Raw genomic sequence first — 115,343 nt, forward strand, 5'->3', positions numbered from 1 at the left:
GTTGACGGTCAGGGCCGCAAGATGTCCAAGTCGATCGGCAACACCATCAGTCCGCAGGACGTGATGAACAAGCTGGGTGGCGACATTCTGCGTCTGTGGGTGGCGTCTACCGATTACACCGGCGAGATTGCGGTTTCCGATGAAATCCTGAAACGCTCCGCCGATTCTTACCGCCGTATCCGCAACACCGCGCGCTTCCTGCTGGCCAACCTGAACGGGTTCGAGCCGAGCACCGACTGCGTGGCACCGGAAGAAATGGTGGTGCTGGATCGCTGGGCGGTCGGCCGTGCGCTGGCGGCGCAGCAGGATATCGAGCAGGCTTACGCCAACTACGATTTCCATGAAGTGGTGCAGCGTCTGATGCAGTTCTGTTCGGTCGAGATGGGCTCCTTCTACCTGGACATCATCAAGGATCGTCAGTACACCGCGAAGAGCGACAGCGTCGCCCGCCGCAGCTGCCAGACCGCGCTGTTCCACATCGCGGAAGCGCTGGTACGCTGGATGGCGCCGATCATGTCGTTCACTGCCGATGAAATCTGGGGCTTCCTGCCGGGCAAGCGCGCGCAGTACGTGTTCACTGAAGAGTGGTACGACGGCCTGTTCGGTCTGGCCGAAGGCGAAAGCATGAACGATGCCTTCTGGGCCGAACTGCTGAAAGTCCGTGGCGAAGTGAACAAGGTGCTGGAACAAGCGCGGGCCGATAAGCGCCTTGGCGGTTCTCTGGAAGCGGCGGTCACGCTGTATGCCGACAGCGAGCTGGCTGAGCGTCTCAATAGCCTGCAAGACGAATTGCGCTTCGTGCTGCTCACCTCGGCGGCGCGCGTTGCGCCTCTGGCCGATGCGCCGGCGGATGCGCAGGCGTCGGAACTGGTGAAAGGTCTGAAGATTGCCTTCAGTACTGCAGAAGGCGAGAAGTGCCCGCGCTGCTGGCATTACACCACTGACATCGGCCTGGTGGCGGACCACGCAGACATCTGTGGCCGCTGTGTGATCAACGTAGCCGGCGACGGCGAAAAGCGTAACTACGCCTGAGAACAAGTGCCTGATGAGTAAACCAATCTGTTCGACCGGCCTGCGTTGGCTATGGGTGATGGTAGTGGTGCTGGTGCTGGATTTTGCCAGCAAGCAGTGGATCCTCGGTAACTTCGTGCTGGGCCAGTCCCAGCCGTTGATCCCGTCGTTCAATCTGTTCTATGCGCGCAATTACGGCGCCGCGTTCAGCTTCCTCGCCGATCACGGCGGCTGGCAGCGCTGGTTCTTCGCCGGTATCGCTGTCGCCATCGTGGCAGTGCTGCTGGTGATGATGTACCGCAGCCAGGCGCAACAGAAGCTGAACAATATCGCCTATGCTTTTATCATCGGTGGTGCGCTAGGCAATCTGTTTGATCGCCTTTGGCACGGCTTCGTGGTCGATTTTATCGATTTTTATGTGGGCAACTGGCACTACCCGACCTTCAACCTGGCGGATAGCTTCATCTGCGTGGGGGCGGCGATGATTGTGCTGGAAGGCTTCCTGTCGCCGGCGAGCAAAGGCGCAAAGAGTAAAGGTGAGTAATATGACGGCTCAGGTTAACGGTGACAGCGCCGTATTGGTTCACTTCACACTGAAACTGGAAGACGGCTCAACCGCAGAGTCGACCCGCGGTAACGGCAAACCGGCGTTGTTCCGCCTGGGTGACGGCAGCCTGTCGGCACCGCTGGAAGAGCAACTGCTCGGCCTGCGTGCGGGCGATAAATGCGCCTTTACCCTGCAGCCGGAAGCGGCGTTCGGCGCAGAGAATCCGGATCTGGTCCAGTTCTTCTCACGCCGTGATTTCGCGGAAACCGGGGTGCCGGACGTGGGCACCATCATGCTGTTTACCGCCATCGACGGCAGCGAAATGCCGGGTGTGGTGCGTGAAGTGGCGGAGGAGTCGATTACCGTTGATTTCAACCATCCGTTGGCGGGCCATCCTGTGAGCTTCGATATCGAAGTGCTGGAGATTGACCCGCAGCAGGAGGAGACGCATGCAAATATTGCTGGCTAACCCACGCGGCTTTTGCGCCGGGGTTGATCGTGCGATCAGTATCGTTGAGCGCGCGTTGGAAATTTACGGCGCGCCTATCTACGTGCGTCACGAAGTGGTGCATAACCGCTACGTGGTGGACAGCCTGCGCGAGCGTGGGGCGGTGTTCATCGAAGAGATTGCCGAAGTGCCGGACGGGTCGATTCTGATCTTCTCGGCGCACGGGGTTTCCCAGGCGGTGCGGGCAGAAGCCAAAGCCCGTGATCTGACCATGCTGTTTGACGCTACCTGCCCGTTGGTGACCAAGGTGCATATGGAGGTGGCGCGAGCCAGCCGCCGGGGTACCGAGGCGATCCTGATTGGCCATGCCGGCCATCCGGAAGTGGAAGGCACCATGGGCCAGTACAGCAACCCGAAGGGCGGCATGTATCTGGTGGAGTCGCCGGAAGACGTGTGGAAACTGCAGGTGAAGGACGAAAGCAACCTGTGCTTTATGACGCAGACCACGCTGTCGGTGGATGACACCTCAGAAGTGATCGACGCTCTGCGCCAGCGTTTCCCGAGCATTATCGGGCCGCGCAAAGACGACATCTGCTACGCCACCACCAACCGTCAGGAAGCGGTGCGCAATCTGGCCGGCGATGCTGACGTGGTGCTGGTGGTCGGGTCGAAAAACTCGTCCAACTCCAACCGTCTGGCCGAGCTGGCTCAGCGCGTTGGCAAGCCGGCGTACCTGATCGACTCTGCGGCGGATATTCAGGAAGCCTGGCTGAAAAACGCCCGTAACATCGGCGTGACCGCCGGAGCGTCGGCGCCGGACGTGCTGGTCCAGGATGTCATCAGCCGCCTGAGAACGATGGGCGGTGTGGATGTGCACGAAGTCAGCGGCCGTGAAGAGAATATCGTATTTGAAGTGCCGAAAGAGCTGCGTGTTGATATCAGACAGGTCGAATAAGCTTTTTGGCAAAAGTGTTACCACGGGGGGCTACGGCTCCCCGTTTTGCATTTTGGGGATAAGCTGCGGGATAAATAGCAAAATTGAGAAGGGCTGATTCAAATTTTCTGTTACTGAAAGCCAGGTTCGTTCTGACTATTTGAATTAACCCTGCAGGAATGATTATATTGGCGAATATAAAGTCATTAAGGATAATATCATTAGGCTGCAATCTAAAAATAACGCTCTGGTGCTGGTCAGCAATCGGCTGAAAAGTTAAAAAACTAAAGTAATTGGTGTTGCAGATACTTCTTATTTAATTAAGTGCGTAACTGGTCTACGGAATTTTGTTCTTTTTCTTTTAAATGGATTTTCATATGTTCCAGTAAACGGCGAACCTTTAATGGTTGGCTGTCACGGCGGGGCATAATCGCATAGCAATTAATCTCCGGTAATCGCCATTCAGGTAACACTTCCACTAAATCACCGCTGCGTAATTCACGTTCAACATTGACGAAGAAATTACGGATAATCCCCTTGCCGGCCAGCGCCAATTCTTTCATCGCCATGCCGTTATTGGTAAATAGACGCCCGGTCATGCGCAACCGGTGCTCATCGCCATTCGCGTGGTTCAGCCGAACAAACTGCGGGTTTCCCAACGGGGTGAAGGTGACCCATTGATGGCGGGTTAAGGCCTGTGGAGACTCCGGCACACCGTGGTCGGCAAGGTAGGCTGGGGAGGCGCACAACACTTCGCGAAAGCGCGCCAGGCGGGTGGAGACGTAGCTGGAGTCGGCCAGCACGCCGCCGCGGATCGCCAGATCTATCCGTTGGCCTATCAGGTCGATTTTCTCGTCATGGATTTCCAGCCGCAGCGTGATGCGCGGGTGTTCATCCAGAAAGCTTTGCAACGCCGGCACCAGATAATGGGTGGCGAATTCCGTGGAGGTGGCGACGCGCAGTTCACCGGCCAGTTCGCCGCGCAGCGCGGCAATACGCTGTTGACCCCGCTCGGCGGCATGGATCATCAGCACGCAATCCTCATAAAAACATTGTCCGGCCTCTGTCAGGCTCAGTGAGCGAGTAGAGCGCAAAAGTAATTGAATGCCCAGTTCGTTTTCCAGCTGGCGGATATGCTGGCTGACGGCCGAGGTGGTAATGCCTAATTCTTTGGCTGCCATGCTGAACGCGCCGCAATCGACAACTTTAGAAAAAATAGCCATGCGTTTTAGAATATTACTCATAGTTTGTTAAGTTCAACTTAACCAAGATTGCAAATTATAAGGGCTAATAATATAGCATTATCTCTTCTATATTGCCTGAAGCAGATAAACGCACGGTGAGACTTATTGCCTGCGCGTCATTCCTCTTTTTGATAAGTCTTATTGCGTTTGCGAATAAAATTCTTATGCCACATCTGAACAGGAGTTAATTGTGGATATTGCCTATATTGAAACCGTGTCATTAAAAATTCTCCATGAGTTATTACAATATCGGCGTCGCTTTCCCGGCCTTGAAACCTCAAATACTGAGGAGGAACGGGTCGTTTCTCAGGTGCAATTGCCGCGTATCCAGGCATTCATTGCAAACAATCAGCGCATCGAATTTGTGCTGCCGGCCTTCCCGACAAAATCACCCAATACCAATAAAGTGATCGGCGCGGTGCCCGACATGGCGGAACGGCTATCGTTGATATTCCTAAATTCTCTGTGTCAGCGCATCCAGCTTTATTACCCGCCGGGAGCGCATATCGTGATCTGCTCTGATGGCCATGTGTTCGGCGATTTGATCCGCGTCAGCGACGATGCCATCAACCATTATCAGCGCGAAATTGAAAACCTGTTGCACGAGGTGGGGGCGACGCACCTGAGCGTGTTCAACCTGGGTGACGTCGAAGGGCTGGCGGAACATACCGACGACTACGACCTGTTGCGTCAACTGCTGGTCGACGGCTACGCCGAACCGGAGGAGGCAATCAAGCAGCAACTGATGCAGGATGAGCAGGGATTGCAGCTGTATCGCGCCATTACCCGTTTTCTGTATGAAGACAGCCAGTTGCCGGGTTACAGCGGCTCCAATGCGGCGTTGCAGAAAGACGCCAAACAGCGCGCCTGCGGCGTAATACAGCGCAGCTGGGCATGGGGCAACCTGCTGGCCCAACATTTCCCGGCGGCGATACGCCTGTCTATCCACCCGCAACCCGCTGACAGCCTGAAAATGGGCATCCATATGATGCCGACCAAAGACGACTGGCTGACGCCGTGGCACGGCGTGGCGGCAAACGTCAACGGCCAGTTCGTGCTGATGAAGCGCAAAGACGCGCAGCAACTGGCGGGTGAACTGGTGGCGATCCGCGGCACGCCAAGCCATTACCTGATCGAACAGCCTCAGGTGGCGTAACACGCCACGTTGCGCCCGCAGCGTTGGCGGGCGTGTTTTTAACGGCACTGTTGCCGTGTGAGCAGCAAATTCGCTTCAAGGAGAGTCACCGATGGACAATCAACAACTGAACTGCCGCATTGAACTGAATACCCCGTTTGGCGCAGTGCTGACCCCGAAATATCCCGGACAGCCAATCAGCGAGCTGCCGGTAGCGGCGCTGCGGGCGCTGGCGCAAAGGCACCATCTGCTGGTGCTGCGCGGTTTCGATTCCGGCTTTACCGATCCTCAGGTGTTGACCCGCTATGCCGGGGGGTGGGGAGAGATCATGATGTGGCCGTTCGGTGCCGTGCTGGACGTGAAGGAGCACCCGGACGCCAAAGATCACATTTTCGACAGCAGCTACGTCCCGTTGCACTGGGATGGCATGTACAAACCGACCATTCCCGAGTTTCAGCTATTCCACTGCGTGGCGGCACCGTCACAGGATGAGGGCGGGCGCACCACCTTTGTCGATACTACGCGGCTGCTGGCCAATGCCGATGAGTCATTGTTGGCGCAGTGGCTGAAGGTGTCTATTTCTTATCGGATCAAGCAAGTGGTTCACTATGGCGGCGAGGTATGTTCGCCGCTGGTGGTGACGCATCCGAGCGGCAGCGGGGTGATTATGCGTTACAACGAACCGCCGACGGAGGGCAAGAAGTTCCTTAACCAGCATGCGCTTGAATATCATGGCGTGCCGCAAGAAGAGCAGGAGACTTTCCATCAGACTCTGCAACAGCATCTCTACGATCCGCGCCACTATTACGCCCACCAGTGGCAGCAGGGCGATGTGGTGGTAGCGGATAACTTCTCGCTGTTGCACGGACGCGAAGGTTTCACCGCCCGCTCCGCCCGTCATCTGCAGCGCGTGCATATTCAGAGCAACCCGGTGTGCGCCAACCTGGCGCTGAAGCCGGCCAACGCAGAGGCTTAACAGGACATTATGGCAAGGATACTGATGGCGGCCATCGCCACCCCAGGGCACGTTTACCCGATGCTGGGGATTGCCCGCTACCTGATTGCACAGGGCCACCGGGTGCGGCTGATGAGCGGTGCGCTGTTCCGCGAACGCGCCGAAGCGGTGGGCGCGCAGTTTGTGCCTTTCGATGCGCAGGTGGATTTCGATTATCGCTACCTGGAGCAGCATTTTCCCGAACGCGCCGCGCTACCACCGGGCAATGTACAGATGGCGCTGGCGCTGAAAGATTTCTTCGCCGCGCCGATCCCGTTGCTGGACCGGCAACTGAGGGCGGCGATAGCCGCCGAGGCGACCGATCTGCTGATGGTGGAAAACTGCTTCTACGGAGTATTGCCGCTGTTGCAGGTAACCGACCGCCTGCCGGTGATCGGCATTGGCGTGACGCCGTTGTCGTTCTCGTCCGAAGATTCCATCTTTTACGGGCCGCGCATTCCCCCAGCGCTGTTGCCGCGCGAACTGCAACGTGAACAATTGGTGGACGAAGCCACGCGAGCCTTGATCGATGAGGTACAGCAGAGCTTCAACGTCGCGATGGCGCAATCCGGCGGCGGGCCGCTGCAACAGCCGTTCACGGATGCGTTGATAGACGGCTGCGATCGCTTTTTGCAACTGGCTACCCCGGCGCTGGAGTATCCGCGTGACGATCTGCCGGCAGGCGTGCGATTTATCGGCCCGTTGCGCGGTGCGGCGGCGGCACAGCAAGGCGCAGGCGAGTGGGATGAAACGGATCCTCGCCCGTTGGTGATCGTGACGCAGGGTACGTTGGCGAATGTCGATCTGCACCAGTTGATTGTTCCGACGCTAAAAGCGCTGGCCGGGTTACCGGTGCGGGTGCTGGCGACCACCGGCGGCCGCCCGGTTGATGGGGTGTTGGCACAACTGCCGGACAACGCCAGAGTACGGGAGTTTATCTCTTTCGAGCACTGGCTGCCGCAGGCGGCGCTGTTGATCACCAACGGCGGTTATGGTTCGATCAATTACGCGTTGGATCATGCTGTGCCCTTGATTGTTGCCGGGACCGGTGAGGATAAGCTCGAGGCGGCTTCTCGGGTGGTGGCCGCGGGCTGCGGGATTAACCTGCATACCAGCGAACCGGATGAGGCGCAACTGCGGCAGGCTGTGCAGCAAATCCTGTCGCAGCCGGTTTATCGGCAACGCGCGGCGCTGGTACAGGCCGACTATGCCCGCCATGATGCATTGGCAGCGATTGCCGAAGAGGTGGCAGCCTTAACCGGCTGAAAGCCGTCATCGAGTTCCTCAAGGCGCCCTTTGCGGCGCCTTTTTTATGCAGGTTTCTCTCATCAAATTTGCATGATTATGTACAATTAAAAAATGGGCTTTATTTGACCGGTTGTTAACCCATTGACAACATTACTGATGAAAAGCGGGAGATATCATAATTTTCTAATTATGAAATGAATCTTCTGGCGGTGATCCTATGGGGCAGTTACCCTAAACCTATAGCCTATGGAGTAGGCGTCTAATCAAGAAGAGAGCAAGCATGACTGATTCACAAATCCGCATTGCGATTGCGGGTTCCGGCGGCCGCATGGGGCGCCAATTGATCCAGGCGGTACATCAGGCGCAGGGCGTGGTGTTGGGGGCTGCGGTGTCGCGTCCGGGTTCAAGTCTGATCGGCACCGATGCCGGCGAACTGGCGGGCGTGGGCACGCTGGGCGTGACCGTCAGCGACAGCCTGGAAAAGGTGGTCGATGACTTCGATATTCTGATCGACTTCACCCGCCCGGAAAGCACGCTAGCGTACCTGGCTTTCTGCGTCGAACATCGCAAGGCGATGGTGATCGGCACCACCGGTTTTGACGATGCGGGCAAAGAGGCCATCCGCGCCGCCGCGCAGCAGATTGGCATCGTGTTCGCCGCCAACTTCAGCGTGGGCGTTAACCTGGTGCTGAAACTGTTGGAAAAAGCCGCTCAGGTGATGGGCGACTACACCGACATTGAAATTATTGAAGCGCACCACCGCCATAAAGTGGATGCCCCTTCGGGCACGGCGTTGGCGATGGGCGAGGCGATTGCCGGCGCGCTGGGGCGTGACCTGAAAGAATGCGCCGTCTATGCGCGTGAAGGTTATACCGGCGAACGCGATCCCAAGAGCATAGGCTTCGCCACCATCCGTGCCGGCGATATCGTCGGGGAGCATACCGCCATGTTTGCCGACATCGGTGAGCGGGTGGAAATCACCCATAAAGCCTCCAGCCGCATGACTTTTGCCGCCGGTGCGGTTCGGGCGGCATCTTGGTTGCATAGCCACGATAAAGGTCTGTTTGATATGCGGGACGTGCTCGGATTGGACCAGTTATAATCTATTTGAATACCATCGTGATGTGGTTGTATTGATCATAAAGCTATGATTAACGGACAATAATTTTATTGTCCTTTTTTTTAACATTAAAAATGAAGGCTTGATCCGTTTTTTATTGCTTAATTATTATTTCTTGTTGTTTACTTGCGTTTTATGGCGAGTAATTTCCCTGATAGATACTTTTCACCCGATAACAGACCTTTGGAAAGGTGATTTTTTGTCATTCTTCCTCGCAACCGTTTACCCACCCGAGTTTAGCTGTGTTTTTATGGCTGCTGACCCTATTAAACGTTGAGAAGTGCAAAAATAAGAGAAAAAAAGGCGCTTTGGGTAGACAAGTGGAGCACTCATCATTAAAATGCGCCCAATTTGCCAAAAATTGGCCTTGAGGGCGGTTTTTGCATTGATTTAGATCGCGATATCTGAATTAATATGCAGATATTGTGATTGATTATTCCTCGGAGGGTGTTTTGATTAAGTCAGCGCTATTGGTTCTGGAAGACGGAACCCAATTCCACGGTCGGGCCATCGGGGCAGAGGGTACGGCAGTGGGGGAAGTGGTCTTCAATACGTCGATGACCGGCTATCAAGAAATCCTCACTGATCCTTCCTACTCTCGCCAGATCGTTACTCTTACTTATCCTCATATCGGCAATGTCGGCACCAATGCTTCCGACGAAGAATCCTCCGCGGTACACGCCCAAGGCCTTGTCATTCGTGATCTCCCTTTGATTGCCAGCAACTACCGCAGCGAAGAAGGCCTGTCAGAATACCTGAAGCGTCATAACATCGTGGCGATTGCCGATATCGATACCCGCAAGCTGACCCGCCTGTTGCGCGAAAAAGGCGCACAGAACGGCTGCATCATCGCCGCCGATTCACCGGACGCCGCGCTGGCGCTGGCCAAGGCGCAGGGTTTCCCGGGCTTGAAAGGCATGGACCTGGCGAAAGAAGTGACCACCAAAGAAGCTTACAGCTGGCAGCAGGGTAGCTGGACGCTTGAAGGCGACCTGCCGGAAGCCAAGCCGGCCTCCGAGCTGCCGTTCCACGTGGTGGCTTACGATTACGGCGCCAAGCGCAACATCTTGCGCATGTTGGTGGATCGCGGTTGCCGCCTGACGGTAGTGCCGGCGCAGACCCCGGCAGATGAAGTATTGAAGATGAATCCGGACGGCATTTTCCTGTCCAACGGCCCGGGCGACCCGGAGCCTTGCGATTACGCCATCACCGCCATCAAACAGTTCCTGGAAACCGACATTCCGGTGTTCGGCATCTGCCTCGGCCACCAGTTGCTGGCGTTGGCCAGCGGTGCGAAAACCGTGAAGATGAAGCTGGGCCACCACGGCGGTAACCACCCGGTGAAAGATCTGGATAACGACTGCGTGATGATCACTGCACAGAACCACGGGTTTGCGGTTGACGAAAATAACCTGCCGGCCGAACTGCGCGTAACGCACAAATCACTGTTTGACCACACGGTGCAGGGCATTCACCGCACCGACAAAGCGGCGTTCAGCTTCCAGGGCCACCCGGAAGCCAGCCCAGGCCCGCACGACGCCGCGCCGCTGTTCGACCACTTTATCGAACTGATCGAGACTTACCGTTCTAACGCCAAATAATCAGGAGCAGTAAAAAAATGCCAAAACGTACAGACATAAAAAGCATCCTGATCCTCGGCGCTGGCCCGATTGTCATCGGCCAGGCGTGTGAGTTCGACTATTCGGGTGCCCAGGCGTGTAAAGCGCTGCGCGAAGAGGGTTACCGGGTCATTCTGGTGAACTCCAACCCGGCCACCATCATGACCGACCCGGAAATGGCCGATGCGACCTACATCGAGCCGATCCACTGGGAAGTGGTGCGTAAAATCATCGAAAAAGAGCGCCCGGATGCGGTATTGCCGACCATGGGGGGCCAGACCGCGCTGAACTGTGCGCTGGAGCTGGAGCGTCAGGGCGTGCTGGCCGAGTTCGGCGTGACCATGATTGGCGCCACGGCCGACGCTATCGATAAAGCCGAAGACCGCCGCCGTTTCGACGTGGCGATGAAGAAAATCGGCCTGGATACTGCGCGTTCCGGCATCGCGCATAATATGGAAGAAGCGCTGGCGGTTGCCGCTGACGTTGGCTTCCCGTGCATCATCCGCCCTTCCTTTACCATGGGCGGCACCGGTGGCGGCATCGCTTACAACCGCGAAGAGTTCGAAGAGATCTGCGAGCGCGGCCTGGATCTGTCGCCAACCAAAGAGCTGTTGATCGACGAATCGCTGATCGGCTGGAAAGAGTACGAGATGGAGGTGGTGCGCGATAAGAACGATAACTGCATCATCGTCTGCTCTATCGAAAACTTCGACGCCATGGGCATCCATACCGGTGACTCCATCACCGTGGCACCGGCGCAAACGCTGACCGACAAAGAATACCAAATCATGCGTAACGCCTCGATGGCGGTGCTGCGTGAAATCGGCGTGGAAACCGGCGGTTCCAACGTGCAGTTCTCGGTTAACCCGAAAAACGGTCGCCTGATCGTCATCGAAATGAACCCGCGCGTGTCCCGCTCTTCGGCGCTGGCGTCAAAAGCCACCGGCTTCCCGATTGCCAAAATCGCCGCCAAGCTGGCGGTGGGTTACACCCTCGACGAACTGATGAACGACATCACCGGCGGCCGTACTCCGGCGTCCTTTGAGCCGTCCATCGACTACGTGGTTACCAAAATTCCTCGCTTTAACTTCGAGAAATTTGCCGGCGCTAACGACCGCCTGACCACCCAGATGAAATCCGTCGGCGAAGTGATGGCGATTGGCCGCACTCAACAAGAGTCGCTGCAGAAAGCGCTGCGCGGTCTGGAAGTGGGTGTCACCGGTTTCGACCCGAAAGTGAGCCTGGACGATCCGGAAGCGCTGACCAAAATCCGTCGCGAACTGAAAGATGCCGGCTGCGACCGTATCTGGTACATCGCGGACGCGTTCCGTGCCGGCATGTCGGTAGACGGCGTGTTTAACCTGACCAACGTTGACCGCTGGTTCCTGGTGCAGATTGAAGAGCTGGTACGTCTGGAAGAGCAGGTTGCCGAATCCGGCATCAACGGCCTGACCCACGAGTTCCTGCGTACCCTGAAGCGTAAAGGTTTCGCCGATGCGCGCCTGGCCACGCTGGCCGGCGTAGCCGAGAGCGAAATCCGCAAGCTGCGCCACGGCTATGGCCTGCACCCGGTTTACAAGCGTGTGGATACCTGTGCGGCGGAATTCGCCACCGACACCGCCTACATGTACTCCACTTATGAAGAAGAGTGCGAGTCCAACCCGACCAACGACCGTCCGAAAGTGATGGTGCTGGGCGGCGGTCCGAACCGTATCGGCCAGGGCATCGAGTTCGACTACTGCTGCGTGCACGCCTCGCTGGCGCTGCGCGAAGACGGTTACGAAACCATTATGGTCAACTGTAACCCGGAAACCGTCTCCACCGACTACGACACGTCCGACCGCCTGTATTTCGAGCCGGTTACGCTGGAAGACGTGCTGGAAATCGTACGCATCGAGAAACCGAAAGGCGTGATCGTGCAGTACGGCGGCCAGACCCCACTGAAGCTGGCGCGTGAGCTGGAAGCGGCAGGCGTGCCGATTATCGGTACCAGCCCGGATGCGATTGACCGTGCCGAAGACCGTGAGCGTTTCCAGCAGGCGGTACACCGCCTGGGCCTGAAACAGCCGGCCAATGCCACCGTTGCCACCATCGAACAGGCGGTAGAGAAAGCGGCCGGTATCGGTTACCCGCTGGTGGTACGTCCTTCCTACGTACTGGGCGGCCGTGCGATGGAAATCGTCTACGACGAGATCGACCTGCGCCGTTACTTCCAGAACGCCGTCAGCGTCTCCAACGACGCGCCAGTGCTGCTGGACCGCTTCCTGGATGATGCGGTAGAAGTGGACGTCGATGCCATTTGCGACGGTGAGCGCGTGCTGATTGGCGGCATCATGGAACATATCGAACAGGCTGGCGTGCACTCAGGGGATTCCGCCTGTTCACTGCCTGCTTACACCCTGAGCAAAGAAATTCAGGATGTGATGCGCCAACAGGTCGAGAAACTGGCGTTCGAGCTGCAGGTGCGCGGTCTGATGAACGTACAGTTCGCGGTGAAGAACAACGAAGTCTACCTGATTGAAGTCAACCCGCGTGCCGCACGTACCGTGCCGTTCGTTTCCAAAGCCACCGGCGTGCCGCTGGCCAAGGTAGCCGCACGGGTCATGGCGGGCAAGACGCTGGCCGAGCAGGGCGTAACGGAAGAAGTTATCCCGCCTTACTATTCAGTGAAAGAAGTGGTGCTGCCGTTCAACAAGTTCCCTGGCGTCGACCCGATTCTGGGGCCGGAAATGCGTTCTACCGGGGAAGTGATGGGCGTGGGTCGCACCTTCGCGGAAGCCTTCTCCAAGGCGATGCTCGGCAGCCAGTCAGGCATGAAGAAACAAGGCCGTGCGCTGCTGTCGGTGCGTGAAGGCGATAAAGCCCGCGTGGTGGATCTGGCGGCAAGCCTGCTGAAACAGGGCTTCGAGCTGGACGCGACCCACGGCACCGCGGTAGTGCTGGGCGAGGCGGGCATTAACCCGCGTCTGGTCAACAAGGTGCATGAAGGCCGTCCGCACATTCAGGACCGTATCAAGAATGGCGAGTACACCTACATTGTGAACACCACGGCCGGTCGCCAGGCGATTGAGGACTCCAAGCTGATTCGCCGCAGCGCGCTGCAGTACAAGGTGCATTACGACACCACCCTGAACGGCGGCTTTGCCACCGCGATGGCGCTGAAAGCGGATCCGACCGAACAAGTTACCTCAGTGCAGGAGCTGCATGCTCGCATCACCAAGTAATTCAGTGATGCCGTAATGCCAGAGGGCGCTGCATATGCAGCGCCCTTATTTTTTTATCTTGTTCAGCAAATTTGTTGCCTTGAATTAGAAATTTCCGCTATCAATCATTCAGCAAAATGTCACGCTGTGTGATTGGTATATGCTTGATAAATTGGCAAGGGACAAAGGAACGACGACAACAATGATTCTGATTATTTACGCTCACCCGTATCCCCGGCATTCGCATGCCAATCACCGTCTGCTGCAGGCGGTAAAAGACATTCCGGACGTGGAAGTTCGCGCGCTCTATGAGCTGTATCCTGACTTCAACATCGATATCAACGCCGAGCAACGTGCGCTGGAGCGTGCCGATATGGTGGTGTTTCAGCATCCCATGCAGTGGTACAGCCTGCCGCCGTTGCTGAAACTGTGGATCGACAAAGTGCTGGAGCACGGCTGGGCTTACGGCCATGACGGCGATGCGCTGGTGGGCAAAGATTGCCTGTGGGCGGTCACCAGCGGCGGGGACGAGCATCATTTCGAACTGGGTGATTACCCAAATTTCGCCGCGCTGGGGCAGCCGCTACAGGCGACTGCGCTCTACTGCGGCATGAACTGGCAACCCTACTTTGCCGTGCATAACACCTTTACCTGTAACGAGCCGACGCTGATTGCCGCCGGCGAGGCCTACCGTCAGCGTTTGGTAGAGTATCTGATGGAACACAGTGAGCCTGCGGATCAAGGAGCCGACCATGGATAATCACAACATGATGATCGAGGGGCTGATCTATCTGGGGTCGGCCGCACTGTTCGTGCCGATTGCGGTGCGTCTCGGACTGGGCTCGGTGCTCGGCTACCTGATCGCCGGCTGCATTATCGGCCCCTGGGGGCTGAAGCTGGTCTCCGACGCCGAGTCGATCCTCACCTTTGCCGAGATTGGCGTGGTACTGATGTTGTTTATCATCGGGCTGGAGCTGGATCCTAAACGGCTGTGGACGCTGCGCGCCTCGGTGTTTGGCGGCGGCAGCATCCAGATGACGGGCTGCGGGCTGGCGCTCAGCGCCTTTTGTTATTTCCTCGGGCTGGACTGGAAGGTGGCGCTGCTGATTGGCCTGACGCTGGCGTTGTCTTCTACCGCCATCGCCATGCAGGCGATGAGCGAGCGTAACCTGACGCCATCGCCGATTGGCCGCAGCTCGTTCGCGGCGCTGTTGTTCCAGGATATCGCGGCGATCCCGCTGGTGGCGATGATCCCTTTGCTGGCCAGCAGCGGCGCCACCACTACGTTGGGCGCGTTCGCCCTGTCTGCGGCGAAGGTGGTGGGCGCGCTGGCGATAGTGGTGCTGCTCGGGCGCTACGTAACCCGGCCGTTGCTGCACTTTGTCGCCCGGTCCGGCATGCGTGAAGTGTTCAGCGCCGTGGCGCTGTTCCTGGTGTTCGGTTTTGGCATCCTGCTGGAAATGGCCGGGCTATCGATGGCGATGGGCGCTTTTCTCGCCGGGGTGCTGCTGGCGAGTTCGGAATATCGCCATGCGCTGGAAAGCGACATCCAGCCGTTCAAGGGCCTGTTGCTGGGGTTGTTCTTTATCGGTGTCGGCATGTCGATCGACTTCGGGACTCTGTTCCACCATCCGTTGCTGATCGCCTCGCTGTTATTGGGCTTTATGTTGATCAAGGCGGCGTTGCTGTGGCTGATTGGGCCGTGTCTGGGCGTGCCAAAACGCCAGCGCGGCATGTTCGCCATTTTGCTGGGGCAGGGCAGTGAGTTTGCCTTCGTGATCTTCGGCGCCGCACAACTGGCCGGCGTGTTGCCGCCAGACTGGGCTAAATCGCTGACGCTGGCGGTCGCTCTGTCGATGGCGGCGACGCCGCTGTTACTGGTGGTGGCCGCGAGGCTGGAGAAAAATGCGCCGAAGGACGAACGCCCGGCGGATGTGATTGATGAAGAAAACGCCAGCGTGATCATTGCCGGCTTCGGCCGTTTTGGCCAGATCGCCGGCCGTTTGCTGCTGGCTAACGGTGTCCACACCGTGGTGTTGGATCACGATCCGGACCATATTGAAACGCTGCGAAAATTCGGTACCAAAGTGTTTTACGGCGACGCGACTCGTGCCGATCTGCTGGAAGCCGCGGGCGCGGCGCACGCCAAGGTGCTGATTAACGCCATCGACGATGTGGAAGCCAACCTGCAACTGACCGAACTGGCCAAGCGACACTTCCCGCACCTGAAAATCGTGGCGCGTGCGCGCGATGTCGATCACTGGTATCAGTTGCGGCAGTTGGGGGTGGAAAGCCCGGAACGCGAAACCTTCGAAAGCTCGCTGCGTATTGGCCGCGAGGCGCTGGAGCTGCTGGGGCTGGACGCCTACGAGGCGCGGGAAAAAGCGGATACTTTCCGGCGTTACAACCTGCAGATGCTGGAAGCGATGATGGAAAATTACGAGGACACGGAATTCCGTATCGCTACCCTGCAACGGGCGAAGGAAATGCTCAGCAACGCCATCCAGCAGGATCAAAACCGGTTGGCTCAGGTACCGCAAACCGGCTGGCGTGGCAGCATTGACGGCAAGGCGCCGGAAGACGACGTGGTGGAAGCCAAGGGTTAACGCTGAGGGGCGCAGTTCAGCACTGCGCCCTTTTTTCACATCAGCTCAGTGCAACCTTGATGCCCAGAGCAATCAGCATGCCGCCCAGCAGCTTGTCGACCACCTTCTGCGTTTTCTCCAATCCGCGACGTACCGGCCCGCTTTGGAACAAGAACACCAGTACCGGCCACCAGACGGCGGACAGGCCCAGGATAATCCCCGCATACCACAGTTTTTCGCTCAACCCGGAGTCGATCTGCAGCACCTGAGTGAAGACCGCCAGGAAGAACAGCGTGGCTTTGGGATTGAGCAGATTGCACAGATAGCCTTGCACAAAAGCGCTTTTCAGGCTCACCTGCTGCTGCGGCAGGTGGCTGACGTTCATCTTGCTGCCCCCGCGCGACAGCAGCGCCTGAATGCCCACCCAGATCAGGTAGACCGCACCGGCATATTTCAGTACGTTGAACAGCCACGGCGTAGTGGTGATCACCACCGCCAACCCGGCAACGCAGTAAGACATGTGGGTCGCGACGCCGCAGATCACCCCGAGGGCGGTCATCATGGCTGCGGGGCGCGGATAGCGAGCGGCATTCTTGATCACCAGGAAAAAGTCCGGGCCGGGTGACAGCATGCCCAGGGCGACAATACCGGCGACGAACAGCGAAGTTTCAAGCATGGTTTTGAGTCTCTGCACAAAAGGCGTAATTGCGCTGATAATAACGCTGCTTCTCCTGATTAGCATCAACCCATTGAGACCCTGTTAGGCAATATGATGAACTTTTATTCAGGGCACACCACGGGACATTATGAATCAAACCACAACGACCGATATGCCGGAGCCGCACCGGCAACAGCGTGAAATCACCCGCCTGTGCATTCAATGCGCCTTGTTGCTGTTGCAGCATGGCGCTGAAAGCATGGTGGTGGAACAGTTATCGACCCGGCTGGGAATAGCGCTGGGCATGGACAGCGTGGAAAGCTCCATTTCGGCCAATGCGGTGGTGCTGACGACCATCAGCCATGGCGAATGCCTGACCACCACGCGCAAGAACATCGATCGGGGCATCAATATGCAGATGGTGACCGAGGTACAGCATATCGTCATTCTGGCGGAGCACCGGCTGGCGGATGCGCGCGATGTTGCCCGGCGTTTCGAGAAAATTCGTCCGCTGCGCTACCCGCGTTGGCTGGTGGTGGTGATGGTGGGGCTGTCGTGTGGCTGTTTCAGCATGCTCAACGGCGGCGGCGGGGATGCCTTTGTGGTCACCTTTATCGCCAGCGGCGTGGCGATGCTGGTACGCCAGATGCTCACCGCCCGCCATATGAATCCGCTGATCAACTTTTGTCTGACGGCGTTTGTCGCTACTTCGGTTTCCGGCCTGTTGCTGCGGTTACCCGTGTTCAGCGACACCTCCAGCGTGGCGATGGCCGCCAGCGTGCTGCTGCTGGTGCCGGGATTCCCGCTGATCAACGCGGTGGCGGACATGTTTAAAGGCCATGTGAATACCGGATTGGCGCGCTGGGCTATGGCCAGTCTGCTGACGTTGGCTACCTGTATCGGCGTGGTGATGGCGATGTCGCTGTGGGATTTGCGGGGGTGGTCATGAGTCTGTTGTGGGCCTTGTTGCTGGAAATGCTGCTGGCGGCGGTGCCGGCGCTGGGTTTCGCCATGGTGTTCAACGTGCCGCTGCGCGCGCTGCGCTATTGCGCCCTGCTCGGCGCAGTGGGCCGGGGTTCACGCATGTTGATGATACACGCCGGCATGAATATCGAGTGGGCGTCGCTGCTGGCGGCGATTTTGATCGGCATCATCGGCATCTATTGGTCGCGCTGGTTGTTGGCGCACCCGAAGGTCTTTACCGTAGCGGCGGTGATCCCGATGTTCCCCGGCATTTCCGCCTATACTGCGATGATCACGGTGGTGGAGATTTCGCATCTGGGCTATAGCGAAGCCTTGATGGAAACCATGGTCACCAATTTTCTCAAGGCCAGTTTCATCGTCGGCGCGCTATCGATAGGGCTGTCATTGCCGGGGTTGTGGCTGTATCGAAAACGTCCAGGGGTATGAAACCTGGCAGCCGTAAACGCTGGTTATTAGATATACTGATAAGAGCTATCTTATATATTCATCTTGCTTGATTAGCCTATCGACGACGGATAGGCCTTTACGTATAGTGTGAGCAATTTTGCTGCCTACACAGGGTTTAACAATGATTATCAGCCTGATCGCTGCCTTGGCGGCGGATCGCGTTATTGGTATGGAAAACGCCATGCCGTGGCATTTGCCGGCGGACTTAGCGTGGTTTAAACGTAACACGCTGAATAAACCGGTCATTATGGGCCGTAAAACGTTCGAGTCCATTGGTCGCCCGCTGCCGGGCCGCCATAACATCGTTTTAAGCAGCCGTCCCGGCAGTGAAACCGGGGTAACCTGGGCTACGTCTTTGGACGAGGCGCTGGCCGCGGCCGGTGATGTGGAAGAAGTCATGGTCATGGGCGGTGGGCATATCTATACCCAGTTCCTGGCGCGTGCTGACCGTATGTATCTGACGCATATCGACGCCGAAGTCGGTGGCGACACCCATTTCCCGGACTATGAGCCGGACGAATGGGAAACTTCGTTCAGCGAATTCCACGATGCTGACGAGCTGAACTCTCACAGCTACTGCTTTGAGATTTTAGAACGCCGTTGATTTTCGGGCGTTAGCCACCTCCTCCCAAAGGGCACAAGAGATTGTGCCCTTTGTCGTTTTTGCGCCGCTTGGTTGTAACATTTTCGTCACACTTCCTGATTAGTATGAAGCTCAACTTCGAGCGCCCGGCAACTCTGGTGAATCTTGATCGCGGCGCCATTTAAAAAGGAAGCAGACACATGACGAGCAAAATTGAGCAACTAGACGCCGACCGCCTGACCGATCCCACCCGTCGTAAACTGCTGCTCGGCAGCGCAGGCGCTGTTGGCCTGGCGGGATTCCTTGGCGGCGGCATCTGGACGGTTTCCGCCGAGGCGCTGGCCGAGGATTTGCCGCCGAACAAGCTGTTGGGCTTTAAAGGCATTGCAGCCTCCACCGCCGACGAAGTGGTGATTGCGCCAGGGTATCGCGCCGAGGTGTTGATCTCCTGGGGGGAGCCGCTGGTGGAGGGCGCCGCCGCATTTGACGCCCAGGGCAACAACAGCGCCGCCGATCAGGAGAAGCAGTTTGGCGACAACAATGACGGCATGAGCTTCTTCCCGATTGATGACAATCACGGCGTGATGGCCATCAACAACGAATACGTGAATGAACAGTACCTGTTCGCCCACGGCGGCAGCAAGGCCACCAGCCTGGAGGACGTACGTAAATCCCAGGCGGCGCATGGCGTTTCCATTGTGGCGGTGAAGCGCGCCGGCGATAGCCAACGCTGGGAGGTGGAGCGCCCTTCGCGCTACAACCGCCGTATCACCGCCAACACCGAAATGCAGTTCAGCGGCCCGGCCGCCGGCCATCCGCTGCTGCAAACCGCGGCCGATCCCACCGGGCGCAAAGTATTGGGTACTTTCGGCAACTGCGCTAACGGCAAAACGCCCTGGGGCACCTACCTGACCTGCGAAGAGAATTTCGATACCTATTTCGGCACCCATCAGGCCGACTATCAAACTACGGCAGAACAGAAGCGCTATACGCTGAAGGTCAGCGAACCTGAGCGCAACTGGCCGGACTATGATGAACGCTTTGACGTGGCGAAGAACCCGAACGAATTCAACCGCCACGGCTGGATCGTTGAAATCGACCCGATGAACCCTACGTCAACGCCAATCAAACACACCGCGCTGGGCCGCTTCAAGCATGAAAATGCCGCGGTGACCGTCGCTAAAGATGGGCGTCTGGTGGTCTATATGGGTGACGACGAGCGTGGCGAGCATATCTACAAGTACGTCTCTAAAGGCCTGGTTGACATCGCCAATCCGGCCAATAACCGCAGCTTGCTGGATGAAGGCACGCTGTATGTGGCGCAGTTTGACGGTGACGCCGGCGGTACGCCGCTGAAAGGGACTGGGCGCTGGATTGCACTGGAATTCGGCAAAAACGGCCTGACGCCGGAAAACGGCTTCCGTGATGAGGCGGAAGTGTTGATCTTCGCGCGCAAGGCAGCGGCGCAGGTGGGGGCAACCAAAATGGATCGCCCTGAATGGATCGCCGTGAACCCGCATGATGGGCGCGCTTATTGCACGCTGACCAATAACAGCAAGCGCGGTGAAGAAGGCATGCCGCTGAACGCCGCCAATCCGCGACCGAACAATGTTTACGGCCAGATTATCCGCTGGGATGAGGGCGGCGACGCCACCGCAGCCGCTTTTACCTGGGATATTTATGCGCTGTGCGGCAACCCGATCGCGCATCCGGAAGGGGTTAATCGCGGTACGCCGAACATCACCGCAGATAATACCTTTAACAGCCCGGACGGGCTGGGTTTTGATAAGGCTGGGCGCCTGTGGATCCTCACCGACGGCAAGTACAGCAACAAGGGCGATTATGCCGGGCAGGGGAATAACCAAATGCTGGTGGGGGACCCGCTGAGCGGTGAAATCCGCCGCTTTATGGTTGGGCCGAAATCGTGCGAGCTGACCGGCATCACCTTCACGCCGGATTACAAGACGATGTTCGTCAACGTGCAGCACCCGGGTGAAGAAGGCGACTCTCATTTCCCGAACAACAGCCCGCGTCCGCGTTCGTCAGTCTTGATGATTACGCGCGAGGATGGCGGGGTGATTGGCGCTTAAGCTTAAACGGAAAAGGCCGGGGCGGCGTCGAACTGCCCCGGTTTTATTATGACGCTGCCAGCGTATTCGCGTTGTCGAGTATATCGCGGCGGTTCGAAGGTTGAGTGAAGTACTGTTGGTCTTCCCAGCGCAACATGGTCAGATCGCCTCCCCAGCAACAGCCGGTATCGAGGCCGACAATGCCTTCTGGCGTGCCCTTACCTTCCAGCGATGCCCAATGACCAAAGATAATGGTGTATTCAGGATCCACTAAACGCGGCAATTCAAACCAGGGCTTCAGCGGCGCAGGGGCGGTGCCCGGCGCATCTTTGCAGATCATGTCGAGCTGGCCATTCGGGAAACAGTAGCGCATGCGCGTCAGGGCATTGGTGCTGAAACGCAGACGCGCCAACCCACTCAGTTCCGGGGCCCAGTTGTTCGGCATATCGCCGTACATGGCATCCAGGAACAACGGATAGCTGTCGCTGCTCAGTACCGCTTCTACTTCGCGGGCGCACAGTTGGGCGGTTTCAATATCCCACTGCGGCGTGATGCCGGCATGCGCCATCACCAGTTTGAGTTCCTCATCCACCTGCAGCACCGGCTGGCGGCGCAGCCAGTTGATCAGCTCATCGGCATCCGGGGCTTCCAGCAGCGGGGTAATGCGGTCTTTGGGTTTGTTGCGGCTAATACCGGCATAGACGGCCAGCAGATGCAGATCGTGGTTGCCCAACACCATGCGTACCGCAGGGCCAAGCGAACGCACGTAGCGCAACACGTCCAGCGAGCCGGGGCCGCGGGCGACAAGATCGCCGGTCAGCCACAGTCGGTCGCTTTGAGGATCGAAAGCCACCTGGGCCAATAGCGATTGAAGTTCATCAAAACAACCATGAACGTCGCCGATAAGATATGTCGACATAGTTAGTGAATCAGCGTTGGGATAGCTAAGCGGAACACGGGAATGGCAGTGCGGAATGGCTGACCCTGATGATCAACCATCTCGTAATGGCCTTCCATGGTACCCAACGGCGTTTCAAGAACCGCGCCGCTGGTGTATTGGAATTCACCGCCGGGCGGGATGAGCGGCTGTTCGCCGACCACGCCTTCACCCTGAACTTCGGTTTGGCGGCCATTGGCGTTGGTGATTAGCCAATAACGGCCCAGCAGTTGCACGTTGAAACGCCCCAGGTTGCGGATGGTGATGGTATAAGCGAAGACGTAACGTTCTTCTTCAGGTATCGACTGTGATTCCACGTAGATACTTTGTACCTGAATACATACACGGGGCGAATCAATCATGACCACTACTCCTTATTGCTGCGGCGTGGGGTTGGCTGAAAGCCAGTTAGCCAGCTTACAGTATTGCGCCACAGAAATATTCTCTGCTCTTAACGTCGGATCGACACCTAATTCCGTCAACTGCTCTGGGGTGAACAGATCGCCCAGGCTGTTGCGAACGGTTTTCCGGCGTTGGTTGAATGCCTGAGTGGTAATGCGGCTAAGCATACGCACATCACCCACCGGGTTTGGGTTCACCTGGTGCGGCACCAGACGTACCACGGCGGAATCCACTTTCGGCGCCGGCGTGAACGAGGTGGGCGGCACTTCCAGCACCGGAATCACGTTGCAGTAGTACTGCGCCATCACGGTCAAACGCCCGTAGGCTTTGCTGTTCGGGCCTGCAACCAGGCGGTTGACCACCTCTTTTTGCAACATAAAGTGCATGTCGCGAATGGCCTGAGTATAGCTGAAAAGGTGGAACATCAGCGGCGTCGAAATGTTGTACGGCAGGTTGCCAAACACGCGCAGCGGTTGGCCGGCCTGCTCGGCCATCTCGGCGAAATTCACCGTCATGGCATCTTGCTGGTGAATGGTCAGTTTGTCTTTCAGCTGCGGGTGGTTTGCCAGGCGGGCCGCCAGATCGCGGTCCAGCTCAATCACCGTCATGCGGTCCATGCGTGCGCCTACCGGCTCGGTCAGTGCGCCCAGGCCGGGGCCGATTTCAACCACCGCTTCACCCGGCATCGGGTGAATGGCGGAGACAATGCTATCGATGACAAACTGATCGGTTAAAAAGTTCTGTCCAAAGCGTTTGCGGGCAAAGTGCCCTTGGTGGACTTTATTATTCATTACAATTAATTATCATTTTAATGGCGAGATTCAAGGCCGTTTTGAAACTGCCCGCATCGGCGGTGCCGGTGCCTGCAAGTTCTAAAGCGGTACCGTGGTCGACCGAGGTACGGATAAAAGGCAAACCGAGGGTAATATTTACCGCCCGGCCGAACCCTTGGTATTTTAGCACCGGCAGACCCTGATCGTGATACATCGCCAGCACAGCATCGGCATGTTGCAGATACTTGGGCTGGAACAGGGTGTCCGCCGGTAGCGGGCCGATAAGATGAATACCTTCAGCTCGCAGCGTATCGAGCGCCGGGATGATGGTATCAATCTCTTCGCGCCCCATGTGGCCGCCTTCCCCGGCGTGCGGGTTCAGCCCACAGACATAAATCTGCGGCTGGGCGATGCCAAATTTGGTTTTCAGATCCTGGTCGAGTATGCGGATGACTTCGAACAGGCTTTGACGAGTGATGGCGCCCGGCACCGCCAATAACGGCAGGTGAGTGGTCGCCAGCGCTACGCGCAGTTCTTCGGTTGCCAGCATCATCACTACGCGTTCGCAACCGCTGCGATCGGCAAAGAATTCGGTATGGCCGATAAAGGGCACGCCGGCGTCGTTGATCACGCCTTTGTTCACCGGGCCGGTAATCAGCGCGGCGAACTCGCCGTTCAGGCAACCATCGCAGGCGCGTGCCAGGGTGTCCACCACATAGGCGCTGTTGCCCACGTTCAGCTCGCCCGCGACCACCGGCTGGGCGGTGGCGACCGGCAGCACCGTCAGGGTACCCGCGCGCTGCGGCTGGGCGGGTTGTCCCGCCTGATAGTCGCGAAGCTGCAACGGCAGGTTCAACTGCCGGGCGCGCTCAAGCAACAAGGCCGGATCCGCGCACACCACCAGTTCAACAGGCCAATCCTGTTGCGCCAGCGCTGCCACTAAATCCGGCCCAACCCCGGCAGGCTCGCCGGGGGTGATGACTATGCGATTATTGTTGTGCATTACCGTCGAGGATCTTCACGTAAGCCTGTGCACGTTGTTCCTGCATCCAGGTCTGCGCTTCTTCAGCAAACTTGCGGTTGAACAGCATGCGGTAAGCGCGATCTTTCTGCGCGGCGTCGGTTTTGTCCACCTGGCGGGTATCCAGCAACTGAATCAGGTGCCAGCCGAAGGAGGAGTGCACCGGTTTGCTGACTTCGCCTTTGCTCAGCTTCATCAACGCATCGCGGAAGGCCGGATCGTAAATGTCCGGAGAAGCCCAGCCCAGATCGCCGCCCTGCAACGCAGAACCCGGATCCTGAGACAGCTGTTTGGCTTCGTCAGCAAACTTGGCGTTACCGCTCTTGATGGCTTCGGCTACTGCCTGAAGCTTGGCGCGAGCCTGATCGTCGGTCAGCACCACAGAAGGTTTCAGCAGAATGTGGCGTGCATGAACCTCGGTGACGGACACGGACTGGTTGGCACCGCGGATATCATTCACTTTCAGAATGTGGAAACCGACACCGGAGCGGATCGGGCCGACCACGTCGCCTTTTTTGGCGCTGGCCAGTCTTTCGGCAAACAGGGTAGGGATTTCCTGCAGCTTGCCCCAGCCCATGTTGCCGCCTTTCAGCGCCTGTGAGTCGGCAGAATAAGAGATCGCCAGTTTGCCGAAGTCGGCGCCGCCGTTGATTTCACCCATCAGTTTTTTGGCCAGGGCTTCCGCTTCGTCAACCTGCTGCTGCGACGGGTTTTCCGGCAACGGGATCAGGATATGGCTGATGTTCATCTCGGTATCGCTGCCGTTCTGGGCACCAACCTGTTTTGCCAGTGCGTCGACTTCCTGAGGCAGGATAGTGACGCGACGGCGCACTTCGTTGTTGCGCACTTCAGAAATCAGCATTTCCTTGCGGATCTGGGAACGATAGGTGTTGTAGTTCAGCCCTTCGTACGCCAGGCGGCTGCGCATCTGGTCGATGCTCATTTTGTTCTGTGCGGCGATATTGCCGATGGCTTTGTCCAGATCGGCGTCGGAAACGGCGATCCCCATTTTCTTGGCCATCTGCAGCTGGATGTTATCCATAATCAGACGTTCGAGGATCTGGTGACGCAGCGTAGCGTCATCCGGCAATTGCTGGCCGGCCTGTTGCGCGTTGAGCTTCACCGACTGCAACAGACTGCTAACGTCGCTCTCAAGCACTACGCCGTTATCCACGACGGCGGCGACTTTATCCACTTCTTGGGGTGCTGCGAACGCGGTATTGGCGCAAACCACCAATCCGAGAATAAGCGTTCTCCAGTTCTTCATACATTTCCCATTCTGTAATCCGCAAATGCGGGTGAAAGTTGTCGTTTTCAAAGTGTTACAAAGTATCAAAACGCACGCTGGTAAGGCAGAATGCCGGAACGCAGCATTTCCGCGGAGCCCAGGCTGTGATCGCTGCTCAGGCCACGCAGTTCGATATTGAATGAAACTTTGTTGTCATAAACGCTGCTTTGGTTGCTGTTGTTCCAGTCGGTGATCTTGCGTTCATAGCCCAGAGTCACCGCCCAGCAGCAGGTGTTGTACTTCAGACCGAGCAACTGATCGGCGGACTGTTGCGCGCGGGTGTCGTAGTAATAAGCGCCCACGATTGACCAGCGATCGACAATCGGCCAACTGCCGGTTACGCCCACCTGAGAGATCCCGTCCTGATAAGCTGGAACCTGCCTGGTGTTCAGCGCCGTCTGGATATATTCCGGCGTTGCGTAGCGGTAGTTCAACTGCAGAACGCGTTCAGCGTCCTGGCGGTACTCCAGCACGCCGTTGCCCAATGAGATGCTGTTCAGGCGCGTATCATACTGCAGCCCGCCACGCAGTCCCCAACGATCGTCAATCTTCCAATAGGTATCGCCAGCCCAAGCCAGGCTGCCGGTATTATCGTTGTTGTCGTAGTTCGTCGTCTGGTCGCCGGTACGCGAACGGCTGAAGTAGTAGATTTGACCCACGGAAGCGTTAAAACGTTCAACCAGCGCGTCATCATAAATTCGCGTGGTTAAACCGGTGGATACACGGTTCTGCGAGGCGATGCGATCCAGGCCGCTGTATGTCCGGTCGCGGAACAGGCCGGAGTAGTCGGTCTGCAGCAGCGTGGTGTCGTAGGTGTAGATGTTGCTTTGGTCGCGATAAGGCACGTACAGGTACTGGAAGCGCGGTTCGAGGGTCTGGGTAGCGCCTTCTGTCCAGATCATCGGGCGCTCGAACACCAGCTTGCCGTCGACCTTGAACTGCGGTAGCACACGGTTGACCGAGTCTTGCAGGTCTGGCGCGTCGTTGCCGGTACGGCTCTTGTAGTTGTTGGCAAAGCCGTCAGGAATATCCTGCTGATAATGGGTGGCCAGCAGTTTGGCTTCGGTGTTCAGGCTGGCCCAACCGTTGGTCAACGGCAGATTGAGCGTCGGCTCCAGGTGCAAACGGGTCGCATCCGGGCTGTAGGGGTTCACGCTGGTGAACTTGGCCGCCTGGCCGTAAATGCGTAAATCGAACGGACCGAGATCGTTTTTATAGTAGTTCAGGTCCAGCTGCGGCTGAACCTTGTACGAATCCGATTGGCTGCGGTCGGTGTCGTCATAGATCTGGAACTGCTTGGAGCTTAAGGTGGCATCCCAGTTGTCGATGGCATAGCCGACGCTGAATTTCTGCGTTGCGTAACCGTCGGTGGTTGAGCCGTATTTCGAGTCCAGATCGGTAAAGTATTTGGAGTCGCTGACTTTGGTGTAGTCGACGTTGAAACGCCACACCTGATCCATCACGCCGTTGTGTTTCCAGAAGAACAACCAACGGGTGCTGTCGTCAGGGTTATCCTTGCTGTATTCCTTGTCGTCCGGCAACCAGTCGAACTCCATCAGGCCCAGGCCGGGTTGCACCAGATAGCGGAATTCGTTCTGCCACTGCAGGCCACGTTTGGACATGTAGTGCGGTGTGATGGTAGCGTCGAAGTTAGGCGCGATGTTCCAGTAATACGGCAACATGAACTCAAAGCCATTGCTGCTGCCGTATTTTGCATTCGGGATCAGGAAACCTGAACGGCGTTTATCGCCGACCGGCAATTGCAGGTACGGGCTGTAAAACACCGGTACGCCACCGATTTTGAAACGGGCATTCCAGACTTCGGCCACCTGCTCTTCGCGGTCGTGGATCACTTCTGAACCGACGACGCTCCAGCTGTTGTCGCCAGGCAAACAAGAGGTGAAGGTACCGTTTTCCAGAATGGTGTAACGGTTGGCGCCGCGCATCTTCATTTTATCGGCGTCGCCACGCCCCTGACGGCCTACCATTTGGTAGTCGCCTTCATAGACGTCGGTATCTTTGTTGTTCAGATTTGACCAGGCTTTCGGGCCTTTCAGCTTGATCTGATTGTCGCTGTAGTGCACGTCGCCGGTCGCAGTCACGGTGCGCACCGGTTCGGCTTGCCCCGGAGTTTGCGTCTGGTTCAGTTCCACTTGCTTGGCGGTCAGGGTGCTGTTGCCTTGTTCAATATTCACGTTGCCGGTGAACAGGGCGCTTTTCGGATAGTCTGCTTTAGAGTCATCCGCATTGATAGTGACAGGCAGGCTGTTCGGATCGCCGCTGACCAGCGGTTTGTCATAAACAGGGACGCCAAGCATGCATTGCTCGGCCAGATCAGCCAGCGCGTGCTGACTGTAGAGTGCCGTCCAAATCATTGTGGCCAGCAGTGTTGGGAAACTTTTTTTCATACGCGGTTTTGGTGTTCCGTCATCAGAGGCGTCATGTCCGGCAAACGGTCAGAGACTATATCACTCATCTGCGTTGCGCTAGTGTTAAATCCTGCCGTTTACTTGCGTCGTCGTTAGGCGCAAAGATAAATGACAGGTATGATAATCCAAATCCTGGGAAAAATCGCCTTAACCCTTATCTAAGACACAAGGGAGCCGGCGGCTTTCGGCATGATAATTGAGGAGTATATGCAGTATTGGGGAAAACTGCTCGGGGTCATCGTTGCCATTTGGGCTGGCGCGGGATTCTGGGGTGTAGTTTTGGGGCTGATTGTCGGTCATATGATCGACACTGCGCGCAGCAACAAGCGCAGCCGGGGCTTTTTCGCCGATCAGCAAACGCGGCAAACGCTGTTTTTCCGCACCACTTTTCAGGTGATGGGTCACCTGACCAAATCAAAAGGGCGCGTTACCGAGGCGGATATTCAGATCGCCAGCCTGTTTATGGATCGTCTGCAACTGCACGGGGAAGCCCGTACGGCGGCGCAGCAGGCGTTTCGCGAAGGCAAACAGAGCCAGTTCCCGCTGAGAGAGACGTTGCAGCAGTTCCGCAGCATCTGTTTCGGGCGTTTTGACCTGATTCGGATGTTTCTGGAAATTCAAATCCAGGCGGCGTTTGCCGACGGCTCGCTGCATCCGAACGAACGTCAGGTGCTGTATGTGATCGCTGAAGAACTGGGCATTTCACGCGCGCAGTTCGATCAGTTCCTCAGCATGATGGAAGGCGGGCGCCAGTTTGGCGGCGGGCAGCAGGGCGGCTATCAGCAAGCGCAACGCGGACCGACGCTGGAGGATGCCTGCAAAGTGCTGGGCGTCAGCAGCAGTGACGATGCCACCACCATCAAGCGTGCCTACCGCAAGCTGATGAGCGAACATCATCCGGATAAACTGGTAGCGAAAGGTTTACCGCCGGAAATGATGGAAATGGCCAAGCAGAAAGCGCAGGAGATTCAGGCGGCGTATGACCTGATCAAGCGCGAGAAAGGCTTCAAATAAGAAAAAGGGCTCAGCATGCTGGGCCCGTTTTAAATGCGATTCAGAAATCCGGTTCGGCGCGGAAATGCATCGGCGTCAGGAATGCCGGGTGGGTGATGCGCAGTTCCTGCGCATGCAGTTGCAATCGCGGCGCCATTGCCTTGGCTTCGGGATGCGCATAGAACCCATCGCCGAGGATCGGGTGGCCCAGCGCCAGCATATGCACTCGCAACTGGTGAGAGCGGCCGGTGATCGGCGTCAGTTTTACCCGTGTACTGCCATCGGCATCGCGCGACAACACCAGATACTCGGTTTGCGCCGCTTTGCCGGTTTCGAAACACACCTTCTGCAGCGGCCGGTTCGGCCAGTCGCAAATCAGCGGTAAATCCACCAGCCCTTCATCGTGCTCCAGATGGCCCCACACGCGGGCGATATAGGATTTCTTCGGCTCGCGCTCGCGGAACTGACGCTTGAGCTCACGCTCTGCGGCCTTGTTCAGCGCCACCACAATCACTCCGCTGGTCGCCATGTCCAGGCGATGTACCGATTCGGCCGCCGGAAAGTCCGCCTGAATGCGCGTCATCAGGCTGTCTTTGTTTTCCGGCGCGCGGCCGGGCACCGACAGCAGGCCGCTGGCCTTGTTGACCACGATAATGTGCTCATCCTGATACAGAATATGCATCGGGTCCTGAGGGGGATTGTAGGGTTCCATCTTGGCTCCGCTGAAAGTGACCGCCCGGGGAACCGGAGTTCCCCGTGCCGCAGGTTACTGGTGAGTGACCACCACCAGACGGATAGCGTCCAGACGCCATCCCGCTTCATTCAGGTTGACCAGTACCTGTTTACGGTTGAACTCCAGCGCTTCCACTTCGTCATCACGGATGTTCGGGTTAACCGCCTTCAGCGCTTCCAGACGCGCCAGTTCGGTGCTCAGCTTGTCATCCGCTTCTTGTTTCGCCTGTTCAATCAGCGCGCGCGCCTGGTCTTCAACCAGGCTTTCCGCCTGTTGCAGCATGGCATGTACGTCCTGCTGTACGGCGTTGACCAACTTGCTGGATGTATGGCGGTTGACCGCGTTCAACTGACGGTTGAAGCTTTCGAATTCGACCTGCGCCGCCAGGTTGGTGCCTTTGCGGTCCATCAGCATGCGGATTGGCGTCGGTGGCAGGAAGCGGGTCAGTTGCAGGTGTTTCGGCGCCTGCGACTCCACCACGTACACCAGTTCGACCAGCAAGGTGCCGACCGGCAGCGCCTTGTTTTTCAACAGGGACACCGCACAGCTGCCGGTATCGCCGGACAGGATCAGGTCCAGGCCGTTACGGATGATCGGGTGTTCCCAACTGACGAACTGCGCGTCTTCACGCGACAGCGCCTGTTCGCGATCGAAGGTGACGGTGCAGCCGTCTTGCGGCAGGCCAGGGAAGTCCGGCACCAGCATGTGATCGGACGGCGTCAGCACAATCAGGTTGTCGCTGCGATCGTCCTGGTTGATGCCGACGATGTCGAACAGGTTAAGCGCAAAGCCCACCAGATTGACGTCGTTGTCCTGATTGGCGATGGCCTCCGCCAGTGCCTGAGCTTTCTCGCCGCCGTTGGAGTGCATTTCCAGCAGGCGATCGCGGCCCTGCTCCAGTTGCGCTTTGAGGTGATCGTGCTGTTGGCGGCAGGCGTGAATGAATTCGTCCAGCCCTTCATGCTCGGTCGGCGCAGCCAGGAAGCCGATCAACTGCTCGTAACCGCTGTCATAAATGGTGCGGCCGGTCGGGCAGGTGTGCTCAAAGGCATCCAGCCCTTCATGGAACCAACGCACCAGCACCGCCTGAGCGGTGTTTTCCAGGTACGGCACCATGATTTCAATTTCATGCATCTGGCCGATACGGTCCAGACGGCCGATACGCTGCTCCAGCAGATCCGGGTTGAACGGCAGATCAAACATCACCAGGTGGCTGGCGAACTGGAAGTTGCGGCCTTCGGAACCGATCTCCGAGCACAGCAACACCTGGGCGCCGTCTTCTTCTGAAGCGAAGTAGGCGGCGGCGCGGTCACGTTCGATAATCGACAGCCCTTCGTGGAACACCGCAGCGCGGATCGCTTCACGCTCACGCAGCACCTGTTCCAGTTGCAGCGCGGTGTCGGCCTTGGCGCAGATCACCAGCACTTTCTTATCGCGGTTGGCCACCAGGTAGTCCAGCAGCCACTCCACGCGCGGATCAAAGTTCCACCAGGTGGCGTTCTCGCCTTCGAATTCCTGGTAGATTTGCTCTGGGTACAGCATATCGCGCGCGCGCGCTTCAACCGTTTTCTTCGCCCCCATGATGCCGGACACTTTGATGGCGGTCTGGTACTGGGTCGGCAGTTGCAGCTTGATCTGGTGCAGATTGCGATGCGGGAAGCCTTTAACGCCGTTGCGGGTGTTGCGGAACAGCACGCGGCTGGTGCCGTGGCGGTCCATCAGCATGGTGACCAGCTCCTGGCGCGCCTGCTCGGCGCCCTCGGCGTCGCTATTGGCGGCCTTCAGCAGCGGTTCGATGTCCTGCTCGTCGATCAGTTCGCCCAGCATGTTCAGCTTGTCATCGGCCAGACGCTCGCCGCTCAGCAGCAGGGTAACGGCATCGGCGACCGGGCGGTATTTTTGCTGTTCGCTGACGAATTCTTGGTAATCGTGGAAACGGCTCGGATCCAGCAGGCGCAGACGGGCGAAGTGGCTTTGCTGGCCAAGTTGTTCCGGGGTTGCGGTCAGCAGCAGTACGCCGGGGATGTGTTCCGCCAACTGTTCGATGACCTGGTATTCGCGGCTTGGCGCGTCTTCGCTCCAGGCCAGGTGGTGGGCTTCATCGACCACCAGCAGATCCCACTGGGCGTCCGCCAGCTCTTCCAGGCGCTGCTTGTTGCGGCGCACGAAGTCCAGCGAGCAGATCACCAGCTGTTCGGTTTCAAACGGATTGCTGCTGTCGAGTTTGGCTTCCGAGTAACGGCTGTCGTCGAACAGCGAGAAATAGAGGTTGAAGCGGCGCATCATTTCGACCAGCCACTGGTGCTGGAGCGTTTCCGGCACCACGATCAGTACGCGCTCGGCGCGGCCCGCCAGCAGTTGCTGATGGATGATCATCCCGGCTTCGATGGTTTTCCCCAGACCGACTTCATCCGCCAACAGTACGCGCGGCGCATGGCGCTGCCCGACTTCATAAGCGATGTGCAACTGGTGGGGGATCAGGCTGGCACGCATGCCGCGCAGGCCGGCGAACGGCAGGCGATACTGCTCGCTTTGGTATTTACGCGCGCGATAACGCAGGGCGAAGCGATCCATACGGTCGATCTGGCCGGCAAACAGACGGTCCTGCGGCTTGCTGAAGGTCAGCTTGCTGTCCAACAGCACTTCGCGCATCGCCACGCCGCTTTCCTGGGTGTCCAGGCGGGTGCCGATATAGGTCAGCAGGCCGTTATCCTCTTTGACCTCTTCTACCTGCAGCTCCCACCCTTCGTGGTTACTGATGGTGTCGCCCGGATTGAACATCACGCGGGTGATTGGCGAGTCACTTCTGGCATAGAGGCGGTTTTCACCGGTGGCGGGGAAAAGCAGGGTAACCATGCGCACATCCAGCGCCACGACGGTTCCCAGACCTAATTCGCTTTCCGTATCGCTGATCCAGCGTTGACCAAGTGTAAAAGGCATATGTTGTTGGCTCGATTCTTTTTAAGTAAGTCTTGTTACCGGGCGGGAAGGGCCGCGGCACCTGTATCAAACGTTTGCTAATCCCGGTTTATTTTAATTTGACGGGCAATAGCTGTTCACGCCATGCGGGCGTCGCGAGACGGCATGGGCGCAGCGTGGTTCAGAATTTGGGAAGGGCGCTATGGTAATGGAAGGCGGCGCGTTCGTCACCTGCAAAACCCGATGATTTTTCTTAACCCTTCGCCAAAGCCCGCATGGCGGGCGCAATGTCAGAACAGCCCCATCTGCCCGGTGACCAGCGTGGTAAAATCGTCATGCAGAAAAGGGAGTATAGCGTCTGCCACCGGTTGCAACTGACGGTCCAGATAATGTTGGTAATCTATTGCCGACTGCTGGGTCTCCAGGGGTTCCGGCCCGGCCACGGTCATGACGTAGCTGATCCAGCCGCCGCTCTGGTATTGCAGCGGTCGACCCTGTTGACGATTATAGTCGTCGGCGATACGTGCTGCGCGGACGTGCGGCGGCACGTTGCGCTGATACTCTTCCAGTTTCCTGCGCAGGCGCTTGCGGTAGACCAGCCGATCGTCAAAGTCGCCGTTAAGCGTTTTGCTGACGTATTCACGCACAAAATCCTGATACGGCTGCTGTTTGAATATGCGCTGGTACAGCAACTGCTGGAACTGTTGCGCCAGCGGCGTCCAGTCGGTACGCACCGTCTCCAGCCCTTTGTAGACCATTTCTTCGCTGCCGTCGGCTTTGACGATCAGCCCGGCATAGCGCTTTTTACTGCCTTGCTCGGCGCCGCGGATGGTGGGCATCAGGAAGCGCGAGTAATGGGTTTCAAACTCCAGTTCCAGCGCGTTCTCCAGCCCGAATTGCTGCTGAAGATGCTGCTGCCACCATTGGTTAACCTGTTGCACCAACGCCCTGCCAATCTGTGCCGCTTGCTGTTCGCTGTGCGGTTGCCTGAGCCAGACGAAGGTAGAATCGGTGTCGCCGTAGATCACCTGATAGCCCTGTGCCTCGATCAGTTCGCGTGTCTGGCGCATGATCTCATGGCCGCGCAGGGTGATCGACGACGCCAGGCGGGGATCGAAAAAGCGGCAGCCGCTCGATCCCAACACGCCGTACAGCGCGTTCATGATGATTTTTAAGGCCTGGGATAACGGCTTGTTCTGTTGGCGTTTTGCCGCCTCGCGCCCTTGCCAGATCTGTTCGACGATCGCCGGCAGGCAGTGTTTATCGCGCGAGAAACGCGCGTGGCGAAAACCGGGTACCGAATCGGCATCGCCCGGGTGCTGCATGCCTTCTACCAGCCCGACCGGATCGATCAGGAAGGTGCGGATGATCGACGGGTACAGGCTTTTGTAATCCAGCACCAGCACCGAGTCATACAGGCCGGGTTGGGAATCCATGACAAAGCCGCCGGGGCTGTGTTCCTCCGGCTGCTCGCCGAGGTTGGGCGCCACAAAACCCAGCCGGTGCATGCGCGGCATATACAGATTACTGAACGCGGCCACCGAACCGCCGCTGCGGTCCGCCGCCAGCCCGGTGACGGTCGCGCGCTCCAGCAAGAAGGTCAGCAGCTCGGCTTTGGCGAAAATCCGCGTGACCAACTCGCAGTCCTTCAGGTTGTAGCGCGCCAGCGCCGGTTTGTCTTCGGCGAAGCGCCGATCGATTTCCGCCATCCGCTGGTAGGGGTTATCGATGGATTTGCCTTCTCCCAGCAGCGCCTGCGCTACGTATTCCAGGCTGAAAGAAGGGAAGTTCCAGGTGGCGGATTTCAACGCTTCTATGCCGTCGATAATCAGCCGCCCGGCGGCAGAGGCGAAAAAGTGATTCTGCTTGAAGCCGTGTTCGCGCCATTCCAGCAGGTTGCCGCCACGGCCCAGCCGCAGAGGGATTTGGTAGCGCTCGGCGTGTTTTTGCAGCACGCGCAAATCGAACTGCACCAGGTTCCAGCCGATGATGGCGTCCGGATCGTGCCGTTCCAGCCACTGATTCAGCCGTTCCAGCATCTGTGGACGGCTGGTGCAGTATTCCAGCTCGAAATCCAGCGGTTCATTGCCGCCGTTGGCCGGCCCCAGCATGTACACCTGGCGTTGACCGCACCCTTCCAGCGCTATTGAATACAGCTCGCCGTGGGCGGTGGTTTCAATGTCCAGCGAGACCATTTTCAGCGTCGGGCGGTAATCCGGCGCCGGTTTCATCTGGCCGTCGAGCAGTGGGCCGCTGCCATTGGGCCGGCCGCTGAACCACACCGGCGCGGTGATAAAACGCTCCATCAGGTAGCGCTCCGGCGGGCGGATATCGGCTTCGTAGACATTGACGCCGCCGTCTTTCAGCAGCTTTTCCAGTTTGATCAATTGACGGTGCTGGCGGCAATACAACCCCAGCACCGGGCGGTGATGGAAATCGGTCAGCGGCAGGGTTTTCAGCTCCAGTTGCCGCTCTTCACGCAGCAACAGCTCAGCGCGCTGGCGCTGTTCGGCGGGGATAAAGGCTACGGAGTTTTGCGGTGGCAGGCGAAGTTGCTGCGGCCCGTGGTCGGTCGCCAGCCAGAACTCCACCTCGGTACCTGCGGGCGTATCGCGCCAGTGGCGGGTGAGCAGAAAACCCTGTTGGAGTGACATCACGCGGTTCCTGAGAAGCTAAACTGAAAGGGGATAGGCATAAGTTACAGTATGGGTTTTTATACAGTCATTGTCCATTGCCGGGCGGTTCCGCTAAAAACGCATACAATTCATCGGTTGACTCACTTCCGACCGCACCGGACAATCCCACGCCCACGCGCTTTTGATAACGAGTAGAGGTTTATGGAAGCCTATTTGCAGCATCTGATCACCCAGTCATTGGCTTTCACTCTGATGGTCGTCATGTTTGTCGCGTTTCTGGAATCGCTGGCGCTGGTTGGGTTGTTACTGCCCGGCACGGTAATGATGGCCAGCATCGGCGCGCTGATCGGCAGCGGCCAGGTGGATTTCTATTACGCCTGGGGCGCGGGGATCCTCGGTTGCCTGCTGGGGGACTGGATCTCGTACTTTATCGGCCGCGCTTTCAAGGGGCCGCTGCACCGCTGGTCATTTCTAAAAAAGAACAAGGCGATGCTGGACAAGACCGAGCACGCGCTGCATCAACACAGTATGGCGACCATTCTGATTGGCCGTTTTGTCGGCCCGACGCGTCCACTGGTGCCGATGGTGGCCGGGATGCTCGATCTGCCGCCGTACAAATTCGCCCTGCCTAACATTATCGGCTGCATCACCTGGCCGCCGGTCTATTTCTTCCCGGGTATTTTGGCCGGCGTGGCGATAGACATTCCTGCCAGCGCCAACAGCGCGTTATTCAAATGGTTGCTGTTTGCGGTGGTGGTGCTGATTTGGCTGGCCGCCTGGTTGAGCTGGCGTTGGTGGCGTGAAGGCAAGCGCAGCGCCGATCGGCTGAGCGCCTGGCTGTCGCCGGTGCGGTTGCGGATGGCCTGCGTGCTGAGTTGGGTGCTTGCTTTCGGCGCCTTTTATTCCCTATACCAACAGCCGTTGATGCCGGTGTATCGTCACCTGTTGTGGAAAGTACTGGCCGGTTGATATCCCCGTTGTTTTTCACGCGGCAGCGAACAATGCTGTCGCGTGAAATTCATCGGGGATAAGGCTTTGGTACTTGTCCACATTACTGGAAGAACGCTTCCAACTGCTCAAACACCCGCACGTCTTCGCTGTGGCGTTTCACCTGCAGCACGTCCTCGAGTTTTTCTACCTGGCTGATCATCTGCACCAGCCGTTGATCGTCCGCCACCAATAGCCAGATCCGGCTTTGTTTGCCGTCTTTCAGCGGCATGCACAGGATGCCTTCCACGTTGAAGGCGCGGCGCGCAAACAGACCGCACACGTGCGACATCACGCCGGGATGGTTGCGGACCGCCAGCTCAAGGATCACCTGTGGATTATTGTGTTGTTCTGACATGGCTTATTCTCCAATCATGTCGATGTTGGCGGCGCCCGGCGGCACCATCGGGAAGACTTTTTCATTGATATCGATCAGCGCGTGGATCAGGCACGGGCCAGGGCGTTGGATCGCCTCGGCCAGCGCGGCCTGCGGATCTTCTGCGGCGTTCAGATCGCAGGTGTCCAGCCCGAACCCGGCGGCAATCTTGATAAAATCTGTGCGTTTCGGGTAGGCGGCGGCAAAGATGCGCTGCTGATAGAACAGGGTTTGTTGCTGATGCACCAGCCCCAGCGCCTGATTGTTCATCAGGATAATCTTCACGTCCAAATCGTGTTCGACGGCGGTAGCCATTTCCTGGATGTTCATCATCAGGCTGCCGTCGCCGGAGAAGCACAGCACTTTGCGCTGCGGTTCGGCCAGCGCCGCGCCGATAGCCGCCGGCAGGCCGAAGCCCATGGTGCCCAGGCCGCCGGAGGTCAGCCACTGGCGCGGCCGGCTGAGTGGATAGGCCTGGGCCACCCACATCTGATGCTGGCCCACGTCGGTGGTGATGATGGCGCTTTCATCCACGCAGCGTGCGGCGGCCAGCACCAGCCCGTAGTGGCTCAGCGGATCTTCGGCGTTTGGCATGCTGAACGGGAACTCGCGTTTCAGGCCGTTGACGGTGTCCAGCCACTCGCTGCGCGGCTGCGCTTCAATCTGCGGCAACAGCTGTTGCAGCACCTGGCCGACGTCGGCATGAATGGCAATATTCGCCTGCTTTACCTTGCCCAGTTCGGCGCGGTCGATATCCACGTGGATGATGCTGGCGTTAGGGCAGAACTGTTCGGTTTTGCCAATCGCCCGATCGTCAAAGCGTGCGCCCAATACGATCAGCAGATCGGCTTCCTGCAGAATAAAGTTGGTGCTGCGGGCCGCATGCATCCCCAGCATGCCCAGTGACAACGGGTGCTGCACCGGCATGGCGCCCAGCGCCATCAGCGTCATGGTGGTCGGCAGGTTGGCGCGTTCGGCCAGCTCAATCGCTTGTTGGTAAGCGTTGGCGCAGATAATGCCGCCACCCAGATACAGCACCGGGCGCTTGGCCTGGTTGATCATTGCGGCGGCTTGCGCCACTGCTGCGGCTTCGAAGGCCGGCGCTGCGTCAGGCACCGCGACGGGCGGCAGTTCATCCAGAGTGATCACTGCCGTTTGTACGTCTTTCGGCACGTCAATCCATACCGGGCCGGGGCGGCCGGATTCGGCGATGCGGAATGCGTCGCAGATCACCTGCGGCAGTTCGCGGATGTCGCGCACCAGGTGGTTGTGCTTGGTGATGGGAATCGAGATGCCGTAGGTATCCACTTCCTGAAAGGCGTCGGTGCCAATCATGGAAGAGGGCACCTGGCCGGTGATGCACACCAGCGGGATGGAATCGAGTTTGGCGTCGGCGATGGCGGTGACCAGGTTGGTCGCCCCCGGCCCGCTGGAGGCGATGCAGACCGCCGCCTTGCCGTTGGCGCGTGCCATGCCCTGCGCCATAAAGCCTGCGCCCTGTTCGTGGCGTGCCAGCACGTGGTGAATGCGGGTGCTTTGGCTCAGCGCGTCATACAGCGGCAGTGCCGCACCGCCGGGAATGCCGGCTACGGTGGTGATGCCCTGGCGCTCCAGCAAATGAACGATCAGTTCTGCGCCGGTGAAGCGTTGGCCTTGATGTGGCGTGCCCGAAATTGCCATGTTCCTATCCTTTCTCAGGGCCGGTTCGCTTTTCTGGGCAGGGAGCTAAAACAAGAAACCCCGCCCGGTTTGCGCCGGCGGGGTTTGGGAATCGATGCGTTGATTCGGACCCTACGGCGCATTGCCGACGACCACCACCACACGCACGACGACCATCACCGCGGCTGGTAGCGCGGTAACTAGTAGGGTCGAAGTCAGCGAGGATGCGATCACAGGGAACCTTATCATCAGTAATAAAAGTCAGGTTTTTATAAAACCACAGGCGAAAAATTCGCACAACAGGTTTATTCGTCCAGCATAAAAAACGCGCTGCAGATCACGGTTTGTGCGAAATGCCCAGCACCCGGGCTTCCGGCGCGCTGCCGTCCAGCAGCGCCTGCGTGGAGCCGTCGTAATAAATACGCCCGTCGACCACCAACAGGGTGCGCGGCGCGATGCGTGCGGCGTCATCCAGGTTGTGCGACACCATCAGCAGCGTCAGGTTGCGTTGGTCGCAAACCTCTTGCAACAGTTGCAGCATCTCATTGCGCAGCGCGGGGTCGAGCGCCGAGAAAGGTTCGTCGAGCAGCAGGATGGGCTGCTGGCGGATCAGGCAGCGAGCCAGGGCTGCGCGCTGGCGTTGGCCGCCGGAAAGCTGTGACGGCAGGCGCTGCAGATGCTCCTCCAACCCCACCTGGCGGGCAATCTGCGCCAACTGTTGTTGCTGGTCCGCGTTAAGCCGCAGCCCGGGGTCAAGGCCCAATCCGATGTTCTGCGCCACCCTCAGGTGGGCGAACAGGTTGTTTTCCTGAAACAGCATCGAGACCGGCCTTTTGGCCGGCGGCGTGCCGGTGTGGTCGCTGCCGTTCAGCAGCAACTTGCCGCTGGCGGCCGGCAGGAAACCGGCGATCAGGCTGAGCAAGGTACTTTTACCCGCGCCGCTGGGGCCGAGCACCGCGACACGTTCGCCCGGCCGGATGCGCAGATCAAAGCGCATCGGCAGGTGTTCATACAGATAAGTCAGTTTTTCAAGCGTCAGCATGGCGCCCCGGTAAGCGTTCGATCAGGGTAAACAGCAGGAAGCACAGCAGCAGGAGCAACAGTGCGGTGACCGCGCCGTCATTGCTGCGATAGGCGCCGATCTGCTGATACAGGTAAAAAGGCAGGGTGCGGAACTGCTCGTTGCCAAACAGGGCAACCACGCCGAAATCGCCGATCGACAGCACGCAGGCGAAAGCCAGCGCCTGCGCCAGCGGGCGGCGCAGCGCTTTCAGCTCGATCCAGCGCAGCCGCTGCCAGCCGTGCATACCCAGCGACAGGCACAGCGGGTTATAACGCTCGGCCAGGTCTCGCATCGGGTTTTCCAGCACCTTCAGGGCGTAGGGTACCGCCATCAGCGCATTGGTGAGGATCACCAACGCATAGGGCGATTGCGGCAACCCGACAGTATCGCTCAACAGCAGGAAAAAACCGGTGGCCAGCACGATCCCCGGCATCGCCAGAATCACCATGCCGCTCAGTTCAAGCGTTTGGCCCCAGCGCAACCGCTGTTGCAGCTTCAGTTCTCGGCTGCTCCACAGCAGCATCATGGTCAACACCACGCACAACGCGCCGGCACCGAGGGCGATACGCAGTGACGTGAACAGCGCTTGCCACAGCACCTGCTGTTGCAGGACGCTGACCATCGTCTGATTGGCGCCATCGGCAATCACCGCCAGCAGCGGGGGCAACAGCAACAGCAGGGCGGCGGCGATCAGCAGAAAATCGCTGGCGCGACGCCACAGGCTGTCTTCGGGATTGCGCCAGATGTGGGCCTGAGTACTACCGACCGGCAGCGCCTGGCTCAGCCGCTGGCTGAGCACGACCAGGCCCAGACAGCACGCCAACTGGATCAGCGCCAGCAGGGCGGCGCGGCTGAGATCGTAGTCATAGCTCAGCGCCTGGTAGATCGCCAGTTCTATGGTGGTGGCCTGCGGCCCGCCGCCCAGTGACAACACGGTGGCGAAGCTGGCGAAACAGAGCATGAAGATCAGCGCGCCGCTCGGCAGGATTTGGCGGCGCAACGCCGGCCACTCGACGAAGCGGAACTGTTGCCAGCCGTTCATGCCGAGCTGAGCTGCCAGTTGGCGCTGTTCGACCGGAATGTTTTCCAGCGCCTGCAGCAACAGGCGGGCGGCCAGCGGCAGATTGAAGAACATATGCGCCAGCAGGATGCCCTGCAGACCATAGGGGGAAAAACTGTAGTTGATGCCGAGCCAGCCGCACAGCAATGCCAGCCAGCCCTGTCGGCCATACACGCTGAGCAGGCCGAATACCGCCACCAAGACCGGCAGCACCAGCGTCATGGCGCACAGACGCAGCAGCAACAGCCTGCCGGGAAAGCGGCGGCGGTATAGCGCACGTGCCAACGCGATGGCGGGCAGCACCGAGATCAGCGCAGACAGCAACGCCTGCCAGAAGGTAAAGCGGACTACGTGCCACAGGTAGCTGTCCTGCCACAGGCCGCGCCAATCGCTTTCCGGCGCGTGCCGCCACAGCGAGCCCATCGCCAGCGCGGCGACGGTCAGGATCAGGCCGGCGGCCAGCAGCCCCGGCCAGAGCCAGTGCGGGATCAGCGGCTGACGGCGGTTTGCCATGCCCGGATCCAGTTACCGCGTTGTTTGGCGACCTCTTCGGCGCTGTATTGCAGCGCGGTCTGGGGTACGGTCATTTGCTCAAAGCCGGCCGGCAGTTGAGTCTTGATCACTGGGTACATCCAGTTACCGGTTGGGATGGTGTTCTGGAACGCCGGGGTCACCATAAACTGCATGAAGCGCTCCGCCAGTTCAGGCTGCTTGCTGGCCTTGAGTTTGCCTGCCACTTCCACCTGCAGATAATGGCCTTCGCTGAAGTTGGCCGCGGCGTAGCTGTCTTTCTTCTCTTCGATCAGATGATAAGCCGGGGAGGTGGTATAGCTGAGCACCAGATCGCCTTCGCCTTTCAGGAACAGGCCGTAGGCTTCACTCCAGCCTTTGGTGACGGTGACGGTTTTCTTCGCCAGTCTCTGCCAGGCTTCCGGCGCGTTATCGCCAAACACTTTCTGCATCCACAGCAGCAGGCCCAGGCCTGGGGTGCTGGTGCGCGGATCCTCGTAGATCACCTTCCAGTTTTGATCGCTGTTGACCAGTTCCTGCAGGCTTTTTGGCGGGTTCTTCAACTTGTCTTTGTTGTAAACGAAGGCAAAGTAGCCGTAGTCATAAGGCACGAAGGTTTTATCCTGCCAGCCGCCCGGCACGCTCAGTTTGGCGCCGTCAACGCGGCTTGGCGCGAATAAACCGGTTTGTTGCGCGGCTTGCAGCAGGTTGTTGTCCAGCCCCAGCACCACGTCGGCGGTGCTGTTTTTCCCTTCCATGCGCAGGCGGTTAAGCAGCGAAACGCCGTCTTCCAGCGCGACGAATTTCAGCTCGCAGTTGCAGTCCGCTTCGAACGCTTTTTTCACCGCCGGGCCAGGGCCCCAGTCGGCCGCGAAGGAATCATAGGTGTAGACCGTCAACGTGGGCTTGGCAAACGCCGAAGCGGCACACAACAACAGTAATAAGGGCAGGCTTTTTTTGACCACTTTGCACTCCTGAAAGATAAGGGGGCAAAGGTATCTGAGGGCGAGGTGATTAAACCGGGTCGCTATGCTCAAATCCCTCCGCCGGTATTGACCGGATCAGGTTCGACGGGTTTGTTCTCAGCAAAACCTGCACGCCGCGTTTTCATCGCGCCGCCGCCGTTTCGCACCCCGTTGAGACGGCGCTATTGTAGAGATTAACGGGCGCCGGCGAAAGGCGCTTATGCTTCCGGCGGCGCAAACCAGGCGGATTTAAAATCAAACCAGCCAAGGGTGTTCATGCGCACACCGCGCATGCTGCGCTGGCCGTGCAGTTGCAGCCAATGATGAAACAGCGGGTGTAACTGGTGACCGTTGACCAAGCGTTGGCAAAAATCCGCCAGCGGCAGGGCATTGGCGCGCCACAGCGCCGCATCTGCGGCGAGATCGTCATTCATGCAGTGCTGCATCAATGGCAACTCATACAGGGTGGCGAACAGCGAGAACTCCAGCGGCAGGTAGAAGTTGGCGCTACCCAGCCACAGATCGCTGGTGGCCTCTCCTTTATGCCAGGCGTCGTAGCTCACCGTCTGCACGTTAAGTCGCACCCCGTGCAATGCCAGCAGCGGTTCAATTGCCTGTCGAATGGCGTGAAATTCCGAGTGTTCACTGTAGTAGGTCAGCGTCAACTCGGTCAGCCCGGCCGGCTTGGGTTGTTGCGCCAGCGCGCGATTGTGATGCCAGCGCGGCAGGATGCCATAGGCCGGTGACCAATAGCGTTGATAAACCGGTCCGGCGTTGCCCAGCAGCGAGATGGGATTAATCAGTTCGCACAGCCAGCTGCGAATGGCCGGATCGGCCGCCAAAGGAGAGCGCTGATCGAACAGCAGGAAATAGCAGCCTTCCTCCAGCCGGCTTTCCAGCTCGTTGTTGCCGGTGTCATCCGCCTGCAACTGCACGCCGGAATGCACCAACTCTTCGGTGAGCTCCGGCAACACCCAGATATTCACCTCATCAATCAGTGCCCGATAGCCGAAGTAGTCATCGAAGGCGTGGATTTTCATCTGGCTGCGGTGGTTGCGCACCACGCTGTACGGCCCGGTGCCCACCGGATGGCGCGAGAACTTCGGCATGCTTTGCCACTCGCGCGGCAGGATCATGGCAGGCACGCTGCCCAGCAGCCAGGGCAGCCAGTAATCGGGGCTGTGCAGGTGCACGTCAATCACGAAAGGCGTCGGTGAGGCCACGCTCTCGATATGCGAAAACAGCGGTTGAGGGATCAGACGAGTGAGGGAGCTGATCACATCGTCCATTTCCAGCTCGCGGCCGTGATGAAAATGTATCGCCGGGCGCAGATAAAAACGCCAGTGCAAAGGCGTCAGCGGCTGCCAGTGATGCGACAGGTCCGACTCAAGTTCCCCGTTTTCCTCGTTTATCCGCGTCAGACCGCTGAAAATCTGCCGGGCCAGGTGAGTTTCCGAGCGTCGTAGCGCCGAGCCGGGCAGCAGGTTGTACAGTTGGCGATAGTAGAGCACGCGCAGGATGTGTTTACCCTGCCGAAAGCTGCGCCCAAGTTGGGACAACAGCATCTGCCGTACCACGTTTTTATCGCCGACCAGTTGCACCAGTTGATCGATGCGGTCTTGCTCCAGCAGTTCCTCCGCTCTCTGCTGCTGCAGGGCCAGGCCGGTATAGTGGAAGGTCAGCCGCGAGCGCTTGCCGCGCCCCGATTCCGCCTGCCAGGTCAGCCACCCTTGCTGTTGCATGGCGCCGAGCAATGAACGCACGTGACGGCGCGAGCAAGTGAGCACTTCGGCCAACTCTTGCAGCGTGGTGTCGGTGGTCTCGCCGTGGCAGCGCTGCCACAGGCGAATGAACTGTTGTTGCAAACGTGAGGTAGACATAAAAGAGGAACACTCCGGCATCAATTCATCAATTTATCTTTCCCCATATTACGCCGATAATTTTCATCAATGAAAGGGGGAGGGCGAATGATGAAAGCTTTCTTGTCAAAACAGTTCTATCAGCGCTACTTCAGCGCGGTGCGCCGCCAGCATGCCGACTGGCTGGGCCTTGTGCCTGAACAAGCCCGGCTGGAGATGCTGGCTCACCTGACCCAGTGGGATATCAAGGATATGACAGACAAGCAATACCGCGAGCACCTCTGAGGTTGCGGTAGCAAAAATGTTTCTGAGTAATGGTGTTGTTCACCAGCCAGTGGGGTCATACCCACTGGTTTTTTTATTATTGGTCGCGGTGATGTTCTTGCAATTTTTTCACCGTAGCCTAAGGTTTTGTCTTCCGCTTTAGGGGCAGGGACGAAGATATGAAACGACTGTACTGGTTGCCGCGCCGCTTTAATCCCATCTTTGCCGCATTCCTGCTGATTGCTTTTCTTTCCGGGATCGCCGGAGCGCTGATGGCACCGACGCTGAGCCTGTTCCTCACCACCGAAGTCAAGGTGCGGCCGCTTTGGGTGGGGTTGTTCTACACCGTCAACGCCATTGCCGGCATCGTCGTCAGCTTTCTGCTGGCCAAGCGTTCAGATACGCGGGGTGACCGGCGTACGCTGATCCTGGTGTGCTGCCTGATGGCGGTCGGCAACTGCCTGCTGTTTGCCTTCAACCGCGACTACCTGACGCTGATCACCGCCGGGGTGCTGATGTCGGCGATTGCCAATACCGCCATGCCGCAGATTTTCGCGCTGGCGCGGGAGTATGCCGATAGTTCGGCGCGCGAAGTGGTAATGTTCAGCTCGGTCATGCGTGCGCAGCTGTCGCTGGCGTGGGTGATAGGTCCACCTCTGGCGTTCACGCTGGCGTTGAACTACGGCTTTACCTGGATGTTTGGGATCGCCGCCGCCACCTTCGCGATCTGTGCCTTGCTGGTGTGGTTTACCTTGCCTTCGGTGCCGCGCACCCAAGCGGCGGAGCAGGGCGATGCGCTGGACGGTGTGCCTTCGGCCCCAATAGCGTCCGCCAGCGCCTGGCGAAACCGCGATGTGCGGTTGTTGTTTATCGCCTCTATGCTGATGTGGACTTGCAACACCCTGTACATCATCGATATGCCGCTGTACATCACCGCCGATCTGGGCCTGCCGGAAAACCTTGCGGGGTTGTTGATGGGCACGGCCGCCGGGCTGGAGATCCCGGCGATGCTGCTGGCCGGTTATTACGTCAAACGTTTCGGCAAGCGCAATATGATGCTGTTTGCCGTGGTGGCCGGCATCCTGTTTTATGCCGGATTGGCGGTGTTTAAATTCAAGCTGGCGCTGATGGTCTTGCAACTGTTCAACGCCATATTTATCGGCATCATCGCCGGTATCGGCATGCTCTATTTCCAGGATCTGATGCCCGGGCGGCCGGGTGCGGCGACGACCTTGTTTACCAACAGCATTTCCACCGGGGTGATCCTGGCCGGCGTGCTGCAAGGCGCACTGGTAGAAAACCTGGGGCACTATGCGGTTTACTGGCTGGCGACGGCCCTGGCGGTGGTGGCGCTGTGGATCAGTGTTCGGGTACGAGAAGTGTAAACGCTAACGTCATTAACATTGACGCATGTCATTGAGAACATTACGCCAGAACCCCAAGCTATACGGACCCGGAGCGCGATTGCGGCGCTCTTGCCCATCTTGCTGCTGAGATGCCGATCCGTTTAGACCATTTGGGTATGCCATGGACAAACTAACACCGCTCAAACCCGTCCCCTCTCTGTGTGCCGTTGCCGCCGTTTTGCTAATTTGGTTTGTCATCCCGGTTCCTGAAGGGGTTGCGCCCAACGCCTGGCATCTGCTGGCGCTGTTTATCGGCACCATCATCGCCATCATCGGCAAGGCGATGCCGATCGGCGCCGTTTCGGTGGTGGCCATCGCGCTGGTGGCCATCACCGGGGTGACTAATCCCGGCAAGCCGGGTGCGGCGCTGGAGGATGCGCTGAGCGGCTTCTCCAATCAGCTGATTTGGCTGATTGGCTTCTCGATCATGATCTCCTTTAGCCTCAACAAAACCGGGTTGGGCTCGCGGATCGGTTACTATTTTATTTCCCTGTTCGGTAAAAAGACGCTGGGCATTGCCTATGCGCTGACGCTGGCGGAACTCACTTTGGCACCGGTGACCCCGAGCAATACCGCCCGTGGCGGCGGGATTATTCATCCGATAATGAAGTCGATCGCCGACAGCTTCGGATCCCGGCCGGAACTGAACAGTTCCGGCAAGATTGGCCGTTATCTGGCGCTGGTGAATTACAATATCAACCCGGTGAGTTCGGCGATGTTCATTACCGCCACCGCGTCTAACCCTCTGATCGTCAGCCTGATCGCCAAAGGCACCGGCGGCAGCCTGGAACTGTCATGGTCAATGTGGGCGCTCGCCGCACTGGTGCCGGGGCTCTGTTCGCTGGCGGCGATACCGCTGGTGCTCTATCTGTTGTACCCGCCGGAGATTAAAAGCACCCCGGATGCACCGCGTTTTGCGCGGGAAAAACTCACAGAGTTGGGCCCGGTGACGCTGCCGGAGAAAATCACTTTAGGGGTGTTTGCCCTGCTGCTGGTGTTGTGGGCCGGCATTCCGGCGATGATCTTTGGCCCAGCTTGGCTGGTAAACCCGACCACGGCGGCGCTGATCGGCCTGGCGGTGCTGCTGGCGACCGGCGTGCTGAGCTGGGAGGACGTGCTGAAGCACAAGGGGGCCTGGGATACGGTGGTGTGGTTCTCCGCGCTGGTCATGATGGCCAGTTTCCTCGGCAAGCTGGGGCTGATTGACTGGCTGTCGCACTCCGTCGGCAGCGGCATCGATCATATGGGTATGAGCTGGGTAGGGGGCGCTATCTTGCTAACCGCCATCTATCTCTATTCGCATTATTTCTTCGCCAGCGCCACCGCTCACGTTACCGCTATGTTTGCCGCCTTCCTGGCCGCCGGAATGACATTGGGCGCACCGCCGGCGCTGCTGGGGTTGATTCTGGCGTTCGCCTCTTCACTGATGATGTCGCTGACCCATTACGGTACCGGCACTGCGCCTATTGTCTTCGGCTCCGGTTACGTGACGCTGGGAGAATGGTGGAAAACCGGCTTTGTGGTGAGCGTGGTTAACCTGCTGATCTGGATCCTGATCGGCGGGGCGTGGTGGAAGTGGCTGGGTTACTGGTAACCCCGTCATACTTGGAGCTGCCGCCTTGCCGCAGCTCCAATTATTTAAGGTATTAGAAGGTGATCAGTTCAGAAACGCCGGCTGCTGTGCCTCGTAGCGGGAGATGTCCGCTTCGTGCTGCAGCGTGAGGCCGATGCTGTCCAACCCGTGGATCATGCAGTGGCGGCGGAAGCTGTCGATCTCGAACGGATAGCTTTTTCCACCGGCATTCACCGTCTGATTTTCCAGATCCACCACAAACTCGGTACCTTCGTTTTCAGCCACCAGCTTGAACAGCGTATCCACGTCCTGTTCGCTCAGTGTCACCGGCAGCAGTTGGTTGTTGAATGAGTTGCCGTAGAAGATATCGGCGAAGCTTGGCGCTATCACCACTTTGAAGCCGTAGTCGGTCAGCGCCCAGGGCGCATGCTCGCGTGAGGAGCCGCAGCCGAAGTTCTCACGCGCCAACAGGATGCTGGCCCCTTTGTAGCGCGGCTTGTTCAGCACGAACTCCGGGTTCGGTTGCTGGCCGGCGTCGTCCAAAAAGCGCCAGTCGTTGAACAGATGCTGGCCGAAACCCGTGCGGGTGACTTTCTGCAAAAACTGTTTTGGAATAATGGCGTCGGTGTCGACGTTGGCCGCATCCAAAGGCACCACTAAACCGGTATGTTGAGTAAATTTAGCCACGGTAGTGCCCCTTAGTGAATATCACGGATATCGGCGAAATGGCCGGCAACGGCAGCGGCAGCGGCCATTGCCGGGCTGACCAGGTGGGTGCGCCCACCGCGGCCCTGACGCCCTTCGAAGTTACGGTTGCTGGTGGATGCGCAGCGTTCGCCCGGATTCAGGCGGTCGTTGTTCATCGCCAGGCACATGGAGCAACCCGGCAAACGCCATTCAAAACCGGCTTCAATAAAGATCTTGTCCAGACCTTCGGCTTCCGCCTGCGCTTTTACCGGGCCGGAACCCGGCACCACGATGGCCTGAACGCCGTTGGCGACTTTGCGCCCTTTGGCAATCGCCGCCGCCGCGCGCAGATCTTCGATGCGTGAGTTGGTACAGGAGCCGATAAACACTTTGTCGATCGGCACTTCAGTCAGCTTAATGCCCGGCTTCAGATCCATATAGGCCAACGCCTTCTCGGCTGAGGCGCGCTCGACCGGATCGCTAAAGGATTCCGGTGCCGGGATCGCCTGATTGACGGCGATCACTTGCCCAGGGTTGGTGCCCCAGGTCACCTGTGGCGCGATGTCTTCGGCGCGCAGGGTTACTACGGTGTCGAATTTGGCATCGTCGTCGGATTTCAGCGTGCGCCAGTAAGCGACGCCTTGTTCCCAGTTCTCGCCGGTAGGCGCAAACTGGCGGCCTTTCAGATAATCAAAGGTGGTGTCGTCCGGTGCGACCAGGCCCGCTTTGGCGCCCATTTCGATCGCCATGTTGCACAGCGTCATGCGGCCTTCCATGCTCAGCGCTTCAATCGCCTTGCCACAGAACTCCACCACGTGGCCGGTGCCGCCGGCACTGCCGGTTTTACCGATCACCGCCAGTACGATGTCCTTGGCGGTGATGCCTTCCGCTGCGACGCCGGTCACTTCGATTTTCATGGTCTTGGCGCGGCCCTGCTTCAGGGTCTGGGTCGCCAGCACGTGCTCCACTTCCGAGGTGCCGATCCCAAACGCCAACGAACCGAAGGCGCCGTGGGTGGCGGTATGGGAGTCGCCACAGACGATGGTCATGCCCGGCAGCGTCATGCCCTGCTCTGGGCCGATAACGTGCACGATGCCCTGGAACGGGTGGTTCAGGTCATACAGCGAAACACCGAACTCAGCGCAGTTCTTGATCAGTTCCTGCATCTGAATGCGCGCCATCTCGCCGCTGGCGTTAATGTCTTTGGTCTGGGTGGACACGTTGTGGTCCATGGTGGCAAAGGTCTTGCCCGGCTGGCGTACTTTGCGGCCCATGGCGCGCAGGCCGTCGAACGCCTGCGGAGAAGTGACTTCGTGCACCAGATGGCGATCGATATACAACAGCGGCGTTTCGTTCGGCGCTTCGTACACCACGTGGGCATCGTATAATTTCTGATATAACGTTTTCGACATGTTATGCCCCCTGAGCTACAAAGCGGGCGATGATGTCACCCATTTCATCGGTGCTGATGGCTTTACCCTCACCGGCCAGATCGGCGGTGCGGTAACCTTGTTCCAGCGCCTGGTTGATGGCGCGCTCAATGGCGTCGGCCGCCTCAGAGGCCCCCAGGCTGTAACGCAGCAACAGGGTGGCGGACAGGATCTGGGCGATCGGGTTGGCGATGCCTTTACCCGCGATATCCGGCGCAGAACCGCCCGCAGGCTCATACAGACCAAAGCCCTGTTCGTTCAGGCTGGCGGAAGGCAGCATGCCCATCGAACCGGTGATCATCGCGCATTCGTCGGACAAAATATCGCCGAACAGGTTGGAACACAGCAACACGTCGAACTGCGACGGGTCTTTAATCAACTGCATGGTGGCATTGTCGATGTACATATGCGACAGCGACACGTCCGGATAGTCTTTGGCAACCTGGTTCACCACTTCACGCCACAGAATGGAGCTTTGCAGCACGTTGGCCTTATCGATAGAGGTCACTTTGTTACGGCGTTTGCGTGCGGACTCAAAGGCGATGCGCGCAATGCGTTCGATCTCGAAGCGGTGATACACCTCGGTATCGAAAGCGCGTTCCTGCATGCCCTGGCCTTCACGGCCTTTCGGTTGACCGAAGTAGATACCGCCGGTCAACTCACGCACGCACAGGATGTCAAAACCGCGGGCGGCGATGTCGGCACGCAGCGGACAGAATTCTTCCAACCCTTGGTACAGGCGGGCCGGACGCAGGTTGCTGAACAGTTTGAAGTGCTTGCGTAACGGCAGCAATGCACCGCGCTCAGGCTGTTCTGCCGGCGGCAGGTGTTCCCATTTCGGGCCGCCCACCGAGCCGAACAGGATCGCATCGGCCTGCTCGCACCCGCTGAGGGTGGCCTGCGGCAACGGGCTGCCGTGGCGATCGATGGCAATGCCGCCGACGTCGTATTCGCTGGTGGTGATGCGGATATCAAAGCGCTGACGCACGGCGTCCAACACTTTGTGCGCCTGAGCCATTACTTCCGGGCCGATTCCGTCTCCGGGCAAGACGGCAATATGGTAAGTCTTCGTCATGTTCACACCGTTTCCTGATTATTTTGATGTTTGCTTTGCTGCAGACGCTGTTTTTCTTTTTCTACCTGCTGGGAGCGCCAAATATTATTCAATACGTGAACCATCGCCTTGGCGGAGGATTCCACGATGTCGGTCGCCAGACCCACGCCGTGGAAGCGGCGGCCGTTGTAGGACACCACGATATCAACCTGGCCCAGAGCGTCGCGGCCCTGGCCTTTGGCGGTCAGTTGATATTTCACTAATTCGATCGGGTAGTCGGTAATACGATTGATGGCCTGATAAACCGCGTCGACCGGGCCGTTGCCGGTTGCCGCTTCGGCTTTTTCTTCATCGCCGCAGATCAGTTTCACCGAGGCGGTGGCCATGATGTTGGTGCCGGACTGCACGCTGAAATAGCCCAGGCTGTAATGCTCCGGCTCTTCCTGCTGCTTGTTAATGAAGGCTAAAGCCTCCAGATCGTAATCGAATACCTGGCCTTTCTTGTCGGCCAGTTTCAGGAACGCCGTGTACAGGGTGTCCAGGTTGTAGTCCTGTTCCTTATAGCCCATCTCTTCCATGCGGTGTTTTACCGCAGCGCGGCCGGAACGGGAGGTCAGGTTCAACTGCACGTCTTTCAGACCTATGGTCTGCGGCGACATGATTTCGTAGTTTTCACGGTTCTTCAGCACGCCGTCCTGATGAATGCCGGAGGAGTGGGCGAAGGCATTGGAACCCACGATCGCTTTGTTGGCCGGAATCGGCATGTTGCACAGCTGGCTGACCAACTGGCTGGTGCGGAAGATTTCCTGGTGATTAATGTTGGTGTGCACGTTCATGATGTCCTGGCGCACTTTGATCGCCATGATCACTTCTTCCAGCGAGGTATTGCCGGCGCGTTCACCGATGCCGTTCAGCGTGCCTTCAACCTGACGAGCGCCCGCCTGCACGGCGGCGATGGAGTTGCCTACCGCCATGCCCAGATCGTCGTGGCAGTGGACCGAAATAATGGCTTTATCAATGTTCGGTACGCGGTCATACAGGGTGGTGATGATGCCGCCGAACTGGTTTGGCGTGGTGTAGCCGACGGTGTCCGGGATATTGATGGTGGTGGCGCCGGCGTTGATGGCGGCTTCCACTACGCGGCACAGATTATCGATTGGCGTCCGGCCAGCGTCTTCGCAAGAGAACTCCACGTCGTCGGTGTAATTGCGGGCGCGCTTCACCGAGCGTACCGCCATTTCCAGCACTTCATCGAAAGAGCGCTTCAACTTGGATTCAATGTGCAGAGTGGATGTAGCCAGGAACACGTGAATACGGAAGGCCTCGGCAACGCGCAGCGCTTCGGCGGCGACGTCGATATCATTATCCACGCAGCGGGCCAGGCCACATACGCGGCTGTTTTTGATCTGACGGGCGATGGTCTGCACCGATTCAAAATCACCCGGAGAGGAGACCGGGAAACCGACTTCCATTACGTCGACGCCCATTCTCTCCAGCGCCATGGCTATCTGAATCTTCTCTTTTACGCTCAGACTGGCTTGCAGAGCTTGTTCACCATCACGCAGCGTGGTATCGAAAATAATGACTTGTTGGCTCATCAGGGCGTTCCTTATCGTGTTTATTTCACGCTAAGCGGGTAAAAAAAAACCCGCGCAGTAGCGCGGGTTTGTTATGAGTGAGGGACTGAATCAGCTCTGAACTCCGTCCACCAGCATACCGCGCAAAGAAGATGCGTTAAGTAGTAGGCTTAGTAGACGGTGAGTACGGATCATGAGGGTTCAGCTTCTCTTAAAATTGTGTCGTTCCTAATTTGATACGTTATTGGCCTGGCGATGTCAACATCTGATTGAATAGAGGGCGAACCCCTTGTCAGGAAATTGGGTAAAAGTGGTCGCAGAGGATAGTTCGGCAAAAATTCGCCGGGTTAGTGGAAAAACGGGGGGTGTTTTGCGCATTGCTTAGCATAAATTAATCGAATATATGCGGCGGCAATTGCTTCTGTATCTCATTAGGTTAAAATTTGCGTTGAAGCGATAAAGATGTCTGACATCCGGAGGACAAAGTGCATACCATTTTTTTTGTAAATGGTTTCATTTAAATATATATAATTTATTTATTGGTAGAAAGGACAGATAACAAGATAGTGCGTTTTTGCATAGGCTAAACGTATATTCTAGACGGTTGTGATATGTTTTTATCGCTTGGCTTATAATCGAAACTTCGTTGCTAAACAGTATTCATTATTTTATCTACCTATTTATTAGTACTGTGTTGGCGCCGTTCTTCCCCCGTAACGGTGGAAGTCTCTGATACGCACCTCATATGCGGTTCTCGCTACGGCGGTATAGCAAGGGTTTCTGTCGTTTGATTGAAGGAATAACTGATCTTGTCTTGCGGGAATAAAACAATACGGCTTCACATTGTTTGTCTTGCACAGCGATAAGATTATCTACACAGGATTTAGTGGAGTGATATATGGCTGAATATGATTCAGAAATTGCCATGGTTAAAGAGCCTGCGGACATTCATTTGCGCAGCGTCGATCTTAATTTGCTGACTGTTTTTGACGCCGTGATGCAAATGCAGAATATTACGCGAGCCGCTACTTCATTAGGGATGTCGCAGCCGGCGGTGAGCAACGCGGTTGCGCGCCTGAAGGTGATGTTCAATGATGAGCTGTTTGTGCGCAGCGGGCGGGGGATCCAGCCCACGATGCGGGCCAGACAGTTATTCGGGCCGGTACGTCAGGCGCTGCAATTGGTACAAAATGAACTGCCCGGCTCAGAGTTCGAACCCTTTACCAGTATACGGGCTTTCTCGCTATCCCTCTGCAGCCCGCTCGACTTACGGTTGGGAGCCAAGATAATCAACCACGTCAAACAGATAGCCCCACAGCTTAATTTGCAAGTGAAGTCATACATTAACAATAATATTGAGCATCAATTGCGTTATCAGGATGTTGAGTTCGTTATTGGCTACAGTCGATTTGAGTCAGCGGAGTTTCGCAGTTTGGCGCTGTTCGACGATGAACTGGTGCTGGCCGTCGCGCAGGCGCACCCGAGAATGACTGCGGGTCTTACACCGGAGCAAGCTTTATTTGAGCAACATGCCGTGGTCTCGCTGGAAAGCTTTGGATCTTTCAGCAAGCCTTATTATATCGAAGAAGCCATGCAGCGTGCCGTGACTCAGCAGTGTACCGATTTATATAGCGTGTTAAATATGGTCTCCCAGACGGAAATGGTGGCTATCGCACCGGCATGGCTGGTACGGCAACAGGCCACTTCACTGAAGATAAAAGCGGTGCCTTTGTGTGCGGAAGACAATAAAGCGACATGTTATCTTTCCTGGCACGAATCGTCCGAACGCGATAAAGGGCATCAATGGATGAAATCCGTTCTGACTGAGGCGGGTAACCCAGAGTAAATCCATGGAATACTCTCCCTGAAGAAAGATAATATTTATATGAGCAGGTTTTTTGCATGATAAAAAGCTAAGAACTATCTTGGTTTTTATTAAGATGTTTCTGGGTTTTTTGCGATAAAATAACTATTCTATAGCTGTTATGATTATTTTATGAAAAATAATAGCCATGAATTTATATTCTGATTTTTTAATTTTTATTGGTGTTTTAAACTGATTTGAATGAACGGCCCGCAGGGGCCGCATTTTGTCCCCGACATAAAACCTTTTCAACGCTGCTCTGTCCAACCTGAGGGTGTGGTGAAGCTAGCCTGCGTTTTGGCTCACACTTCTACGCTGAAAACTCTTTTCCCGCTGCCTGAGAGTAGGTAGACTGCGCGAAAAAAAGTAAACACGTGTAAGCTGAGATTCGGGGCCAGAGGCTCTGCTCGAGGTTAACTGTTTGATTCATTTCAGGCTTAGAGCGCTATGATCAATAATCTGCTGCAATACCATCTGACTCATCGTATACAGCACCAAATTTCCCATCGTGCCGATCGCACAGCTTTTCGCCAATGGTCTCCTGATGGCGAGACACAACTGACCTGGGGACAGGCCGACGTCCATATTAACCGCATCGCCAGCGCGCTGCTGGCGTTGGGGTCCGAAGTGCAGGAGCGCATCGCGATTTTTGCCAATAACTGCATGGCTTGGTCGCTGGCGGATTTGGCTATCCTGCAACTTCGGGCGGTGAGCGTACCCTTGTATGCCACCAACACGCCCGCCCAGGCAGCATTTATTATTAATGATGCGGATATTCGCATCCTGTTCGTCGGCGAGCAGGCACAGTTGGATGCAGCCATTGCGCTGCGCGGTGTGTGCCCGCAGTTGAATCATATCATCGTGTTCGATGACGCAGCCGATCTGCGCGGGTGCGATATTGCCCGGCATCTGAGCGCCTTTGAGCGTGGGGCCGATGTTGATGCCTTTGAACCTCAACGGCGGGAGCGTATTGCAGATTGCGATCTGCGGGATCTGTTCACTCTGATCTACACCTCCGGCACTACCGGCGAGCCAAAAGGGGTGATGCTGGATTACCGTAATCTGGCCGCGCAGCTCTATTTGCACGACGAGCGGCTAACGGTGAACGAAGAGGATGTCTCCCTCAGTTTCCTGCCGATATCACACGTATTTGAGCGCATCTGGAGCTTCTTCATCATGCACTCGGGCGCGCAAAACGTGTATCTGCCGAATACTGACTGGGTGCGTGAAGCCATGACGGCGGTACGCCCGACGTTGATGTGCGCGGTCCCCCGTTTCTACGAAAAAATCTTTAGCGCGGTGCATGAAAAGGTAGCGCGTGCGCCCTGGCTGCGTCGTGCATTGTTCCATTGGGCGATCGTCTGTGGTGAACGCAAGTTCCTGCAGGAGCGCGCCGGTAAGCCGCTGGGTAAGTTGTTCAACCTTTCCCACCGCTGGGCCGACAAGCTGGTCCTGAGCAAGCTGCGCGGCATCCTCGGTGGGAAGGTGCGTTTCTTGCCGGCGGCGGGGGCCAAACTTGACGACAATGTCATCCTGTTTTTCCAGGCGATGGGCGTCAATATCAAATATGGTTACGGCATGACCGAGACCTGCGCCACCGTCTCCTGCTGGGAAGAGGGGAATTTCCGCTTTGGCTCTATCGGCAAGCCGTTGCCGGGGGTTGAGGTGCGTATTGGCGAGGAAAACGAGATTCAGGTACGTGGCCCCGTCGTGATGCGTGGCTATTTCAATAAGCCGCTGGAAACCGCCGCTTCTTTTACCGGGGATGGCTGGCTGAAAACCGGTGACGCCGGCGCGATTGACGAGGCGGGTAACCTGTTCATTACCGAGCGACTGAAGGATTTGATGAAAACCTCCGGCGGCAAATATATTGCCCCGCAGATGCTTGAAGGCACGCTGGCTCAGGATCGTTTTATCGAGCAGGTGGCGATCATCGCCGATGCGCGTAAATTCGTTTCGGCCCTGATCGTACCCAGCTTTGAGTCGCTGGAAGAGTATGCGAAATCCATTAACCTGAAATACCAGGATCGGCTTGAGCTGCTGCGTAATAGCCACATTATAGAAATGTTCGAGAGCCGTCTGCGCGACATGCAAAAAGAGCTGGCGCGCTTTGAGCAGGTGAAAAAGTTTACCCTGCTGCCGGCGGCCTTTTCGATGGAGTTGGGTGAACTTACCCCCACGCTGAAGCTGCGCCGGAAGGTGATTCTACAGCGCTACCAGCATGAAATTGACTCGATGTACCAGGATCAGGCATAAGGATGCCGCCGGGCAGTACGGCCGGCTAAAAAAACAGCATAATTATTGCCTGATATAGTTCTGTAATTCCCTATCTGCTCGAAACAATGCCTAGCCCGATCCTCCAGCGGCTAGTGCATTGTTTTTGTAAACCCCCGATCCTCAGTCGCATGGCAATAACCACTCTGTTTCTGAGTCTTTTTGTCGTTTGCCTGCTCAATACTCTGACGTTATGTTAGCCAGTTAGAATCAATACACAAAAATTTTGGGGCATTGCCCCACAACAGGCGCTACGTTCCGGCGCCAGACAAGAATAAGTAAGCCTGGAGGCAAACCCATGGAGATGTTGTCAGGAGCCGAGATGGTCGTCCGATCGTTGATCGATCAGGGCGTTAAGCATGTATTCGGATATCCGGGCGGGGCGGTACTCGATATCTACGACGCCCTGCATACGGTCGGAGGAATCGATCACATATTGGTGCGTCATGAGCAGGGTGCGGTGCATATGGCCGATGGCTATGCGCGCGCTACCGGTGAGGTCGGCGTGGTGCTGGTGACTTCCGGCCCCGGCGCGACCAATGCGATTACCGGCATTGCGACCGCCTATATGGACTCGATCCCGATGGTGGTGCTTTCCGGCCAGGTTCCAAGCTCGCTGATTGGCTATGACGCCTTCCAGGAGTGCGACATGGTCGGGATTTCTCGTCCGGTGGTGAAGCACAGTTTCCTGGTGAAGCGCACCGAGGATATCCCCGGCATCTTGAAAAAAGCCTTTTATCTGGCCTCAACCGGCCGTCCTGGCCCGGTCGTGATCGACCTGCCGAAAGATATCGTTGGCCCGGCGGTCAGAATGCCTTACGCCTATCCGCAGGAAGTGAGCATGCGCTCCTATAACCCAACGGTGCAGGGCCACCGCGGGCAGATAAAGCGCGCGCTGCAAACCATTTTGGCGGCTAAAAAACCGGTTATGTACGTTGGCGGCGGGGCGATCAACTCGGCCTGCGATGCAGAACTGCTGGAACTGGCGGAAAAGCTGAATCTGCCGGTGACCTGCACCCTGATGGGGCTGGGCGCCTTCCCCGGTACGCACCGCCAGAGCGTCGGCATGCTCGGCATGCACGGCACTTACGAAGCCAATAAAACCATGCACCATTCCGACGTGATTTTCGCCGTCGGCGTGCGTTTTGACGATCGCACGACCAACAACCTGGCAAAATACTGCCCGGATGCCACCGTACTGCATATCGATATTGATCCCACCTCGATCTCCAAGACGGTCGATGCCGATATTCCGATCGTGGGCGATGCCAAACAGGTGCTGACCCAGATGTTGGAACTGTTGGCGCAGGACGATAAGGCGCAGGACTTCGATGCGTTGCGCGACTGGTGGCAGTCCATTGAACAGTGGCGCGCGCGCGACTGTCTGGGCTATGACAAAAACAGCGGTACCATCAAACCACAGGCAGTGATCGAAACCCTGCATCGTTTGACCAAGGGGGATGCTTACGTCACCTCCGATGTGGGCCAGCACCAGATGTTCGCCGCGCTCTACTACCCGTTCGACAAGCCGCGCCGCTGGATCAACTCCGGTGGGCTGGGCACCATGGGCTTCGGCCTGCCGGCTGCGCTGGGCGTGAAGCTGGCGTTGCCTGATGAGACCGTGGTGTGCGTAACCGGCGATGGCAGTATCCAGATGAACATTCAGGAGCTTTCCACCGCGTTGCAATACAACCTGCCGGTGATAGTGGTGAACCTCAACAACCGCTATCTGGGCATGGTGAAGCAGTGGCAGGACATGATCTACTCCGGTCGCCATTCGCAGTCTTATATGGATTCCCTGCCTGATTTCGTCAAACTGGCGGAGGCTTACGGTCACGTAGGCATCGCCATTCGCACGCCGGATGAACTGGAAAGCAAACTGGCGCAGGCGTTGGCCGAGAAAGAACGACTGGTGTTTGTCGATGTCACCGTCGATGAGACCGAACATGTTTACCCAATGCAGATCCGCGGCGGAAGCATGGACGAAATGTGGTTAAGCAAAACGGAGAGGACCTGATCATGCGGCGTATTTTATCTGTATTGCTGGAAAACGAATCCGGCGCGTTGTCGCGTGTGGTGGGGCTGTTCTCCCAGCGTGGTTACAACATTGAAAGCCTGACGGTAGCGCCGACCGACGATCCCACCTTGTCGCGTATGACCATCCAAACCGTCGGCGATGAGAAAGTGCTGGAGCAGATCGAAAAGCAGCTGCATAAGCTGGTGGACGTTCTGCGCGTCAGCGAGCTGGTGCAGGGTGCACATGTCGAGCGTGAGATCATGCTGGTGAAGTTGCAGGCCAGCGGTTATGGCCGTGAAGAGGTGAAACGCTGCGCCGATATTTTCCGTGGGCAGATTGTCGATGTCACGGCTACGCTTTACACCGTTCAGCTGGCCGGCACCAGCGACAAGCTGGATGCGTTTCTTAATGCAGTGCGCGAAGTGGCTGAAATTGTCGAGGTGGCGCGTTCCGGCGTCGTCGGCGTGTCGCGCGGCGATAAAATTATGCGCTGAAACGTGATATTGGCATAATCTGAGGGCGCGGCATGGCTGCGCCTTTTGTTTTTCGGTGTTTTTTGCCTGTTTGCTGGCACCTTTCGGCAAAAGCGGTTGCTCGGCAGTGTTTTCTGCTGTTAGATCGCAGAGGCTGGATTGAATAACCGCACGGGATGCGATGGTTAATCCGAGCATAGCTTTCACTTCTATTTTCAGCGTCATTAAGGGGTTAACGTGAAACTGGATGAAATCGCGCGTCTCGCTGGCGTTTCGCGCACCACGGCCAGTTATGTCATCAACGGCAAAGCGAAGCAGTATCGTGTCAGCGATAAAACCGTCGAAAAAGTGATGGCCGTGGTCAGGGAGCATAACTATCACCCGAATGCCGTCGCAGCAGGATTGCGCGCCGGACGAACTCGCTCTATCGGCCTGGTGATACCGGATCTGGAAAACACCAGCTATACCCGTATCGCCAACTACCTGGAGCGCCAGGCGCGTCAGCGCGGTTATCAGCTATTGATTGCCTGCTCGGAAGATCAGCCGGATAACGAAATGCGCTGTATCGAACACCTGCTGCAACGCCAGGTCGACGCCATTATCGTTTCCACCGCTTTGCCGCCGGAGCACCCGTTCTATCAGCGCTGGGCCAAAGATCCATTACCGATCATCGCTCTGGACCGGGCACTGGATCGCGAGCATTTCATCAGCGTGGTGGGGGCCGACCAAGAGGATTCCTTCGCGCTGGCGCAGGAGCTTCGCACTTTTCCGGCGGAGTCGGTGCTGTATCTGGGTGCACTGCCTGAGCTGTCCGTCAGTTTCCTGCGTGAGCAAGGATTCCGCCAGGCGTGGGAGGGCGACGAACGGCCTGTCGATTATCTGTATGCCAACAGCTATGAACGCGAGGCTGCCGGCGTACTGTTTGCAGAATGGTTGAAAACGCATCCGATGCCGCAGGCGTTGTTCACCACTTCGTTCTCTCTGTTGCAGGGGGTGATGGATGTGACGTTGAAACAGCGGGGTCGCTTGCCGACAGATCTGGCGATCGCCACTTTCGGTGATCACGAGCTGCTGGACTTTCTTGAGTGCCCGGTGCTGGCGGTAGCGCAGCGCCACCGTGATGTGGCTGAACGGGTACTGGAACTGGTGTTGGCCAGCCTGGATGAACCGCGTAAACCTAAACCGGGCCTGACGCGTATTCGCCGCAATCTGTTCCGTCGCGGCAGTCTGAGCCGGAAATAAATAATACGGGCGGGGCGGCGACGCTGTTTCCTGCCTGTCTCCCCGCTTTACACATAGCCGGTTACCCGGAACAGCTTTCTGCAGTATTCAAGAAAGTAGCCATATATCACGCCCATCGCCATCGAGACCACGGCATTTCCGGCCACCGCGGTCATAATTTGCTGCCCGTCTGCACCTACGCTCCACAATATGGCGGCGTACACCGGCGATTGAAAACTGACATACGCCAGCAAGTCGGCGAGGTTACGCAGCAACCATTCCCCGTGATGAGAGCGTTTCGCAAGGCGAATAAACAGGTCGCGGTAGCGTCCATAGGGCCAGGCGATCAGGATATTCACCGGGATCGACACCAGGCGGGAGGAGAGCGATTGCTGAAAATTCATGCCGGAAACCAGAATTTCTATCGCCATTCCGGCGATGAAACAGTACACCACCAGTGCAAAAGTATCGGCGGCGGCGCTGCGCCAATAAGCGACAGGCGAAAGCATGGTGCAATCTCCTTAAGTGTTGGTTAATATTCTGTTAAATTTGATAATTGTGGTTGTTGATTCTTGGTTTTTGCGTTTTTTATAGTTTACTCCTCTATCTTGTTTTTATTGGATAGCTGAATATTTTTATTTATTGCCCTTGGCTGATTTTTATCCTGAGGAAGAGCGGTAGAATCTGGCGCGAAGGGATTAAAACGGGAGGGTTTTTACTTTTTTGATTTAAAACATATGGTTACGAATTTTTTCATTATAAAGTGCATTTTCACAGCAAAAATTGTGGGAATAAATGATGTAAGGAAATGAAACCATAATTGTAAACAGGTATTTTGAGAATAATCTTACCAAGCTGATTTAAATCGAAAATAACTCGACTCGTAATATCCGAGTAATTTATTTTTTCATCTGGCTTATCACTGACGCTTTAATTGAAGTAAAATAGCGCCCGACCTGAAGTGCAATAACCGTTGAGCGTTATTAACTCAATGGCTTATACCGTATTTCACCAATGACCGGAGTTAACGGCGAGCCTTGACCGGTGCGGGTTACGGCGGGTTACAGGGTTGTGATTGCCGAGCTAAAAAATGAGACATCGATTGCAGAAGGAAGTAATGAGTTAATTAATCGCCAATTTGTCAGGTTTTTAATCACCCTCTTTCCGCTCAGAAAATTATCCCCGTTTATCATGATGTTAATTTTAACTCATCGAATAAATAGCGTTCCTTTCGCGAGTCAGCTCCCAAAATGACGGGAGAAATATTGCCAAAGCGCCGCCGCTCTGGCTTGACAAGGTTTTCATACCCTCCGTAAACTCCCTTATGTGGGAATTTGTGGTGTAAAGTGGTGAAAACGGTCATGAAGGGGTAGCTCAGGAATGTTCCGTGGGGCAACGATGGTTAATCTCGACAGCAAAGGGCGGCTTGCCGTACCCACCCGTTATCGGGATTTGCTGAACGAGCAATCGCAAGGCCAAATGGTCTGTACCATTGACCTCCATCAGTCCTGCCTGCTGCTTTACCCATTGCCCGAATGGGAAATTATTGAACAAAAATTATCCCGTCTGTCGAGTATGAATCCCGCAGAGCGCCGCGTTCAGCGCTTATTGTTGGGGCATGCCAGTGAGTGTCAGATGGACAGCGCCGGTCGGTTGTTGCTAGCTACTACGCTGCGTCAACACGCCGGGCTTACAAAAGAAGTGATGCTGGTCGGGCAGTTCAACAAGTTTGAACTGTGGGATGAACAGACCTGGTATCAACAAGTCAAGGATGATATTGACGCAGAACAGTCGACTCAGGAACCGTTGTCTGAGCGGCTACAGGACTTGTCGCTATAAGCATGTTGGAAAACTATAAACACACCACCGTACTGTTGGATGAGGCGGTCAATGGCCTCAATATTCGCAGTAACGGCATATATATCGACGGTACTTTTGGTCGCGGTGGCCATTCTCGTCTGATTCTGTCCCAACTGGGGCCGGAAGGACGTTTGCTGGCAATTGACCGCGATCCACAGGCGATTGCAGCCGCCAAATCTATTGAAGATCCTCGTTTTACCATCGTACACGGCCCATTTTCTGATTTGTCACACTACGTGCGGGAACGCGAATTGGTGGGGCAGATTGATGGCGTCTTACTCGATTTGGGCGTTTCTTCGCCGCAGTTGGATGACGCAGAACGCGGTTTCTCTTTCATGCGTGACGGCCCACTGGATATGCGTATGGACCCATCAAGCGGCCAGTCCGCCTCTGAATGGTTGTTGAAAGCGGAAGCGGACGACATTGCCTGGGTGCTGAAAACCTTCGGTGAGGAGCGTTTCGCCAAGCGCATTGCCCGCGCCATCGTGGAAAGAAACCGTGTCGAACCGATGACGCGCACCAAAGAGCTGGCTGACCTGATCGCCAATGCCAGCCCGTTCCGGGAAAAACACAAGCACCCGGCAACGCGCAGTTTCCAGGCCATTCGTATCTATATCAACAGTGAACTGGAAGAGATTGAGCGTGCGCTGGACGGCGCGCTGGAAGTGCTGGCCCCGCAGGGCCGCCTGTCGATCATCAGTTTCCACTCGTTGGAAGATCGTATCGTTAAACGCTTTATGCGCCACCATAGCCGCGGTGCTCAGGTACCGGCAGGCCTGCCGCTGACTGAAGAGCAACTGCGCGGCATGGGCGGGCGCACGCTGAAAGCGTTGGGCAAGATGATGCCTTCGCAAGATGAAGTGGCGGAAAACCCACGCGCGCGCAGTTCAGTGCTGCGCATTGCCGAGAGGATGCCTGCGTGATTGGTAATGAACGCCACGGTTTGGTTGGGGTGATTGGCGGCGATCTGCTGCGTAACGCCAAGATCCCATTGATTTTACTGATCGCTTCACTGATTTCTGCGATTTTTGTGGTGACTACCGCACACCGTACCCGCCTGCTGACCGCTGAGCGCGAGCAGTTGGTGCTTGAGCGGGATGCTCTGGATATTGAATGGCGCAACCTGATTTTGGAGGAGAACGCCCTCGGCGACCACAGCCGGGTCGAGCGTATCGCCACCGAAAAACTGCAGATGCAACATGTTGATCCATCGCAGGAAAATATCATCGTTAAACAATGAACAGTTTAACTGAAATCATGACACGGAGAAGAAAGGGAACGCATGAAAGCAGCACGCCCCGGTAAGTTGAAACGCCCGGAAAATCAGGCCAGCTTTGTAAGCTGGCGTTTTGCGTTGCTGTGCGGCTGTATTTTGCTGGCGCTGGTGGGATTGATGCTGCGCGTGGCCTATCTGCAGGTCATCAATCCGGACCGCCTGGTGAAAGAAGGCGACATGCGTTCGCTGCGTGTGCAGGAGGTACCGACCTCACGCGGCATGATCAGCGATCGCGCCGGCCGACCATTGGCGGTGAGCGTACCGGTCAACGCCATTTGGGCGGATCCTAAAGAGCTGAACGAGCGTGGCGGCATTACGCTGGATAGCCGTTGGAAGGCGCTGTCCGACGCGCTGAATATCCCTCTGGATCAGCTTTCTACCCGTGTTAACGCCAACCCGAAAGGGCGCTTTGTTTACCTGGCTCGCCAGGTGAACCCGGCGGTAGGCGATTACATTCGCAAGCTGAAGCTACCGGGGATTTACCTGCGTCAGGAATCGCGCCGTTACTACCCTGCCGGCCAGGTCACCTCGCACATTATCGGCGTGACCAACATTGACGGCCAGGGCATCGAAGGCGTCGAGAAGAGCTTTGACCGCTGGTTGACCGGGCAACCGGGTGAACGAACCGTGCGTAAAGACCGCTATGGCCGGGTGATCGAGGATATCTCCTCGGTCGACAGCCAGGCGGCGCATAACCTGGTATTGAGCGTCGATGAGCGCCTGCAGGCGCTGGTGTATCGCGAACTGAACAACGCGGTGGCGTTCAACAAGGCTGAGTCCGGCACGGCGGTGCTGATCGACGTGAACACCGGCGAAGTGCTGGCGATGGCCAACAGCCCGTCTTACAACCCGAATAATATGGCCGGTACGCCGAAAGACACCATGCGTAACCGCGCTATTACCGATATTTTTGAGCCTGGCTCCACCGTGAAACCTATGGTGGTGATGACAGCGTTACATAACGGTGTGGTGAAAGAAAACAGCGTGCTGAACACCATTCCTTTCCGCATTCAGGGCCACGAGATTAAAGACGTGGCGCGTTATGCGGAGCTGTCGGTAACCGGGATCTTGCAGAAGTCGAGTAACGTTGGCGTTACCAAGCTGGCGTTAGCGATGCCGTCCTCGGCGTTAGTAGATACTTACTCTCGTTTTGGACTGGGAAAAGCGACCAATTTGGGGCTGGTCGGAGAAAGCAGTGGCATATACCCAAAAAAACAACGGTGGTCTGACATAGAGAGGGCCACCTTCTCTTTCGGCTACGGGCTAATGGTAACTCCGTTACAGTTGGCGCGAGTCTACGCAACGATCGGCAGCCTGGGCGTGTATCGCCCATTGTCGATCACCAAGGTTGACCCTCCGGTTGCCGGCGAACGCATTTTCCCTGAACCTCTGGTGCGCACCGTGGTGCACATGATGGAAAGCGTGGCCCTGCCGGGCGGCGGCGGCGTGAAAGCCGCCATCAAGGGTTACCGCATCGCTATTAAAACCGGTACCGCCAAAAAGGTCGGCCCGGATGGCAAATACGTCAACCGATATCTCGCTTATACCGCCGGCGTCGCGCCGGCCAGTAATCCCCGTTTTGCTCTGGTGGTGGTGATCAACGATCCTCAGGGTGGGAAGTACTATGGCGGTGCAATTTCCGCACCGGTGTTCGGCGCCATCATGGGCGGCGTATTGCGCACCATGAACGTCGAACCGGACGCGTTGCCCACCGCTGATAAAAGCGAATTAGTGATTAACAAAAAAGAGGGTTCAGGTGGCAGATCGTAATTTGCGCGATTTACTCGCTCCATGGGTGCCGACGGCGCCCGGGCGCGCGCTGCGGGAAATGACATTAGACAGCCGTATTGCGGCTGCCGGGGATCTGTTTGTCGCCGTTGTTGGCCATCAGACAGATGGACGCCGCTATATTCCGCAGGCCATTGCGCAGGGTGTTGCAGCCGTGATTGCCGAAGCTGAAGGTCAGGCCGAAGACGGCGCAATCACGGAAATGCACGGTGTGCCGGTGATTTATCTGAGCCAGCTTAACCAGCGCCTTTCCGCATTGGCCGGGCGTTTTTACCATCAACCGGCAGAGCGCCTGCGTCTGGTTGGCGTGACCGGCACCAACGGTAAAACCACCACCACGCAACTGCTGGCGCAGTGGAGCCAACTGTTGGGTGAAACCGGCGCAGTGATGGGCACCGTCGGTAACGGTCTGTTGGGCCAGGTGTGCCCGACTGAGAATACCACCGGTTCTGCGGTGGATGTTCAACACGTATTAAACGAGTTGGTCGATCGGGGCGCAACCTTCGCCGCGATGGAAGTCTCTTCTCACGGGTTGGTGCAAAACCGCGTGGCGGCGCTGCCATTTGCCGCAGCGGTGTTCACCAACCTGAGCCGCGATCACCTGGATTACCACGGTGATATGGCCAATTACGAAGCGGCCAAATGGTCGTTGTTTGCCGGCCACGAAGTGGGGCAGGCGATCATCAACGCCGATGACGAAGTGGGTCAGCGCTGGCTGAGCAAATTGCCGGATGCGGTGGCGGTCACCATGCAGGATAACCTGCAGCTGGGTTGTCATGGCCGCTGGCTGAAAACCACTGCGGTCAGTTATCACGATAATGGCGCCACTGTCCGCTTCAGCTCAAGCTGGGGCGACGGCGAAATTGAGAGCCGCCTGATGGGCGCTTTCAACGTCAGCAACCTGTTGCTGGCACTGGCGACGCTGCTGTCACTGGGCTATCCGCTGGACAAACTGGTGGAAACCGGCAATCAGCTGCAGCCGGTATGCGGCCGTATGGAAGTATTCAACGCGCCAGGCAAACCGACGGTCGTGGTGGATTACGCCCACACCCCGGACGCGCTGGAGAAGGCGCTGGAAGCTGCACGCCTGCACTGCCAAGGGCAGCTGTGGTGCGTGTTCGGTTGCGGCGGCGATCGTGACAAAGGCAAGCGCCCGCTGATGGGTGGCATCGCCGAGCAGTTCGCCGATCGCGTAGTGGTGACCGATGACAACCCGCGTACCGAAGAACCGCAGGCGATCATTGCCGATATCCTTACCGGTCTGCTGGATGCCGGGCGTGCGCTGGTGATCCACGGCCGTGCCGAAGCGGTAACCAGCGCGATTATGCAAGCCAAAGAACAAGATGTGGTGCTGGTGGCGGGTAAAGGCCATGAGGACTACCAACTGGTGGGGAACCGCCGTCTGGATTACTCCGATCGCACCACCGTTGCGCGTCTGCTGGGGGTAATAGCATGATTCCTGTCTCCCTTCAGGCACTGGCCGATGTATTGAGCGCTGAGTTGATCGGCGCCGATTGCCAAATCATTGAGGTGACGACAGATACCCGCCAGGTAACCGCAGGTTGCCTGTTTGTGGCGCTGAAGGGCGAGCGTTTTGATGCGCATGCCTTCGCTGCCGATGCTGTAGCCGCAGGCGCTGGGGCGCTGCTGGTGAGTAAGCGCTTATTGGTGGACGTGCCGCAACTGGTGGTGAAAGACACGCGTTTGGCGCTGGGGCAACTGGCTGCCTGGGTGCGCCAGCAAGTGCCGGCCCGCGTTGTGGCGTTAACCGGTTCATCGGGCAAGACCTCGGTGAAGGAAATGGTTGCCGCTATTTTGCGTGAATGCGGTGAAGTGCTGTATACCGCCGGCAACTTCAATAACGATATCGGCGTGCCGCTGACGCTGCTGCGTTTGCAACCGCAACATGATTTTGCCGTGATTGAGCTGGGTGCCAACCATATTGGCGAGATTGCCTATACCACCGCATTAACGCGGCCACAGACCGCCCTGGTGAATAACCTGGCGGCTGCTCACCTGGAAGGTTTTGGCTCTTTGGCCGGCGTCGCCCAGGCGAAAGGTGAAATTTTTACCGGCTTGCCGGCTGACGGCGTGGCGATCATCAACGCCGACAATAACGACTGGCCGCATTGGCAGAGCATGCTGAACGATAAAACCGTCTGGCGCTTCTCGCCGCAGGCGGCGGAAGGCGTGGATTTCTTCGCCAGCGACGTGCTGGTGAACGCCAAAGGCACGCAATTTACGTTGCACAGCCCGTTCGGCACCGCGACGGTAGCGCTGCCGTTGCCGGGCCGCCATAACGTGGCCAATGCACTGGCCGCAGCGGCGCTGGCCGTGTCGGTCGGTGCCTCGCTCGAAGCCGTGCGCCAGGGGTTGAAACAGTTGCAGGGGGTGCCGGGGCGTTTGTTCCCGATTGCGCTTACCGAAAACAAGCTGCTGCTCGATGACAGCTATAACGCCAACGTCGGCTCGATGACCGCCGCAGCGCAGGTATTGGCAGAGATGCCGGGCTACCGCGTAATGGTGGTTGGCGATATGGCCGAGCTGGGGGCGGATGCCGAAGAGTGTCACCGCCAGGTGGGTGAAGCGGCCCGGCTGGCCGGCGTCGATAAAGTGATAGGTATCGGCCCGTTAAGCCAGGCGCTGTGCGCGGCTTCCGGTAGCGGCGAACATTTTCAGGACAAGGCAGCAGTGATCGCGCGCGTGGCGGAGTTACTGTCGGAACATGCGGTAATTACCGTGTTAATCAAGGGTTCACGTAGTGCCGCAATGGAGCAGGTAGTACGCGCGTTACAGGAGAAAGCACCATGTTAGTTTGGCTGGCCGAGCATTTGGTCAAATATTATTCCGGCTTCAACGTCTTCTCCTATCTGACGTTCAGGGCCATTGTCAGCCTGCTCACCGCGCTGTTTCTCTCCTTATGGATGGGCCCGCGCGTGATTAAACGCCTGCAGGAGATGTCCTTCGGTCAGGTCGTGCGTAACGATGGCCCGGAGTCGCATTTCAGCAAACGCGGCACGCCGACCATGGGCGGCATCATGATCCTGACCTCCATCACCATTTCGGTGCTGATGTGGGCTTACCCGTCCAACCCTTACGTTTGGGGCGTGTTGTTCGTGCTGGTGGGTTACGGCATCGTCGGCTTCGTCGATGACTACCGCAAAGTGGTGCGTAAAGACACCAAGGGGCTGATAGCCCGTTGGAAATACTTCTGGCAGTCGGTGATTGCGCTGATTTTCGCTTTCGCCATGTATGCCGTAGGAAAAGACACGCCAGCCACCGAGCTGGTTGTGCCGTTCTTTAAGGACATCATGCCGCAGCTCGGCCTGTTGTACGTGCTGTTGGCGTACTTTGTGGTGGTCGGCACCAGCAACGCGGTCAACCTGACCGATGGGCTGGATGGCCTGGCGATCATGCCAACGGTGTTCGTGGCGGCGGGCTTTGCGCTGGTGGCTTGGGCGACCGGCAACATGAATTTCGCCAACTACCTGCACATTCCTTATCTGCGTCATGCGGGTGAGCTGGTGATCGTCTGTACTGCCATCGTTGGCGCCGGCCTGGGCTTTTTATGGTTCAACACCTACCCGGCACAGGTCTTTATGGGTGATGTCGGCTCACTGGCACTGGGCGGCGCGCTGGGTACCATCGCGGTACTGCTGCGCCAAGAGTTCCTGTTATTGATTATGGGTGGCGTGTTCGTGGTTGAAACGCTGTCGGTGATCCTGCAGGTGGGATCGTTCAAGCTGCGCGGGCAACGTATTTTCCGCATGGCACCGATCCACCACCATTATGAATTGAAGGGCTGGCCGGAACCGCGCGTGATCGTGCGCTTCTGGATTATTTCGCTGATGCTGGTGCTGATTGGCCTGGCGACGCTGAAGGTACGGTAATTATGGCGGATTATCAGGGTAAAAAAGTGGTCATCATCGGGTTAGGCCTCACCGGCCTGTCCTGCGTTGATTTCTTTATGGCGCGTGGCGTAACGCCGCGCGTTATGGATACCCGTATTTCGCCGCCGGGGCTGGACAAGCTGCCTGAAAGCGTTGAACGGCATTTGGGTGACCTGAATCTGGACTGGTTGCTGGCGGCGGATTTGATCGTTGCCAGCCCGGGCATGGCGCTGGCTCACCCGGCGTTGAGCGCTGCGGCGGATGCGGGGGTGGAGATTGTCGGTGACGTCGAACTGTTCTGCCGCGAAGCCCAGGCGCCGATCGTAGCGATCACCGGTTCCAACGGTAAAAGCACCGTCACCACTCTGGTGGGCGAGATGGCCAAAGCGGCCGGCTGGGCGGTGGGTGTAGGCGGTAATATTGGCCTGCCTGCGCTGAGCCTGCTGCGTCAGGAATGCCAGCTGTATGTGCTGGAGCTGTCAAGTTTCCAACTGGAAACCACCTTCAGCCTGAAAGCGGCGGCGGCGACCATCCTGAACGTGACAGAAGATCATATGGACCGTTACCCGTTTGGCCTGCAGCAGTATCGCGCCGCCAAACTGCGCGTCTATGAAAATGCCGCCCTGTGCGTGGTTAACGCAGATGACGCGCTGACCATGCCGGTACGCGGCGCAGACCAGCGCTGCATCAGTTTCGGGGCCGACGTGGGCGACTACCACCTCAACCGCCAGCAGGGCGAAACCTGGTTGCGCGTGCGCGGTGAGAAAATCCTGAATACCCGCGAGATGAAGCTGACTGGCCGCCACAACTATACCAATGCGCTGGCGGCGTTGGCGCTGGCCGATGCGGTGAATATCCCGCGCGCCTCCAGCCTGAAGGCGCTAACTACCTTTACCGGGTTGGCACACCGTTTCCAACTGGCGTGGGAACACAACGGCGTACGTTGGATTAACGATTCGAAAGCCACCAACGTCGGCAGCACCGAAGCGGCGTTGAATGGCCTGCAAGTGGACGGCACTTTGCATCTGCTGCTGGGCGGCGACGGCAAGTCTGCCGATTTCTCCCCGCTGGGGCGCTATCTGCAGGGCGATAATGTTCGCCTGTATTGCTTCGGCCGCGATGGCGAACAATTGGCGGAGCTGCGGCCGGAAGTTGCCACGCTGACCGACACGATGGAACAGGCGATGCAAGCGATCGCGGGCCGGGTACAACCTGGCGATATGGTGCTGCTGTCACCGGCGTGCGCCAGCCTGGATCAGTTCCGTAACTTTGAAGTGCGTGGCGACGAGTTTGCCCGCCTGGCACAGGAGCTTGGCGGATGAAATTACGGGTGCCGACGTTCGGGTTGACCGAAAGACTGAAAGACTGGGTGATGGGATCGCGCGAGAGCGATTCGGTCAATATGGTGCTGTACGACCGTACCCTGCTGTGGCTGACCTTCGGGTTGGCCATTATCGGTTTTGTCATGGTGACTTCGGCGTCAATGCCGATCGGCCAGCGTCTGGCGGACGATCCTTTCCTGTTTGCCAAGCGTGACGCGCTGTACCTCGGGCTGGCCTTTGGCTTGTCGATGGTGACGCTGCGCATCCCGATGGAAGTCTGGCAGCGCTACAGCAATGTGATGCTGCTGTTGTCGATTGTGATGCTGCTGATCGTACTGGTGGTCGGCAGCTCGGTAAACGGCGCATCGCGCTGGATCGCGCTGGGCCCGTTACGTATTCAGCCGGCGGAGCTGTCCAAGCTGTCGCTGTTTTGCTATCTGGCGAGCTATCTGGTGCGCAAGGTAGAAGAAGTGCGTACTAACTTCTGGGGCTTCTGCAAGCCGATGGGCGTAATGGTAGTGCTGGCGGTACTGCTGCTGGCGCAACCGGACCTCGGTACCGTGGTGGTGTTGTTTATCACGACTTTGGCAATGCTGTTCCTGGCCGGCGCCAAAATGTGGCAGTTCCTGGCGATCATCGGCTCCGGTGCCTTCGCGGTGGTGCTGTTGATCATTGCCGAACCTTACCGTATGCGCCGCGTGACGTCGTTCTGGAACCCGTGGGCCGATCCGTTCGGCAGTGGCTACCAGTTGACCCAGTCGCTGATGGCGTTTGGCCGCGGTGAATTTTGGGGGCAGGGACTGGGGAACTCGGTACAGAAACTCGAGTATTTGCCTGAAGCGCACACCGACTTTATCTTCTCGATTTTGGGCGAAGAACTGGGCTATATCGGTGTGGTTTTCGCATTGTTAATGGTATTCTTCGTCGCTTTTCGCGCTATGTCGATTGGCCGCCGCGCGCTGGAGATCGATCAGCGCTTTTCCGGCTTTCTGGCCTGCTCGATCGGCGTCTGGTTCAGCTTCCAGGCACTGGTCAACGTCGGCGCCGCAGCCGGCATGCTGCCAACCAAAGGGCTGACGCTGCCGTTGATAAGTTACGGTGGTTCGAGCCTGTTGATTATGTCGACGGCGATCGTGCTGTTGCTGCGTATTGATTATGAAACGCGTCTGGCCAAAGCCCAGGCGTTTGTGAAGAGGTAAGGGATGAGCGGGAAACCTAAGCGTTTAATGGTGATGGCAGGCGGTACCGGCGGACACGTGTTCCCGGGGCTGGCGGTCGCGCATCATCTGATGGCGCAGGGCTGGCAGGTGCGCTGGCTCGGAACCGCAGACCGAATGGAAGCCGATCTGGTGCCAAAGCACGGGATTGAGATTGATTTCATCCGTATTTCCGGCCTGCGCGGTAAAGGGCTGAAGGCCCAACTGAGCGCACCGCTGCGTATCTGGCATGCGGTACGCCAGGCGAAGGCGATTATGCGCAGCTACCAGCCAGACGTGGTGCTGGGCATGGGCGGTTACGTTTCCGGTCCCGGCGGTTTGGCTGCGTGGTTGTGCGGCATCCCGGTGGTGCTGCATGAACAAAACGGCATTGCCGGGCTGACCAACCGTTGGCTGGCCCGTATCGCCAAAAAAGTGTTGCAGGCATTCCCCGGCGCGTTCCCGAATGCGGACGTCGTGGGCAACCCGGTACGTACCGACGTACTGGCGCTGCCGTTGCCGGCGGAGCGGCTGACCGGGCGTGAAGGCCCCATCCGCGTGCTGGTGATTGGCGGAAGTCAGGGCGCGCGGGTGCTGAATCAGACAGTTCCTGAAGTCGCGGCGAGATTGGGCGATAGAATTACGCTCTGGCATCAGGTAGGTAAAGGTGCGCTGGAAAACGTGTTGCGCGACTACGAGAGGGTAGGGCAGACGCAGCATAAGGTGACCGAGTTTATCGATGACATGGCCGCCGCTTACGCCTGGGCCGACGTTGTCGTGTGCCGCTCCGGCGCGCTGACCGTCAGCGAGATCGCCGCGGCGGGCCTGCCGGCGATATTTGTGCCGTTCCAGCATAAAGACCGGCAGCAGTACTGGAATGCCCGCCCGCTGGAAGAAGCCGGCGCGGCGAAGATTATCGAACAGCCGCAGTTCGACGCCGATATCGTGGCGGATCTGTTGGCAAGTTGGGATCGTCCGCAGTTGCTGGCGATGGCCGAAAAAGCGCGGGCAGTGGCTATTCCCGATGCCACCGAGCGTGTGGCGGCAGAGCTGGTGCGGGTTGCCAAATAAATAATGCAGGGGTTCGGTACGCCGAGCCTGAATCAAAGAAATGTCATGTAGGGGCCCGGCATGCCGGACCCGGATTAGAGAGAGTGATGAATACACAACAACTGGCGAAACTACGTACTATCGTGCCCGAGATGCGACGCGTCCGGCACATTCACTTTGTCGGCATCGGTGGCGCCGGCATGGGTGGTATCGCCGAAGTGTTGGCTAACGAAGGTTATCAGATCAGTGGCTCCGACCTGGCGCCTAACCCGGTAACCCAACAGTTGAGCGCGCTCGGGGCGACGATTTATTTCCATCACCGCCCGGAAAACGTGCTGGATGCGAGCGTAGTGGTGGTATCCACCGCGATTTCCGCCGACAACCCGGAGATCGTCGCCGCCCGTGAAGCGCGTATCCCGGTTATCCGCCGCGCGGAGATGCTGGCCGAACTGATGCGTTTCCGTCACGGCATTGCCGTCGCCGGTACGCACGGCAAGACCACGACGACGGCAATGGTGTCGAGCATTTACGCCGAAGCCGGCCTGGACCCGACCTTTGTCAACGGCGGGCTGGTGAAAGCGGCCGGTACCCATGCGCGTCTGGGTTCCAGTCGTTACCTGATCGCGGAAGCGGATGAGAGCGATGCGTCGTTCCTGCATTTGCAACCGATGGTGGCGATTGTCACCAATATCGAAGCCGACCATATGGATACCTACCAGGGCGACTTCGAGAACCTGAAGCAGACGTTTATCAACTTTTTGCACAATCTGCCGTTCTACGGCCGTGCAGTGATGTGTGTTGATGACCCGGTGGTGCGCGAACTGCTGCCACGCGTGGGCCGCCATATCACTACCTACGGTTTCAGCGAAGATGCCGATGTGCGCATTGAGAGCTATCGCCAGGTTGGGCCGCAGGGCCACTTTACCTTGAGCCGCCAGGATAAACCCTTGATGACGGTGACCTTGAACGCTCCGGGCCGTCACAACGCGTTGAACGCGGCGGCGGCAGTGGCGGTGGCGACGGAAGAAGGCATTGACGACGAGGATATCCTGCGCGCGCTGGCGGGCTTCCAGGGCACCGGTCGCCGCTTTGATTTCCTGGGCGAGTTCCCGCTGGAGCCGGTGAACGGCAAAAGCGGTACCGCGATGCTGGTCGATGACTATGGCCACCATCCGACCGAAGTCGACGTCACGCTGAAAGCTGCACGCGCCGGCTGGCCGGATAAGCGCCTGGTGATGATTTTCCAGCCGCACCGTTACACACGTACCCGCGATCTCTACGACGACTTCGCCAACGTGCTGTCACAGGTTGATGTGCTGTTGATGCTCGATGTGTACGCCGCGGGCGAAACGGCGATCCCGGGGGCGGATAGCCGCTCGCTGTGCCGCACCATCCGTAGCCGCGGCAAGCTGGATCCGATCCTGGTTTCCGATGCGGACATCGTGCCGGAAACCTTGGCGCAACTGCTGCAGGCCGACGATCTGGTGCTGGTGCAAGGCGCCGGCAACGTGGGCAAAATCGCCCGCAAACTGGCTGAGCTGAAGCTGCAGCCACAGAAAAAAGAGGAGGAACATCATGGCTGATAAAGTTGCCGTACTGCTGGGTGGCACCTCCGCCGAACGTGAAGTGTCATTGCAATCCGGTGCTGCCGTGTTGGCAGGGCTGCGGGAAGCCGGTATCGACGCCCATGGTATCGATATTCGCGATTTCCCGGTAACCCAGCTTAAAGAGCATGGGTTTACCAAAGTGTTTATCGCGCTGCACGGGCGTGGCGGCGAGGATGGCACCCTGCAGGGGATGCTGGAATTCCTTGAGCTGCCTTATACCGGCAGCGGCGTGATGGCGTCGGCGCTGACCATGGACAAGTGGCGCACCAAGATGGTGTGGCAGTCGATGGGGCTGCCGGTCGCGCCTTATGTGGCGCTTAACCGCCGGCAGTATGCCGGTGTAGAGAAACAGAGCCTGATTGCTCGCGTGGAGGCCTTGGGCCTGCCGCTGATCGTCAAGCCGAGCCGTGAAGGCTCCAGCGTTGGCATGAGCAAGGTAACCGAACGCGATGCCCTTGAGGCCGCGCTGGAAGAAGGTTTCCGCCATGACGACGACGTGCTGGTGGAGAAGTGGCTGAGTGGCCCTGAATATACTGTAGCGATGCTGGGCGACCAGGTGTTGCCTTCGATCCGCATTCAGCCGGCCGGCGTGTTTTACGACTATCAGGCCAAGTACATTTCGGACGATACCCAGTATTTCTGTCCAAGTGGCCTGGGCGCGGAACAAGAGGCCGAAATGGCCGCACTGGCGTTACGCGCCTACCGTGGACTGGACTGCAGCGGTTGGGGCCGCGTGGATGTGATGCAGGATAGCGATGGCAGCTTCTATCTGCTTGAGGTGAATACCTCGCCGGGCATGACCAGTCATAGCCTGGTGCCGATGGCAGCGCGCCAGTCTGGTTTAAGCTTCTCGCAGCTGGTAGCGAGAATTTTGGAGTTGGCCGACTGATATGTCGCAAGCTGCCCTGAATGCGCGTGAACGCGAGGTGGATAACAGCCCGCGCCGCAGCAATGGAACTCAATTGGCGGGAATGGTTTTCCTGCTGATGGTGCTGGGAACGGTGCTGTGGAGTGGCTGGATGGTGATTGGCTGGATGAAAGACGCCAGTCGGCTGCCGCTCTCACGGTTGGTGGTCACCGGCGAACGCCACTACACCACCAACGATGATATTCGCCAGGCGATTCTGGCGCTGGGTGCGCCGGGCACGTTCATGACGCAGGATGTTGATGTCATCCAGCAGCAGATTGAACGCCTGCCGTGGATCAAGCAGGCCAGCGTGCGCAAGCAGTGGCCGGATGAGCTGAAGATCCACCTGGTCGAGTATGTCCCGATTGCGCGTTGGAATGATTTACACATGGTGGACGCCGAAGGCAAATCCTTCAGCGTGCCGGCAGAACGAATTGGCAAACAAAAATTGCCGCTGCTCTATGGCCCGGAAGGGAGCGAACAGGATGTTCTGGAAGGTTATCAGGCCATGAGCAACATGTTAGCGGCCAGCAAATTTACGCTGAAAATGGCGGCCATGAGCGCTCGCCATTCCTGGCAGCTGGCTTTGGATAATGATGTTCGGCTGGAGCTGGGACGTGACGATCGTACCGGACGCCTGCAGCGGTTTATCGAGCTCTATCCGGTATTGCTGCAACAAGGGCAGGCGGAAAGCAAGCGCGTCAACTATGTCGATTTGCGCTATGAATCCGGCGCCTCGGTAGGTTGGACGCCGATATTGATCGACCCGCAGGCGGTAGGCGGTCAGCAGAACAGTAATCAGCAACAGAATCAGGCACAGGCAAAACAACAATGATCAAGTCGACGGACAGAAAACTGGTAGTTGGACTGGAGATCGGTACTGCAAAAGTCTCCGCATTGGTAGGGGAAGTTCTGCCCGATGGCATGGTCAACATTATCGGGGTGGGCAGTTGCCCGTCTCGCGGTATGGATAAGGGTGGCGTTAACGACCTGGAATCGGTAGTCAAATGCGTACAACGCGCTATCGATCAGGCCGAGCTGATGGCGGATTGCCAGATTTCTTCGGTTTACCTCGCATTGTCGGGTAAACACATCAGCTGTCAGAACGAAATAGGGATGGTTCCTATTTCCGAAGAGGAAGTGACGCAGGAAGATGTGGAGAACGTGGTGCATACCGCCAAATCGGTACGCGTACGTGACGAACACCGCATCCTGCACGTTATCCCTCAGGAATACGCCATCGACTATCAGGAAGGCATCAAGAACCCGGTTGGGTTGTCCGGCGTGCGTATGCAGGCCAAGGTGCACTTGATTACCTGCCATAACGATATGGCAAAGAACATTGTTAAAGCGGTAGAACGCTGTGGTCTGAAAGTTGACCAACTTATTTTCGCCGGTCTGGCCGCCAGCTATGCGGTTCTGACCGAAGATGAGCGCGAACTTGGCGTTTGTGTGGTGGATATCGGCGGCGGCACCATGGATATGGCGGTGTACACCGGCGGTGCTCTGCGCCACACCAAAGTGATCCCTTACGCCGGGAACGTGGTCACCAGCGATATCGCTTACGCCTTCGGCACGCCGCCGACAGACGCGGAAGCGATCAAAGTTCGACACGGCTGTGCGCTTGGGTCGATTGTTAGCAAGGATGAAAGTGTAGAGGTGCCAAGCGTTGGGGGACGTCCCCCTCGTAGTCTGCAAAGACAGACACTGGCTGAAGTCATTGAGCCACGCTACACCGAACTGTTGAATCTGGTTAACGATGAAATTTTGCAATTGCAGGAGCAACTGCGTCAGCAAGGGGTGAAGCATCATCTGGCAGCGGGTATTGTGCTGACCGGTGGCGCCGCCCAAATTGATGGCCTGGCAGCCTGTGCGCAACGGGTGTTCCACACCCAGGTACGCATCGGCCAACCCTTGAACATCACGGGTCTGACGGATTATGCGCAGGAGCCTTACTACTCAACTGCGGTAGGTCTGCTGCACTATGGAAAAGAGTCTCACCTGAGCGGTGAGGCAGAAGTAGAAAAACGCGCCTCGGTGGGCAATTGGTTTAAACGTATCAATAGCTGGCTGAGAAAAGAGTTTTAATGTTTCAACAAAGAGATCATGCTGAGTAATCTTTTTATGATCTCGCAGCGACAGGCACAAAACGGAGAGAAACTATGTTTGAACCAATGGAACTAACCAATGACGCGGTGATTAAAGTCATCGGCGTCGGCGGTGGCGGTGGCAACGCCGTTGAACACATGGTGCGCGAGCGCATCGAAGGTGTTGAATTCTTCGCCGTTAATACAGACGCTCAGGCGCTTCGTAAAACGGCAGTTGGCCAAACCATCCAGATCGGTAGTGGTATTACCAAAGGTCTGGGTGCAGGCGCGAACCCTGAAGTGGGTCGCAATTCAGCGGAAGAAGACCGTGAAGCCCTGCGTGCCGCACTTGATGGCGCAGACATGGTCTTCATTGCAGCCGGCATGGGCGGCGGTACCGGTACCGGTGCAGCACCTGTTGTGGCTGAAGTTGCTAAAGATCTGGGTATTCTGACAGTGGCCGTGGTTACCAAGCCTTTCAATTTTGAAGGCAAGAAACGCATGGCGTTCGCTGAGCAGGGTATCGCAGAGCTGTCCAAACATGTGGATTCACTGATCACTATCCCGAACGACAAGCTGTTGAAAGTTCTGGGTCGCGGCATTTCTCTGCTGGACGCGTTCGGCGCGGCTAACGACGTGCTGAAAGGCGCGGTGCAGGGTATCGCCGAGCTGATCACCCGTCCGGGCCTGATGAACGTCGACTTCGCCGACGTGCGCACCGTGATGTCCGAAATGGGCTACGCGATGATGGGTTCCGGCGTTGCCTGTGGTGAAGACCGCGCTGAAGAAGCGGCGGAAATGGCGATCTCCAGCCCACTGCTGGAAGACATCGACCTGTCCGGCGCTCGCGGCGTTCTGGTCAACATCACCGCCGGCTTCGACCTGCGTCTGGATGAGTTCGAAACCGTGGGTAACACCATTCGTGCTTTCGCTTCCGACAACGCCACCGTGGTCATCGGTACCTCGCTGGATCCGGAAATGAACGACGAACTGCGCGTGACCGTGGTTGCGACCGGTATCGGCATGGACAAACGTCCTGAAATCACTCTGGTGACCAATAAACAGGCTAGCCAGCCAGTGATGGATCATCGCTACCAGCAGCACGGCATGTCGCCGTTGCCGCAGGAAGTGAAACCGGCCGCCAAGGTGGTCAACGATCCGACTGCGCAGCCTAATAAAGAGCCCGACTATCTTGATATTCCTGCCTTCCTGCGCAAGCAGGCAGACTAAGAATATCCTGAGAATTTGGAATCTCCGCTCTTTGTGCTAAACTGTCCCGCCGGCCATGCTGTATGCTTGGTCGGTAGGATGGATAACATTGCGAGATAAAACGATGATCAAACAAAGGACATTAAAACGTATTGTTCAGGCGACTGGAGTCGGTTTACATACCGGCAAAAAGGTCACGCTGACAATGCGCCCAGCGTCGGCTAATACCGGGGTCATCTATCGTCGCACTGACTTGAATCCACCGGTTGATTTTCCGGCTGATGCAAAATCCGTGCGTGATACCATGCTCTGTACTTGCCTGGTCAATGAGCATGACGTGCGTATTTCTACCGTTGAGCATCTGAATGCTGCGCTGGCTGGGCTGGGTATCGACAACATCATTATTGAAGTTGACGCCGCCGAGATCCCAATCATGGACGGTAGCGCCAGTCCGTTCGTCTACCTGTTGCTGGATGCCGGCATCGAAGAACTGAACTCAGCGAAGAAATTCCTGCGTCTGAAAGACACCGTACGTGTTGAAGATGGCGATAAATGGGCAGAGCTGTCCCCGCATAACGGGTTCCGTCTGGACTTTACCATCGACTTCAACCACCCGGCGATCGACGCCAGTACGCAACGCTATCGTCTGGATTTCTCCGCCGACTCGTTCGTGCGTCAAATCAGCCGTGCGCGTACCTTCGGTTTTATGCGTGACATCGAGTATTTGCAGTCACGTGGTTTGGCCTTGGGCGGCAGCTTTGACTGCGCTATCGTGGTAGATGACTACCGCGTTCTGAACGAAGACGGCCTGCGCTTTGAAGACGAATTCGTACGCCACAAAATGCTGGACGCCATCGGCGACCTGTTCATGTGCGGCCATAACATCATTGGCGCGTTTACCGCGTACAAGTCAGGCCATGCGCTGAACAACAAACTGTTGCAAGCCGTTCTGGCGAAACAGGAAGCGTGGGAATACGTCACCTTCCAGGACGAAGCCGAAATGCCGTTGGCATTCAAAGCCCCGTCCACCGTATTGGCATAAGTCGATACTGCTGATTACTTCTTACGACTGGTAGCGTTGGCACTCTCTCCGGCCAGCGACGCCAGTCGTTCCAATACCTTGCGCAGTTTTTCCGGACTGCGGCTCGCCAAACCTCTTAATTCCTCAGCACTTTCCTGACTCAGATGCCGCATCGGCACGTTTGTTTGCGTATTCCCCAAGGTTTTTGCGGCGTCCTGCACAAGGTTGCTCCCTTTTGCCATCAAGGCCGGATTAATCCTGATGTCGATCGACGACAATGATGGTAGAATTTGCGCTCGTAGTGCAGATAATAACGCCGGTTGTTCGTAGCGTAGGCGCATCAGCCAGCTGGCATTGGCCGTTTCTAGCACTAAAATACCCTGTCGGAAATTCGCGACGCGGCACCAGGGATGCAGTTGAACGGGCAAGACGCCTTTCACTGCACGGTTAAGCTTAAGCAGCGCCACAGCGCGTTGTTGGACGTTATGCAGCGGCCCTTTGTCTTCTGCAGACGCGTCGTCGAACAGGACATCTAATAATTGTGGACGGCTATCGCGCATAATGGGCTCCGGCGGATTATAAACTCGTGATCGGTATTCTAAATCGTTGGCGACAATTTGGCAGACGTTATTTCTGGCCCCATCTCCTGTTAGGGATGGTCGCGGCCACGCTTGGCGTACCTTCAAATCTGTCAGGCAACTCCGATCAAGCCGCTCTGCCGAGCACCTCGTCCAGCCTGAACCGGCAAAATTCCGCCAGCGGCGCCTTTAATAGCCTGGCGTTGCTGCAGGAAGCGCACCGCCGCCCGACCTTCAGCGTCGACTACTGGCACCAGCATGCGCTTCGTACCGTCATTCGTCACCTCTCTTTTGCTCTTGCACCGCAGGCAGTCTACGCGCGGGTGCAGGAAAGCGAGGCGGAAGTCGCCGAACCCCCGTTGCAGGTGGCGCAACTTGCGCTGCTTTCCACGCTCAACGCGCTGCTGACGCATGAGCCAAAGCCGCCGACCATCATTCGCAATACCCATCATGCCGTGCTGCCTGCCTTTGCGCAGCACCAGACCGGCTTGTGGCTCGCGCAGGTGCAGGGCATCCGCGCCGGGCCAGTAGCGTTAAGCTGATTCATTGCCCTTTGGGCGACAAAAACCTAAAAATAACAGCAAGTTGACTGCCTTTTTTGGCTGTCATGACAGAGATATCAAACATCATGTTAGTGAAATTATTGACCAAAGTTTTTGGTAGCCGTAACGATCGTACACTGCGCCGCATGCGTAAGTCGGTTGAACTGATCAACCGCATGGAACCGGACATGGAAAAGCTGTCCGATGACGAACTGAAAGCCAAGACCAACGAGTTCCGCGCACGCCTGGAAAAGGGTGAAGTGCTGGAAAACCTGCTGCCGGAAGCTTTCGCCGTGGTACGTGAAGCGAGCAAGCGCGTATTCGGCATGCGCCATTTCGACGTGCAGCTGCTGGGCGGTATGGTACTGAACGACCGCTGCATCGCAGAAATGCGCACCGGTGAAGGTAAGACTCTGACCGCAACCCTGCCCGCCTACCTGAATGCCTTAAGCGGCCGCGGCGTACACGTGGTGACCGTCAACGACTATCTGGCACAGCGTGACGCCGAAAACAACCGCCCGCTGTTCGAATTCCTTGGCCTGAGCATCGGCATCAACCTGCCGGGCATGCCTGCACCGGCCAAGCGTGAAGCCTATGCCGCCGATATTACTTACGGCACCAACAACGAATACGGCTTCGACTATCTGCGCGACAACATGGCGTTCAGCCCGGAAGAGCGCGTTCAGCGCAAGCTGCACTATGCGCTGGTGGATGAGGTTGACTCCATCCTGATCGATGAAGCACGTACTCCGCTGATCATCTCCGGCCCGGCCGAAGACAGCTCAGAAATGTACATTAAGGTCAACAAGCTGATTCCAAAGCTTATCCGTCAGGAAAAAGAGGATTCAGACTCCTTCCAGGGCGAAGGCCACTTCTCGGTAGACGAGAAAGCGCGCCAGGTGCACCTGACCGAACGCGGCCTGATCCTGATCGAAGAAATGCTGGTGGAAGCCGGCATTATGGAAGAAGGGGAGTCACTGTACTCACCGACCAACATCATGTTGATGCACCATGTGACCGCCGCTCTGCGCGCGCACGTGTTGTTCACCCGCGACGTTGACTACATCGTGAAAGACGGTGAAGTGATCATCGTTGACGAACATACCGGCCGTACCATGCAGGGCCGTCGTTGGTCCGATGGTCTGCATCAGGCGGTGGAAGCCAAAGAAGGCGTGGAAATCCAGAACGAGAACCAGACGCTGGCATCCATCACTTTCCAGAACTACTTCCGCCTGTACGAGAAGCTGGCCGGTATGACCGGTACTGCCGACACCGAAGCGTTTGAATTCAGCTCCATCTACAAGCTGGATACCATCGTGGTGCCGACCAACCGCCCAATGCTGCGTAAAGACATGCCGGATCTGGTCTATATGACCGAGCTGGAGAAGATTGGCGCCATCATTGAAGATATCCGCGAGCGTACCGCCAACGGCCAGCCAGTGCTGGTGGGGACGATCTCGATCGAAAAATCCGAAGTCGTTTCCCGCGAACTGGCGAAAGCGGGTATTGATCACAAAGTGCTGAACGCCAAATTCCACGCCATGGAAGCGGACATTGTGGCGCAGGCCGGCCAGACCGGTGCGGTGACTATCGCCACCAACATGGCGGGCCGTGGTACCGATATCGTGTTGGGCGGCAGCTGGCAGGCAGAGATTGCCCAGTTGGAAGACCCAACCGAAGAGCAAATTGCGGCGATTAAAGAAGACTGGAAAATCCGCCATGAAGCGGTATTGAAGGCGGGTGGCTTGCACATCATTGGTACCGAGCGCCATGAATCACGCCGTATCGATAACCAGCTGCGCGGCCGTTCCGGTCGTCAGGGCGATGCCGGTTCATCCCGCTTCTACCTGTCGATGGAAGATGCTCTGATGCGTATTTTCGCCTCGGATCGCGTTTCCGGCATGATGCGTAAACTGGGTATGAAAGAGGGTGAGGCCATTGAGCACCCATGGGTCACCAAGGCGATTGCCAACGCGCAACGTAAAGTGGAAAGCCGTAACTTCGATATTCGTAAGCAACTGCTGGAATACGATGATGTGGCCAGCGATCAGCGTCGCGCTATCTATAGCCAGCGTAATGAACTGCTGGACGTGTCCGACGTGAGCGAAACCATCGCCAGCATCCGTGAAGACGTCTTCAAAACCACCATTGACAGCTACATCACGCCGCAGTCGCTGGAAGAAGAGTGGGATATTCAGGGCCTGGAAGAGCGCCTGAAAAACGACTTCGATCTGGATATGCCAATCGCCGAATGGCTGGATAAAGAGCCGGATCTGCATGAAGAAACGCTGCGTGAGCGTATTCTGGAAAAGGCCAAGGAAGACTACCTGCGCAAAGAAGAAGTGGTTGGCACGGATATGATGCGCAACTTCGAGAAGGGTGTGATGCTGCAAACGCTGGATTCCCTGTGGAAGGAGCATCTGGCGGCAATGGACTACCTGCGCCAGGGCATCCATCTGCGTGGCTACGCGCAGAAAGATCCTAAGCAAGAGTACAAGCGTGAATCCTTCAATATGTTTGCGACCATGCTGGAATCGCTGAAATACGAAGTGATCAGCGTGCTGAGTAAAGTTCAGGTGCGGATGCCGGAAGAGGTTGAAGCGATGGAGTTGCAGCGTCGCGAAGAAGCGGAGCGCCTGGCAGCACAGCAACAGCTGAGCCACTACGAAGAAAATGCGTTGGTTACCGAAGAGCCTAATGCTCCTGCAAGCGCGGAGCGCAAGGTGGGCCGCAACGATCTTTGCCCATGTGGATCCGGTAAAAAGTACAAACAGTGCCACGGCCGTCTGCAGAAGTAAGTAAGCCCGGCAGCGTTTAACGAGTCAAACCCAGGGGGTCAGCATGCTGAGCCCCTGTTTTTTAGGGCCAGAGTCCGCGCCCTTATGAATAAATCAGGAGTATGCGATGAAACATCTGAACATCGCCGTCGGTATCATTCGCAATGCCCGGCAGGAAATTTTTATCACCCGTCGTGCCGCAGATTCACATATGGCCGGTTTCTGGGAGTTTCCCGGCGGCAAAATTGAGCAAGGGGAAACCCCGGAGCAGGCGCTCAATCGTGAACTGCTGGAGGAAACCGGAATTGAAACTGAACGGGCTGAGCTGTTGGAGGTGCTGGAGCACCGCTTTAGCGATCGTATCGTGACGCTAAATTTTTATCTGGTGGAAGGTTGGCAGGGCGAGCCGTTTGGCCGCGAAGGCCAGCCAATGCGCTGGGTGCAGCAGGCGGATTTGCGTGAGGAAGAATTCCCCGAAGCCAATATTAGCATTATCAAACTGCTGGTGCAGCAGGCCAACGCTGCGCAATAAGGCGGGCGGCCTGGCTGGCGCCAGGCCGAAAGAGAGACAATCAGCGATCGTCTTTTTCACTCCATTCTTCGCTTTCCGACAGATCGCTGTTGCTGGGAATGCGTTTTTCTTCATCGGCCCATTCGCCGAGATCGATTAACTGGCAGCGTTTGCTGCAAAATGGGCGGAACGGGCTCACTTCACCCCACACCACGCCTTTGCCACAGGTTGGGCATTTCACTACGGTAGTCATCTCTTTTCCTTACTTCCTTCCAACGCGTGAAAGGTCTTTATGTCATTGGGTTAGCAACAGGCTAACTCAAAGGTTAACCGTTCCGGCACCACGCCAAGCTCGCTGTCCAGAGGCAGGAAACGGATCGCATAACGCGTCTTATGGCCGGAAATCTGCGGATAAAGCTGATGTGTCAGGCTAATGCGCAAACGCAACAGGTCTGCGCCTTCCGCGTTATCCTGGAAGAAGCCGTTCAAACTGATCTGGTTGCGGAATGGGCCGGCCTGACGAATCAGATCCAGCACCATAGTCAGCGCCAGGTTCAACGGCTCCAGTGCCTGCAGCCAGTCAGCGACGTCGGCGTCCCGTTCTTGCTGCGGTGCATGCATCCACATGTGCAATGTGGGCAAGTCAAAGCTGCAGCAGCCGCCGGGAATGCTCAGACGTTGGCGCACCAGGCTTATCAGCCGATCTTCGCGCAGCGCCTGCCCCAGACGCGGAGCGGACATCAGTACCGTTGCGCGCTCCTTCAGTTGGCCGCGTAGCTGGTTCATCAGAGACATATCGACGCCCGGTACATCGGTCCATGCCAACAGTTTCTGTTGCTGACGCTCTAACTCTTTCAGCAGTTCGGTGCGTACTTCGCCGCGTTCCAATACGTCCAGCAGGTCCGCAACAGTGCGGAAGAAGGTCAGTGCAATGGCGGTTTCGCTCAGTGCCCGCTGGCCATGCAATTGTTGCAGTAAAAACTCGATACGCAGCCAGGTGCGCATTTTTTCATTCAACGGATGTTCAAAAAGAACGCTTGGGGAAACATCACTCATTCAGTTTAATCCTGTCGGGTCGCTGATGCCGCCAGTTCAAGGTAGCGGCGATGCAGTGCGGCAACAAATGGCTCTATCCCCTGAGCGGCACCGCTATTATCGATTATGTCGTCTGCAGCGGCCAGGCGCTGCTCACGCGTGGCCTGTGCGGACACTATGTTCTGTGCCTGTTGGCGGTTGATCCCATCGCGGGTAATGGTTCTCGCCAACTGTGTTTCACTGTCGACGTCGACCACCAGCACGCGATCTGCGCGCGCTTGCAGGTTGTTTTCCACCAGCAGTGGCACAACCCACAACGCATAGGGGCTGGCGACCTGCGCCAACTGGCGTTGGGTTTCCTGATGAATCAGCGGGTGCAGCAATTGATTCAGCCAGCGCTTTTCATCCGGGGTGCTGAATATACGCTGCCGCAGTGCCGTGCGGTTAAGCGTGCCGTCAGCCAGCAACATTTCATTACCAAAACGTTCGGCGATAGCGGCTAAAGCTGGGGTGCCGGGTTCGACAACCTGCCGTGCAATGACGTCAGCGTCGACAATCTCCACGCCGTGGCGGGCAAAGGCTTCTGCTACGGTGGACTTGCCGCTGCCGATACCCCCTGTCAACGCTACAATGTAGGCCATGGTATAAAATGCACTCGATATTCATAAAAAAATAATAGACGAATCATAAAGCGATCGTGCAGAAGTGCAAGTCAGTAGGGAGCGCTAGCCCGGCAGGTTGCGTTGTACGGCGATAAAAAGCGCGACAGGGAAAGGAAAATGAGCGATGAATCACGCTGCGCGTGCGTAGGTAAATTTGTCGGATTGTAACGCAAATAAAGGTGAATTCGCAGTCTTGTCCGGCGATTATTAGCGCGTATCATAGCGTCACTGGAACTGGCATTAATCTATACCCGTCATTCTTCAAGCTGCAGGTGTGTTGACTGCGAGTGTTCACCCGAATCACTTACGTGAGTAAGCTCATCGGAACTCTCACTCTTGTCGCCTTCCTGCAACTCGAATTATTTAGGGTATACCCCGTCGCTTTTCAAGCCATTGCGTTCTTGCGATCCGTCGCCAAAAACCAGGAAATCATAAGTCATGCGTATTGAAGAAGATTTGAAGTTAGGCTTTAAAGATGTGTTGATTCGCCCAAAGCGCTCCACGTTGAAAAGCCGGTCTGAGGTTGAACTGGAGCGTCAGTTTACCTTCAAACATTCTGGCTGGAACTGGTCCGGTGTGCCGATTATTGCCGCCAACATGGACACGGTCGGCACCTTCAGCATGGCAGAGGCTCTGGCTTCCTTCGACGTTCTCACCGCCGTACACAAACACTACACCGTTGAACAATGGGCTGCATTCGTGCAGCGCGTACCGGCATCGGTCCTGCGCCACGTTATGGTTTCAACCGGCACCTCTGAGGCTGACTTTGTGAAGATGAAGCAGATTCTGGCGCTGTCTCCGGGTCTTAAGTTTATCTGCATCGACGTGGCCAACGGTTACTCGGAGCATTTTGTCGCCTTCTTGCAGAAAGCGCGCGAAGCTTGCCCGAACCATGTGATCTGCGCCGGTAACGTGGTTACTGGCGAAATGGTGGAAGAATTGATCCTGTCTGGTGCCGATATCGTAAAAGTCGGCATTGGCCCGGGGTCGGTTTGCACCACCCGGGTAAAAACCGGTGTCGGTTATCCGCAGTTGTCTGCTGTGATTGAGTGTGCCGATGCGGCACACGGTCTCGGCGGCCAAATCGTCAGCGATGGCGGCTGTTCTGTGCCGGGTGACGTGGCCAAAGCTTTCGGCGGCGGCGCTGATTTTGTCATGCTGGGCGGTATGTTGGCCGGTCATGACGAGTGTGAAGGCACCGTAGTGGAAGAGAACGGCGAAAAATTCATGCTGTTCTACGGTATGAGCTCAGAGTCGGCGATGAAGCGCCATGTGGGCGGTGTTGCCGAATACCGTGCTGCTGAGGGCAAAACCGTGAAGCTGCCTCTGCGCGGCGAGGTTGAGTTCACCGTCCGTGATATTCTCGGGGGGTTGCGCTCAGCCTGCACCTATGTCGGCGCAGAACGCCTGAAAGAGTTGACCAAACGCACCACCTTTATCCGCGTTGCGGAGCAGGAAAACCGCGTATTCGGTGCTAAGTAACCGATAATACAGCCACTCCCCGGGGGGCAGTTCACATTTTGCTGTGCCCCGGATCCTTCTGTTTACCCCAAAACATTTCCCAGCTGAAATATCGGCAGATACATGGCGATCACCAGCGCCCCGACTATTCCTCCCACCACCAGCATCAATATCGGCTCCAGCGTTTGCGCCAGCGTATCGGCCAGTTCAAAGGTTTGCTGCTCATGCCACAGCGCCAGCTTGCCCAGCAAGGTGTCCAGCGAGCCGGACTCTTCGCCCACCCGCACCAATTGTTGGCATAATGGGGGGAACAGAGCCTGTTGACCCAGGGCGCTGTAGAAGGTATGTCCCTGTGCAATCTGTTGCCGAACCGTCTCAATCGCCTGGCGGTAAAACAGGCTGTCCACCGACAGCGCCGCGGCGTTCAGGCCTTCAACCAGGGTGAGGCCTGCCTGCTGAGTCATGGCCAGAATACGGAATATTTGGCTCAGGCTGCCGCCTTTGATCAGTTGCGCGATCAGCGGCAAGCGCAATAGCGTCGCCTGTTCGCGCCTGCGCCACTGCGGTTTTGGGTGCAGCCAGCGGAAATAGGAAAACACCGCTCCGGCCATTATCAACACCAGCCAGGGGCCGCTGTGGACCAAGATCGCGGACAGGTTCAACAGCCCTTGGGTAAACCAGGGCAATGGCGCATCGAACGACTGGTAGACGCCGGCAAACTCCGGAAGCACCATCACCAGCATCAGAATGCTTACCAACAGCGCTACTGCGCAGATAAACAGCGGGTAACGCAGTGCCTTGATCACTTTTTTTTGCAGTTTTTGTTGCGCCTCCTGCTGTTGAGCCAGTTGCAGGCAGCAAGCGTCAAGATTGCCGGTCAGTTCCCCGATAGCGATTAATTGACGGTAGATGAGCGGAAAGATGGCGCGTTGCCCGGCGATAACGTCGGAGAAGGGCTGGCCCTGCCGTACCTGCTCGGTTATCTCGCGCAGCAGGCAGCGCCAGGCGGCAGACGGGTGCTCTTCCGCCAACAGTTGCAATCCGTTGACCAGCGGTAACCCGGCTTGCAGCAGGGTGGCGAGCTGGCGGGTGAATTGGATCATGGGTTCGCCCCGCCACTGAGCGGGGGCAATGCGTTTCCCGCTATTAATCTGGCAGGGTTGCAACCCCTGCTCAATGAGCCACTGGCTGACCAGGTGTTTTTCGTTGCTCATCCGCTCCCCCTGGCGTAACTGGCCGTGAGGATCGACTGCTTGCCACAGGAAAAGACGCTGTGCTTTCACGGCGTCGCTCCGTTTTCGGCGGTGATACCGACAATGCGATATACCTCTTCCAACGAGGTGAGGCCTTGAGAAACCAGCGTTAATCCGGCTTGCAGCAGCGTTATCTGCCCTTGTTGTCGGGCGATATCGGCCAGCTGGCCGGGGGCTGCGCCTTGCAGCAGACCGGCTTGCACCTCTGGAGTGATCATCAGCAGCTCATAAACCCCTGTGCGGCCGTAATAACCGCTAAAGCAGTGTTCGCAGCCGTCAGCCTGCCAGGGCAACAGAGGGGTGGCCCAAATGGCGGTGGGAAAGTGAACGGGCAGGTTCTGTTGATAGCGACAGTGACTGCACAGCTTGCGCACCAGCCGCTGGGCGATGACCAGCTTCAGACAGGCGGCGATCAGATAACCCGGAATACCCATATGGGTCAGACGCGTCAGGGTTTCGCTGGTGGAGTTGGTGTGCAGCGTCGAGAGGACCAGATGACCGGTTTGAGCCGCTTTCACTGCGATTTCCGCCGTTTCCCGGTCGCGGATCTCACCGATCATGATGACGTCCGGATCCTGGCGCAACAAGGCGCGCAACACGCGAGAGAAATCCAGCTCGGTTTTGGGGTTTATCTGGGTCTGGTTGACGCCGAACAGTGGAATTTCAATCGGGTCCTCGACGCTGCACAAATTGCTTTGCGCGTCATTCAATTGTCGCAGGCCGCTGTACAGAGTGACGGTTTTACCGCTGCCGGTCGGGCCTGTGACCAGGATCATGCCCTGGGGGCAGGACAGTGCCTCAGCATACTGCGCCAGCGCCGTTTGGCTCATGCCTAACCGATCCAACGGCAGCTCCTGGCGTTCGGTTTGCAGGATCCTCAGCACCACTTTTTCACCGTGCAGTGTCGGCAAGGTAGCGATACGCATTGAATAACTGGCGTTGTCCAGTTGTACGCTGAGCTGCCCATCCTGCGGCAGCCGGCGCTCGGCGATATCCAACTGCCCCATGATCTTCAGCCGGGCGATAAGGCGTGCGGCCAGGGGGAAAGGCGGTGAAGCTACGGCCTGCAACACGCCGTCGATGCGCAGCCGGATACGCAGTGTCTGCAGATAAGGTTCGAAATGAATGTCCGACGCGCGTCGTTGTATGGCGATGCGCAGCGTTTGGTTGATAAACTGCACCACGGGCGCGTCGCTGTCGTCATTTAATGAGGAAGCGTCCGGCTCGGCTTCCGGCGCACTTTGTCCAAGCCTGTCACCCTGCATTTGCCGGCGGTTCAGTTCCAGTTCCAGTCGGGCCGAAGGCCACTGCTCCAGATGAATACGTTTGCCGGTGGCGAAACGCAGGGCCGGCAGCAGCCCCTGCGGTACTTCCGCGTTCAGGGCAACGGTCAGGCTGTCGTCGTCTTCGCTGAGCGCCAGCGCCTGGTAGCGCTGGCACAGGGCGTGAATTTCATCGCTGATGCCTATGTTCATTGAGATGCCCCCTTCGCCGTATCGTCAAAGCGGAAGACTTCCTGGCAGGTCTCCTGCAGATTGACGTTGTCGCTGGTGCACTGGCGTGTCCAACGCGTCAGGCCGCTGGCGTTCTGGGTGGGCGTCAGCGCTACGGTCAGACCTTGCAGCGTTTGCGTGCCGGTCAGCGAGATCACGCCCTGGCTGACCTTAACGGCGCTGACGTAACGTGAGGTGCCGCCGGCAGGAATGCCTTTACTGCCGGCATTACAACCTGCCGGTGCGCCGCCATCGAGCACGCATAGTTCAACGGCCAGCTTGTAAGGGGTCATGACTTGCAGCATGTCAGTCATCGCCGCTTTCTGAATATAACGTTGGTAGGCGGGTACGCCTATGGCGCTCAATATTGCGATAATGGCGATCACCACCATCAGTTCGATCAGAGTAAAACCGCGCTGTGTTTCCATTTGTTATTGCCTCCCTGTGAATGTGGAGGTAACGGTAACGGCTCGTACAGCGGGCTTCTAGCGGGGAGTCAGTGTTCTGCGGCGCGCTTCCACGGCAAGTTGTTCTGCTTGCAGTGGCATGAAAATAGTTGCGGCGGGATTCGCAGTTTTGACGAAAAAGCACCGTCCTGGCTGGCCAGGACGGTGTGAAAGGCAGAGATTATTTAAAGCGCATTGAGAGATCGAGTGCGGTCACATGTTTGGTCAGCGCGCCAACGGAGATGTAGTCCACGCCGGTTTCGGCGAAGGTGCGCAGCGTTTCGCGGGTCACGTTGCCGGAGACTTCCAACTGTGCGCGGCCTTGGGTCTGCGCTACCGCGGCACGCATCATCTCGACGCTGAAGTTATCCAGCATGACGATGTCGGCGCCGGCATCCAGCGCCTGTTGCAGTTCATCGAGGGATTCTACTTCCACTTCGACCGGCACGTCGGCATGCAGCCAAAAAGCTTTCTCGACCGCATTCTTGATCGAGCCGGAGGCGATGATGTGGTTTTCCTTGATCAGGAAGGCATCGGATAATCCCAACCGGTGATTGCTGCCGCCACCGCACAGCACCGCATATTTCAGTGCGGTGCGCAGTCCCGGCAGGGTTTTGCGCGTATCCAGCAGGCGGGTTTGCGTCCCTTGCAGCAGTGCCACATAACGGCTGACTTCGGTCGCTACGCCGGAAAGCGTCTGCACAAAGTTCAGCGCGGTGCGCTCGCCGGTCAGCAGTATCCGCGCCGGCCCGCTCAGTTTGCACAGCGGTTGGTCAGGCACCAGGCGATCGCCATCCGCCACCAGCCATTCCACCTTCACCTGGTTGCCCAACTGGATGAAGACCTCACTCAACCAGCGCCGGCCGCAAAACACGCCGGGTTCACGGGTGATAATGGTGGCGTCTGCCTGCTTGTCGGCCGGTAACAATTGCGCGGTAATATCGTGCTCGGCATTGACTTCACCCCCCAGGTCTTCGCGCAGCGCCTGGGCAACGGCATAGGGGATATCGCTTTCAATTCGTTCAAGAAGCTCGGTGCGGCGACTGTCGGCATCGTAGCGGCGTGTCGGCATAGAAAACTCCGAAATGGACGGTAAGATCGTAGGGGGAACATGCTACTCTGTTGCCGTGATAAGTACCACCGCAGAGAGGTGTCTGATGCAGTTAGAGCATGGCTGGATTGTCGGGGTGAAACGGGTCGTTTCGCCGCATTGCGATCTTCGCCCGAATGATGAAGCCCCTTCGCTGCTGGTGATCCACAATATCAGCCTGCCGCCCGGCGAGTTTGGCGGCCCCTATATCGATCGGCTGTTTACCGGCACCCTCGATCCCGCAGAACACCCCTATTTTTCCGGCATCCATCAGCTTAGGGTCTCGGCGCATTGTCTGATCCGCCGCGAGGGTGAAATCATTCAGTATGTGCCGTTCGACAAGCGCGCCTGGCACGCCGGCGTTTCCGAGTATCAGGGGCGCGAACGCTGCAACGATTTTTCGATCGGCATTGAACTGGAAGGTACCGATCAACTGCCGTTCACGCCGCAGCAATATCAGAGCCTGAAAGCGGTGACCGCGCTGTTAATCAGGTATTATCCGATGTCGGCGGCAAGCATTACCGGGCACAGTAATATCGCCCCTGGCCGCAAAACCGATCCAGGCCCGGCGTTTGACTGGGACTTTTATCTGGCATCTCTGGAACAACCCTGCGAGCCCGATGGCGCTATGCTTGGGAAAATGGAAAGGGAGAGGAGTCGCTAATGACGCTGTTTACGCTGTTACTGGTTCTGGCGTGGGAACGTTTGTTCAAGCTGGGCGAGCACTGGCAACTGGATCATCGCCTGGAAGTGGTGTTCCATCGGTTGCATAGATTTTCGCTGGTGCAGACGCTGCTGCTGACCGTCGCCTGGATGGTGGTGGTGTGGGGCATTTTGTGGTTGGCTCACGGGCTGTTGTTCGGCGTGGTGACGCTGCTGCTGTGGATTATTATCGATTTGCTGTGTGTGGGTGCCGGCATCAAGCGCAAACACTATCGTGCCTATCTTAAGGCGGCGCGGCAGGGGGATGCCCATGCCAGCGACCAAATGGCGGAGGAACTGGCGCTGATCCATGGCTTGCCGGCGAATTGCAGCGAAGAACTGCGCCTGCGCGAACTGCAAAATGCGCTGCTGTGGACTAACTTCCGTTATTATCTGGCACCGCTGTTTTGGTTTGTGGTCTGCGGGCCATACGGGCCAATCGCATTGGCGGGTTATGCTTTCCTGCGTGCTTATCAAACCTGGCTGGCGCGTCACAATACTCCGCTGGAGCGTTCTCAATCCGGCATCGATCATCTGTTGCACTGGCTGGACTGGATCCCGGTACGCCTGGCAGGCGTGGCCTATGCGCTGCTGGGGCACGGTGAAAAAGCCTTGCCGGCATGGTTTGCGTCGCTGGGCGATCGTCATACCTCGCAATACCAGGTACTGACTCGCCTGGCACAGTTCTCTCTGGCGCGCGATCCGCATAGGGATCCGGTACAAACCCCGCGTGCGGCGGTCACTCTGGCGCGTAAGGTGACGATGGTTATCGTGGTGGTAGTGGCGCTGCTGACGATTTACGGTACCTTGCTCTAACAAAATAAAAACGGGTGCTCAGTTCACACTGGCGCCCGTTTTTGTTTGACCGCGAAATATTACAGCTTGGCGAAGCAGCGGCGTGCGGCATCGATGGTGCGCTGAATGTCTTCCTTGCTGTGCGCAACGGACATAAAGCCGGCTTCAAAGGCGGAAGGCGCCAGATAAACGCCCTCATCCAGCATCAGATGGAAGAAGCGCTTAAAGCGTTCCACATCGCACTGCATCACGTCCTGGTAGCAGGTCACCGCCGGGGCATCGGTAAAGAACAGGCCGAACATGCCGCCGACGTGGTTGACGACCAGCGCGACGTTTTCTTCTTTGGCCGCATCCTGCAGGCCTGCCGCCAGCATATCGGTCAATTCGGTCAGCGTCTGGTGGACGCCGACCTGCGAAACCTCGGTCAGGCAGGCATAACCGGCCGCCATCGCAATCGGGTTACCGGACAGCGTTCCTGCCTGATAGACCGGGCCGGTTGGCGCCAGCGCCGCCATCACGTCGCGACGGCCACCGAACGCGCCCACAGGCATGCCGCCGCCGATGATTTTACCCAGACAGGTAAGGTCCGGCTCCACATCGTAATAGGCCTGCGCCCCAGCCAGCGCTACGCGAAAGCCGGTCATCACTTCATCGATAATCAGCAATGCGCCGTAGGTGTCGCACAGTGCCCGCAGGCCCGGCAGGAATTCCGGCAGCGGCGGCACGCAGTTCATGTTGCCGGCGACCGGCTCGACGATGATGCAGGCGATCTCGGCAGGATACTGTTCGAACGCGACGCGGACCGAATCCAGATCGTTGTAGGTGCAGGTCAGAGTGTGCTTGGCGAAATCGGCAGGCACGCCCGGCGAGTTCGGTTGGCCCAGGGTCAGCGCGCCGGAACCGGCTTTTACCAGCAGGCAGTCGGCGTGGCCATGGTAGCAGCCCTCGAACTTGATGATTTTATCGCGATGGGTGTAGCCGCGCGCCAGACGAATAGCGCTCATGGTGGCCTCAGTACCCGAGTTTACCATCCGCACCATATCCATTGTCGGTACCAGTTTGGTAACCAACTCCGCCATTTTGACTTCCATCTCGGTGGGAGCGCCAAAACTCAGGCCGCGCTGCGCCGCTTCGATGACCGCGTTGCGGATCGCCGGGTGGTTGTGCCCCAGCACCATGGGGCCCCAGGAACCGACGTAGTCGATATAGGCTTTGCCGTCGACGTCGAACAGGTAAGCCCCGTCCGCCCGCTCGATAAACAGCGGCACACCGCCAACGCCGGTGAATGCACGCACCGGAGAGTTAACCCCACCTGGGATCACCTGTTGCGCTTGGGCATACAGACTTTCGGACTTGCTGTGTAAGCTCATAAATCGGCTCCTGGATTCTCTTTCGAATGATTTAATCGCGCTATTCTAGAGAAGTGTTCGTCGATATGAAACGATCACAGTCAGATACCTATTTTGGGGGGCGGTCGCTCAGTGGGTGCGTTAGAATAATCGGCTTCCCTATTTGTATTACATTTAATTCCGTTAATGAATACCCCATTATGACTGAATTGCAGCAACAGCCGCCGGTGGCGCGGGCTCCACGCCTGAAACGCAGTGACGCGGTGCGTCAGTTTATCCGCCGAGACAAAACGCCGGTGGCCATCCTGTTTATGGCTGCGGTGGTGGGCACCCTGGCGGGATTGCTCGGCGTAGCCTTTGATAAGGCGGTGGACTGGGTGCAGCAGCGGCGGTTATCCGCGCTGGCGCAGGTCGCCGATTCCTGGATCCTGGTTTGGCCGCTGGCTTTCATTCTTTCTGCTGCGTTGGCGGTGCTGGGGTACTACCTGGTGCGCCGCTTTGCGCCGGAAGCGGGCGGCTCAGGCATACCGGAGATCGAAGGGGCACTGGAAGAGCTGCGTCCGGTACGTTGGTGGCGGGTTATCCCGGTGAAGTTTATCGGCGGCATGGGTACGCTGGGGGCGGGCATGGTGCTCGGCCGTGAAGGGCCTACGGTGCAGATGGGGGGCAACGTCGGGCGTATGGTATTGGATATCTTCCGCATGCGCGGCGCTGAAGCGCGTCATTCGTTGCTGGCCACCGGCGCGGCCGCCGGGCTGTCCGCCGCCTTCAATGCGCCGCTGGCGGGCATTCTGTTTATCATTGAGGAAATGCGTCCGCAGTTCCGCTATAACCTGATCTCGATTAAAGCGGTGTTTATCGGCGTGATCATGTCGAGCGTGGTGTTTCAGTTGTTCAATGGTGAGCACTCGGTGATTGAGGTAGGCAAGCTTTCCTCCGCGCCGATCAACACGCTGTGGCTGTATTTGGTACTCGGGGCGATCTTTGGCGCGGTAGGCGTCATGTTCAATGCGCTGATTTTCCGCACTCAGGACATGTTCGCTCGTCTGCACGGCGGCAAAATGCGCAAGGTTTTGCTGATGGGCGGCTTGCTTGGCGGCATCTGCGGCATTCTGGGGCTGATCCAGCCAGAAGCGGCAGGCGGGGGCTTTGGACTGATCCCGATCGCAGCGGCAGGTAATTATAGCGTCGGCATGCTGATGTTTATTTTTATCACCCGAGTGATCACCACGCTGCTGTGCTTTGGCTCAGGTGCGCCGGGCGGGATCTTTGCGCCAATGCTAGCGCTGGGCACGCTGTTTGGCACCGCTTTTGGCCTGGCCGGCGCGCACCTGTTTCCACAATACGGCATTGAGGCCGGTACTTTCGCCATTGCCGGAATGGGCGCGTTGTTTGCCGCCACGGTGCGCGCACCCTTGACCGGGATCGTGCTGGTGTTGGAGATGACCGATAATTATCAGCTCATACTGCCAATGATCATTACCTGCCTTGGTGCTACGCTGGTGGCGCAGTTCCTCGGGGGTAAGCCGTTGTATTCGTCGATATTGGCCCGTACGTTGCAACGGCAGGAAGCGCTGCAGGCGCGTGAGGCGGCAGATAAAACAGGTAAAGAAAATACAACAAATGCGGTGAATACTTGAACGCAGCACTCAGGTATTGGATAATCAAAAACATTAATCAGACTGCCATTGTAGCGGCCTGATGCAGAACAATGTTGGGAGTAAAGAGTATGAGTGATGAAACAGCACTGCCCCTGCAATTTACCGAGGCAGCAGCAAGCAAGGTTAAGGTACTGATTGCTGATGAAGAAAATCCGAATCTGAAGTTGCGGGTTTACATTACCGGTGGCGGCTGCAGCGGATTCCAGTACGGTTTCACTTTTGACGACAAGGTCAACGATGGCGATATGACCATCGAGAAGCAGGGCGTTGCGCTGGTGGTTGACCCAATGAGCCTGCAATATCTGGTGGGCGGTTCGGTCGATTATACCGAAGGGCTGGAAGGTTCACGTTTCGTGGTCACCAACCCTAACGCCAAAACCACCTGCGGCTGCGGTTCTTCGTTCAGCGTCTGATCCCGTCTGCAGCAGCATAAAACCCGCCAACCTCACCGGTTTGCGGGTTTTTTTATGGTCGCCATTTCATGCTGATCCGAACCGGGTTTGCTTCGGCGGGCAGTCGTTATCGTTCGAGGATAAATGCGGGCAGTTTCAGATGCCAGCGGATGGCCGCCAGCCGGATCGCCAGCGTGATGCCCATGCCAAGCATCATCGCCTGCTGCAGCGGCATACCGAAGGTAGCGAAAGCGGTAACGTGGACAATGCCGCCGACAATACAGGCGGTGGCGTAAACTTCGGTTCGCAGGATCATCGGAATTTCCCGCGCCAGGACGTCCCGGATAATACCGCCGCCAACCCCGGTAATGACCCCCATGCACACCGCCACCAGCGGACCGGTATCGGCGGCGAAGGCTTTATTGACGCCGATGCCGACGAACACCGCCAGCCCGACGGCATCCAGCACCGGCAGGATCCATTTCGGCAGGCGTCGCGGTTGGCGTACCAGCAGCAGCGTCAGCACGCAGGTTATCATCGCCACCACCAGATCGGTCGGGTCTTTCACCCAAAATACCGGGCCATTGGCCAGCGCCATATCGCGGATGGTGCCGCCACCGACCGCAGTGACCACGCCGAGCACCAACACGCCGAACGGATCCATGCGCAGCTTGCCGGCCAGCAATACGCCGGAGATGGCGAAAACTGCGGTACCCAGAATATCCAGCCAAAACACCAGCATCAGGGGAGCTCCGCCAGTTGGCTGCACAGTTGCTGTGCGGCCAGCATGATGCGCGGGCCGGCGCGGTTGAACCAGTCGCCGTTCAGCGCAATCACCGGCACTTGCAGCTGCGGCGCCCAAAAGGCTTTCACGCTGGCAATCTCTTTTGCGTCGCCGGTAATCACTACGGCCTGAGGGTGGCGGGCCAACACTTGCTCGCGGCTGATTTGCGGCCACGGCATGCGGCTGTCGGCAAAGATATTCTCCGCTCCGCACAGCGACAGCACCTGGCTTTGCAGAGTGGCGCCGGAGCTGGTGAACAGCGGCTGGGTGCCAAACTGCAACAAGACCCGGTGCGGCTGGTTGTGCGGGTATTTTGCTTTCAGCGCGGCGATCTGTTGGCGCATGGTGCCCGCAGCCTGGTGTGCCTGCTCCGGATGCGGGCTGTATTTGGCCAGATCATCCAGCGACTGGGCGATGTCATCGAGCGTGGTGGCATCCGCATAAAAAATCGGGATACCGAAGGCGGCGAGCTGATCCAGCACCCGTTGTGGATTGCCGCCGCGCCAGGCGAGGATCAGATCCGGCTTCAGCGCCAGTACCCGCTCAAGGTTGATCCCTTGCCAGGACGCCACCTGTTCCAGCTTCTTGGCCGCCGGTGGGTAATCGGAGAAGGCGCTCACCGCCAGCAGGGTATCGCCCATACCGGCGGCGTAGGCAAGCTCGGTGGCATTGGGCGCCAGGCTGATCACGCGTTGAGCAGCGCCGGCAGGCAGAGCCGCCCAGAGTACGAGCAGCCACAACAGAGCTGAAAAGCGTGGCTTCACATCAACCGCGCTTGGCCAGGGTTTGCAGCATCGCGTTGACCATCAGCGTTGATTGCTGGGCGGCCACGACAAGGAACTCGTCAAAGCTCATGTGCGATTCACTGTCGGCGACGTCAGAGATGGCACGCACCACCACAAACGGCGTGCCGAACAGGTGGCAAACGTGGCCGACGGCGGCGGCTTCCATTTCTACCGCGGCAACGGTTGGGAAGGTGGTGCGGATGCGTTCCAACGGCTCTGCGCCGTTAATGAAGGCGTCGCCGCTGCAGATCAGACCGCGTACCGCGTTAAGATCCAACTGCTTGATGCAGCTTTCCGCCAGCGCAATCAGCGCTTCGTCCGCCACGAAGGCCGCCGGGCAACCGGCCATCTGGCCTGGTTCGTAACCAAAGGCGGTGACGTCGGCGTCGTGATAGCGCACTTCTTCGGAAACCACGATATCGCCCACTTTCAGCGTAGCGGCCAGGCCACCGGCGGAACCGGTATTGATCACCAGATCCGGCTTGCAGTGCTCCAGCAGCAGGGTGGTGCCCATTGCCGCAGAAACTTTACCGATACCGGATTTCAGCAGTGCCACGTCAACGCCGCCGATCTGGCCGGTATAGATTTCACAACCCGCGCGTTGAATGGTCTGACGGTTTTCAATTTGTTCGCGCAGCAGGGTAACTTCCTGTTCCATGGCGCCGATGATGCCTACTTTCATAAATAACACTCGCTGATTGGGGGGTGGGAATTGCGCCATAGTCTATCATGGCTCTCATAGAGAGATAATCCGTTGCATATGCCCGCGGGAATTGTTATCACGGGGGCTGGGCGCAACGGAGGAGAAACAGATGTCCGGGATCGACTTTAAGCAAAAAATCAGCTTCCAGCGGCCTTTCAGTAAACCTATTGAAGCTGAGGAAGAATATGACATCGTGCGGCAGTTTGAGAGCGATCGCGGGCGTATCGTCAATTCAGCCGCCATTCGCCGTCTGCAGCAAAAAACCCAGGTGTTCCCTCTGGAGCGCAACGCCGCGGTGCGTAGCCGTCTGACGCACTCGATGGAGGTGCAGCAGGTCGGGCGGCACATTGCAAAAGAGATCCTCAACCGTTTCAAACAGGAACGGCGGATCGACGCGCTCGGCCTGACCAAACTGCTCGATCCTTTTGAAAGCATAGTTGAGATGTCCTGCCTGATGCACGACATCGGCAACCCGCCGTTTGGGCACTTCGGCGAGTCGGCGATTAACGACTGGTTTTCCCAGCGGCTCGATCCCGCCAGTTGCGGGAGCGAGCCCGCCAGCAACGATCGTTGCCAGATCGGCGTGCTGCGCCTGCACGAAGGCGAAGGCGATCTCAACCGCCTGCGCAGCCGCATCCGCCACGATCTCAGCCATTTCGAGGGCAATGCCCAGGCGATTCGGCTGGTGCATACGTTACTGAAGCTCAACCTGACCTATGCGCAGGTGGGCTGCATTCTGAAATATACCCGTCCGGCGTACTGGGCGAGCGAGATCCCCGCCAGCCACAGCTACCTGATGAAAAAACCGGGCTTTTATCTGGCGGAAGAGGCGTTTGTCGATCGTTTGCGGCGCGAGCTGAATATGGGCGAGTTCGATCGCTTCCCGCTGACTTATATCATGGAGGCGGCGGACGATATTTCTTACTGCGTCGCCGATCTGGAAGACGCGGTGGAAAAAAACATTTTCACCGTTGAACAACTTTATCAGCATTTAACTCAGGAATGGGGCGAGGTATCGCCGGGCGACTTGTTTGATAAAACCGTGGCCAGCGCTTTTCGCAAGATCGATCGCGGCGGCGCGCGGCGCAGCAGTGAAGATCAGTTCTTCATGTATTTGCGGGTGTTCACCGTGGCGCGGCTGGTGCCGCATGCGGCGCAGCGTTTTATTGATAATCTGGATGCGGTTTATCGGGGTAACTTTAATCAGGCGTTGCTGGAAGACTCCAGCCCGGCGTACCAACTGCTGAAGATCTTCAAAAATGTGGCCTTCAAGCACGTGTTCAACCACCCCGAAGTGGAGCAGCTTGAGCTGCAGGGCTACCGGGTGATCAGCGGCTTGCTGGACATCTACAGCCCCTTGCTGGCGATGTCGCTGGCGGATTTTACCCGCTTGGTGCGGGAAGACAGCCATCGCGCTTACCCGATAGAAACGCGCCTGTTCCACAAGCTATCCACCAAACATCGGTTGGCGTATGTCGAAGCGGTTGAAGGGTTGCAACACCTGTCGCCCGAGCAATTGGCGATCCGGGAATATTATTTCCGCGCGCGTTTGCTGCAAGATTATATCAGCGGCATGACCGATCTTTATGCCTACGACGAATATCGAAAACTAATGGCAGCTGAATAATTCATTCAGTTAATAAATATTATTTGAACGCATGCGTTGCAGGTCGCAGTGAGTATTTCGAGTTTTGTAAAGACGGACAATATTTGTTTACTATTACCAATAACCTGCGCCGGAACTTCGGGCTATTAATAAGCTCTGACTATGCACAAAGAACGCAATACTTTCTGAACGACTTTATAAGAGACACACAGATGAAAAAAACCGCATTAGTTCTTAGCGCCCTGGCTTTCAGTATTGGTATGGCACTGGGCCCGATGACGGCCGGCGCCGCAGAAACCGCTTCTTCAAGCACCCAACAGCTGCCTAGCCTAGCGCCGATGCTGGAAAAAGTGATGCCTTCCGTAGTGAGTATTAACGTTGAAGGCAGTACCACCGTCAACGCGCAGAAGATGCCGCCGCAGTTCCAGCAGTTCTTTGGCGAAGATTCGCCTTTCTGCCAGGACGGTTCGCCGTTCCAGGCTTCGCCAATGTGCCAGGGCGGCACTGATGGCGGGCAGGGCGCACCGGGTCAGGGCACCCAGGAAAAATTCCAGGCGCTGGGCGCCGGGGTGGTGATTGACGCGGCCAAAGGCTACGTGGTGACCAACAATCACGTGGTGGATAACGCCAATAAAATTCAGGTGCAACTGAGCGACGGCCGCAAGTTTGACGCCAAGGTGATAGGCAAGGATCCGCGTTCCGATATCGCGTTGATCCAACTGAAAGACTTTAAAAACCTGACGGCAATCAAAATGGCGGATTCCGAGCAACTGCGCGTCGGCGATTATACCGTGGCGATCGGCAACCCTTACGGATTAGGCGAAACCGCGACTTCCGGCATCGTTTCCGCGTTGGGCCGCAGCGGGTTGAATATCGAAAACTACGAAAACTTTATCCAGACCGATGCGGCGATTAACCGCGGTAACTCCGGTGGCGCGCTGGTTAATCTGAACGGCGAACTGATCGGTATTAACACCGCGATCCTGGCACCGGACGGCGGCAACATCGGTATTGGTTTCGCCATCCCGAGCAACATGGTGAAAAACCTGACGGCGCAAATGGTTGAGTTCGGCCAGGTGAAACGCGGCGAACTGGGCATTATGGGCACCGAGTTGAATTCCGAACTGGCGAAAGCGATGAAGGTGGACGCACAACGCGGGGCCTTTGTCAGCCAGGTGATGCCGAAATCCTCCGCCGCCAAGGCGGGCATCAAGGCCGGTGACGTTATCGTCACCATGAACGGTAAAGCCATCTCCAGCTTTGCCTCGTTCCGTGCGGAAATCGGCACGCTGCCGGTCGGCAGCAAAATGTCGCTGGGCATCATCCGCGACGGCAAGCCGGTTACCGTGGACGTCACGCTGGAGCAAAGCGCCCAGACTCAGGTGGAGTCCGGCAATATCTACACCGGCATTGAAGGGGCCGAGCTGAGCAATGCCCAGGCCGGCAGCCAGAAAGGCGTGAAGGTGGATAACGTCAAAGCCGGCAGTGCCGCTGCGCGCATCGGCCTGAAAAAAGGCGATATTATCCTCGGGGTTAACCAGCAGCCTATTCAGAACCTGGGCGAACTGCGCAAAATTCTCGACAGCAAGCCGTCGGTGCTGGCGTTGAACATCCAACGCGGCGATACCCAGCTGTATCTGTTGATGCAGTAAGTTCTTCACGGTCTACCGCTCTCAAGGCACGCTACGGCGTGCCTTTTTTACGTCGTGAAAACTGTGAACCTTGCCGCAACTTCAGCAATGGTCACCAAGCTTTGTGCAACTGCACAATGTGCCTGAGGATCGCCGTCGGTATGCTGAAGAATTGGCACCTTTCCGGGCAGGAGAACACGGCATGTCGGAATACCATCTCGATGGCAAGCTGGCGCAAGAGATCGTTGCGCGCACCATGCAAATCATCGACAGCAATGTCAATGTGATGGATGCGCGCGGCAAGATTATCGGCAGCGGCGATCGTGAGCGGGTGGGGGAACTGCACGAAGGCGCGCTGCTGGTGCTGTCACAGGCGCGGGTGGTGGATATTGACGAAGCGGTGGCGCGTCACCTGCATGGCGTGCGCCCCGGCGTTAACCTGCCGCTGCGCATTGACGGGCGCATCGTCGGGGTCATCGGCCTGACCGGTAACCCTGGCCAGCTGCGGCAGTATGGCGAGCTGGTCTGCATGACCGCCGAAATGATGCTGGAGCAGGCTCGGCTGTTGCATATGCTGGCGCAGGACAGCCGGCTGCGGGAAGAATTGGTGCTGAACTTGATCCGTACCGACGAACTCACTCCGGCGCTGATGGAGTGGGCGCAGCGGCTGGGGATCGATCCTAGCCAGCCACGGGTCGCGGCGGTGGTGGAGGTGGACAGCGGCCAGCTTGGCGTTGACAGTGCAATGGCCGAACTGCAGCAATTGCAGACGTTGCTGACCATGCCGGAGCGCGACAATTTGATCGCCATCGTTTCATTGAGCGAAATGGTGGTGTTGAAACCTGCGCTCAATGGCCATGGGCGCTGGGATGCGGAAGATCACCGGCGACGGGTGGATAACCTGTTGTCGAGGATGAATGAGAGCAGCCGATTGCGGGTGCGCATCGCACTCGGCAATTATTTCACCGGACCGGGCAGTATCGCCCGGTCCTATCGCACCGCGCGCACCACCATGGTGGTCGGCAAGCAGCGGATGGGGGAGCAACGCACCTATTACTATCAGGATCTGATGTTGCCGGTATTGCTGGATAGCCTGCGCGGCGGCTGGCAGGCGGATGAGCTGGCCCGCCCGCTGGCGAAGCTAAAGGCGATGGACGGCAATGGCCTGCTGCGCCGTACGCTGACTGCCTGGTTCTTGCATAACGTACAACCGACCGTCACCGCCAAGGCGTTGTATATTCATCGTAATACGCTGGAATACCGGCTCAACCGCATTGCAGAACTGACCGGGTTGAACCTCGCCAGTTTTGACGATCGCCTGCTGCTGTATATCGGTCTGCAACTGGATGCCGACGCCTGATCTAGGTCACCGGCGCCGGATTAAATACCGCCAGCGCGTTATGCAGCCCCCATTGATCCGACCAGGTTTGCTTGCGCCCGCTGGCGATATCCAGAATCAGTTCAAACAGCTGCCAGCCCACCTGTTCGATAGTGGCTTCGCCGGTGGCGATAGTGCCGGCGTTGATGTCCATTAAATCGTACCAGCGATCCGCCAGCGCGCTGCGGGTCGCCATTTTAATCACCGGCACCGCCGGCAGGCCGTAAGGCGTACCGCGTCCGGTGGTGAATACCTGGATAGTGATGCCGGAGGCCAGCTGCTGGGTGCCGCAGACAAAGTCGCTGGCGGGCGTGGCTGCGTAGATCAGGCCGCGTTTGGTGGGACGCTGGCCGGGGGACAGCACCTCTACAATAGCGCTGGTGCCTGATTTGGCGATTGATCCCAATGCTTTTTCCACCACGTTGGCCAACCCGCCTTTTTTATTGCCCGGGGACGGATTGGCGCTGCGATCGCTTTGGCCGGCTTCGAGATAGGCATCGTACCAGGCCATCTCCTCCAGCAAGCGTTTGCCAACCTGTTCATCCGCCACTCTCGGCGTCAGCAGATGTACCGCATCGCGCACTTCAGTGACTTCAGAGAACATCACCGTCGCGCCGCAGCGCACCAGCAGATCGGAGGCGAAACCCACCGCCGGATTGGCCGTTACGCCGGAAAACGCATCGCTGCCGCCGCACTGCATGCCGACCACCAATTCTGAGGCTGCGCAGCTTTCGCGCTGACGGCGGTTCAGGCGTTGGAGATGGCGCTCGGCGAGCGTCAGGATGTCGTCAACCATAGATCTGAAACCCCGATGTTTCTCGTCTTGCAAACGGACAATGTGGCTCTCGTCGAGCGAGATCGCCTGCACGTCCGGAGTGCCTTGCAACAGGCGTTCCGGTTGCAGTTTTTCGCAGCCGAGGCCGACCACCATCACCTCGCCGCCAAAATTGGGATTCAGCGCCAGATTGTGAATGGTGCGGATCGGCACCACCGCGGCCGGCGCGTTGATCGCCACTCCGCAACCGTAAAGATGGTTGAGGCCGACCACGCCATCCACATTGGGGTAACGCGGCAGCAGATCGCGTTCAATGATTTTCACTACGTAATCAACCACGCCGGCGACACACTGCACGCTGGTGGTAATGCCGAGCAAGTTTTTGGTGCCGACGCTGCCGTCGGCATTGCGGTAACCCTGGAAGCGATAACCCTCGAGTGGCGGCAGCGGTGCGGGAACCTTATTGGCCAGTGGCAGGCGCTGCAACTCGGGGGCCTCCGGCAGTGAGACCAGCGATTCGTCGATCCAGCAGCCGCGTAAAATGGCACGTTGCGCATGACCGATGATCTCGCCGTAGCGGACAATCTCGCCGCCGGCGGCAATGTTTTCCAGCGCGACCTTGTGCCCCTGCGGTACATGTTCCAGTAATTGCAGCCCGCAGGAAAATAATGCGCCTTTCGGCAGGCCGCGATCGTTTACCACGATGGCGACATTATCCGAGTCGTGAACCTTAATATAAAGCGGCGTCTCGTTTATATCGGACATGCTTATTATCCTGAGTAGATTTATTTTGGGTAGTCTGTGGGTAATAACCGGCACGGTTGCTCATTAAGCAGTATAAGTGCGGTACGGCTGAGGGGCATTATGCAAATGACCGGGATTAGCGGGTATTCGGCATGGATTATTTGGCATCGGACCAGTCGGTTGTGAGGCGGCTCACGGATACCCCTTCATTTTCAAGTTGTGGTCCGGTTGCAGATTTAAAGCCAGAGGGCAGGAAAGGCTCGTGGGCGACGTTTCGTGAGCCAGTCGCCACTGCATTGGGCATATGCCATAAATTACCCGTGATATCCCCGCAATCCTTGTTGTATTGCCTGATGAGATATGAATTTACGGCGCATATACTTTTCTGCGTAGTGAAATTCATTGGATTTAAATATTGCCGCTGGCGTATTAACCGCACTGCTCATTGTTGGCGCAATCTAATTTAATCGATTTCGTTCTGAGATATTTACATGCCCGTTGTATTTCAATTGCATGGAATGTGCGAATTGGCCGATTGGCGGCCACTTGAAATTCATAGGGGATATATCTGTGGTTCAGGATGAATATAGCAAGCCGCTATCATTCAGGAGAACACAATGTCTACCATCAGCTCCGCAACGAGTTCGATTAAAAGAACCCATGCGCGTTACTGGATCGTGGTGATGCTGTTTATCGTTACCTCGTTCAACTACGGCGATCGCGCCACCCTGTCGATCGCCGGCTCGTCGATGGCCAAGGATATCGGTCTGGATCCCATTGGGATGGGCTATATCTTCTCGGCTTTCTCATGGGCCTACGTAATCGGCCAGATCCCCGGCGGTTGGTTGCTCGACCGCTTCGGATCGAAGCGCGTCTATTTCTGGAGCATCTTTATTTGGTCGCTGTTCACGCTGTTGCAGGGGTTCGTGGATATCTTCAGCGGCTTTGGCATCGTCGTGGCGCTGTTCGCCCTGCGTTTCCTGGTGGGGCTGGCGGAAGCGCCGTCCTTCCCCGGCAACAGCCGCATTGTCGCCGCCTGGTTTCCGGCGCACGAGCGTGGCACGGCGGTGTCGATCTTTAACTCGGCGCAATACTTCGCCACGGTGATCTTCGCGCCGATCATGGGTTGGCTGACTCACGCCGTGGGCTGGTCGCACGTGTTCTTCTTTATGGGCGGGCTCGGCATCGTGCTCAGCTTCATCTGGCTGAAAGTGCTGCACAACCCCAAGGAGCATCCCGGCGTAAACCAGGCCGAGCTGGACTATATCGAGGCCGGTGGTGCCTTGATCAACATGGATCAACCGCGGTCGCAGCAGGTGAAGGTGAAAGGCGAGAAGTGGCATCAGATCAAACAGCTGTTGCAGTCGCGCATGATGGTCGGGGTGTATATCGGCCAATACTGCATTAACGCACTGACCTATTTTTTCATCACCTGGTTCCCGGTCTATCTGGTGCAGGCGCGTGGCATGTCGATCCTTAAGGCCGGGATGGTGGCTTCGGTGCCGGCCATCTGCGGTTTTGTCGGCGGCGTGCTCGGCGGCGTGATCTCCGACTACCTGATGCGCCGCACGCAGTCACTGACCTTCGCCCGCAAGGCGCCGATTGTGCTGGGCATGCTGCTGTCGATGACGATGGTGTTCTGCAACTACGTCGATACCGAATGGATGGTGGTCGGCATCATGGCGCTGGCGTTCTTCGGCAAAGGGGTGGGGGCGCTCGGCTGGGCGGTCATGGCGGATACCGCGCCAAAAGAGATCAGTGGCCTGAGCGGCGGGCTGTTCAATATGTTCGGCAACGTCTCCGGCATCGTCACGCCGATCGCTATCGGCTACATCATCGGCACCACGGGATCCTTTAACGGCGCTCTGGTGTATGTCGGCATCCACGCCCTGCTGGCGGTGGCGAGCTACCTGTTCATTGTCGGCGAAATCAAACGCATCGAATTGAAACCCTTGCACGGGTGAGGAAATCAGCATGAGCAACACGCAAAGTACGCCGGTGATCACCGAAATGCGCGTGATCCCGGTGGCCGGGTACGACAGCATGCTGCTGAATATCGGCGGCGCGCACGGGGCCTGTTTCACCCGCAACGTGGTGGTGCTGACCGACAGCGCCGGGCATACCGGCGTCGGGGAGGCACCGGGCGGCGAAGTGATTTATCGCACGCTGATGGCGGTTATTCCCCGGGTCATCGGCCAGCAGGTTGCGCACATGAACCGGTTGGTGCACGACATTCACAGCGGCAATCAAGAGGCCGATTTTAACGCCTTCGGTCAGGGGGCCTGGACCTTTGAGCTGCGGGTGAACGCGGTGGCGGCTTTGGAGGCCGCGCTGCTCGACCTGCTCGGCCAGTTCCTCGGCGTGCCGGTGGCGGAGCTGCTCGGCCCCGGCAAGCAGCGTGACGAGGTGGCGGTGCTTGGCTACCTGTTTTATATCGGCGACGCCGGGAAAACGGATTTGCCCTATCAACCCGCTCAACGCGGCCGACACCCCTGGTACCAGCTGCGACATCAGCAGGCAATGGACACGCCGGCGATCGTCGAACTGGCCGCGGCAGCCAGGGATCGTTACGGCTTCCGGGATTTCAAGCTGAAAGGCGGTGTGTTGCCGGGCGAACAGGAAATGGACGAGGTGCGTGCGCTGGCTAAGCATTTCCCGGATGCCCGCATTACCGTCGATCCCAATGGCGCCTGGCTGCTCGATGAGGCTATCGCCTTGTGCAAGGGCATGCGGGGCATTCTGAGCTATGCCGAGGATCCTTGCGGCGCCGAACAGGGATTCTCCGGCCGTGAAGTGATGGCGGAGTTCCGCCGCGCCACCGGCTTGCCGGTCGCCACTAACATGATCGCCACCAACTGGCGCGAGATGTGCCATGCGGTGATGCTGCAAGCGGTGGATATCCCCTTGGCGGATCCGCATTTCTGGACCCTGCACGGCGCGGTGCGGGTAGCCCAGCTGTGCAACGACTGGGGGCTGACCTGGGGTTGCCATTCCAATAATCACTTCGATATTTCGCTGGCGATGTTTACCCATGTCGCCGCCGCCGCGCCCGGCAATCCCACCGCCATCGACACCCATTGGATCTGGCAGGAGGGCCAGCACCTGACGAAAAACCCGCTGCAAATCGTCGACGGCCGCATTGCCGTGCCGGATCGACCGGGGCTGGGCATTGATCTGGATTGGGCCGCATTGGAACAGGCGCATCGGTTGCACCAGCAGCTTCCGTCGGGTGCTCGCAACGACGCGGTTGCCATGCAATACCTGGTCCCCGGCTGGCAGTTCGATGCCAAACGCCCGGCCTTTGGTCGCTGATTTTTCTTAAAGGATAACCTTATGACTTCACTTAGTGCCGCAGCCAAAATAACCGCCATGCAGATCGTGCCGGTCGCCGGCCATGACAGTATGCTGCTAAATCTGAGTGGCGCCCATGCGCCGTTTTTTACGCGTAATATCGTGATCCTGCAGGATAATGCCGGCCACACCGGCGTGGGCGAAGTGCCGGGCGGCGAGAAAATTCGCCACACGCTGGAAGAGGCCCGGTCGTTGGTGGTGGGTAAAACCCTGGGGGAATACAAAAACGTGATGGCGGCGGTACGCAGCCGCTTTGCCGAGCGTGATGCCGGTGGGCGCGGCCTGCAAACCTTCGATCTGCGCACCACCATTCACGTGGTGACCGGCATTGAAGCGGCGATGCTGGATTTGCTCGGACAGTTTCTCGACGTGCCGGTGGCGGCGCTGCTCGGAGACGGCCAGCAGCGTGATTCGGTGGAAATGCTCGGCTATCTGTTCTACCTCGGTGACCGCAATAAGACGCCGCTGGCGTATCGCAGCCAACCGGATGAGCGCTGCGACTGGTACCGACTGCGGCATGAAGAGGCGCTGACGCCGGCGAGTGTGGTGCGGCTGGCGGAGGCGGCCTATGAAAAATACGGTTTCAACGATTTCAAGCTCAAGGGCGGGGTGCTGGCCGGGGAAGAGGAAGCTGAGGCGGTGACCGCGCTGGCCGAGCGTTTTCCGCAGGCGCGCATTACCCTTGATCCCAACGGTGCCTGGTCGCTGAACGAAGCGGTTTCCCTCGGCAGGCAACTGCGCAACGTGCTGGCTTATGCGGAAGATCCCTGCGGCGCCGAGCAAGGGTTTTCCGGCAGAGAGGTGATGGCGGAGTTTCGCCGCGCCACCGGCCTGCCGACCGCCACCAACATGATCGCTACCGACTGGCGGCAGATGGGCCATACGCTGCAATTGCAGTCGGTGGACATTCCGCTGGCGGACCCGCATTTCTGGACAATGCAAGGTTCGGTGCGGGTGGCGCAAATGTGCCACGAGTTCGGGCTGACCTGGGGTTCTCACTCCAATAATCACTTTGATATTTCGCTGGCGATGTTTACCCATGTCGCCGCCGCCGCACCGGGAAAAATCACCGCCATCGATACCCATTGGATCTGGCAGGAGGGCGATCAGCGCCTGACCCGCGAACCCTTGCAGATTGTCGGCGGCCGCATTGAGGTGCCGAAGAAGCCGGGGCTGGGCATAGAGCTGGATCGCGATCGGTTGATGAAGGCCCATGAGTTGTATATGGCCAACGGACTGGGTGCCCGAGACGACGCTCAGGGTATGCAGTATCTGGTGCCGGACTGGGTTTTTGATCCCAAGCGCCCATGCCTGGTGCGTTAACGCCCGGTGCATAACATTTCAATCTTAACCCAAGGAAACGCCATGAAGACTAGCCTTCTCCCCAACCGCTTCCGCCAGGCCCTGTTGCAGGGCGAAACCCTGATTGGCTGCTGGTCGGCGCTGGGCAATCCGATATCTACCGAGGTGCTGGGGTTGGCCGGTTTCGACTGGCTGGTGCTGGACGGCGAGCATGCGCCTAACGACATCACCACTTTCGTGCCGCAGCTGATGGCGCTGAAAGACAGCGACAGCGCAGCGGTGGTGCGGCCGCCGTGCAACGAACCGGTGATCATCAAGCGCCTGCTGGATATCGGCTTTTACAACTTCCTGATCCCCTTTGTGGAAAACGCGGAACAGGCACGGCTGGCGGTAGCGTCCACCCGTTATCCGCCGGCGGGCATTCGCGGCGTGTCGGTCTCTCATCGCAGCAACGGTTACGGCACGGTGGCGGATTATTTCACCACCATCAACGACAACATCAGCGTACTGGTCCAGATAGAAAACCAGGCCGGGGTGGATAATCTGAATGAGATTGCCGCCGTGGACGGCGTTGACGGCATCTTTGTCGGCCCAAGCGATTTATCGGCGGCGCTCGGCTACCTAGGCCAGCCCAATCATCCGCAGGTGCAGGCGGCGATCCGCCATATCTTTGCATGCGCCAAGGCGCACGGCAAACCGAGCGGCATACTGGCGCCGGCTGAGGCCGATGCGCGTCGCTACCTGGAATGGGGGGCCACGTTTGTCGCGGTTGGGAGCGATCTCGGGGTGTTCCGCGCAGCCACCCTGGCGCTGTGCGACAGGTTTAAAAAATAACGTTCTGCTTTCCACTTTGCAAAGAGGTTAACCTTATGAAAATTGGATTTATTGGCCTGGGTATCATGGGCAAACCCATGAGTAAAAATCTGCTGAAAGCCGGTTATTCGCTGGTGGTGCTCAATCATCATCCTCAGACCACCGCCGAGCTGGTTGCGTTGGGCGCAACCGCCGCCGAGACGCCGAAAGCGGTGGCTGAGCAAAGCGATATCCTGATCACCATGTTGCCGAATTCGCCGCAGGTGCAAGAGGTTGCATTGGGCAAGGACGGCATTATCGAAGGTGCCAGGCCGGGCAGCGTGCTTGTCGACATGAGCTCAATTGCGCCGCTTGCCAGCCGTGAAATCAGCGCCGCGCTGGCGGAAAAACAGATTGCCATGCTGGACGCGCCGGTGAGCGGCGGTGAGCCGAAGGCCATCGATGCGACCTTGTCGGTGATGGTTGGCGGCGACAAGGCGGTATTCGAGCGCTGTCTGCCGGTCATGAAAGCGATGGCAGGTTCGGTCGTGCACACCGGGGAGATCGGGGCCGGCAATGTCACCAAGCTGGCGAATCAGGTGATTGTGGCGCTGAACATCGCCGCGATGTCCGAAGCGCTGGTGCTGGCAACCAAGGCGGGCGTCAACCCGGATCTGGTCTATCAGGCCATTCGCGGCGGGCTGGCCGGCAGCACGGTGCTGGACGCCAAAGCGCCGATGGTGATGGATCGTAATTTTAAGCCGGGCTTTCGCATTGAACTGCATATCAAGGATTTGGCCAACGCGCTGGATACCTCGCACGGCGTCGGCGCACAGCTGCCGCTCACCGCCGCAGTCATGGAAATGATGCAGGCGCTGCGAGCCGATGGGCTGGGGGCGGCGGATCACAGTGCGCTGGCCTGCTATTATGAGAAATTAACCAAGGCGGAAGTGAGCCGATAGGGGGCGACCTGGTCAGGTGAGCAGGCTCTGCCTCTGCCGCGGGCGCCAACGCGCCGGTTGGCGAATCAAAGGACGAGTGCAGTCGAGGAAACGGACCGTATATGAAAATAGTGATCGCGCCGGACTCATACAAAGAAAGTCTGTCGGCACTGGAAGTGGCGACCCAGATTGAAGCGGGTTTTCGCGAGATATTTCCTGATGCCGAGTACATCAAACTGCCGGTAGCCGACGGCGGGGAAGGTACGGTGGAGGCGATGGTGGCCGCCACCGGCGGGCGTAAAGTGGATGTCGACGTCACCGGGCCGCTGGGCGCAAAGGTGAAAGCCTTTTTCGGCCTGTCCGGCGATGAGCAGAGCGCCTTTATCGAGATGGCTGCCGCCAGCGGATTGGAACTGGTGCCGGGGCGGCAGCGTAACCCGCTGAACACCACCTCTTATGGCACCGGCGAACTGATCCGTTCGGCGCTGGATCACGGCGTAAAACATTGCATTATCGGCATCGGCGGCAGCGCCACCAACGACGGCGGCGCCGGCATGGTGCAGGCGCTGGGGGCGAGGCTGCTGGATAAAAACGGCGACGACATTGGCTTTGGCGGTGCGCAGTTGGAACGCCTCGTCGCGATCGACGTCAGCGGGCTGGATGCGCGCATTGCCCAGTGCAAATTCGAGGTCGCTTGTGACGTCACTAACCCGTTAACCGGCAAAGAGGGCGCTTCGGCGATTTTCGGCCCGCAGAAAGGGGCTACGCCACAGATGGTGGCGCAGCTTGATCGCTGCCTGCAGCACTATGCGCAGGTGATTGCGCAGGATATGGCGATTGAGGTGGGCGGAGTACCCGGTGCGGGCGCGGCCGGCGGTATGGGGGCCGCGTTGTTGGCGTTCTGCCATGCCGATCTGCGTCAGGGGATTGAGATCGTCACCGAAGCGCTGGGGCTGGACGCGTTGGTGCGCGACGCGACGCTGGTGATCACCGGCGAAGGACGCATCGACAGTCAGAGTATCAACGGCAAGGTGCCTATCGGCGTGGCGCGCGTCGCCAAGCGCTACAACAAGCCGGTGATCGGCATCGCCGGCAGCCTGACGGCCGACGTCGGCGTGGTGCATGAGCACGGGCTGGATGCGGTGTTCAGCGTGCTGTACAGCATCTGCACGCTCGAGGAAGCGCTGGAGAATGCCGCCGACAACGTGCGCATGACCGCACGCAATATTGCGGCGACCATAAGGCTGTCGCAGCAGATATAGGTTCCGCTAATCATGCTGAGGGGGGCACCCTCAGCTTGTCGCTGGGCGATCGCTCTCCAGATGGCTGCGGGCTGCCTGGCTCACCAATTCGATCTCATCCAGCAGTTCCAGCCATTCCGGCTCCAGTTCGTCGTTGCCGACGCCCTTGCGCAACTGCTGTTCAAGGTAGAAGCACAGTTGCTTCATGCGCGGCACGCCACTGTAGCTGCAACTGCCGTGCAATTTATGGATCAAATCGAGAATGCTGTCGTCTGGGGTGCCGTCCAGCACCGCCTGCACCCGTTCGCTGACTTGCGGCAGGAAGTCGAGCAGCATCTGCAGCAGATCGCGCGCCAAATCCTGTTTGTTCGCCGCCTGGCGCAACGCCAGCGGCCAGTCTAACGACAGCAATGGCTCGGCGGCCGGTTCGCCGCTGTAATAACGGGCCAGCACGCGGGTCAGCATAGCTTCATCAATCGGCTTGGCCAGATAGTCATCCATTCCCGCTTGCAGCAAATGCTCGCGCTCCCCGCTCACCGCATGGGCGGTAACCGCGACGATAGGCGTAGAGTTGTGGTGCGGCAGTTGGCGGATCAGTTCGCTGGTGCGGATGCCGTCGATATTCGGCATTTGGATATCCATCAGGATCAGATCCAGCACGTTATCGCGCGCCAGCGCCAGCGCCTCTTCCCCGCTTTCGCACAGCAGGGTCTTTTCCACTTGTTCAGCCAGCAGAGTGCCAATCAGTTTCAGGTTGGCCGGGTTATCGTCGACCGCCATCACCGTCAATGGCAGGCGTTTGGGTTCCGGCGCGGCGATGAGGCGCTGCGGCGTTTCCATGCGCAGCAGCGGGAACAGGCGGTTGCCGGTGATGGGCTTGATCAGGCAGCCGATAGCGCCCTGCTGTTTAAGCTGCTCGGCGTTGATCTGCGATTGGCAGGGTAGCGCCAGAATCACCCGGTCGGCGATCTTCAGCGCCGCCATCAGTTTGCCTTCGTGCTGCGCCAGGTTGTCGCGGAACGGGATCGGCACCCCGACCAGCAAGAAGTCGTAATCTTTTTTCGGCAGTTGAGCCAGCGTAGGTGAATGGGTGATCACCAGCGGGGTGACGCTCAGCATGTTGAGCGTGGCTTCCGCCGCCATCGGGTTGGCTTCGATGTACCCCAACGTCTTGCCGCGCAGGTCCGGCAGGCTCGGCGGCAACGACAACATGCCCTCGTGCAGCTCGAGGGTGATGTGGAACCAGAAGGTTGAACCTCGGTTCAGCTGGCTGTGGAAGCAGATATCGCCGCCCATCTCTTTTACCAGCTTCTGGGTGATCACCAACCCCAGACCGGTGCCGCCGTGGCGGCGCGAAATGCTGGCGTCCGCCTGGCGGAATGCCTGGAACAACTGCGACTGCTGCCGTTCTGATATACCGATGCCTGTGTCATGGATTTGCACTTCAAGTTCGACCTGACGTTCCTGCAGGCCGCGCAGCTCTACGCGGATATCGATGTTGCCGGTTTCGGTAAATTTGATCGCGTTACCCAGCAGGTTGGTAATGATCTGCTGCAACCGCAACGAATCGCCGATCACCTGCTCCGGCACGTCGTTATGCACGTCCAGCGTCAATTCCAGCCCTTTCTCGTGAGCGCTGGGTGCCAGCAACACAATCACTTCGTCCAGCGTTTCACGCAGCGAGAACGGAATGTGCTCCAGCACCAGTTTGCCGGCTTCCAGCTTGGAGAAGTCCAGCACGTCGTTGATGATGGTCAGCAGGTTGTTGGCCGAGCGCTCGATGGTTTGCAGATAGTCGGTCTGGGTGACGCTCATCTCGGTTTTCAGCATCTGGCGGGTAAAGCCGATCACACCGTTGAGCGGGGTGCGCAGCTCGTGCGACGTGTTCGCCAGAAACTCGGATTTGATACGCGCCGCTTCCTGATCGCGTTTTTTCGCCAGATCCAGCTCGACGTTCTGGATCTCCATCTGTTCCAGCGTCTCGCGCAGGTCCGAAGTCGCCTGGTCGATATTCTGCTGCATCTCTTCGTGATAGGCGGTCAGCGACATCGCCATCGAGTTGATGCCGTTCTTCAGCATATGCAGTTCGCCGAGCATAAAGCCTTCAACGCGGCTGTCGAGCTGGCCACGGCGGATGCGGTCAACGGTGTTCACCATATTGCGGATCGGGCCGGTCACGTCGCGCATCAGACGGTAAGCAAACAGGATGGCAATGCACATGCACAGCAGCAACAGCAGGGTGGAAACAAACACCTCTTTATACTGTTGCAACCGCACCGATTGAAGATCAAGTTCGATCGCCACATAACCCAGGTTGTTGTCTTGCGGAACCGGGTCGGTGGCGTTTTGATCCGGGTACTGGCTCTCCGAAAGGATCGGCGTGCGCAGGATCAGTGAGTTGCCGCGCCGCGTCAGCATCAGATCGGTGGGCATTGGCACACCTTTCGGCAACTGCAATTGGGCGAAATTGTGATGATAATTGGAGGTGACAAACAGATTATTCTGCGCATCGAACACCGTAATTGAACGCACAATATCCGAATGACGGCGGTGCAGCAGGCTGACCAACTGCCTGACCGACTCGCGGCTGCGGAATGTCATGCCGTACTCGCTGGCCACCGCCAAGGGTTCGATAATGCTGGCGCCGGCGTCAACCAGCTGTTCTTGCAGCTCATTGTAACGGTGCACCACGAAGAAGGTGCTGAGCAGCAGACCAATCAACAGCGTTGGGGCCAGAATCAGGATCATCATGCGCGCACGCAAGCTGTATTTGGTCATGGGATTCCAATGTGGGAGAATTGCCGAACTCACTCTACTTTAATGAGCCGGCACGCAATCGGCAAATATGGTGCAATTCTACTCTCCCAAACGCTGCGTGACGACCCGGCAAAGTCTGCAAATGTTAATCGCAAGGGTGAGCGACCTCGATCCCTTTGGACAGGCGTGACACGCCACAACGGCAAAGACGTGTTTGTGCGGGGAGTCTTGCCGGGCTGGCAGGCGGAAATCCAGCTGACGGAAGAAAAAAGATGAGGATCGCCAGGCGTTACCGGCCTTTGCGCAGCCAAAAAACGTAACCGTTTATTGGGTGCCCGACAGCGACAGGAGCGAAAAACTGTGCGGCGAAACGCCGTATTATCAGGTCGGCGGGCTACGCTTAGACATCAGTTCGCGTGGCTTTATTGGGGTAAATGACACAGTAAATCAGCAAATGGCAGCGCAGGCCCTTGAATGGCTCGACATTCAGCCCAATGATCGGGTATTGGACCTGTTCTGCGGCATGGGCCAACTGTACCCTGCCGCCGCGGTGTTGGGGATAGAAGGTATTGCCACGCTGGTAGCGAATGGGCAATATAATGCACATAAGAATAAACTGAATAATGCCTCCTTCTTTCCTTCCATGAAAATCTGGAAGAGGACGTTGAGCGGCAACCTTGGGCAGCACAAGGATTTGATAAAGTGATGCTGGACCTTGCCCGTGCGGGTGCGGTCGGCGCGATGTCACATAGTGTAAAACTGGCGCCAGCACGGGGGGGACGTTTCTTGTAACCCTACCAGGCTGGCACGCGACAGCAAAATATTGCTGGATGCCGGTTATCGTCTTGCACGTGTGCGGATGTTGGATAGGTTTCCGCATACGGAGCATCTTGAGTCAATGGCGCTGTTTATTAACGACAACACGCCTGGGGTCGCTGCAAAGTAGGGAGAGGGTATGGTTGCGGTAAGAAGTGCACATCTGAACACGGCTGGTGAATTTGCTCTCGACGAGTGGATTGCCAGCTTGGGGCTACCTAACCCGCAGTCATGTGAGCGATTAGCCGCAACCTGGCGCTACTGTGAGCAACAGACCCAGAACCATCCCGATGCACCACTGTTGTTGTGGCGCGGGCTGGAAATGGTGGAAATCCTCTCCACGCTGAGCATGGACAACGACAGTATGCGCGCCGCGCTGCTGTTCCCACTGGTGGACGCCGGCATCGTGCCGGAAGAAACCCTGACCGAAGAGTTTGGCAAGGGTATCACCTACCTGGTGCACGGCGTGCGCGATATGGACGCCATCCGCCAACTGAA

The 115,343-nt window shown here is 57.7% G+C and carries 97 protein-coding genes, 1 pseudogene and 1 riboswitch (2 of these 99 cut by a window edge); of the genes and pseudogenes, 61 read left to right on the plus strand and 37 right to left on the minus strand.

Annotation, left to right across the window (positions count from 1 at the left end; translation table 11 throughout):
- The 4 genes in view from ileS to ispH are tightly spaced (at most 13 nt apart) and all read left to right on the plus strand, a layout consistent with a single transcriptional unit that may run on beyond the window.
- Positions 1 to 1,032, plus strand: partial view of an isoleucine--tRNA ligase gene (gene ileS / locus SPL01S_RS07590; RefSeq protein ID WP_063198660.1) — the 3' portion only. The gene continues 1,785 nt to the left of window position 1, outside the view; 1,032 of the gene's 2,817 nt are visible here — the last part of the coding sequence; the start codon falls outside the window, past its left edge; it ends in the stop codon at positions 1,030 to 1,032.
- A 13-nt stretch (positions 1,033 to 1,045) separates the two neighbouring features.
- Positions 1,046 to 1,555, plus strand: a complete 510-nt coding sequence (gene lspA / locus SPL01S_RS07595) for a signal peptidase II (RefSeq protein WP_004950035.1) — start codon at positions 1,046 to 1,048, stop codon at positions 1,553 to 1,555.
- Between the two features lies 1 nt (position 1,556).
- Entirely contained in the window at positions 1,557 to 2,027 is a 471-nt protein-coding gene (fkpB, locus tag SPL01S_RS07600) for an FKBP-type peptidyl-prolyl cis-trans isomerase (RefSeq protein WP_013811451.1), read from the plus strand.
- Positions 2,008 to 2,961 (plus strand): 4-hydroxy-3-methylbut-2-enyl diphosphate reductase, encoded by a 954-nt coding sequence (ispH, locus tag SPL01S_RS07605; RefSeq protein WP_006323551.1) that lies wholly within the window; start codon positions 2,008 to 2,010, stop codon positions 2,959 to 2,961. The genes fkpB and ispH overlap by 20 nt, the downstream gene beginning before the upstream one ends.
- A 299-nt stretch (positions 2,962 to 3,260) precedes the next feature.
- On the opposite strand, the gene SPL01S_RS07610 is transcribed toward ispH, so the two are convergent.
- Positions 3,261 to 4,184, minus strand: coding sequence for a LysR family transcriptional regulator (locus SPL01S_RS07610; RefSeq protein ID WP_006323552.1), 924 nt, complete (start codon positions 4,182 to 4,184; stop codon positions 3,261 to 3,263).
- A gap of 190 nt (positions 4,185 to 4,374) precedes the next feature.
- Here SPL01S_RS07610 and pvcA point away from each other — a divergent pair, with 190 nt between their 5' ends.
- From pvcA to kefC, 8 genes are all read left to right on the plus strand, one after another.
- The gene (pvcA, locus tag SPL01S_RS07615; RefSeq protein WP_063198662.1) at positions 4,375 to 5,340 is read left to right on the plus strand and encodes an L-tyrosine isonitrile synthase; all 966 of its coding nucleotides are present in this window, start codon (positions 4,375 to 4,377) and stop codon (positions 5,338 to 5,340) included.
- A 91-nt stretch (positions 5,341 to 5,431) separates the two neighbouring features.
- Positions 5,432 to 6,295 carry a TauD/TfdA dioxygenase family protein gene (locus SPL01S_RS07620; protein WP_004950044.1) on the plus strand — a complete coding sequence of 288 codons (864 nt, stop codon included), beginning with the start codon at positions 5,432 to 5,434 and terminating at the stop codon, positions 6,293 to 6,295.
- A 9-nt stretch (positions 6,296 to 6,304) separates the two neighbouring features.
- Positions 6,305 to 7,579 (plus strand): glycosyltransferase, encoded by a 1,275-nt coding sequence (locus tag SPL01S_RS07625; RefSeq protein WP_506344860.1) that lies wholly within the window; start codon positions 6,305 to 6,307, stop codon positions 7,577 to 7,579.
- 262 nt (positions 7,580 to 7,841) lie between these two features.
- Positions 7,842 to 8,663, plus strand: a complete 822-nt coding sequence (gene dapB, locus SPL01S_RS07630; RefSeq protein ID WP_062869599.1) for a 4-hydroxy-tetrahydrodipicolinate reductase — start codon at positions 7,842 to 7,844, stop codon at positions 8,661 to 8,663.
- A 470-nt stretch (positions 8,664 to 9,133) separates the two neighbouring features.
- Positions 9,134 to 10,282: a glutamine-hydrolyzing carbamoyl-phosphate synthase small subunit gene (gene carA / locus SPL01S_RS07635; protein WP_004950050.1), complete on the plus strand. Its 1,149-nt coding sequence runs from the start codon at positions 9,134 to 9,136 to the stop codon at positions 10,280 to 10,282.
- A gap of 17 nt (positions 10,283 to 10,299) precedes the next feature.
- Complete coding sequence (carB, locus tag SPL01S_RS07640) at positions 10,300 to 13,524, plus strand: carbamoyl-phosphate synthase large subunit (RefSeq protein ID WP_063198666.1); 3,225 nt, start codon at positions 10,300 to 10,302, stop codon at positions 13,522 to 13,524.
- Between the two features lie 181 nt (positions 13,525 to 13,705).
- Positions 13,706 to 14,263 carry a glutathione-regulated potassium-efflux system oxidoreductase KefF gene (gene kefF, locus SPL01S_RS07645; RefSeq protein WP_062791243.1) on the plus strand — a complete coding sequence of 186 codons (558 nt, stop codon included), beginning with the start codon at positions 13,706 to 13,708 and terminating at the stop codon, positions 14,261 to 14,263.
- Positions 14,256 to 16,109, plus strand: a complete 1,854-nt coding sequence (gene kefC, locus SPL01S_RS07650; RefSeq protein ID WP_063198669.1) for a glutathione-regulated potassium-efflux system protein KefC — start codon at positions 14,256 to 14,258, stop codon at positions 16,107 to 16,109. The genes kefF and kefC overlap by 8 nt, the downstream gene beginning before the upstream one ends.
- A gap of 40 nt (positions 16,110 to 16,149) precedes the next feature.
- On the opposite strand, the gene SPL01S_RS07655 is transcribed toward kefC, so the two are convergent.
- Positions 16,150 to 16,764, minus strand: coding sequence for a LysE family translocator (locus SPL01S_RS07655; protein ID WP_062869602.1), 615 nt, complete (start codon positions 16,762 to 16,764; stop codon positions 16,150 to 16,152).
- Between the two features lie 130 nt (positions 16,765 to 16,894).
- Between SPL01S_RS07655 and SPL01S_RS07660 the strand changes: the two genes are divergently transcribed.
- The 4 genes from SPL01S_RS07660 to SPL01S_RS07675 all read left to right on the plus strand — a co-directional run bounded on the left by SPL01S_RS07660 (position 16,895) and on the right by SPL01S_RS07675 (position 20,850).
- Positions 16,895 to 17,695: a threonine/serine exporter family protein gene (locus tag SPL01S_RS07660; protein WP_063198672.1), complete on the plus strand. Its 801-nt coding sequence runs from the start codon at positions 16,895 to 16,897 to the stop codon at positions 17,693 to 17,695.
- A complete protein-coding gene (locus tag SPL01S_RS07665; RefSeq protein ID WP_004950063.1) occupies positions 17,692 to 18,156 on the plus strand; it encodes a threonine/serine exporter in 465 nt (154 codons plus the stop codon). The genes SPL01S_RS07660 and SPL01S_RS07665 overlap by 4 nt, the downstream gene beginning before the upstream one ends.
- Before the next feature lie 142 nt (positions 18,157 to 18,298).
- A complete protein-coding gene (gene folA / locus SPL01S_RS07670; protein WP_004950065.1) occupies positions 18,299 to 18,781 on the plus strand; it encodes a type 3 dihydrofolate reductase in 483 nt (160 codons plus the stop codon).
- Between the two features lie 179 nt (positions 18,782 to 18,960).
- The gene (locus SPL01S_RS07675; RefSeq protein WP_004950067.1) at positions 18,961 to 20,850 is read left to right on the plus strand and encodes a PhoX family protein; all 1,890 of its coding nucleotides are present in this window, start codon (positions 18,961 to 18,963) and stop codon (positions 20,848 to 20,850) included.
- Between the two features lie 46 nt (positions 20,851 to 20,896).
- Here SPL01S_RS07675 and apaH read toward each other — a convergent pair whose 3' ends face one another.
- From apaH to lptD, 6 genes are all read right to left on the minus strand, one after another.
- Positions 20,897 to 21,748, minus strand: a complete 852-nt coding sequence (gene apaH / locus SPL01S_RS07680) for a bis(5'-nucleosyl)-tetraphosphatase (symmetrical) ApaH (RefSeq protein WP_004950070.1) — start codon at positions 21,746 to 21,748, stop codon at positions 20,897 to 20,899.
- 2 nt (positions 21,749 to 21,750) lie between these two features.
- The gene (apaG, locus tag SPL01S_RS07685) at positions 21,751 to 22,128 is read right to left on the minus strand and encodes a Co2+/Mg2+ efflux facilitator ApaG/CorD (RefSeq protein ID WP_063198674.1); all 378 of its coding nucleotides are present in this window, start codon (positions 22,126 to 22,128) and stop codon (positions 21,751 to 21,753) included.
- Positions 22,129 to 22,140: 12 nt separating this feature from the next.
- On the minus strand, positions 22,141 to 22,959 hold the full coding sequence (gene rsmA / locus SPL01S_RS07690) for a 16S rRNA (adenine(1518)-N(6)/adenine(1519)-N(6))-dimethyltransferase RsmA (protein WP_004950073.1): 819 nt from the start codon (positions 22,957 to 22,959) through the stop codon (positions 22,141 to 22,143).
- Complete coding sequence (gene pdxA, locus SPL01S_RS07695; RefSeq protein ID WP_063198676.1) at positions 22,952 to 23,944, minus strand: 4-hydroxythreonine-4-phosphate dehydrogenase PdxA; 993 nt, start codon at positions 23,942 to 23,944, stop codon at positions 22,952 to 22,954. Before pdxA ends, rsmA begins: the two co-directional genes overlap by 8 nt.
- The gene (gene surA, locus SPL01S_RS07700; protein ID WP_006323564.1) at positions 23,931 to 25,229 is read right to left on the minus strand and encodes a peptidylprolyl isomerase SurA; all 1,299 of its coding nucleotides are present in this window, start codon (positions 25,227 to 25,229) and stop codon (positions 23,931 to 23,933) included. Before surA ends, pdxA begins: the two co-directional genes overlap by 14 nt.
- A gap of 65 nt (positions 25,230 to 25,294) precedes the next feature.
- The gene (gene lptD, locus SPL01S_RS07705) at positions 25,295 to 27,658 is read right to left on the minus strand and encodes an LPS assembly protein LptD (RefSeq protein WP_062869607.1); all 2,364 of its coding nucleotides are present in this window, start codon (positions 27,656 to 27,658) and stop codon (positions 25,295 to 25,297) included.
- 228 nt (positions 27,659 to 27,886) lie between these two features.
- Here lptD and djlA point away from each other — a divergent pair, with 228 nt between their 5' ends.
- A complete protein-coding gene (gene djlA / locus SPL01S_RS07710) occupies positions 27,887 to 28,693 on the plus strand; it encodes a co-chaperone DjlA (protein ID WP_062869608.1) in 807 nt (268 codons plus the stop codon).
- Positions 28,694 to 28,733: 40 nt separating this feature from the next.
- Here djlA and rluA read toward each other — a convergent pair whose 3' ends face one another.
- From rluA to SPL01S_RS07725, 3 genes are all read right to left on the minus strand, one after another.
- Positions 28,734 to 29,384 carry a bifunctional tRNA pseudouridine(32) synthase/23S rRNA pseudouridine(746) synthase RluA gene (gene rluA, locus SPL01S_RS07715; RefSeq protein WP_062869609.1) on the minus strand — a complete coding sequence of 217 codons (651 nt, stop codon included), beginning with the start codon at positions 29,382 to 29,384 and terminating at the stop codon, positions 28,734 to 28,736.
- A 54-nt stretch (positions 29,385 to 29,438) separates the two neighbouring features.
- Positions 29,439 to 32,345 (minus strand): RNA polymerase-associated protein RapA, encoded by a 2,907-nt coding sequence (gene rapA, locus SPL01S_RS07720; RefSeq protein WP_063198679.1) that lies wholly within the window; start codon positions 32,343 to 32,345, stop codon positions 29,439 to 29,441.
- A 269-nt stretch (positions 32,346 to 32,614) separates the two neighbouring features.
- Positions 32,615 to 34,978, minus strand: coding sequence for a DNA polymerase II (locus SPL01S_RS07725; protein WP_063198682.1), 2,364 nt, complete (start codon positions 34,976 to 34,978; stop codon positions 32,615 to 32,617).
- A 183-nt stretch (positions 34,979 to 35,161) separates the two neighbouring features.
- On the opposite strand from SPL01S_RS07725, the gene SPL01S_RS07730 reads away from it, so the two are divergent.
- Positions 35,162 to 35,929: a DedA family protein gene (locus tag SPL01S_RS07730; protein ID WP_063198685.1), complete on the plus strand. Its 768-nt coding sequence runs from the start codon at positions 35,162 to 35,164 to the stop codon at positions 35,927 to 35,929.
- 82 nt (positions 35,930 to 36,011) lie between these two features.
- Here SPL01S_RS07730 and ilvN (SPL01S_RS07735) read toward each other — a convergent pair whose 3' ends face one another.
- The 7 genes from ilvN (SPL01S_RS07735) to sgrR all read right to left on the minus strand — a co-directional run bounded on the left by ilvN (SPL01S_RS07735) (position 36,012) and on the right by sgrR (position 43,460).
- The gene (gene ilvN, locus SPL01S_RS07735; RefSeq protein ID WP_004950087.1) at positions 36,012 to 36,305 is read right to left on the minus strand and encodes an acetolactate synthase small subunit; all 294 of its coding nucleotides are present in this window, start codon (positions 36,303 to 36,305) and stop codon (positions 36,012 to 36,014) included.
- Between the two features lie 3 nt (positions 36,306 to 36,308).
- Positions 36,309 to 38,003, minus strand: a complete 1,695-nt coding sequence (gene ilvB / locus SPL01S_RS07740) for an acetolactate synthase large subunit (RefSeq protein WP_062791259.1) — start codon at positions 38,001 to 38,003, stop codon at positions 36,309 to 36,311.
- A 111-nt stretch (positions 38,004 to 38,114) separates the two neighbouring features.
- On the minus strand, positions 38,115 to 38,231 hold the full coding sequence (gene ivbL / locus SPL01S_RS25195) for an ilvB operon leader peptide IvbL (RefSeq protein ID WP_208295193.1): 117 nt from the start codon (positions 38,229 to 38,231) through the stop codon (positions 38,115 to 38,117).
- Between the two features lie 88 nt (positions 38,232 to 38,319).
- Positions 38,320 to 39,024, minus strand: a complete 705-nt coding sequence (gene thiQ / locus SPL01S_RS07745; RefSeq protein WP_004950092.1) for a thiamine ABC transporter ATP-binding protein ThiQ — start codon at positions 39,022 to 39,024, stop codon at positions 38,320 to 38,322.
- Positions 39,011 to 40,618 carry a thiamine/thiamine pyrophosphate ABC transporter permease ThiP gene (gene thiP / locus SPL01S_RS07750; protein ID WP_063198687.1) on the minus strand — a complete coding sequence of 536 codons (1,608 nt, stop codon included), beginning with the start codon at positions 40,616 to 40,618 and terminating at the stop codon, positions 39,011 to 39,013. The genes thiQ and thiP overlap by 14 nt, the downstream gene beginning before the upstream one ends.
- A complete protein-coding gene (thiB, locus tag SPL01S_RS07755) occupies positions 40,594 to 41,580 on the minus strand; it encodes a thiamine ABC transporter substrate binding subunit (RefSeq protein WP_063198690.1) in 987 nt (328 codons plus the stop codon). Before thiB ends, thiP begins: the two co-directional genes overlap by 25 nt.
- Positions 41,581 to 41,635: 55 nt before the next feature.
- Positions 41,636 to 41,761: riboswitch (TPP riboswitch) on the minus strand.
- Positions 41,762 to 41,798: 37 nt separating this feature from the next.
- Positions 41,799 to 43,460: an HTH-type transcriptional regulator SgrR gene (gene sgrR / locus SPL01S_RS07760; protein WP_063198692.1), complete on the minus strand. Its 1,662-nt coding sequence runs from the start codon at positions 43,458 to 43,460 to the stop codon at positions 41,799 to 41,801.
- Positions 43,461 to 43,547: 87 nt separating this feature from the next.
- Here sgrR and sgrT point away from each other — a divergent pair, with 87 nt between their 5' ends.
- The 3 genes from sgrT to SPL01S_RS07770 all read left to right on the plus strand — a co-directional run bounded on the left by sgrT (position 43,548) and on the right by SPL01S_RS07770 (position 46,703).
- Positions 43,548 to 43,724 (plus strand): glucose uptake inhibitor SgrT, encoded by a 177-nt coding sequence (sgrT, locus tag SPL01S_RS24460; RefSeq protein ID WP_006317577.1) that lies wholly within the window; start codon positions 43,548 to 43,550, stop codon positions 43,722 to 43,724.
- Positions 43,725 to 43,882: 158 nt separating this feature from the next.
- Positions 43,883 to 45,088, plus strand: a complete 1,206-nt coding sequence (locus SPL01S_RS07765; RefSeq protein WP_063198694.1) for a sugar efflux transporter — start codon at positions 43,883 to 43,885, stop codon at positions 45,086 to 45,088.
- Between the two features lie 142 nt (positions 45,089 to 45,230).
- A complete protein-coding gene (locus tag SPL01S_RS07770) occupies positions 45,231 to 46,703 on the plus strand; it encodes a DASS family sodium-coupled anion symporter (protein WP_006323576.1) in 1,473 nt (490 codons plus the stop codon).
- 63 nt (positions 46,704 to 46,766) lie between these two features.
- Here SPL01S_RS07770 and leuD read toward each other — a convergent pair whose 3' ends face one another.
- The 4 genes from leuD to leuA are packed head-to-tail and all read right to left on the minus strand — an operon-like array spanning position 46,767 to position 51,451.
- A complete protein-coding gene (gene leuD, locus SPL01S_RS07775; protein ID WP_004950106.1) occupies positions 46,767 to 47,369 on the minus strand; it encodes a 3-isopropylmalate dehydratase small subunit in 603 nt (200 codons plus the stop codon).
- An 11-nt stretch (positions 47,370 to 47,380) separates the two neighbouring features.
- Positions 47,381 to 48,781 (minus strand): 3-isopropylmalate dehydratase large subunit, encoded by a 1,401-nt coding sequence (leuC, locus tag SPL01S_RS07780; protein WP_004950109.1) that lies wholly within the window; start codon positions 48,779 to 48,781, stop codon positions 47,381 to 47,383.
- A 1-nt stretch (position 48,782) separates the two neighbouring features.
- Entirely contained in the window at positions 48,783 to 49,874 is a 1,092-nt protein-coding gene (leuB, locus tag SPL01S_RS07785; RefSeq protein ID WP_004950110.1) for a 3-isopropylmalate dehydrogenase, read from the minus strand.
- 2 nt (positions 49,875 to 49,876) lie between these two features.
- Complete coding sequence (gene leuA, locus SPL01S_RS07790; RefSeq protein ID WP_004950113.1) at positions 49,877 to 51,451, minus strand: 2-isopropylmalate synthase; 1,575 nt, start codon at positions 51,449 to 51,451, stop codon at positions 49,877 to 49,879.
- Between the two features lie 877 nt (positions 51,452 to 52,328).
- On the opposite strand from leuA, the gene leuO reads away from it, so the two are divergent.
- The 5 genes from leuO to cra all read left to right on the plus strand — a co-directional run bounded on the left by leuO (position 52,329) and on the right by cra (position 59,300).
- Positions 52,329 to 53,276, plus strand: a complete 948-nt coding sequence (leuO, locus tag SPL01S_RS07795; RefSeq protein ID WP_062869620.1) for a transcriptional regulator LeuO — start codon at positions 52,329 to 52,331, stop codon at positions 53,274 to 53,276.
- Between the two features lie 465 nt (positions 53,277 to 53,741).
- Positions 53,742 to 55,550, plus strand: a complete 1,809-nt coding sequence (locus SPL01S_RS07800) for an AMP-dependent synthetase/ligase (protein WP_062869621.1) — start codon at positions 53,742 to 53,744, stop codon at positions 55,548 to 55,550.
- A 316-nt stretch (positions 55,551 to 55,866) separates the two neighbouring features.
- Positions 55,867 to 57,585, plus strand: a complete 1,719-nt coding sequence (gene ilvI / locus SPL01S_RS07805; protein ID WP_004950120.1) for an acetolactate synthase 3 large subunit — start codon at positions 55,867 to 55,869, stop codon at positions 57,583 to 57,585.
- A gap of 2 nt (positions 57,586 to 57,587) precedes the next feature.
- The gene (gene ilvN, locus SPL01S_RS07810; protein WP_004950121.1) at positions 57,588 to 58,079 is read left to right on the plus strand and encodes an acetolactate synthase small subunit; all 492 of its coding nucleotides are present in this window, start codon (positions 57,588 to 57,590) and stop codon (positions 58,077 to 58,079) included.
- 216 nt (positions 58,080 to 58,295) lie between these two features.
- Positions 58,296 to 59,300, plus strand: coding sequence for a catabolite repressor/activator (gene cra / locus SPL01S_RS07815; RefSeq protein WP_004950124.1), 1,005 nt, complete (start codon positions 58,296 to 58,298; stop codon positions 59,298 to 59,300).
- 47 nt (positions 59,301 to 59,347) lie between these two features.
- On the opposite strand, the gene SPL01S_RS07820 is transcribed toward cra, so the two are convergent.
- Entirely contained in the window at positions 59,348 to 59,788 is a 441-nt protein-coding gene (locus tag SPL01S_RS07820; protein WP_063198696.1) for an L-alanine exporter AlaE, read from the minus strand.
- Positions 59,789 to 60,659: 871 nt separating this feature from the next.
- On the opposite strand from SPL01S_RS07820, the gene mraZ reads away from it, so the two are divergent.
- The 16 genes from mraZ (at position 60,660) to lpxC (ending at position 78,513) form a co-directional block, all read left to right on the plus strand.
- Positions 60,660 to 61,118, plus strand: a complete 459-nt coding sequence (gene mraZ / locus SPL01S_RS07825; protein ID WP_004950128.1) for a division/cell wall cluster transcriptional repressor MraZ — start codon at positions 60,660 to 60,662, stop codon at positions 61,116 to 61,118.
- Positions 61,119 to 61,120: 2 nt separating this feature from the next.
- The gene (gene rsmH / locus SPL01S_RS07830) at positions 61,121 to 62,062 is read left to right on the plus strand and encodes a 16S rRNA (cytosine(1402)-N(4))-methyltransferase RsmH (protein ID WP_004950130.1); all 942 of its coding nucleotides are present in this window, start codon (positions 61,121 to 61,123) and stop codon (positions 62,060 to 62,062) included.
- Positions 62,059 to 62,379: a cell division protein FtsL gene (ftsL, locus tag SPL01S_RS07835; protein ID WP_062869623.1), complete on the plus strand. Its 321-nt coding sequence runs from the start codon at positions 62,059 to 62,061 to the stop codon at positions 62,377 to 62,379. The genes rsmH and ftsL overlap by 4 nt, the downstream gene beginning before the upstream one ends.
- 42 nt (positions 62,380 to 62,421) lie before the next feature.
- Positions 62,422 to 64,185: a peptidoglycan DD-transpeptidase PBP3 gene (gene ftsI / locus SPL01S_RS07840; RefSeq protein ID WP_004950134.1), complete on the plus strand. Its 1,764-nt coding sequence runs from the start codon at positions 62,422 to 62,424 to the stop codon at positions 64,183 to 64,185.
- Positions 64,172 to 65,659 (plus strand): UDP-N-acetylmuramoyl-L-alanyl-D-glutamate--2,6-diaminopimelate ligase, encoded by a 1,488-nt coding sequence (gene murE, locus SPL01S_RS07845; RefSeq protein WP_006323584.1) that lies wholly within the window; start codon positions 64,172 to 64,174, stop codon positions 65,657 to 65,659. The genes ftsI and murE overlap by 14 nt, the downstream gene beginning before the upstream one ends.
- Positions 65,656 to 67,017: a UDP-N-acetylmuramoyl-tripeptide--D-alanyl-D-alanine ligase gene (gene murF, locus SPL01S_RS07850; RefSeq protein ID WP_063198698.1), complete on the plus strand. Its 1,362-nt coding sequence runs from the start codon at positions 65,656 to 65,658 to the stop codon at positions 67,015 to 67,017. The genes murE and murF overlap by 4 nt, the downstream gene beginning before the upstream one ends.
- A complete protein-coding gene (mraY, locus tag SPL01S_RS07855; RefSeq protein WP_004950137.1) occupies positions 67,011 to 68,093 on the plus strand; it encodes a phospho-N-acetylmuramoyl-pentapeptide-transferase in 1,083 nt (360 codons plus the stop codon). Before murF ends, mraY begins: the two co-directional genes overlap by 7 nt.
- A gap of 2 nt (positions 68,094 to 68,095) precedes the next feature.
- Positions 68,096 to 69,415: a UDP-N-acetylmuramoyl-L-alanine--D-glutamate ligase gene (murD, locus tag SPL01S_RS07860; RefSeq protein WP_062869626.1), complete on the plus strand. Its 1,320-nt coding sequence runs from the start codon at positions 68,096 to 68,098 to the stop codon at positions 69,413 to 69,415.
- The gene (gene ftsW, locus SPL01S_RS07865; protein ID WP_013811493.1) at positions 69,412 to 70,614 is read left to right on the plus strand and encodes a cell division protein FtsW; all 1,203 of its coding nucleotides are present in this window, start codon (positions 69,412 to 69,414) and stop codon (positions 70,612 to 70,614) included. Before murD ends, ftsW begins: the two co-directional genes overlap by 4 nt.
- A gap of 3 nt (positions 70,615 to 70,617) precedes the next feature.
- Positions 70,618 to 71,682 (plus strand): undecaprenyldiphospho-muramoylpentapeptide beta-N-acetylglucosaminyltransferase, encoded by a 1,065-nt coding sequence (murG, locus tag SPL01S_RS07870; protein WP_063198701.1) that lies wholly within the window; start codon positions 70,618 to 70,620, stop codon positions 71,680 to 71,682.
- 86 nt (positions 71,683 to 71,768) lie between these two features.
- Positions 71,769 to 73,244 carry a UDP-N-acetylmuramate--L-alanine ligase gene (gene murC, locus SPL01S_RS07875; protein ID WP_013811495.1) on the plus strand — a complete coding sequence of 492 codons (1,476 nt, stop codon included), beginning with the start codon at positions 71,769 to 71,771 and terminating at the stop codon, positions 73,242 to 73,244.
- Positions 73,237 to 74,157, plus strand: a complete 921-nt coding sequence (locus SPL01S_RS07880) for a D-alanine--D-alanine ligase (protein WP_062869628.1) — start codon at positions 73,237 to 73,239, stop codon at positions 74,155 to 74,157. The genes murC and SPL01S_RS07880 overlap by 8 nt, the downstream gene beginning before the upstream one ends.
- 1 nt (position 74,158) lies before the next feature.
- Positions 74,159 to 75,010: a cell division protein FtsQ gene (gene ftsQ / locus SPL01S_RS07885; RefSeq protein ID WP_004950146.1), complete on the plus strand. Its 852-nt coding sequence runs from the start codon at positions 74,159 to 74,161 to the stop codon at positions 75,008 to 75,010.
- Positions 75,007 to 76,263: a cell division protein FtsA gene (ftsA, locus tag SPL01S_RS07890; RefSeq protein ID WP_004950148.1), complete on the plus strand. Its 1,257-nt coding sequence runs from the start codon at positions 75,007 to 75,009 to the stop codon at positions 76,261 to 76,263. The genes ftsQ and ftsA overlap by 4 nt, the downstream gene beginning before the upstream one ends.
- A 74-nt stretch (positions 76,264 to 76,337) precedes the next feature.
- Complete coding sequence (ftsZ, locus tag SPL01S_RS07895) at positions 76,338 to 77,492, plus strand: cell division protein FtsZ (protein ID WP_004950150.1); 1,155 nt, start codon at positions 76,338 to 76,340, stop codon at positions 77,490 to 77,492.
- A 103-nt stretch (positions 77,493 to 77,595) separates the two neighbouring features.
- Positions 77,596 to 78,513: a UDP-3-O-acyl-N-acetylglucosamine deacetylase gene (gene lpxC / locus SPL01S_RS07900; RefSeq protein ID WP_006317618.1), complete on the plus strand. Its 918-nt coding sequence runs from the start codon at positions 77,596 to 77,598 to the stop codon at positions 78,511 to 78,513.
- A gap of 14 nt (positions 78,514 to 78,527) precedes the next feature.
- Here the strand turns inward: lpxC and SPL01S_RS07905 are convergent, their stop codons facing one another.
- Positions 78,528 to 79,052, minus strand: a complete 525-nt coding sequence (locus SPL01S_RS07905; RefSeq protein WP_013811498.1) for a DUF721 domain-containing protein — start codon at positions 79,050 to 79,052, stop codon at positions 78,528 to 78,530.
- A gap of 26 nt (positions 79,053 to 79,078) precedes the next feature.
- Between SPL01S_RS07905 and secM the strand changes: the two genes are divergently transcribed.
- The 3 genes from secM to mutT all read left to right on the plus strand — a co-directional run bounded on the left by secM (position 79,079) and on the right by mutT (position 82,921).
- Positions 79,079 to 79,612 (plus strand): secA translation cis-regulator SecM, encoded by a 534-nt coding sequence (gene secM / locus SPL01S_RS07910; RefSeq protein WP_063198704.1) that lies wholly within the window; start codon positions 79,079 to 79,081, stop codon positions 79,610 to 79,612.
- Positions 79,613 to 79,698: 86 nt separating this feature from the next.
- Positions 79,699 to 82,410 carry a preprotein translocase subunit SecA gene (gene secA, locus SPL01S_RS07915; RefSeq protein WP_062869631.1) on the plus strand — a complete coding sequence of 904 codons (2,712 nt, stop codon included), beginning with the start codon at positions 79,699 to 79,701 and terminating at the stop codon, positions 82,408 to 82,410.
- 106 nt (positions 82,411 to 82,516) lie between these two features.
- The gene (mutT, locus tag SPL01S_RS07920; protein WP_063198707.1) at positions 82,517 to 82,921 is read left to right on the plus strand and encodes an 8-oxo-dGTP diphosphatase MutT; all 405 of its coding nucleotides are present in this window, start codon (positions 82,517 to 82,519) and stop codon (positions 82,919 to 82,921) included.
- A 40-nt stretch (positions 82,922 to 82,961) separates the two neighbouring features.
- Here the strand turns inward: mutT and yacG are convergent, their stop codons facing one another.
- From yacG to coaE, 3 genes are read right to left on the minus strand one after another with little or no spacing between them, the layout of a single operon-like run.
- The gene (yacG, locus tag SPL01S_RS07925) at positions 82,962 to 83,153 is read right to left on the minus strand and encodes a DNA gyrase inhibitor YacG (protein WP_006317623.1); all 192 of its coding nucleotides are present in this window, start codon (positions 83,151 to 83,153) and stop codon (positions 82,962 to 82,964) included.
- Positions 83,154 to 83,203: 50 nt separating this feature from the next.
- Positions 83,204 to 83,956: a cell division protein ZapD gene (gene zapD / locus SPL01S_RS07930; RefSeq protein ID WP_063198709.1), complete on the minus strand. Its 753-nt coding sequence runs from the start codon at positions 83,954 to 83,956 to the stop codon at positions 83,204 to 83,206.
- 5 nt (positions 83,957 to 83,961) lie between these two features.
- A complete protein-coding gene (coaE, locus tag SPL01S_RS07935) occupies positions 83,962 to 84,576 on the minus strand; it encodes a dephospho-CoA kinase (protein ID WP_062869634.1) in 615 nt (204 codons plus the stop codon).
- Between the two features lie 459 nt (positions 84,577 to 85,035).
- On the opposite strand from coaE, the gene SPL01S_RS07940 reads away from it, so the two are divergent.
- A complete protein-coding gene (locus tag SPL01S_RS07940; protein ID WP_013811505.1) occupies positions 85,036 to 86,079 on the plus strand; it encodes a GMP reductase in 1,044 nt (347 codons plus the stop codon).
- A gap of 62 nt (positions 86,080 to 86,141) precedes the next feature.
- On the opposite strand, the gene hofC is transcribed toward SPL01S_RS07940, so the two are convergent.
- From hofC to nadC, 4 genes are all read right to left on the minus strand, one after another.
- Positions 86,142 to 87,341: a protein transport protein HofC gene (gene hofC / locus SPL01S_RS07945; RefSeq protein ID WP_063198712.1), complete on the minus strand. Its 1,200-nt coding sequence runs from the start codon at positions 87,339 to 87,341 to the stop codon at positions 86,142 to 86,144.
- Entirely contained in the window at positions 87,338 to 88,786 is a 1,449-nt protein-coding gene (gene gspE, locus SPL01S_RS07950) for a type II secretion system protein GspE (RefSeq protein ID WP_063198714.1), read from the minus strand. The genes hofC and gspE overlap by 4 nt, the downstream gene beginning before the upstream one ends.
- A complete protein-coding gene (gene ppdD / locus SPL01S_RS07955) occupies positions 88,783 to 89,232 on the minus strand; it encodes a prepilin peptidase-dependent pilin (RefSeq protein WP_062869637.1) in 450 nt (149 codons plus the stop codon). Before ppdD ends, gspE begins: the two co-directional genes overlap by 4 nt.
- Before the next feature lie 199 nt (positions 89,233 to 89,431).
- Positions 89,432 to 90,322 (minus strand): carboxylating nicotinate-nucleotide diphosphorylase, encoded by an 891-nt coding sequence (gene nadC / locus SPL01S_RS07960; protein ID WP_062869638.1) that lies wholly within the window; start codon positions 90,320 to 90,322, stop codon positions 89,432 to 89,434.
- An 85-nt stretch (positions 90,323 to 90,407) separates the two neighbouring features.
- On the opposite strand from nadC, the gene ampD reads away from it, so the two are divergent.
- Together ampD and ampE are read left to right on the plus strand one after the other, a co-directional pair.
- Positions 90,408 to 91,004, plus strand: a complete 597-nt coding sequence (ampD, locus tag SPL01S_RS07965; protein WP_006323603.1) for a 1,6-anhydro-N-acetylmuramyl-L-alanine amidase AmpD — start codon at positions 90,408 to 90,410, stop codon at positions 91,002 to 91,004.
- Positions 91,004 to 91,858 carry a beta-lactamase regulator AmpE gene (gene ampE, locus SPL01S_RS07970; RefSeq protein WP_063198716.1) on the plus strand — a complete coding sequence of 285 codons (855 nt, stop codon included), beginning with the start codon at positions 91,004 to 91,006 and terminating at the stop codon, positions 91,856 to 91,858. The genes ampD and ampE overlap by 1 nt, the downstream gene beginning before the upstream one ends.
- Before the next feature lie 59 nt (positions 91,859 to 91,917).
- Here the strand turns inward: ampE and hemL are convergent, their stop codons facing one another.
- A complete protein-coding gene (gene hemL / locus SPL01S_RS07975; RefSeq protein ID WP_063198719.1) occupies positions 91,918 to 93,207 on the minus strand; it encodes a glutamate-1-semialdehyde 2,1-aminomutase in 1,290 nt (429 codons plus the stop codon).
- A 179-nt stretch (positions 93,208 to 93,386) separates the two neighbouring features.
- On the opposite strand from hemL, the gene clcA reads away from it, so the two are divergent.
- Both clcA and erpA read left to right on the plus strand, forming a co-directional pair.
- Positions 93,387 to 94,826, plus strand: a complete 1,440-nt coding sequence (clcA, locus tag SPL01S_RS07980) for a H(+)/Cl(-) exchange transporter ClcA (protein ID WP_063198721.1) — start codon at positions 93,387 to 93,389, stop codon at positions 94,824 to 94,826.
- Positions 94,827 to 94,915: 89 nt separating this feature from the next.
- Positions 94,916 to 95,260, plus strand: a complete 345-nt coding sequence (gene erpA, locus SPL01S_RS07985; RefSeq protein WP_004950184.1) for an iron-sulfur cluster insertion protein ErpA — start codon at positions 94,916 to 94,918, stop codon at positions 95,258 to 95,260.
- 106 nt (positions 95,261 to 95,366) lie between these two features.
- Here erpA and SPL01S_RS07990 read toward each other — a convergent pair whose 3' ends face one another.
- From SPL01S_RS07990 to mtnN, 3 genes are read right to left on the minus strand one after another with little or no spacing between them, the layout of a single operon-like run.
- On the minus strand, positions 95,367 to 95,981 hold the full coding sequence (locus SPL01S_RS07990) for a TRIC cation channel family protein (RefSeq protein WP_004950186.1): 615 nt from the start codon (positions 95,979 to 95,981) through the stop codon (positions 95,367 to 95,369).
- Positions 95,981 to 96,787, minus strand: a complete 807-nt coding sequence (btuF, locus tag SPL01S_RS07995; protein WP_004950187.1) for a vitamin B12 ABC transporter substrate-binding protein BtuF — start codon at positions 96,785 to 96,787, stop codon at positions 95,981 to 95,983. The genes SPL01S_RS07990 and btuF overlap by 1 nt, the downstream gene beginning before the upstream one ends.
- A 1-nt stretch (position 96,788) precedes the next feature.
- A complete protein-coding gene (gene mtnN, locus SPL01S_RS08000) occupies positions 96,789 to 97,490 on the minus strand; it encodes a 5'-methylthioadenosine/S-adenosylhomocysteine nucleosidase (protein ID WP_006323608.1) in 702 nt (233 codons plus the stop codon).
- 130 nt (positions 97,491 to 97,620) lie between these two features.
- On the opposite strand from mtnN, the gene dgt reads away from it, so the two are divergent.
- From dgt to SPL01S_RS08015, 3 genes are all read left to right on the plus strand, one after another.
- Positions 97,621 to 99,138 carry a dGTPase gene (gene dgt / locus SPL01S_RS08005; protein WP_063198723.1) on the plus strand — a complete coding sequence of 506 codons (1,518 nt, stop codon included), beginning with the start codon at positions 97,621 to 97,623 and terminating at the stop codon, positions 99,136 to 99,138.
- Between the two features lie 191 nt (positions 99,139 to 99,329).
- Complete coding sequence (gene degP / locus SPL01S_RS08010; protein WP_006323617.1) at positions 99,330 to 100,769, plus strand: serine endoprotease DegP; 1,440 nt, start codon at positions 99,330 to 99,332, stop codon at positions 100,767 to 100,769.
- A 181-nt stretch (positions 100,770 to 100,950) separates the two neighbouring features.
- Positions 100,951 to 102,108 carry a CdaR family transcriptional regulator gene (locus SPL01S_RS08015; protein WP_063198726.1) on the plus strand — a complete coding sequence of 386 codons (1,158 nt, stop codon included), beginning with the start codon at positions 100,951 to 100,953 and terminating at the stop codon, positions 102,106 to 102,108.
- A gap of 1 nt (position 102,109) precedes the next feature.
- Here the strand turns inward: SPL01S_RS08015 and garD are convergent, their stop codons facing one another.
- Positions 102,110 to 103,666, minus strand: a complete 1,557-nt coding sequence (garD, locus tag SPL01S_RS08020) for a galactarate dehydratase (protein WP_062869643.1) — start codon at positions 103,664 to 103,666, stop codon at positions 102,110 to 102,112.
- 596 nt (positions 103,667 to 104,262) lie between these two features.
- On the opposite strand from garD, the gene SPL01S_RS08025 reads away from it, so the two are divergent.
- From SPL01S_RS08025 to SPL01S_RS08050, 6 genes are all read left to right on the plus strand, one after another.
- Complete coding sequence (locus tag SPL01S_RS08025; RefSeq protein WP_062869644.1) at positions 104,263 to 105,609, plus strand: MFS transporter; 1,347 nt, start codon at positions 104,263 to 104,265, stop codon at positions 105,607 to 105,609.
- A gap of 10 nt (positions 105,610 to 105,619) precedes the next feature.
- A complete protein-coding gene (locus SPL01S_RS08030; protein WP_063198729.1) occupies positions 105,620 to 106,957 on the plus strand; it encodes an enolase C-terminal domain-like protein in 1,338 nt (445 codons plus the stop codon).
- Between the two features lie 21 nt (positions 106,958 to 106,978).
- Positions 106,979 to 108,319: a glucarate dehydratase gene (gene gudD / locus SPL01S_RS08035; protein WP_063198731.1), complete on the plus strand. Its 1,341-nt coding sequence runs from the start codon at positions 106,979 to 106,981 to the stop codon at positions 108,317 to 108,319.
- A gap of 42 nt (positions 108,320 to 108,361) precedes the next feature.
- Positions 108,362 to 109,132, plus strand: a complete 771-nt coding sequence (garL, locus tag SPL01S_RS08040) for a 2-dehydro-3-deoxyglucarate aldolase (RefSeq protein ID WP_063198734.1) — start codon at positions 108,362 to 108,364, stop codon at positions 109,130 to 109,132.
- Positions 109,129 to 110,052 carry a 2-hydroxy-3-oxopropionate reductase gene (garR, locus tag SPL01S_RS08045; protein ID WP_255212457.1) on the plus strand — a complete coding sequence of 308 codons (924 nt, stop codon included), beginning with the start codon at positions 109,129 to 109,131 and terminating at the stop codon, positions 110,050 to 110,052. Before garL ends, garR begins: the two co-directional genes overlap by 4 nt.
- Positions 110,053 to 110,153: 101 nt before the next feature.
- A complete protein-coding gene (locus SPL01S_RS08050) occupies positions 110,154 to 111,293 on the plus strand; it encodes a glycerate kinase (RefSeq protein ID WP_063198739.1) in 1,140 nt (379 codons plus the stop codon).
- A gap of 30 nt (positions 111,294 to 111,323) precedes the next feature.
- Here the strand turns inward: SPL01S_RS08050 and barA are convergent, their stop codons facing one another.
- Positions 111,324 to 114,050: a two-component sensor histidine kinase BarA gene (gene barA / locus SPL01S_RS08055; protein ID WP_063198742.1), complete on the minus strand. Its 2,727-nt coding sequence runs from the start codon at positions 114,048 to 114,050 to the stop codon at positions 111,324 to 111,326.
- 256 nt (positions 114,051 to 114,306) lie between these two features.
- Between barA and SPL01S_RS24465 the strand changes: the two are divergent.
- A pseudogene (locus SPL01S_RS24465) lies at positions 114,307 to 114,975 on the plus strand (class I SAM-dependent RNA methyltransferase family protein); the annotation flags it as partial.
- A gap of 9 nt (positions 114,976 to 114,984) precedes the next feature.
- A protein-coding gene (gene relA / locus SPL01S_RS08065; RefSeq protein WP_063198744.1) for a GTP diphosphokinase crosses the window boundary here: on the plus strand, positions 114,985 to 115,343 show its 5' end (the start). Its footprint extends 1,861 nt past the window's final position; 359 of the gene's 2,220 nt are visible here — the first part of the coding sequence; the start codon lies at positions 114,985 to 114,987; the stop codon falls past the right edge of the window.

The sequence above is a fragment of the Serratia plymuthica NBRC 102599 genome (genome assembly GCF_001590925.1).
In the GTDB taxonomy this organism is placed as follows: Bacteria; Pseudomonadota; Gammaproteobacteria; order Enterobacterales; family Enterobacteriaceae; genus Serratia; species Serratia plymuthica.

Bases quoted from the DNA above. Each gene is read 5' to 3' on its own strand.
- lspA (WP_004950035.1), top strand. From the start codon at position 1,046: ATGAGTAAACCAATCTGTTCGACCGGCCTGCGTTGGCTATGGGTGATG.
- fkpB (WP_013811451.1), top strand. From the start codon at position 1,557: ATGACGGCTCAGGTTAACGGTGACAGCGCCGTATTGGTTCACTTCACA.
- ispH (WP_006323551.1), top strand. From the start codon at position 2,008: ATGCAAATATTGCTGGCTAACCCACGCGGCTTTTGCGCCGGGGTTGAT.
- SPL01S_RS07610 (WP_006323552.1), bottom strand. From the start codon at position 4,184: ATGAGTAATATTCTAAAACGCATGGCTATTTTTTCTAAAGTTGTCGAT.
- SPL01S_RS07620 (WP_004950044.1), top strand. From the start codon at position 5,432: ATGGACAATCAACAACTGAACTGCCGCATTGAACTGAATACCCCGTTT.
- SPL01S_RS07625 (WP_506344860.1), top strand. From the start codon at position 6,305: ATGGCAAGGATACTGATGGCGGCCATCGCCACCCCAGGGCACGTTTAC.
- dapB (WP_062869599.1), top strand. From the start codon at position 7,842: ATGACTGATTCACAAATCCGCATTGCGATTGCGGGTTCCGGCGGCCGC.
- carB (WP_063198666.1), top strand. From the start codon at position 10,300: ATGCCAAAACGTACAGACATAAAAAGCATCCTGATCCTCGGCGCTGGC.
- kefF (WP_062791243.1), top strand. From the start codon at position 13,706: ATGATTCTGATTATTTACGCTCACCCGTATCCCCGGCATTCGCATGCC.
- kefC (WP_063198669.1), top strand. From the start codon at position 14,256: ATGGATAATCACAACATGATGATCGAGGGGCTGATCTATCTGGGGTCG.
- SPL01S_RS07655 (WP_062869602.1), bottom strand. From the start codon at position 16,764: ATGCTTGAAACTTCGCTGTTCGTCGCCGGTATTGTCGCCCTGGGCATG.
- SPL01S_RS07660 (WP_063198672.1), top strand. From the start codon at position 16,895: ATGAATCAAACCACAACGACCGATATGCCGGAGCCGCACCGGCAACAG.
- SPL01S_RS07665 (WP_004950063.1), top strand. From the start codon at position 17,692: ATGAGTCTGTTGTGGGCCTTGTTGCTGGAAATGCTGCTGGCGGCGGTG.
- folA (WP_004950065.1), top strand. From the start codon at position 18,299: ATGATTATCAGCCTGATCGCTGCCTTGGCGGCGGATCGCGTTATTGGT.
- SPL01S_RS07675 (WP_004950067.1), top strand. From the start codon at position 18,961: ATGACGAGCAAAATTGAGCAACTAGACGCCGACCGCCTGACCGATCCC.
- apaH (WP_004950070.1), bottom strand. From the start codon at position 21,748: ATGTCGACATATCTTATCGGCGACGTTCATGGTTGTTTTGATGAACTT.
- apaG (WP_063198674.1), bottom strand. From the start codon at position 22,128: ATGATTGATTCGCCCCGTGTATGTATTCAGGTACAAAGTATCTACGTG.
- rsmA (WP_004950073.1), bottom strand. From the start codon at position 22,959: ATGAATAATAAAGTCCACCAAGGGCACTTTGCCCGCAAACGCTTTGGA.
- pdxA (WP_063198676.1), bottom strand. From the start codon at position 23,944: ATGCACAACAATAATCGCATAGTCATCACCCCCGGCGAGCCTGCCGGG.
- surA (WP_006323564.1), bottom strand. From the start codon at position 25,229: ATGAAGAACTGGAGAACGCTTATTCTCGGATTGGTGGTTTGCGCCAAT.
- lptD (WP_062869607.1), bottom strand. From the start codon at position 27,658: ATGAAAAAAAGTTTCCCAACACTGCTGGCCACAATGATTTGGACGGCA.
- djlA (WP_062869608.1), top strand. From the start codon at position 27,887: ATGCAGTATTGGGGAAAACTGCTCGGGGTCATCGTTGCCATTTGGGCT.
- rluA (WP_062869609.1), bottom strand. From the start codon at position 29,384: ATGGAACCCTACAATCCCCCTCAGGACCCGATGCATATTCTGTATCAG.
- rapA (WP_063198679.1), bottom strand. From the start codon at position 32,345: ATGCCTTTTACACTTGGTCAACGCTGGATCAGCGATACGGAAAGCGAA.
- SPL01S_RS07725 (WP_063198682.1), bottom strand. From the start codon at position 34,978: ATGTCACTCCAACAGGGTTTTCTGCTCACCCGCCACTGGCGCGATACG.
- SPL01S_RS07730 (WP_063198685.1), top strand. From the start codon at position 35,162: ATGGAAGCCTATTTGCAGCATCTGATCACCCAGTCATTGGCTTTCACT.
- ilvN (WP_004950087.1), bottom strand. From the start codon at position 36,305: ATGTCAGAACAACACAATAATCCACAGGTGATCCTTGAGCTGGCGGTC.
- ilvB (WP_062791259.1), bottom strand. From the start codon at position 38,003: ATGGCAATTTCGGGCACGCCACATCAAGGCCAACGCTTCACCGGCGCA.
- ivbL (WP_208295193.1), bottom strand. From the start codon at position 38,231: ATGATAAGGTTCCCTGTGATCGCATCCTCGCTGACTTCGACCCTACTA.
- thiQ (WP_004950092.1), bottom strand. From the start codon at position 39,024: ATGCTGACGCTTGAAAAACTGACTTATCTGTATGAACACCTGCCGATG.
- thiP (WP_063198687.1), bottom strand. From the start codon at position 40,618: ATGGCAAACCGCCGTCAGCCGCTGATCCCGCACTGGCTCTGGCCGGGG.
- sgrR (WP_063198692.1), bottom strand. From the start codon at position 43,460: ATGTCTACCTCACGTTTGCAACAACAGTTCATTCGCCTGTGGCAGCGC.
- sgrT (WP_006317577.1), top strand. From the start codon at position 43,548: ATGATGAAAGCTTTCTTGTCAAAACAGTTCTATCAGCGCTACTTCAGC.
- SPL01S_RS07765 (WP_063198694.1), top strand. From the start codon at position 43,883: ATGAAACGACTGTACTGGTTGCCGCGCCGCTTTAATCCCATCTTTGCC.
- SPL01S_RS07770 (WP_006323576.1), top strand. From the start codon at position 45,231: ATGGACAAACTAACACCGCTCAAACCCGTCCCCTCTCTGTGTGCCGTT.
- leuC (WP_004950109.1), bottom strand. From the start codon at position 48,781: ATGTCGAAAACGTTATATCAGAAATTATACGATGCCCACGTGGTGTAC.
- leuB (WP_004950110.1), bottom strand. From the start codon at position 49,874: ATGACGAAGACTTACCATATTGCCGTCTTGCCCGGAGACGGAATCGGC.
- leuA (WP_004950113.1), bottom strand. From the start codon at position 51,451: ATGAGCCAACAAGTCATTATTTTCGATACCACGCTGCGTGATGGTGAA.
- leuO (WP_062869620.1), top strand. From the start codon at position 52,329: ATGGCTGAATATGATTCAGAAATTGCCATGGTTAAAGAGCCTGCGGAC.
- SPL01S_RS07800 (WP_062869621.1), top strand. From the start codon at position 53,742: ATGATCAATAATCTGCTGCAATACCATCTGACTCATCGTATACAGCAC.
- ilvI (WP_004950120.1), top strand. From the start codon at position 55,867: ATGGAGATGTTGTCAGGAGCCGAGATGGTCGTCCGATCGTTGATCGAT.
- ilvN (WP_004950121.1), top strand. From the start codon at position 57,588: ATGCGGCGTATTTTATCTGTATTGCTGGAAAACGAATCCGGCGCGTTG.
- SPL01S_RS07820 (WP_063198696.1), bottom strand. From the start codon at position 59,788: ATGCTTTCGCCTGTCGCTTATTGGCGCAGCGCCGCCGCCGATACTTTT.
- mraZ (WP_004950128.1), top strand. From the start codon at position 60,660: ATGTTCCGTGGGGCAACGATGGTTAATCTCGACAGCAAAGGGCGGCTT.
- rsmH (WP_004950130.1), top strand. From the start codon at position 61,121: ATGTTGGAAAACTATAAACACACCACCGTACTGTTGGATGAGGCGGTC.
- ftsI (WP_004950134.1), top strand. From the start codon at position 62,422: ATGAAAGCAGCACGCCCCGGTAAGTTGAAACGCCCGGAAAATCAGGCC.
- murF (WP_063198698.1), top strand. From the start codon at position 65,656: ATGATTCCTGTCTCCCTTCAGGCACTGGCCGATGTATTGAGCGCTGAG.
- mraY (WP_004950137.1), top strand. From the start codon at position 67,011: ATGTTAGTTTGGCTGGCCGAGCATTTGGTCAAATATTATTCCGGCTTC.
- murD (WP_062869626.1), top strand. From the start codon at position 68,096: ATGGCGGATTATCAGGGTAAAAAAGTGGTCATCATCGGGTTAGGCCTC.
- ftsW (WP_013811493.1), top strand. From the start codon at position 69,412: ATGAAATTACGGGTGCCGACGTTCGGGTTGACCGAAAGACTGAAAGAC.
- murG (WP_063198701.1), top strand. From the start codon at position 70,618: ATGAGCGGGAAACCTAAGCGTTTAATGGTGATGGCAGGCGGTACCGGC.
- murC (WP_013811495.1), top strand. From the start codon at position 71,769: ATGAATACACAACAACTGGCGAAACTACGTACTATCGTGCCCGAGATG.
- SPL01S_RS07880 (WP_062869628.1), top strand. From the start codon at position 73,237: ATGGCTGATAAAGTTGCCGTACTGCTGGGTGGCACCTCCGCCGAACGT.
- ftsQ (WP_004950146.1), top strand. From the start codon at position 74,159: ATGTCGCAAGCTGCCCTGAATGCGCGTGAACGCGAGGTGGATAACAGC.
- ftsA (WP_004950148.1), top strand. From the start codon at position 75,007: ATGATCAAGTCGACGGACAGAAAACTGGTAGTTGGACTGGAGATCGGT.
- ftsZ (WP_004950150.1), top strand. From the start codon at position 76,338: ATGTTTGAACCAATGGAACTAACCAATGACGCGGTGATTAAAGTCATC.
- lpxC (WP_006317618.1), top strand. From the start codon at position 77,596: ATGATCAAACAAAGGACATTAAAACGTATTGTTCAGGCGACTGGAGTC.
- SPL01S_RS07905 (WP_013811498.1), bottom strand. From the start codon at position 79,052: ATGCGCGATAGCCGTCCACAATTATTAGATGTCCTGTTCGACGACGCG.
- secA (WP_062869631.1), top strand. From the start codon at position 79,699: ATGTTAGTGAAATTATTGACCAAAGTTTTTGGTAGCCGTAACGATCGT.
- mutT (WP_063198707.1), top strand. From the start codon at position 82,517: ATGAAACATCTGAACATCGCCGTCGGTATCATTCGCAATGCCCGGCAG.
- yacG (WP_006317623.1), bottom strand. From the start codon at position 83,153: ATGACTACCGTAGTGAAATGCCCAACCTGTGGCAAAGGCGTGGTGTGG.
- zapD (WP_063198709.1), bottom strand. From the start codon at position 83,956: ATGAGTGATGTTTCCCCAAGCGTTCTTTTTGAACATCCGTTGAATGAA.
- coaE (WP_062869634.1), bottom strand. From the start codon at position 84,576: ATGGCCTACATTGTAGCGTTGACAGGGGGTATCGGCAGCGGCAAGTCC.
- SPL01S_RS07940 (WP_013811505.1), top strand. From the start codon at position 85,036: ATGCGTATTGAAGAAGATTTGAAGTTAGGCTTTAAAGATGTGTTGATT.
- gspE (WP_063198714.1), bottom strand. From the start codon at position 88,786: ATGAACATAGGCATCAGCGATGAAATTCACGCCCTGTGCCAGCGCTAC.
- ppdD (WP_062869637.1), bottom strand. From the start codon at position 89,232: ATGGAAACACAGCGCGGTTTTACTCTGATCGAACTGATGGTGGTGATC.
- nadC (WP_062869638.1), bottom strand. From the start codon at position 90,322: ATGCCGACACGCCGCTACGATGCCGACAGTCGCCGCACCGAGCTTCTT.
- ampD (WP_006323603.1), top strand. From the start codon at position 90,408: ATGCAGTTAGAGCATGGCTGGATTGTCGGGGTGAAACGGGTCGTTTCG.
- ampE (WP_063198716.1), top strand. From the start codon at position 91,004: ATGACGCTGTTTACGCTGTTACTGGTTCTGGCGTGGGAACGTTTGTTC.
- hemL (WP_063198719.1), bottom strand. From the start codon at position 93,207: ATGAGCTTACACAGCAAGTCCGAAAGTCTGTATGCCCAAGCGCAACAG.
- clcA (WP_063198721.1), top strand. From the start codon at position 93,387: ATGACTGAATTGCAGCAACAGCCGCCGGTGGCGCGGGCTCCACGCCTG.
- erpA (WP_004950184.1), top strand. From the start codon at position 94,916: ATGAGTGATGAAACAGCACTGCCCCTGCAATTTACCGAGGCAGCAGCA.
- SPL01S_RS07990 (WP_004950186.1), bottom strand. From the start codon at position 95,981: ATGCTGGTGTTTTGGCTGGATATTCTGGGTACCGCAGTTTTCGCCATC.
- mtnN (WP_006323608.1), bottom strand. From the start codon at position 97,490: ATGAAAGTAGGCATCATCGGCGCCATGGAACAGGAAGTTACCCTGCTG.
- dgt (WP_063198723.1), top strand. From the start codon at position 97,621: ATGTCCGGGATCGACTTTAAGCAAAAAATCAGCTTCCAGCGGCCTTTC.
- degP (WP_006323617.1), top strand. From the start codon at position 99,330: ATGAAAAAAACCGCATTAGTTCTTAGCGCCCTGGCTTTCAGTATTGGT.
- SPL01S_RS08015 (WP_063198726.1), top strand. From the start codon at position 100,951: ATGTCGGAATACCATCTCGATGGCAAGCTGGCGCAAGAGATCGTTGCG.
- garD (WP_062869643.1), bottom strand. From the start codon at position 103,666: ATGTCCGATATAAACGAGACGCCGCTTTATATTAAGGTTCACGACTCG.
- SPL01S_RS08025 (WP_062869644.1), top strand. From the start codon at position 104,263: ATGTCTACCATCAGCTCCGCAACGAGTTCGATTAAAAGAACCCATGCG.
- SPL01S_RS08030 (WP_063198729.1), top strand. From the start codon at position 105,620: ATGAGCAACACGCAAAGTACGCCGGTGATCACCGAAATGCGCGTGATC.
- gudD (WP_063198731.1), top strand. From the start codon at position 106,979: ATGACTTCACTTAGTGCCGCAGCCAAAATAACCGCCATGCAGATCGTG.
- garL (WP_063198734.1), top strand. From the start codon at position 108,362: ATGAAGACTAGCCTTCTCCCCAACCGCTTCCGCCAGGCCCTGTTGCAG.
- SPL01S_RS08050 (WP_063198739.1), top strand. From the start codon at position 110,154: ATGAAAATAGTGATCGCGCCGGACTCATACAAAGAAAGTCTGTCGGCA.
- barA (WP_063198742.1), bottom strand. From the start codon at position 114,050: ATGACCAAATACAGCTTGCGTGCGCGCATGATGATCCTGATTCTGGCC.